Source organism: Cupriavidus sp. YR651 (assembly GCF_900101625.1).
GTDB lineage: Bacteria > Pseudomonadota > Gammaproteobacteria > Burkholderiales > Burkholderiaceae > Cupriavidus.
The window spans coordinates 227,532-339,856 of record NZ_FMYZ01000007.1 but is presented as its reverse complement, the minus strand read 5'-3'; the positions used below and the strand labels follow the sequence as shown (position 1 = coordinate 339,856).

At 65.6% G+C, this 112,325-nt stretch carries 105 protein-coding genes, 4 tRNA genes and 1 riboswitch (2 of these 110 cut by a window edge); of the genes, 46 read left to right on the top strand and 63 right to left on the bottom strand.

Going from position 1 to position 112,325, the window contains the following annotated elements; genetic code table 11:
- The 13 genes from BLR29_RS20785 to BLR29_RS32500 form a co-directional block, all read right to left on the bottom strand.
- On the bottom strand, positions 1-238 hold the start of the coding sequence (locus BLR29_RS20785; protein ID WP_092139042.1) for a phosphonate degradation HD-domain oxygenase. 305 nt of this gene lie to the left of the window's left edge; only the first 238 of its 543 coding nucleotides appear in the window; the start codon lies at positions 236-238; its stop codon lies beyond the left edge, outside the window.
- A 27-nt stretch (positions 239-265) separates the two neighbouring features.
- Positions 266-1,078, bottom strand: a complete 813-nt coding sequence (gene phnE, locus BLR29_RS20780) for a phosphonate ABC transporter, permease protein PhnE (protein WP_092139040.1) — start codon at positions 1,076-1,078, stop codon at positions 266-268.
- 78 nt (positions 1,079-1,156) lie between these two features.
- Positions 1,157-2,137 carry a phosphonate ABC transporter substrate-binding protein gene (gene phnD, locus BLR29_RS20775; protein ID WP_092139037.1) on the bottom strand — a complete coding sequence of 327 codons (981 nt, stop codon included), beginning with the start codon at positions 2,135-2,137 and terminating at the stop codon, positions 1,157-1,159.
- Positions 2,138-2,194: 57 nt separating this feature from the next.
- On the bottom strand, positions 2,195-3,049 hold the full coding sequence (gene phnC / locus BLR29_RS20770; protein WP_092139035.1) for a phosphonate ABC transporter ATP-binding protein: 855 nt from the start codon (positions 3,047-3,049) through the stop codon (positions 2,195-2,197).
- Positions 3,050-3,270: 221 nt separating this feature from the next.
- Positions 3,271-4,734 (bottom strand): ribonuclease G, encoded by a 1,464-nt coding sequence (gene rng / locus BLR29_RS20765; protein ID WP_092139033.1) that lies wholly within the window; start codon positions 4,732-4,734, stop codon positions 3,271-3,273.
- Between the two features lie 110 nt (positions 4,735-4,844).
- Positions 4,845-5,486, bottom strand: coding sequence for a Maf family protein (locus tag BLR29_RS20760; protein WP_092139031.1), 642 nt, complete (start codon positions 5,484-5,486; stop codon positions 4,845-4,847).
- A gap of 86 nt (positions 5,487-5,572) precedes the next feature.
- Positions 5,573-6,052, bottom strand: a complete 480-nt coding sequence (gene rlmH, locus BLR29_RS20755) for a 23S rRNA (pseudouridine(1915)-N(3))-methyltransferase RlmH (protein WP_092139029.1) — start codon at positions 6,050-6,052, stop codon at positions 5,573-5,575.
- Positions 6,053-6,110: 58 nt separating this feature from the next.
- Positions 6,111-6,878 carry a ribosome silencing factor gene (rsfS, locus tag BLR29_RS20750; RefSeq protein ID WP_176861008.1) on the bottom strand — a complete coding sequence of 256 codons (768 nt, stop codon included), beginning with the start codon at positions 6,876-6,878 and terminating at the stop codon, positions 6,111-6,113.
- Between the two features lie 46 nt (positions 6,879-6,924).
- Complete coding sequence (locus tag BLR29_RS20745; protein WP_092139025.1) at positions 6,925-7,632, bottom strand: nicotinate-nucleotide adenylyltransferase; 708 nt, start codon at positions 7,630-7,632, stop codon at positions 6,925-6,927.
- Positions 7,633-7,643: 11 nt separating this feature from the next.
- Positions 7,644-8,555 carry an oxygen-dependent coproporphyrinogen oxidase gene (gene hemF / locus BLR29_RS20740; RefSeq protein ID WP_092139023.1) on the bottom strand — a complete coding sequence of 304 codons (912 nt, stop codon included), beginning with the start codon at positions 8,553-8,555 and terminating at the stop codon, positions 7,644-7,646.
- Positions 8,556-8,678: 123 nt separating this feature from the next.
- Positions 8,679-9,947: a phosphoribosylamine--glycine ligase gene (purD, locus tag BLR29_RS20735; RefSeq protein WP_092139021.1), complete on the bottom strand. Its 1,269-nt coding sequence runs from the start codon at positions 9,945-9,947 to the stop codon at positions 8,679-8,681.
- 81 nt (positions 9,948-10,028) lie between these two features.
- Positions 10,029-10,754 (bottom strand): YebC/PmpR family DNA-binding transcriptional regulator, encoded by a 726-nt coding sequence (locus BLR29_RS20730; protein ID WP_092139019.1) that lies wholly within the window; start codon positions 10,752-10,754, stop codon positions 10,029-10,031.
- Positions 10,755-10,968: 214 nt separating this feature from the next.
- A complete protein-coding gene (locus tag BLR29_RS32500) occupies positions 10,969-11,118 on the bottom strand; it encodes a hypothetical protein (protein ID WP_176861007.1) in 150 nt (49 codons plus the stop codon).
- On the opposite strand from BLR29_RS32500, the gene BLR29_RS20725 reads away from it, so the two are divergent.
- Positions 11,117-12,679, top strand: a complete 1,563-nt coding sequence (locus tag BLR29_RS20725; protein ID WP_092139179.1) for a helicase HerA-like C-terminal domain-containing protein — start codon at positions 11,117-11,119, stop codon at positions 12,677-12,679. The genes BLR29_RS32500 and BLR29_RS20725 overlap by 2 nt on opposite strands.
- Positions 12,680-12,745: 66 nt before the next feature.
- On the opposite strand, the gene BLR29_RS20720 is transcribed toward BLR29_RS20725, so the two are convergent.
- The 3 genes from BLR29_RS20720 to BLR29_RS20710 all read right to left on the bottom strand — a co-directional run bounded on the left by BLR29_RS20720 (position 12,746) and on the right by BLR29_RS20710 (position 14,824).
- Positions 12,746-12,916, bottom strand: a complete 171-nt coding sequence (locus BLR29_RS20720) for a DUF3149 domain-containing protein (RefSeq protein ID WP_092139017.1) — start codon at positions 12,914-12,916, stop codon at positions 12,746-12,748.
- 99 nt (positions 12,917-13,015) lie between these two features.
- Complete coding sequence (gene upp, locus BLR29_RS20715; protein ID WP_092139015.1) at positions 13,016-13,666, bottom strand: uracil phosphoribosyltransferase; 651 nt, start codon at positions 13,664-13,666, stop codon at positions 13,016-13,018.
- Positions 13,667-13,828: 162 nt separating this feature from the next.
- A complete protein-coding gene (locus tag BLR29_RS20710) occupies positions 13,829-14,824 on the bottom strand; it encodes a Bug family tripartite tricarboxylate transporter substrate binding protein (protein WP_092139013.1) in 996 nt (331 codons plus the stop codon).
- A gap of 450 nt (positions 14,825-15,274) precedes the next feature.
- Here BLR29_RS20710 and BLR29_RS20705 point away from each other — a divergent pair, with 450 nt between their 5' ends.
- The 3 genes from BLR29_RS20705 (at position 15,275) to BLR29_RS20695 (ending at position 17,612) form a co-directional block, all read left to right on the top strand.
- Positions 15,275-16,162, top strand: coding sequence for a DMT family transporter (locus BLR29_RS20705; protein WP_092139177.1), 888 nt, complete (start codon positions 15,275-15,277; stop codon positions 16,160-16,162).
- 78 nt (positions 16,163-16,240) lie between these two features.
- On the top strand, positions 16,241-17,029 hold the full coding sequence (locus BLR29_RS20700; RefSeq protein WP_092139011.1) for an SDR family oxidoreductase: 789 nt from the start codon (positions 16,241-16,243) through the stop codon (positions 17,027-17,029).
- A gap of 148 nt (positions 17,030-17,177) precedes the next feature.
- Positions 17,178-17,612, top strand: a complete 435-nt coding sequence (locus tag BLR29_RS20695) for a methylglyoxal synthase (protein ID WP_176861015.1) — start codon at positions 17,178-17,180, stop codon at positions 17,610-17,612.
- A gap of 74 nt (positions 17,613-17,686) precedes the next feature.
- Here the strand turns inward: BLR29_RS20695 and BLR29_RS20690 are convergent, their stop codons facing one another.
- The 6 genes from BLR29_RS20690 to BLR29_RS20665 all read right to left on the bottom strand — a co-directional run bounded on the left by BLR29_RS20690 (position 17,687) and on the right by BLR29_RS20665 (position 24,308).
- Positions 17,687-17,980, bottom strand: a complete 294-nt coding sequence (locus BLR29_RS20690; protein ID WP_092139007.1) for a YkvA family protein — start codon at positions 17,978-17,980, stop codon at positions 17,687-17,689.
- A 239-nt stretch (positions 17,981-18,219) separates the two neighbouring features.
- Positions 18,220-19,362, bottom strand: a complete 1,143-nt coding sequence (locus BLR29_RS20685) for a BMP family ABC transporter substrate-binding protein (protein ID WP_092139005.1) — start codon at positions 19,360-19,362, stop codon at positions 18,220-18,222.
- A gap of 82 nt (positions 19,363-19,444) precedes the next feature.
- On the bottom strand, positions 19,445-20,365 hold the full coding sequence (locus BLR29_RS20680) for an ABC transporter permease (protein WP_092139003.1): 921 nt from the start codon (positions 20,363-20,365) through the stop codon (positions 19,445-19,447).
- An 18-nt stretch (positions 20,366-20,383) separates the two neighbouring features.
- Entirely contained in the window at positions 20,384-21,478 is a 1,095-nt protein-coding gene (locus BLR29_RS20675; RefSeq protein ID WP_092139001.1) for an ABC transporter permease, read from the bottom strand.
- A gap of 16 nt (positions 21,479-21,494) precedes the next feature.
- Positions 21,495-23,063, bottom strand: coding sequence for an ABC transporter ATP-binding protein (locus tag BLR29_RS20670; RefSeq protein ID WP_092138999.1), 1,569 nt, complete (start codon positions 23,061-23,063; stop codon positions 21,495-21,497).
- 315 nt (positions 23,064-23,378) lie between these two features.
- Complete coding sequence (locus BLR29_RS20665) at positions 23,379-24,308, bottom strand: pirin family protein (RefSeq protein ID WP_092138997.1); 930 nt, start codon at positions 24,306-24,308, stop codon at positions 23,379-23,381.
- Positions 24,309-24,987: 679 nt separating this feature from the next.
- Between BLR29_RS20665 and BLR29_RS20660 the strand changes: the two genes are divergently transcribed.
- The 4 genes from BLR29_RS20660 to BLR29_RS20645 are packed head-to-tail and all read left to right on the top strand — an operon-like array spanning position 24,988 to position 28,585.
- Positions 24,988-25,704, top strand: a complete 717-nt coding sequence (locus BLR29_RS20660; RefSeq protein ID WP_092138996.1) for an ABC transporter permease — start codon at positions 24,988-24,990, stop codon at positions 25,702-25,704.
- Positions 25,705-25,717: 13 nt separating this feature from the next.
- Positions 25,718-26,707 (top strand): glycine betaine ABC transporter substrate-binding protein, encoded by a 990-nt coding sequence (locus BLR29_RS20655; protein ID WP_092138994.1) that lies wholly within the window; start codon positions 25,718-25,720, stop codon positions 26,705-26,707.
- A gap of 10 nt (positions 26,708-26,717) precedes the next feature.
- The gene (locus BLR29_RS20650) at positions 26,718-27,371 is read left to right on the top strand and encodes an ABC transporter permease (RefSeq protein WP_092138992.1); all 654 of its coding nucleotides are present in this window, start codon (positions 26,718-26,720) and stop codon (positions 27,369-27,371) included.
- Positions 27,368-28,585, top strand: coding sequence for an osmoprotectant ABC transporter ATP-binding protein OsmV (locus BLR29_RS20645; RefSeq protein ID WP_092138990.1), 1,218 nt, complete (start codon positions 27,368-27,370; stop codon positions 28,583-28,585). Before BLR29_RS20650 ends, BLR29_RS20645 begins: the two co-directional genes overlap by 4 nt.
- Positions 28,586-28,686: 101 nt before the next feature.
- On the opposite strand, the gene BLR29_RS20640 is transcribed toward BLR29_RS20645, so the two are convergent.
- Positions 28,687-30,264, bottom strand: a complete 1,578-nt coding sequence (locus BLR29_RS20640; protein WP_092138988.1) for an aldehyde dehydrogenase (NADP(+)) — start codon at positions 30,262-30,264, stop codon at positions 28,687-28,689.
- Positions 30,265-30,452: 188 nt separating this feature from the next.
- Entirely contained in the window at positions 30,453-31,202 is a 750-nt protein-coding gene (locus BLR29_RS20635) for a FadR/GntR family transcriptional regulator (protein WP_092138986.1), read from the bottom strand.
- A gap of 245 nt (positions 31,203-31,447) precedes the next feature.
- Between BLR29_RS20635 and gudD the strand changes: the two genes are divergently transcribed.
- Positions 31,448-32,806: a glucarate dehydratase gene (gene gudD / locus BLR29_RS20630; RefSeq protein ID WP_092138984.1), complete on the top strand. Its 1,359-nt coding sequence runs from the start codon at positions 31,448-31,450 to the stop codon at positions 32,804-32,806.
- A gap of 80 nt (positions 32,807-32,886) precedes the next feature.
- On the top strand, positions 32,887-33,933 hold the full coding sequence (locus BLR29_RS20625; RefSeq protein WP_092138982.1) for a Bug family tripartite tricarboxylate transporter substrate binding protein: 1,047 nt from the start codon (positions 32,887-32,889) through the stop codon (positions 33,931-33,933).
- A gap of 187 nt (positions 33,934-34,120) precedes the next feature.
- Here the strand turns inward: BLR29_RS20625 and BLR29_RS20620 are convergent.
- Positions 34,121-34,210 (bottom strand) — tRNA-Ser (locus tag BLR29_RS20620).
- A gap of 228 nt (positions 34,211-34,438) precedes the next feature.
- Here BLR29_RS20620 and BLR29_RS20615 point away from each other — a divergent pair.
- Positions 34,439-34,951 carry an outer membrane lipoprotein gene (locus BLR29_RS20615; protein ID WP_092138980.1) on the top strand — a complete coding sequence of 171 codons (513 nt, stop codon included), beginning with the start codon at positions 34,439-34,441 and terminating at the stop codon, positions 34,949-34,951.
- A 172-nt stretch (positions 34,952-35,123) separates the two neighbouring features.
- Here BLR29_RS20615 and hemW read toward each other — a convergent pair whose 3' ends face one another.
- From hemW to BLR29_RS20590, 5 genes are all read right to left on the bottom strand, one after another.
- A complete protein-coding gene (gene hemW / locus BLR29_RS20610) occupies positions 35,124-36,392 on the bottom strand; it encodes a radical SAM family heme chaperone HemW (protein WP_092138978.1) in 1,269 nt (422 codons plus the stop codon).
- Positions 36,389-37,003 carry an RdgB/HAM1 family non-canonical purine NTP pyrophosphatase gene (gene rdgB, locus BLR29_RS20605; RefSeq protein WP_092138976.1) on the bottom strand — a complete coding sequence of 205 codons (615 nt, stop codon included), beginning with the start codon at positions 37,001-37,003 and terminating at the stop codon, positions 36,389-36,391. The genes hemW and rdgB overlap by 4 nt, the downstream gene beginning before the upstream one ends.
- Positions 37,004-37,022: 19 nt before the next feature.
- Positions 37,023-37,739, bottom strand: coding sequence for a ribonuclease PH (gene rph / locus BLR29_RS20600; RefSeq protein ID WP_092138975.1), 717 nt, complete (start codon positions 37,737-37,739; stop codon positions 37,023-37,025).
- 79 nt (positions 37,740-37,818) lie between these two features.
- A complete protein-coding gene (locus BLR29_RS20595) occupies positions 37,819-38,733 on the bottom strand; it encodes a PP2C family protein-serine/threonine phosphatase (RefSeq protein WP_092138973.1) in 915 nt (304 codons plus the stop codon).
- Between the two features lie 162 nt (positions 38,734-38,895).
- Positions 38,896-39,951 (bottom strand): serine/threonine protein kinase, encoded by a 1,056-nt coding sequence (locus tag BLR29_RS20590; RefSeq protein WP_092138971.1) that lies wholly within the window; start codon positions 39,949-39,951, stop codon positions 38,896-38,898.
- Positions 39,952-40,156: 205 nt separating this feature from the next.
- Between BLR29_RS20590 and BLR29_RS20585 the strand changes: the two genes are divergently transcribed.
- From BLR29_RS20585 to BLR29_RS20570, 4 genes are all read left to right on the top strand, one after another.
- Entirely contained in the window at positions 40,157-41,092 is a 936-nt protein-coding gene (locus tag BLR29_RS20585) for a YicC/YloC family endoribonuclease (protein WP_092138969.1), read from the top strand.
- A 4-nt stretch (positions 41,093-41,096) separates the two neighbouring features.
- Positions 41,097-41,747 (top strand): guanylate kinase, encoded by a 651-nt coding sequence (gene gmk, locus BLR29_RS20580; protein WP_092138967.1) that lies wholly within the window; start codon positions 41,097-41,099, stop codon positions 41,745-41,747.
- 85 nt (positions 41,748-41,832) lie between these two features.
- A complete protein-coding gene (gene rpoZ / locus BLR29_RS20575) occupies positions 41,833-42,036 on the top strand; it encodes a DNA-directed RNA polymerase subunit omega (protein WP_006578656.1) in 204 nt (67 codons plus the stop codon).
- 325 nt (positions 42,037-42,361) lie between these two features.
- Entirely contained in the window at positions 42,362-44,782 is a 2,421-nt protein-coding gene (locus BLR29_RS20570; protein WP_092138965.1) for a RelA/SpoT family protein, read from the top strand.
- Positions 44,783-44,797: 15 nt separating this feature from the next.
- Here the strand turns inward: BLR29_RS20570 and greB are convergent, their stop codons facing one another.
- Positions 44,798-45,370 carry a transcription elongation factor GreB gene (greB, locus tag BLR29_RS20565; protein ID WP_092138963.1) on the bottom strand — a complete coding sequence of 191 codons (573 nt, stop codon included), beginning with the start codon at positions 45,368-45,370 and terminating at the stop codon, positions 44,798-44,800.
- 123 nt (positions 45,371-45,493) lie between these two features.
- Here greB and BLR29_RS20560 point away from each other — a divergent pair.
- The 4 genes from BLR29_RS20560 (at position 45,494) to BLR29_RS20545 (ending at position 46,687) form a co-directional block, all read left to right on the top strand.
- Positions 45,494-45,570: transfer RNA gene (locus BLR29_RS20560), tRNA-Arg, on the top strand.
- A 170-nt stretch (positions 45,571-45,740) separates the two neighbouring features.
- Positions 45,741-46,019, top strand: coding sequence for a hypothetical protein (locus BLR29_RS20555; RefSeq protein WP_092138961.1), 279 nt, complete (start codon positions 45,741-45,743; stop codon positions 46,017-46,019).
- A 177-nt stretch (positions 46,020-46,196) separates the two neighbouring features.
- On the top strand, positions 46,197-46,436 hold the full coding sequence (locus BLR29_RS20550) for a hypothetical protein (protein WP_092138959.1): 240 nt from the start codon (positions 46,197-46,199) through the stop codon (positions 46,434-46,436).
- Between the two features lie 175 nt (positions 46,437-46,611).
- Positions 46,612-46,687: transfer RNA gene (locus tag BLR29_RS20545), tRNA-Met, on the top strand.
- Between the two features lie 150 nt (positions 46,688-46,837).
- Here the strand turns inward: BLR29_RS20545 and BLR29_RS20540 are convergent.
- Complete coding sequence (locus tag BLR29_RS20540) at positions 46,838-47,104, bottom strand: hypothetical protein (protein WP_092138957.1); 267 nt, start codon at positions 47,102-47,104, stop codon at positions 46,838-46,840.
- A 117-nt stretch (positions 47,105-47,221) separates the two neighbouring features.
- On the bottom strand, positions 47,222-47,512 hold the full coding sequence (locus BLR29_RS20535) for a hypothetical protein (protein ID WP_092138955.1): 291 nt from the start codon (positions 47,510-47,512) through the stop codon (positions 47,222-47,224).
- Positions 47,513-47,722: 210 nt separating this feature from the next.
- On the opposite strand from BLR29_RS20535, the gene BLR29_RS20530 reads away from it, so the two are divergent.
- The 3 genes from BLR29_RS20530 to lpxO all read left to right on the top strand — a co-directional run bounded on the left by BLR29_RS20530 (position 47,723) and on the right by lpxO (position 50,622).
- Positions 47,723-49,165, top strand: coding sequence for a DUF2252 domain-containing protein (locus BLR29_RS20530; protein WP_092138953.1), 1,443 nt, complete (start codon positions 47,723-47,725; stop codon positions 49,163-49,165).
- Positions 49,166-49,255: 90 nt separating this feature from the next.
- A complete protein-coding gene (locus BLR29_RS20525) occupies positions 49,256-49,567 on the top strand; it encodes a hypothetical protein (protein ID WP_092138951.1) in 312 nt (103 codons plus the stop codon).
- A 152-nt stretch (positions 49,568-49,719) separates the two neighbouring features.
- Complete coding sequence (lpxO, locus tag BLR29_RS20520; protein ID WP_092138950.1) at positions 49,720-50,622, top strand: lipid A hydroxylase LpxO; 903 nt, start codon at positions 49,720-49,722, stop codon at positions 50,620-50,622.
- 126 nt (positions 50,623-50,748) lie between these two features.
- Here the strand turns inward: lpxO and BLR29_RS20515 are convergent, their stop codons facing one another.
- Positions 50,749-52,233 (bottom strand): sensor domain-containing diguanylate cyclase, encoded by a 1,485-nt coding sequence (locus tag BLR29_RS20515; protein ID WP_092138948.1) that lies wholly within the window; start codon positions 52,231-52,233, stop codon positions 50,749-50,751.
- 207 nt (positions 52,234-52,440) lie between these two features.
- Entirely contained in the window at positions 52,441-53,889 is a 1,449-nt protein-coding gene (locus tag BLR29_RS20510; protein ID WP_092138946.1) for an aminotransferase-like domain-containing protein, read from the bottom strand.
- A gap of 178 nt (positions 53,890-54,067) precedes the next feature.
- Between BLR29_RS20510 and BLR29_RS20505 the strand changes: the two genes are divergently transcribed.
- Positions 54,068-54,454: a hypothetical protein gene (locus BLR29_RS20505; RefSeq protein WP_092138944.1), complete on the top strand. Its 387-nt coding sequence runs from the start codon at positions 54,068-54,070 to the stop codon at positions 54,452-54,454.
- Positions 54,438-56,060, top strand: a complete 1,623-nt coding sequence (locus BLR29_RS20500) for an NAD(P)/FAD-dependent oxidoreductase (RefSeq protein ID WP_092138942.1) — start codon at positions 54,438-54,440, stop codon at positions 56,058-56,060. The genes BLR29_RS20505 and BLR29_RS20500 overlap by 17 nt, the downstream gene beginning before the upstream one ends.
- 21 nt (positions 56,061-56,081) lie before the next feature.
- Here BLR29_RS20500 and BLR29_RS20495 read toward each other — a convergent pair whose 3' ends face one another.
- Positions 56,082-57,371, bottom strand: coding sequence for a TIGR03862 family flavoprotein (locus BLR29_RS20495; protein ID WP_092138940.1), 1,290 nt, complete (start codon positions 57,369-57,371; stop codon positions 56,082-56,084).
- 193 nt (positions 57,372-57,564) lie between these two features.
- Between BLR29_RS20495 and BLR29_RS20490 the strand changes: the two genes are divergently transcribed.
- Positions 57,565-58,161 (top strand): DUF1415 domain-containing protein, encoded by a 597-nt coding sequence (locus BLR29_RS20490; protein ID WP_092139175.1) that lies wholly within the window; start codon positions 57,565-57,567, stop codon positions 58,159-58,161.
- Between the two features lie 96 nt (positions 58,162-58,257).
- On the opposite strand, the gene BLR29_RS20485 is transcribed toward BLR29_RS20490, so the two are convergent.
- Positions 58,258-59,088: a class I SAM-dependent methyltransferase gene (locus tag BLR29_RS20485; protein WP_092138938.1), complete on the bottom strand. Its 831-nt coding sequence runs from the start codon at positions 59,086-59,088 to the stop codon at positions 58,258-58,260.
- A gap of 262 nt (positions 59,089-59,350) precedes the next feature.
- Here BLR29_RS20485 and BLR29_RS20480 point away from each other — a divergent pair, with 262 nt between their 5' ends.
- Together BLR29_RS20480 and BLR29_RS20475 are read left to right on the top strand one after the other, a co-directional pair.
- Positions 59,351-60,964, top strand: coding sequence for a DUF342 domain-containing protein (locus BLR29_RS20480; protein ID WP_092138936.1), 1,614 nt, complete (start codon positions 59,351-59,353; stop codon positions 60,962-60,964).
- Positions 60,965-61,266: 302 nt separating this feature from the next.
- The gene (locus BLR29_RS20475) at positions 61,267-61,686 is read left to right on the top strand and encodes a response regulator transcription factor (protein WP_176861006.1); all 420 of its coding nucleotides are present in this window, start codon (positions 61,267-61,269) and stop codon (positions 61,684-61,686) included.
- A gap of 417 nt (positions 61,687-62,103) precedes the next feature.
- On the opposite strand, the gene BLR29_RS20470 is transcribed toward BLR29_RS20475, so the two are convergent.
- Positions 62,104-62,179: transfer RNA gene (locus BLR29_RS20470), tRNA-Thr, on the bottom strand.
- 246 nt (positions 62,180-62,425) lie between these two features.
- The gene (locus BLR29_RS20465) at positions 62,426-63,487 is read right to left on the bottom strand and encodes a porin (RefSeq protein ID WP_092138934.1); all 1,062 of its coding nucleotides are present in this window, start codon (positions 63,485-63,487) and stop codon (positions 62,426-62,428) included.
- 677 nt (positions 63,488-64,164) lie between these two features.
- Here BLR29_RS20465 and BLR29_RS20460 point away from each other — a divergent pair.
- The 6 genes from BLR29_RS20460 to BLR29_RS20435 all read left to right on the top strand — a co-directional run bounded on the left by BLR29_RS20460 (position 64,165) and on the right by BLR29_RS20435 (position 69,923).
- Positions 64,165-65,001 carry an NAD-dependent epimerase/dehydratase family protein gene (locus tag BLR29_RS20460; RefSeq protein WP_092138932.1) on the top strand — a complete coding sequence of 279 codons (837 nt, stop codon included), beginning with the start codon at positions 64,165-64,167 and terminating at the stop codon, positions 64,999-65,001.
- 5 nt (positions 65,002-65,006) lie between these two features.
- On the top strand, positions 65,007-65,894 hold the full coding sequence (locus tag BLR29_RS20455) for an SMP-30/gluconolactonase/LRE family protein (protein ID WP_092138931.1): 888 nt from the start codon (positions 65,007-65,009) through the stop codon (positions 65,892-65,894).
- Positions 65,895-65,972: 78 nt separating this feature from the next.
- A complete protein-coding gene (locus BLR29_RS20450) occupies positions 65,973-66,965 on the top strand; it encodes a TRAP transporter substrate-binding protein (protein WP_092138929.1) in 993 nt (330 codons plus the stop codon).
- Between the two features lie 290 nt (positions 66,966-67,255).
- Entirely contained in the window at positions 67,256-67,705 is a 450-nt protein-coding gene (locus BLR29_RS20445) for a TRAP transporter small permease (protein WP_092139173.1), read from the top strand.
- On the top strand, positions 67,696-68,979 hold the full coding sequence (locus BLR29_RS20440; RefSeq protein WP_092138927.1) for a TRAP transporter large permease: 1,284 nt from the start codon (positions 67,696-67,698) through the stop codon (positions 68,977-68,979). The genes BLR29_RS20445 and BLR29_RS20440 overlap by 10 nt, the downstream gene beginning before the upstream one ends.
- Positions 68,976-69,923 (top strand): aldose 1-epimerase, encoded by a 948-nt coding sequence (locus tag BLR29_RS20435; protein ID WP_255371334.1) that lies wholly within the window; start codon positions 68,976-68,978, stop codon positions 69,921-69,923. The genes BLR29_RS20440 and BLR29_RS20435 overlap by 4 nt, the downstream gene beginning before the upstream one ends.
- A 115-nt stretch (positions 69,924-70,038) precedes the next feature.
- On the opposite strand, the gene BLR29_RS20430 is transcribed toward BLR29_RS20435, so the two are convergent.
- Positions 70,039-71,055 carry a class 1 fructose-bisphosphatase gene (locus BLR29_RS20430; protein ID WP_092138925.1) on the bottom strand — a complete coding sequence of 339 codons (1,017 nt, stop codon included), beginning with the start codon at positions 71,053-71,055 and terminating at the stop codon, positions 70,039-70,041.
- Between the two features lie 65 nt (positions 71,056-71,120).
- Positions 71,121-73,820, bottom strand: a complete 2,700-nt coding sequence (pepN, locus tag BLR29_RS20425; RefSeq protein WP_092138923.1) for an aminopeptidase N — start codon at positions 73,818-73,820, stop codon at positions 71,121-71,123.
- A 237-nt stretch (positions 73,821-74,057) separates the two neighbouring features.
- Here pepN and BLR29_RS20420 point away from each other — a divergent pair, with 237 nt between their 5' ends.
- Positions 74,058-74,675, top strand: coding sequence for a DUF4136 domain-containing protein (locus tag BLR29_RS20420; RefSeq protein ID WP_255371343.1), 618 nt, complete (start codon positions 74,058-74,060; stop codon positions 74,673-74,675).
- 240 nt (positions 74,676-74,915) lie between these two features.
- Entirely contained in the window at positions 74,916-77,237 is a 2,322-nt protein-coding gene (locus tag BLR29_RS20415; RefSeq protein WP_092138919.1) for an NADP-dependent malic enzyme, read from the top strand.
- 346 nt (positions 77,238-77,583) lie between these two features.
- On the opposite strand, the gene BLR29_RS20410 is transcribed toward BLR29_RS20415, so the two are convergent.
- The 6 genes from BLR29_RS20410 to BLR29_RS20385 form a co-directional block, all read right to left on the bottom strand.
- Complete coding sequence (locus BLR29_RS20410; RefSeq protein ID WP_092138917.1) at positions 77,584-77,829, bottom strand: hypothetical protein; 246 nt, start codon at positions 77,827-77,829, stop codon at positions 77,584-77,586.
- 234 nt (positions 77,830-78,063) lie between these two features.
- The gene (locus BLR29_RS20405; RefSeq protein WP_092138915.1) at positions 78,064-79,155 is read right to left on the bottom strand and encodes a porin; all 1,092 of its coding nucleotides are present in this window, start codon (positions 79,153-79,155) and stop codon (positions 78,064-78,066) included.
- Between the two features lie 216 nt (positions 79,156-79,371).
- Positions 79,372-79,890, bottom strand: coding sequence for a 2-oxo-4-hydroxy-4-carboxy-5-ureidoimidazoline decarboxylase (gene uraD / locus BLR29_RS20400; protein ID WP_092138914.1), 519 nt, complete (start codon positions 79,888-79,890; stop codon positions 79,372-79,374).
- Positions 79,887-80,831, bottom strand: coding sequence for an allantoinase PuuE (gene puuE, locus BLR29_RS20395; RefSeq protein WP_092138912.1), 945 nt, complete (start codon positions 80,829-80,831; stop codon positions 79,887-79,889). Before puuE ends, uraD begins: the two co-directional genes overlap by 4 nt.
- A 204-nt stretch (positions 80,832-81,035) precedes the next feature.
- Entirely contained in the window at positions 81,036-82,442 is a 1,407-nt protein-coding gene (locus BLR29_RS20390) for a nucleobase:cation symporter-2 family protein (protein ID WP_092138910.1), read from the bottom strand.
- A gap of 168 nt (positions 82,443-82,610) precedes the next feature.
- Positions 82,611-83,357: a GntR family transcriptional regulator gene (locus tag BLR29_RS20385; protein ID WP_092138908.1), complete on the bottom strand. Its 747-nt coding sequence runs from the start codon at positions 83,355-83,357 to the stop codon at positions 82,611-82,613.
- 345 nt (positions 83,358-83,702) lie between these two features.
- Between BLR29_RS20385 and uraH the strand changes: the two genes are divergently transcribed.
- The gene (uraH, locus tag BLR29_RS20380; protein WP_092138906.1) at positions 83,703-84,056 is read left to right on the top strand and encodes a hydroxyisourate hydrolase; all 354 of its coding nucleotides are present in this window, start codon (positions 83,703-83,705) and stop codon (positions 84,054-84,056) included.
- 32 nt (positions 84,057-84,088) lie between these two features.
- Positions 84,089-85,300: a urate hydroxylase PuuD gene (locus BLR29_RS20375; protein WP_092138904.1), complete on the top strand. Its 1,212-nt coding sequence runs from the start codon at positions 84,089-84,091 to the stop codon at positions 85,298-85,300.
- Between the two features lie 123 nt (positions 85,301-85,423).
- Here the strand turns inward: BLR29_RS20375 and BLR29_RS20370 are convergent, their stop codons facing one another.
- From BLR29_RS20370 to xdhA, 7 genes are all read right to left on the bottom strand, one after another.
- Positions 85,424-85,999, bottom strand: a complete 576-nt coding sequence (locus BLR29_RS20370) for a TMEM165/GDT1 family protein (protein WP_092138902.1) — start codon at positions 85,997-85,999, stop codon at positions 85,424-85,426.
- Between the two features lie 62 nt (positions 86,000-86,061).
- A riboswitch (yybP-ykoY riboswitch) is annotated at positions 86,062-86,261 on the bottom strand.
- 65 nt (positions 86,262-86,326) lie between these two features.
- Positions 86,327-87,511: a fatty acid desaturase gene (locus BLR29_RS20365; protein ID WP_092138900.1), complete on the bottom strand. Its 1,185-nt coding sequence runs from the start codon at positions 87,509-87,511 to the stop codon at positions 86,327-86,329.
- 182 nt (positions 87,512-87,693) lie between these two features.
- Complete coding sequence (guaD, locus tag BLR29_RS20360; protein ID WP_092138898.1) at positions 87,694-89,028, bottom strand: guanine deaminase; 1,335 nt, start codon at positions 89,026-89,028, stop codon at positions 87,694-87,696.
- Positions 89,029-89,103: 75 nt separating this feature from the next.
- Positions 89,104-90,168 carry an adenosine deaminase gene (locus BLR29_RS20355; RefSeq protein ID WP_092138896.1) on the bottom strand — a complete coding sequence of 355 codons (1,065 nt, stop codon included), beginning with the start codon at positions 90,166-90,168 and terminating at the stop codon, positions 89,104-89,106.
- Between the two features lie 47 nt (positions 90,169-90,215).
- Positions 90,216-91,208 carry a xanthine dehydrogenase accessory protein XdhC gene (xdhC, locus tag BLR29_RS20350; protein WP_092139170.1) on the bottom strand — a complete coding sequence of 331 codons (993 nt, stop codon included), beginning with the start codon at positions 91,206-91,208 and terminating at the stop codon, positions 90,216-90,218.
- A 10-nt stretch (positions 91,209-91,218) separates the two neighbouring features.
- A complete protein-coding gene (gene xdhB, locus BLR29_RS20345; RefSeq protein WP_092138894.1) occupies positions 91,219-93,591 on the bottom strand; it encodes a xanthine dehydrogenase molybdopterin binding subunit in 2,373 nt (790 codons plus the stop codon).
- Positions 93,592-93,602: 11 nt separating this feature from the next.
- The gene (xdhA, locus tag BLR29_RS20340) at positions 93,603-95,099 is read right to left on the bottom strand and encodes a xanthine dehydrogenase small subunit (RefSeq protein ID WP_092138892.1); all 1,497 of its coding nucleotides are present in this window, start codon (positions 95,097-95,099) and stop codon (positions 93,603-93,605) included.
- A 263-nt stretch (positions 95,100-95,362) separates the two neighbouring features.
- On the opposite strand from xdhA, the gene BLR29_RS20335 reads away from it, so the two are divergent.
- Positions 95,363-96,310 carry a LysR substrate-binding domain-containing protein gene (locus BLR29_RS20335; RefSeq protein ID WP_092138891.1) on the top strand — a complete coding sequence of 316 codons (948 nt, stop codon included), beginning with the start codon at positions 95,363-95,365 and terminating at the stop codon, positions 96,308-96,310.
- A gap of 12 nt (positions 96,311-96,322) precedes the next feature.
- Here the strand turns inward: BLR29_RS20335 and BLR29_RS20330 are convergent, their stop codons facing one another.
- Complete coding sequence (locus BLR29_RS20330; protein WP_176861005.1) at positions 96,323-97,180, bottom strand: ABC transporter substrate-binding protein; 858 nt, start codon at positions 97,178-97,180, stop codon at positions 96,323-96,325.
- A 141-nt stretch (positions 97,181-97,321) separates the two neighbouring features.
- Between BLR29_RS20330 and BLR29_RS20325 the strand changes: the two genes are divergently transcribed.
- The 7 genes from BLR29_RS20325 (at position 97,322) to BLR29_RS20295 (ending at position 104,330) form a co-directional block, all read left to right on the top strand.
- Entirely contained in the window at positions 97,322-98,419 is a 1,098-nt protein-coding gene (locus tag BLR29_RS20325; RefSeq protein WP_092138889.1) for a substrate-binding domain-containing protein, read from the top strand.
- Positions 98,420-98,565: 146 nt separating this feature from the next.
- The gene (locus BLR29_RS20320) at positions 98,566-99,168 is read left to right on the top strand and encodes a DUF4126 domain-containing protein (protein WP_092138887.1); all 603 of its coding nucleotides are present in this window, start codon (positions 98,566-98,568) and stop codon (positions 99,166-99,168) included.
- A gap of 55 nt (positions 99,169-99,223) precedes the next feature.
- Positions 99,224-101,833: an ABC transporter permease gene (locus tag BLR29_RS20315; protein ID WP_092138885.1), complete on the top strand. Its 2,610-nt coding sequence runs from the start codon at positions 99,224-99,226 to the stop codon at positions 101,831-101,833.
- A 33-nt stretch (positions 101,834-101,866) separates the two neighbouring features.
- The gene (locus BLR29_RS20310) at positions 101,867-102,295 is read left to right on the top strand and encodes a group II truncated hemoglobin (RefSeq protein ID WP_092138883.1); all 429 of its coding nucleotides are present in this window, start codon (positions 101,867-101,869) and stop codon (positions 102,293-102,295) included.
- On the top strand, positions 102,282-102,884 hold the full coding sequence (locus BLR29_RS20305; protein ID WP_092138881.1) for a DUF924 family protein: 603 nt from the start codon (positions 102,282-102,284) through the stop codon (positions 102,882-102,884). Before BLR29_RS20310 ends, BLR29_RS20305 begins: the two co-directional genes overlap by 14 nt.
- 154 nt (positions 102,885-103,038) lie before the next feature.
- A complete protein-coding gene (locus BLR29_RS20300) occupies positions 103,039-103,749 on the top strand; it encodes a TetR/AcrR family transcriptional regulator (protein WP_092138879.1) in 711 nt (236 codons plus the stop codon).
- Positions 103,746-104,330: an LOG family protein gene (locus BLR29_RS20295; protein ID WP_092138877.1), complete on the top strand. Its 585-nt coding sequence runs from the start codon at positions 103,746-103,748 to the stop codon at positions 104,328-104,330. Before BLR29_RS20300 ends, BLR29_RS20295 begins: the two co-directional genes overlap by 4 nt.
- 9 nt (positions 104,331-104,339) lie before the next feature.
- Here the strand turns inward: BLR29_RS20295 and BLR29_RS20290 are convergent, their stop codons facing one another.
- The 8 genes from BLR29_RS20290 to BLR29_RS20255 all read right to left on the bottom strand — a co-directional run bounded on the left by BLR29_RS20290 (position 104,340) and on the right by BLR29_RS20255 (position 110,723).
- Entirely contained in the window at positions 104,340-104,837 is a 498-nt protein-coding gene (locus tag BLR29_RS20290) for a diacylglycerol kinase (protein WP_092138875.1), read from the bottom strand.
- Positions 104,752-105,882 carry a glycosyltransferase family 4 protein gene (locus BLR29_RS20285; RefSeq protein ID WP_092138873.1) on the bottom strand — a complete coding sequence of 377 codons (1,131 nt, stop codon included), beginning with the start codon at positions 105,880-105,882 and terminating at the stop codon, positions 104,752-104,754. Before BLR29_RS20285 ends, BLR29_RS20290 begins: the two co-directional genes overlap by 86 nt.
- Before the next feature lie 127 nt (positions 105,883-106,009).
- Positions 106,010-107,005: a UDP-2,3-diacylglucosamine diphosphatase gene (locus BLR29_RS20280; RefSeq protein WP_092139166.1), complete on the bottom strand. Its 996-nt coding sequence runs from the start codon at positions 107,003-107,005 to the stop codon at positions 106,010-106,012.
- A gap of 124 nt (positions 107,006-107,129) precedes the next feature.
- On the bottom strand, positions 107,130-108,143 hold the full coding sequence (locus tag BLR29_RS20275; protein WP_092138871.1) for an esterase/lipase family protein: 1,014 nt from the start codon (positions 108,141-108,143) through the stop codon (positions 107,130-107,132).
- Positions 108,140-108,682 (bottom strand): RDD family protein, encoded by a 543-nt coding sequence (locus tag BLR29_RS20270; protein WP_092138869.1) that lies wholly within the window; start codon positions 108,680-108,682, stop codon positions 108,140-108,142. Before BLR29_RS20270 ends, BLR29_RS20275 begins: the two co-directional genes overlap by 4 nt.
- Positions 108,683-108,944: 262 nt before the next feature.
- Complete coding sequence (locus tag BLR29_RS20265) at positions 108,945-109,724, bottom strand: DUF3106 domain-containing protein (protein WP_092138868.1); 780 nt, start codon at positions 109,722-109,724, stop codon at positions 108,945-108,947.
- Position 109,725: 1 nt separating this feature from the next.
- Entirely contained in the window at positions 109,726-110,160 is a 435-nt protein-coding gene (locus BLR29_RS20260) for a DUF3619 family protein (RefSeq protein WP_092138866.1), read from the bottom strand.
- Entirely contained in the window at positions 110,157-110,723 is a 567-nt protein-coding gene (locus tag BLR29_RS20255; protein ID WP_092138864.1) for an RNA polymerase sigma factor, read from the bottom strand. Before BLR29_RS20255 ends, BLR29_RS20260 begins: the two co-directional genes overlap by 4 nt.
- Positions 110,724-111,121: 398 nt before the next feature.
- Here BLR29_RS20255 and BLR29_RS20250 point away from each other — a divergent pair, with 398 nt between their 5' ends.
- Positions 111,122-112,325, top strand: the 5' portion of a protein-coding gene (locus BLR29_RS20250) for an acetolactate synthase 3 catalytic subunit (protein ID WP_092138862.1). It continues 560 nt past the right edge of the window; only the first 1,204 of its 1,764 coding nucleotides appear in the window; its start codon is at positions 111,122-111,124; the stop codon falls past the right edge of the window.

Here is a 112,325-nt window from a genome sequence, read left to right as displayed (position 1 = left end):
CAGCCAGCGCATTGGCGGCAGCCTCCTGGTGGCGCATGTCAGTGGTGCTGCTTTCCGCCAGCATCAGGTGGCCGACGTCATGAAGCAAGGCGGCCACGATCAGCGGCTCGGGCTCGCCGGCGTGCTCCGCCAGCTGCGCGCACTGCAGCGCGTGCGCAGTCTGACTGATGGCCTCGCCGCCATAGTAGGCGGTGCCGTGATTGGCAAACAGGGTTTCGATGCGGGTCAGGGTCAGCATGGTTTGACTATAGTCGCTGCGCAGGTCTCAGACGAGGACCTTGCGGATTTGCGCCGAGATGATGTCGATGGCCGTGACAAACAGGATGATGATGATCATCACGGCGCAAGTCTGCGCGTACTGGAAGCTGCGGATGATTTCCCACAGCACGGTGCCGATGCCGCCGGCGCCAACGATGCCGACCACAGACGCCGAACGCACATTCGACTCGAAGCGATACAGCGCGAACGACAGCCAGAGCGGCAGGACCTGCGGAATCACGCCGTAGACGATTTCCTCGATCGGGCCGGCGCCGGTGGCGCGCACGCCTTCCACGGGGCGCGGATCGATGGCTTCCACCGCTTCGGCAAACAGCTTGGCCAGCACGCCGGTGGTGTGGATCCAGATCGCCAGCACGCCGGCGAACGGCCCGAGGCCCACCGCCACGATGAACAGCATGGCGAAGACCATCTCGTTGATGGCGCGGCAGGCGTCCATGATGCGGCGCGCCGGCTGATAGACCCAGGCCGGCACGATGTTGGCCGAACACAGCAGGCCCAGCGGCACTGCCATCACCACGGCGATGGCGGTGCCCCACAGCGCGATCTGGACCGTGACGAGCATCTCGTCGAGGTAGTTTTGCCAGTCGCGGAAGTTGGGCGGGAAGAAATCGGCGGCGAACTTCGCCATGTTGCCGGAATCGCGCAGCAGGTCCAGCGGACGCATGTCGGCGCCCTCCCAGGACATGGCGAGCATGGCCAACACGATCGCCCAGATCAGCATCACGGAGAGGGAGGTGCGCGGCGGCCGGACGTTACTTTGGGGCGAGGGAGGCAGGCCGGGCCTGGCGGTGGCAGTCATGGGGCAATCCGGTAGGAGGCAGGTAACAACGGCGCGGGGCCGACGACGCCTGGCGCCATCGGCCCCGGCGGGTGGGGCTTATTGCGTGCTGATGGCCTTGTCCAGCTCGGCCAGTCGGCGGGTCACTTCGGCAAGTTGCTTTTCCTTGTCGGCGGCGGCCAGCGTGCTGTCCGATTCGATCTTGGATTTTTCCTTGGCCAGCTCGATCTGGCGGATCGGCACCAGCTGCGCGTCGGACGAGGGACGGAAGCCCTGGTAGGTCAGCGTGGCCAGCACCTGCTTTTCGCGCGCGGCGTCGGCACCCTTGCCGTAGTTCACGAAGAAGGTCTGGATCTTCTTCTTCAGCTCGGGCGACAGGTCCTTGCGGTAGACCATCGGGTCGGCCGGGATCAGCGGGGACTTCCACAGCACGCGCACCTGGTCATAGGCGTTCTTGCCCGTGTTGATGCGATAGCGCTCGAAGTTCTCGGTATTGTTCACCGCCACGTCCACCTGCTTGTTCAGCACGGACAGCAGGTTGGTTTCGTGGTTGCTGATGCGCACGGCCTTGAACAGCGTCTTCGGTTCCACCTTGTTGGCGGCCCACAGGTAGTAGCCCGGCACGGCGGTGCCCGACGTGGAGTTCGGATCCCCGGCGCCGTAGCTCAGGTCCTTGCCGCGCTTGATCACGTCTTCGACGCTCTTCAGGTCGCTATCCTTGCTGACGATCAGCAGCGACCAGTAGCCCGGGTTGCCGTCCTTGTCGATCACGGAGGCGAACACCTCGCCGCTGGCGCGGTCCACGGCTTCCATGGCGGACTTGTTGCCGAACCAGGCGATCTGCACCTTGTTGAAGCGCATGCCTTCGATGATGCCGGCGTAGTCGGAAGCGAAGAAGGGTTTGACCTGCACGCCCAGCGTCTTGCTGAGGTCGTCGATCAGCGGCTGCCAGGCGGACTTCAGGTTCGACGACGATTCCGTCGAGATGAAGCCGATGTTCAGGGTCTTGGCGTCCTGCGCGAATGCGGGCAGGGCGACGACACCCGAGGCCACCACGGCGAGAAAGGTTCTGCGAAGCATGGATAACTCCGGTTTGGATACGCTTGGGGGTAAGAACTGGGATGCGCGAGCGGCCGTTCAGGCTGCCGCGAGATTCATCGTGACCATCGCGGGCACAGGCATGCCCTCGGTGGACGCGTTTGCTTCGGGCGCGGAGTCGTGCAGCAACTCGTCGGCCTCCGTGCCATAGAGATCGCGCAGCATGCTGGGCGTGAGCGCGGCGGACGGGCCGTCGTAGACGACCTTGCCCTGACGCAGTGCCACGACGCGCGGGCAGTAGCGCATCGCTACGTCCACCTGATGCAGCGACACCACCACGGCCACCTTGCGCGTGCGATTGATCTGGGAGAGCAGCGTCATCACACGGCGCGACGATTCCGGGTCGAGCGAGGCAATCGGCTCGTCGGCTAGGATCACGCGGGCGTTCTGCACCAGCGTGCGGGCGATGGCAGCGCGTTGTTGCTGCCCGCCGGAGAGCGTCGAGGCACGCTGAAACGCATAGTCGTCTATACCAACTTGCGCGAGGGCATCGAGCCCGGCCTGGATTTCGCTGGCCCTGAAGATACGCAGCAGGCTGCGCCACTTGGGGATGCGGGTCAGCATGCCGACCAGCACGTTCGTGATCACCGGCAGGCGGCCCACGAGGTTGAACTGCTGGAACACAAAGCCGATTTCGGCGCGCACCTTGCGCACGTTGCCGGCCAGACGACCATTACGCTGCACGGTGCGACCGTTGACGAGGATCTCACCCGCGCCGGCATCGCCCGTGATGAATCCGGCCACGTGGCGCAGCAGCGTGGACTTGCCCGAACCCGAAGCGCCCAGCAGGGCGACCATTTCGCCCGGCGCGACGTGCAGCGTGACATCGTCAAGCGCCTTGCGGTCCGCGCGGAACGATTTGCTCAGTCCGCGGACTTCAATTGCATGCGTCATGTCGACTCCCTTGCTTGAATGACTTGCGCATTCTGGCGGGGGCCGATGACAGAACGATGACGTGAGACGGAGGTTTTCCGATGGATGTATCGGAGGTGAGGCATTCGGCGACCATTGGGCGGCCATGCGGTGCGATGAAATCGATTTCACCACACCGGCGGCTCCCGGTCGGGCGACCGGCCACACGGGCGATCAGCCGGGCGCCATCGCCCGGCTACCTCTTACATCAGGATAATGTCGTACTGTTCCTGGTGGAACGTCGATTCCACCTGCAGCGAGATCGGCTTGCCGATGAAGTCGCCGAGCATCGCCAGATGCTGGCTCTCTTCTTCGAGGAACAGGTCGATGACGTCCTGCGAGGCCAGGATGCGGAACTCGCGCGGATTGAACTGGCGCGACTCGCGCATGATCTCGCGGAAGATGTCGTAGCACACCGTGCGCGGCGTCTTGACCTGGCCCTTGCCCGAGCACACCGGGCACTGCTCGCACAGCACGTGCGCGAGCGATTCGCGCGTGCGCTTGCGCGTCATCTCCACCAGCCCCAGCTGCGAGAAGCTGTTCACCGTGATGCGCGTGCGGTCTCGCGACAGCGCACGCTTGAGTTCGGAGAGCACCGCATCGCGATGCTCGACGTTCTCCATGTCGATGAAGTCGATGATGATGATGCCGCCCAGGTTGCGCAGGCGCAGCTGGCGCGCGATGGTGTGGGCCGCCTCGAGATTGGTCTTGAAGATTGTGTCGTCGAAGTTGCGCGCACCCACGTAGCCGCCGGTGTTGACGTCGATCGTCGTCATCGCCTCGGTCTGGTCGATCATCAGGTAGCCGCCGGACTTCAGGTCCACGCGGCGCGACAGCGCCTTCTCGATCTCGGCGTCGATATTGAACAGATCGAAGATCGGCCGTTCGCCCGTGTAGTGCGACAGGCGCGCCAGCACGGCCGGCGTGTACTCCTGCGCGAACTCCACGAGCTTCTGGTAGTTCTCGCGCGAATCGATCTGGATTACGCCGGTGGCGTCATTGATGAAGTCGCGCAGCACGCGCTGAGCCAGGTTCAGGTCCTGGTAGAGCAGGCTCGGCGCCGGCTGCGTGGTGGCATTGAGCCGGATCGACGCCCAGATCTTGCGCAGGTAGGCGATGTCGTTGCCCAGTTCCTCATCGGTGGCTTCCTCCGCGATCGTGCGGACGATAAAGCCGCCGCGCTCGTCGGTTGGCACCAGGCCCTGCACGCGTGCGCGCAGCGCTTCGCGATCCACCTCGCCCTCGATACGTTGCGAGATGCCGATATGCGGGTCCTGTGGCAGGTACACCAGCGTGCGGCCGGCGATGCTGACCTGCGTGGAAAGCCGCGCGCCCTTGGTGCCGATCGGGTCCTTGATGACCTGCACCATCAGCGCCTGACCTTCGTACAACGTCTTCTCGATGGCCAGCGGGGCGGCGCCGTTCTTGTCCGGATCGCGCGGGTGCCAGATATCGGCAACGTGCAGGAACGCGGCCCGCTCGAGGCCAACGTCGATGAAAGCGGATTGCATGCCCGGCAGCACACGCACGACCTTGCCCAGGTAGATATTGCCGACCAGCCCGCGAGTGAGCGTGCGTTCGACATGCAATTCCTGGACGGCGGCCTGCTGCACGATGGCAACGCGCGTTTCTTGCGGCGTGATGTTGACGAGGATGTCTTCAGTCATAGCGGTGGATGCGCGTCGCCGGTATGCCGGCGCTTGTTGTTGTCGTCCGGCGGCTGACCGGACTTCTGACCCCTGCCTGCCGTGTCAGACGCAGCCGGGAGGGTGCGCGCTCAGAAGCGCAGGCCAGCCTCGCGTAGCAGTGCCGCGGTCTCGAACAAAGGCAAGCCCATGATACCCGAATAGCTCCCGTCAATCCGCTCGACAAACTCGGCCGCACGGCCCTGGATGCCGTATGCGCCGGCCTTTCCGAGAGGCTCGCCGCTGGCCACGTAGCGGTCGATCTCGGCGCTTGTCATCGCGCGGAAAGTGACGTGGGAGATCGACAGCGCGTGGCGCAGGCCCAGCGCCGAAATCACGGTCACGGCGGTCAGTACGCGATGGGTGGTGCCGGACAGTGCGCCGAGCATGGCAGCGGCGTCAACGGCGTCCGTGGGCTTGCCGAGGATGTCGCCGCCCCGGCAGACCGTGGTATCGGAGGTGAGGATTGGGGCATCGGGCAGGCCGCGGCGCTCGCGGCGGCGCAGGGCGGCTTCGGCCTTCAGCGCGCACACGCGCTGGACGTACGCGTCGGGGGTCTCGCCGGGCAGCGCGGCCTCCAGTGCCTCGGCATCTTCGCCGTCATCGGCCAGCAGGAGTTCGTACTGCACGCCCAGCTGCGTCAGGAGTTCACGGCGGCGGGGGCTTTGGGAGGCGAGGTAGAGGATGTCGGCGGTCACGGCAGGCTTGGAAATGACGCGGCCGCGCGGCGGCATGCCGGGCGGCCCGTGGTGTGCCGATTGTACCCGCCGGGGATATGTGCGGATGCCGCGCGGACGTACCCAGTCAAGCCCAGGCGAGCTCAGACGCGGTGGTAGGGGTGATTCTGGGTGACCGACCAGGCGCGATAGAGCTGCTCGGCCAGTAGCACGCGCACCATGCCGTGCGGCAGGGTCAGGCTGGAAAGACGAATCAGTGTCTGGGCCCGGGCCTTGAGGGCCGGGTCGAGGCCATCGGCGCCGCCGATCAGGAAGGCGACGTCGCCGCCATCGCGTTGCCAGCCGGTCAGCTGTTCGGCCAGTTGGACCGTGGTGAAGTCGCGCCCGCGTTCATCGAGCGCAACGATGCGGCATTGCCTGGGCAGCGAGCCGAGGATCGACTCGATGCGTGCGGCCTCGCGCTGCATCACGGTGGCGGCGTTGTTGCTGGAGGAACGGGCTTCCGGCTTGACCTCGCGCAGCTCGATGCGCAGTTCGGGCGGCATGCGCTTGGCATACTCCGCAAAGCCGGTTTCGATCCAGCCGGGCATCTTGTGGCCAACGGCCACGATGACGAGTTGCATAGGCGATGCCCGGTGGATGCAGGGTCAGGCGATCAGCCGATCAGGCCAAACGTCTGGATCAGGCCGAGCGCGTGGCGCGCTTGCGCGGCGCGGCGGTCTTGGCGGCCGTCTTGGTTGCTGGCTTGGCCGCCGTCTTCGTTGCCGTCCTGCCCGACGTCTTGGCGGGGGACTTCGCAGCAGCCTTCTTCACGGGGGCCTTGCCAGCGGTCGTCTTGCGTGCCGTCGTGCCGCTGGCGGTCTTGCGTGCCGTCGTGGTCTTGACGGCCGTGCCAGTGCTCGTCTTGCGCACCGGCTTGCGGATCGTGGCAATCGCGTCCGGGTCGGTGTCCTCGTGGCCCATCGGCGGCGAAGGTTCCTTCATGCCTTCCGGCAGGCGGGCCAGCGCCGGGCGCAGGTTCGATGCACGGCGCGCGCGCGGTGCGGCCACTTCTTCTTCGTCTTCGCCATCCATCGGCTCGCTGGCCTTGACCAGACCGCGCTTGGCGGCGAGCTTCAGGCGCACCGGCTTGTCGCCCCAGATTTCTTCCAGGTTGTAGTACAGGCGCAGTTGCGGTTGCAGGATGTGCACCACGGCATCGCCGCAGTCCACCAGCACCCATTCGCCGGTCTCCAGCCCTTCCACGGCCACGATATGGCCGCCGGCATCCTTCACCGTATCCCGCACGGATGCCGCGAGCGCTTTGGTCTGGCGGTTCGAATTGCCGCTGGCGATCACCACCCGGTCGAACAATTCGGTCAGGTGAGTGGTGTCGAACACCTTGATGTCCTGCGCTTTGACATCCTCGAGCCCGTCGACGATGGCGCGTTGCAGTTTACGAATATCCATGGTGTCTTTCTTGTTCAGCTTCATTCGGGTAGGGGTGCGAGCCGGCTCAGGAGTTGCGGTACAACCCGTGACTCGCGATGTAGTGTGCCACGCCGGCAGGCAGTTGGTCATCCGCCGGCTGGCCGTCGGCCAGGCGCTGGCGCAAGCCGGTGGAGGACAGGTCGACGGCAAGCGTCTGGTCGATCCACATCCGGCCGGAGGGCGTGCATTGTATCAGGTGCGTGTCCGCCAGCCGGTCGTTCATGGCGGCGAGCACCGGGCCGTCCAGCGCGGCCAGGTCGAAGCCGGGTCGGGTGGCGATGCAAAGGTGCACCTGCTCGAACAGGGCTTCCCAGCCGTGCCAGGTGTGCAGGCGCAACAACTGGTCGGCCCCCATCAGCCAGGACATGGAGGTATTCGGGCCGTACGCATCACGCAGGTGGCGGACGGTGTCGACCGTATAGCTGGGGCCATCGCGGTCCACTTCCATGCGGCTGACGCGGATCGTGGCATTGCCGCCGTCGATGGTCGCCGCGGCCAGCTCGGTCATGGCCAGCCGGTCGGACGAAGGCGTCACGTGGCCACCCTTTTGCCAGGAGTGACCGGTGGGAATCCAGACCAGTTCGTCCAGCGCCAGGTGGTCGATACACAACTGCGCCAGCGCGACATGGCCGCGGTGCGGCGGGTCGAAAGTGCCGCCAAGGATGCCCAGGCGGTACGGTCGGTCGGTGTCGGCGGGGGTGCGGGGGGAGGAAGAGGAGGCAGGAACAGTCATCACACTCGCCGTCAGGCCCACTCGCGTGCCGGCAGGAAGTCGGTGTACAGCGCGGCTTCGGCGCTGCCCGGCTCGGGTTGCCAGTCGTAGCGCCAGGTCACCTGCGGCGGCATCGACATCAGGATGGATTCGGCGCGGCCGCCCGATTGCAGGCCAAACAGCGTGCCACGGTCGAAGACCAGGTTGAATTCCACGTAGCGGCCGCGGCGATAGGCCTGGAAGTCGCGTTCGCGCGCACCGTAGGGCGTGTCCTTGCGGGCGTCGAGGATCGGCAGGTAGGCATCGAGGAAGGCATCGCCCACGGACTGCATCATCGCAAAGCTGCGGTCGAAGCCCAGTGCCGAGAAATCGTCGAAGAACACGCCACCGATGCCGCGAGCTTCCCCGCGGTGCCGCAGGAAGAAGTACTCGTCGCACCACTGCTTGAAGCGCGGATACAGGTCATCGCCGAACGGGGCCAGCGACGCCTGGCACGTGCGGTGGAAGTGTGCGCAGTCGTCCGCGTTGCCGTAGTAGGGCGTCAGGTCCATGCCGCCGCCGAACCACCAGACCGGGTCCGCATCGGGTTTCACCGCCAGGAAGCAGCGTACGTTCATGTGAACCGTGGGGACGTACGGATTGCGGGGGTGGAACACCAGCGAGACGCCCATCGCCTCGAAGCTGCGTCCGGCCAGTTCCGGCCGGTTGGCGCTGGCCGACGGCGGGAGCGTATCGCCGCGAACATGCGAGAAGCCCACGCCGGCGCGTTCCATCACGGCACCGTCCTCCAGGATGCGCGTGCGGCCACTGCCGCGCAGGCGCTCGGTGGGCGGTTTCTCCCAGCTGTCGGTCAGGAACGCCTGCCCGTCCACGGCGGCAATGGCGTCGGTGATGCGGTCTTGCAGGCCGAGCAGGTAGGCTCGGACTGCCTGGGAATCGATCATGATGAGCGGGTCTGGATGGGCCGGTGGCAGGACGGCCGGGCGCAGGCGCCGGCCGTCATCGCGGTGTCACGATTGTACCGGCTGGATTCGCCCCGCGGGGCGTGGGGCGAATCCCGGCGCAACTCAGCGCTTGATGGCGCGGTAGCCAATGTCGGTGCGGTATTGCATGCCGTCGAAGCGGATCTGCTCCACCGCGGCGTAGGCATTGCGCTGGGCGGCCTTGACGGTGTCGGCCAGGCCCACCACGCACAGCACGCGGCCGCCCGAGGTCAGCAACGTGCCGTCCTTGAGCGTGGTGCCGGCGTGGAACGTCACGGCTTCGTCGGTTTCGGCCGGGATGCCGGTGATGGCATCGCCGCGGCGTGGGTCTTCCGGGTAGTTGTACGCGGCGATTACCACGCCCAGCGCCGTACGACGATCCCAGTCGAGCTCGATCTGGTCCAGCTTGCCGTCCACGGCGGCTTCCATGACGTCGACGAGGTCGGTCTTCAGGCGCGCCATGATCGGCTGGGTTTCCGGATCGCCCATGCGGCAGTTGAATTCCAGCGTCTTCGGGTTGCCGTCCTTGTCGATCATCAGGCCGGCGTACAGGAAGCCGGTGTACGGGATGCCGTCTTTTTCCATGCCGCGCACGGTCGGCATGATGATCTCGCGCAGGGCGCGGGCATGCAGGGCCGGGGTGACCACCGGCGCGGGCGAGTATGCGCCCATGCCACCGGTATTGGGGCCCGCGTCGGCGTCCAGCAGGCGCTTGTGGTCCTGGCTGGTGGCCAGGGCCAGCACGTTCTTGCCGTCCACCAGCACGATGAAGCTGGCTTCCTCGCCGTCCAGGAATTCCTCGATGACCACGCGTGCGCCGGCGTCGCCGAGCTTGTTGTCCGCCAGCATCATGTCGACGGCCGTGTGCGCTTCTTCCAGCGTCATCGCCACGACCACGCCCTTGCCCGCGGCCAGGCCATCGGCCTTGATCACGATCGGCGCGCCTTGCGCGTCGATGTAGGCGTGCGCGCCGGCGGCGTCCGCGAACGTCTGGTAGGCGGCCGTCGGAATGTTGTGGCGGTGCATGAAGGCCTTGGCGAAGTCTTTCGAGGATTCCAGCTGCGCGGCGGCCTGCGTGGGCCCGAAGATGCGCAGGCCACGGGCGCGGAACACGTCGACGATACCGGCGGCCAGCGGTGCCTCGGGGCCGACCACTGTGAAGGCCACGCCTTCGCGCTCGACGAATGCGGCCAGCACTTCCGGATCGGTCAGCGGCACGTTCTGCAGGCGCTTGTCGAGTGCCGTGCCACCGTTGCCCGGCGCGACGTACACCACTTGCATCTTTGGGGACTGGGCCAATTTCCAGGCCAGTGCGTGCTCACGCCCACCGGAGCCGACAACCAATACTTTCATGATCACTGCCAGAAAAGAAACGCATGCGAAAAGCGGCAGCTGGCCGGAGCCGGGCTGCCGCCGTGGGGCGGGGCGGAGGACTTACTCCTCGATCACCGCGTTGGTGAAGACTTCCTGCACGTCGTCCAGGTTTTCCAGGGCGTCCAGCAGCTTCTGCATCTTCACGGCGTCGTCGCCAATAAAGCTCACTTCGTTTTGCGGCTTCATCACCACGTCCGCCACTTCGGCCTTGAATCCGGCGCCTTCCAGCGCGGTCTTGACCGCGGGGAAGTCGTTGGGCGGGCAAGTGACTTCGATGGAGCCGTCGTCGTTGGTCACCACGTCGTCCGCACCGGCTTCCAGCGCGGCGTCCATCAGCTTGTCCTCGGGCGTGCCGGGGGCGAACAGGAACTGGCCGCAGTGCGTGAACATGAAGGCCACCGAGCCTTCCGTGCCCATGTTGCCGTTGTGCTTGGAGAACGCGTGGCGGACTTCGGCCACGGTGCGGGTGCGGTTGTCGGTCAGGCAATCCACGATGATCGCGGCGCCTGCCAGGCCGTAGCCTTCGTACCGGATTTCCTCGTAGTTGGCGCCTTCCAGGCCGCCCACGCCGCGCTGGATGGCGCGCTGGATGTTGTCCTTCGGCATGTTCGCGTCCATGGCCTTGTCGATCGACAGGCGCAGGCGCGGGTTGGAATCGGCATCACCACCGCCCAGCTTGGCGGCCACGGTGATTTCCTTGATCAGGCGCGTCCAGATCTTGCCCCGCTTGGCGTCAGCAGCGGCTTTCTTGTGTTTGATATTGGCCCATTTGGAATGACCGGCCATGATTCTCTCCGAGGCGGAAAACGTGTCGTGTAGCGTGTTGTCAGGCGGTGCTGCGCGGGTTTGCCGGCGCGCAAGGGCGTCGTGACGACGATTGCAGGGATTGCCGGCGTGCCGCCGCTGGCTCGGGATCAGGGTTCCGTGACAGGCTCTGTGACAGTTTCTGACGATCCGGCGACCACGCCATGTGATTGATGTGCCAATCTGCTGGCTATAATCAGCGCAGGATTTTATCACGCGCCCCTGCCGCGCCGAAGCGCCTTGCGCCTGACTTCGTAGCGCCGCTCGTACCATCCTTCGCATCGCCGATCGCCTTGGCACCGGCGTTGTTTTTCGCCACCGTCCCTCTGACCGCCGAGACCATCATGGCCGACCCCATCCTCATCGCCAAGAACGCCGACCACGACCTGGTGCTGCTGCCCGAAATGGGCAACCGCCACGGCCTGATCACCGGCGCCACCGGCACCGGCAAGACCGTCACGCTGCAAACGCTGGCGCAGGGCTTTTCCCGGCTGGGCGTGCCCGTGTTCATGGCGGATGTCAAAGGTGATCTGACCGGCATTTCCCAGCCCGGCCAGGCATCCGACAAGCTCAAGGCACGCATGGCCGAGCATGGCCTGCCCGAGCCTGTATGGGGCGCCTGCCCGACCACGCTGTGGGATGTCTTCGGCGAAAAGGGCCATCCCGTCCGGGCGACGGTGTCGCACATGGGGCCGCTGCTGCTGTCCCGCATGCTGGAGCTCAATGACACCCAGCAGGGCGTGCTGAACCTCGTGTTCCGCATTGCCGATGCCAACGGCCTGCTGCTGCTCGACGCCAAGGATCTGCGCGCGATGCTGCAGTACGTGGGGGATAACGCCAGCCAGTTCACGACCGAGTACGGCAATATTTCCTCGGCGTCGATCGGCGCGATCCAGCGCGGGCTGGTGGCGCTGGAATCGCAGGGCGCGGACAAGTTCTTCGGCGAGCCGATGCTCAACCTCGAGGACTTCATCCAGACCGAGCGCGGACAGGGCGTCATCAACATCCTGTCGGCGGACAAGCTGATGAATGCGCCGCGGCTGTACGCGACGTTCCTCCTGTGGATGCTGTCCGAGCTGTTCGAGAAGCTGCCCGAGGCGGGCGATCTCGACAAGCCCAAGCTGGTCTTCTTCTTCGACGAGGCCCACCTGCTGTTCAACGATGCGCCCAAGGGCCTGCTGGACAAGATCGAACAGGTGGTTCGGCTGGTGCGTTCCAAGGGCGTGGGCGTGTACTTCGTGACGCAGAATCCGGTCGATATTCCCGATACCGTGCTGGGGCAGTTGGGCAATCGCGTACAGCACGCGCTGCGCGCGTTCACGCCGCGCGACCAGAAAGCGGTCAAGGTGGCGGCCACGACGATGCGCGCCAATCCGAAGCTCGATGTGGAGCAGGTGATCGGCGAACTGGGCGTGGGCGAGGCGCTGGTGTCGTGCCTCGACGCCAAGGGCACGCCGACGGTGACCGAGCGCGCGTGGGTCCTGGCGCCGGGCAGCCGTATCGGCCCGGTAACGGACGACGAGCGCCGCGCGCTGATTGCGAACTCGCTGGTGGCAGGCGCCTATGAGAAGACGATCGATCGCGAATCGGCGTACGAGAAGCTGCGCGGTGGCGTGGCCGCTGCGGGAAATGGTGCGCAGGCGGGCGCGCAGACCGGCGCGAAAGCGGGCGGTGCCGCAACGACCACCGGCGGGGCGCCGCAGGAAGGGGAAGGCGGCGGATGGCTGGGGCAGGCCGGCGAGATTTTCGGCTCGCTGACCAAGGGCACGGGCAAGACTGGCCGTGGGGACTCGATTCTCGAATCGATGGCGAAGTCGGCGGCGCGGACGGTTGGGTCGCAGGTCGGGCGCGAGCTGATTCGCGGTGTATTGGGGAGCCTGCTGGGCGGTGGCGGCCGGAAGAAGTAAAGCTGGCCAGCGATGGCGCCGGACCCTGAAAAAAACGCCTGCAACATGCAGGCGTTTTTTCTTGCTTCAGATATCAGTGTGAGGCGCTCGCCCGGCCTTTCTCGCGGCCTCGGCATCCTCGCGCATTTTCCGCGCAAAAAGGCGGGCGAAGAACGCGCCCATGCCGATGATGAAGGCAATGACGGCCAGGCTGGCCAGCCCGGTGGGCGTCGAGAAGAGAATCTTGATGGCTTCCATATGTGGACTCCTGGGCGGAACACGTCGTAGAAAAACGACTTTCAGTGTAAGGAGCCACGCCACTCAAATATTGAGGCGCATCAAGCGCCTCGGCATCCCTCAGTTCTTCGTGCCGAACAGCCGGTCGCCCGCGTCGCCCAGGCCCGGGATGATGTAGGCATGCTCATCGAGATGGCTGTCCAGCGATGCCACGAACAGCTTCACGCCGGGGTGGGCGCGCTGGAAGACTTCCACACCTTCGGGCGCGGCCACCAGCGCCACGAAGGTGATGGCCTCGTCCTTGACGCCGCGGCGCTTGAGCACGTCCACCGCATGCGCGGCCGAGTAGCCGGTGGCGACCATCGGATCGCACAGGATGAAGCTGCGGTCCTCGACGTCCGGCAGGCGCACCAGGTACTCCACGGGGCGGTGATGCTCGTCGCGGTACACGCCGATATGGCCGATCCGGGCCGACGGAATCAGCTCGACCAGGCCGTCGCTCATGCCGACACCAGCGCGCAGCACGGGCACGATCGTCAGCTTCTTGCCGGCGATGACCGGCGCCTCCAGCGGCACCAGTGGCGTATCGATGTGACGCGTGGTCAGGGGCAGGTTGCGGGTGATCTCGTAGCCCATCAGCAGCGTGATCTCGCGCAGCAGCTCGCGGAACGTACGCGTCGACGTTTCCTTGTCGCGCATATGCGAGAGCTTGTGCTGGATCAGCGGGTGATTGAGGATGAAGAGATTAGGGAAACGCGGATCTTGTTTCATGGCAGCGGCGGGCTCGGCAGGTGTCTGGTCAGGGCTGCGCGGCCATGCTGGCCACGCGCCCGATGCAGCGGGATTGTAATGGATACCGACCCGCCCGCCGCGCCTGGCGCCGCCGGCAGCCTGCCGGTCAATCAACCGGAAGCCCGCCGCGCAGCGCACCCTTCACTCGACGGTGATGGCGGCGGCCTTGGCGACCTTGCCGAAACGCTCGTATTCGGTCTGCGTCAACGCCTGCAGTTCCGCCGCGGTCGATCCCTTCGGATTGAAACCGGCCTGGACCAGCTTGTCGCGCACGTCGGGGCGCGCCAGCGCCTCCACGAACGCCGCGTTCAACGCCTGCACCACCGGCGCGGGCAGGTTGGCGGGGCCATAGACGCCGAACCACGGCTCCACCGCGTAGCCCGGCAGGCCCGCCTCCGCCAGCGTCGGCACATTCGGCAGCGACGGCGAGCGCGCCTTGCCGGCCACGGCCAGCGCACGCAGCTTGCCGGCCTGGATGTGCGGCAGCGACGCCGGCAGATTGTCGAACATCACCTGGATATGGCCGCCCAGCAGATCGTTGATGGCCGGGCTGCTGCCCTTGTATGGCACATGGGTCAGGCCGGTCTGGGTCACCTGCGAGAACATCGCGCCGGCCAGGTGCATCGAGGTGCCGGTGCCCGCCGTCGCATAGGTCAGGCCCGGATGCGCCTTGGCGTAGGCAATCAGCTCCGGCACGGTCTTCACCGGCAGGCTCTCGCTCACTTCCAGCACGATGGTGGACGTGCCCAACAGGCTGATGGCCGTGAAGTCGCGGCGCGGATCGAACGGCACGTGCTTGTAGATATGCGGATTCAGCGCGTTGGTGGAGATGGCGCCAAAGCCGATCGTATAGCCGTCCGCCGGCGCCTTGGCCACCGCCTCCATGCCGATGTTGCCGCCGGCGCCGGGGCGGTTTTCCACCACCACGGGCTGTCCGAGCTTTTCAGCCACGCGCTGGCCCACGGTGCGCGCGACGAGGTCGGTCGTGCCGCCGGCGGCGTAAGGCACCACGAAGCGGATCGGCTTGGCGGGGAAGGCGTCGGCGGCGCTGGTGTTGCCCGCGAAGCTGGCGATGGCGAGGGAAATGGCGGAGGCGATAAACGCGCGGCGCGAGGCCGGGGCGGAACGGTGCGGCATGACTCGGGTATCTCCAGATGTTGTTGTCTCGCCCCGTGGCATCGGCGGTGAATGTGCCGGGATGTGCCGGGGGCGGCACGGGCCATTGTATGGGAAAGCCGCACGCCGGGCAGCGCATGGCAGCGGGCCTCTCGCAGGCCGGCGCGCCGCGCTGGCGCCTCTCGTTCCGGCCGGCGGACTTTGCGCCTTTTGACATACAATCGTCGGGTCCTGGCATCCACGCGCACCTGTTCCCGCCGCTCCCGTGCGACCGCCCGGCGTTTCCCAGACCGAGAGGTGCTATCGACATGATCCGATAGACATGACCCGATCGCGGTTCTGGCCAGACGCGCGGCCGCGGACAGCAGAGGGGGGCGGCAAGCGAATCGCGCAACGACGCCAGAATCAATTTGATAGTGCCTCCCACGCCCCGTGTCCGCATCCCAGAAGTCCCTGTCATCGCCCGCCGAGTTGCCCGCGCCGCAGCGCTACGGGCTCGCCGTCGCGGCCATCGGCGCCGTGCTGTTCTCCGCCAAGGCCATCGTCGCCAAGCTGATGTACCGCTACAACGTGGACGCCGTGATGGTCATCACGCTGCGGATGCTGTTTGCGGTGCCCCTGTTCATGGCGATTGGCTGGTGGCAGGCGCGCAAGCGGCCGGCGCTGTCCTGGGCGGATCGCGGCCGCGTGGTGTTCCTGGGCATCATCGGCTACTACCTGTCGAGCTTCCTCGATTTCCTGGGCTTGCAATACATCACGGCCGGACTGGAGCGCCTGATCCTCTTCCTGACGCCGTCGTTCGTGCTGCTGACCACGGCGCTGGTATTCCGCCGGCCCATTCACGTCCGGCAGTGGATATCGCTGTTGCTGGCGTATGCGGGCATCGTGCTGGTATTCGCGCATGATCTCGGCGTGAGCGGCGAGCGCGTATGGCTTGGCGGTGCGCTGGTGCTGGCGAGCGCGTTGTCGTATGGTGTGTACCTGATTCTGAGTGGCGAGTTGGTGCAGCGCGTGGGTTCCCTGCGTCTGGTGGCCTATGCGATGTGCGTATCGACGTTCTGCTGCGTGGTGCAGTATCTGGCGCTTGGCCGGCCGCTGGCCGAACTGGCGCAACCGGCGCCGGTGATGTGGCTGTCACTCGTCAATGCGGTGTTCTGCACGGTGCTGCCGGTCTCGCTGACGATGATCGCGGTGGCGCGCATCGGCGCGCCGATGGCGTCGCAGGCGGGCATGATCGGCCCGGTGTCGACGCTGCTGCTGGCGTTCTGGCTGCTCGGCGAGCCGATCACCGGCGTGCAGATCGCGGGCAGTGCGCTGGTGCTGGGCGGCATGTATTTGCTGTCGACCAGGAAGGCCTGATTTTTTCAGCAAGCAACGGGAACGCCGGGCGAGCATCCGGTGCCCGGCAATCGATTAACCGAGGAAGGAGAGCGAGCAATGGATTTCGGACTGCGCGGTAAGCATGCGCTGGTGTGCGGTGCCAGCAAGGGACTTGGGTTTGCGTGCGCCGACGCGCTGGCGGCCGAAGGCGTCGACGTGGTGATCGTGGCGCGCGGTGCCGAGGCACTGGAGAAGGCTGCCGCCGGCCTGCGCGCGCGCCATGGCCGCCGCGTGGTGGCGGTGGCCACCGACATCACCACGCCCGAGGGCCGCAAGCAGGCGCTGGACGCCGCGGCCAAGCTGGGTGATATCGATATCCTGGTGAACAACGCCGGCGGCCCGCCCCCGGGCAACTTCCGCGACTGGGACCGCAACGACTGGCTCGCCGCCATCGACGCCAACATGCTGACGCCGATCGAGCTGATCAAGGCGACCGTGGACGGCATGATCGCCCGCAAGTGGGGCCGCATCATCAACATCACCAGCGGCGCGGTCAAGGCGCCGATCGACGTGCTGGGCCTGTCCAACGGCGCGCGCTCGGGCCTGACCGGTTTCGTTGCCGGCCTGGCGCGCGAAGTCGCGCAGCATGGCGTCACCGTCAACAACCTGCTGCCGGGGCCGTTCAACACGGACCGCCTCTACAAGACGATGGAAGGCGGCGCCAAGAAGGCCGGCCTGACCGTGGAAGAGGTGGCCGAGCGCCGCGCCGCCGCCAACCCGACCCGCCGCTTTGGCGATCCGGTCGAGTTCGGTGCGACGTGCGCGTTCCTGTGCAGCAAGCAGGCCGCCTTCATGACCGGCCAGAACGTGCTGCTGGACGGCGGTGCCTACCCCGGCACCTTCTGACGCCCTGACGCGTAAATCCCGTGATGCCGGCGCAATGCCGGGGTCACGGGCGTGAGGAATCGTCATGCTGCGTGTGAGGCGTTGTCGTTGGACGCGGTAGCGCAGCGTGTTGTACCGTCGTTCCAGCCTTTCAAGACTTCCGGAATTTCTGATGACCCGCCCACGCATTGCGCTGATCGCGCACGATCACAAGAAGGATGACATTGTTGCGTTTGCCGGCCGGCACCGCGACTTCCTCGCGCGATGCGAGCTGCTGGCTACCGGCACCACCGGCGGCCGGATCGCAGACGAAGTCGGCCTGGAGATCATCCGCATGTTGTCCGGCCCGTGGGGCGGCGACCTGCAGATTGGCGCCCAGCTTGCGGAGGGCCGCATCACCGCGGTCATTTTCCTGCGCGACCCGATGACCCCGCAGCCGCATGAACCGGATATCAATGCGCTGGTGCGCGCATGCGATGTGCACAATGTGCCGTGCGCGACCAATCTGGCGACGGCCGAACTCCTGGTCGTGGAGCTGGCCCGACACTGCTTCGTCGACGAAAAAGACGACAAAAAGAAAGCCGCCGACAAGCCGGCGGCCTGAATCGGCGGGTGGGGCGCTGGCGCGCGTCAGGGCGCAGGCCAGCGTGACATTCGGAGCGTAGTTCGGCGCGACACTCAGCGCGGCCGCACGGTGGTCGCGTTGGCGCGCAGTTCGGCCTGTCGCAGGATATGAGGCGGCAGCCGCTTCAGGATCAGATGGACGGCCAGCGGAATCAGCACAACGTCGTCCACGATGCCCAGCCCGGCGATCACGTCCGGGATGAGGTCGATCGGAGAGATGGCGTAGAGCACCAGGCCGAATGCGGCCGGCTTGAGCCACGGCGGCGCGTCGGGATGCCGCAGCGCGAACCAGAACAGCCTGCCGTCACGGCGCAGCAGCGTCCACAGGGCTGAGAATCGCTTCCACATGATGGGCCTCCTTGTTCACACGCGCCGGGAGCGCATGCACAGATAGCTTGGGCCGGAGCGGAGCGGTTCAAGTTCCTTTTGCCAATTACCAGGCAATCGGCGGGCGATCGGCAAGGCAATCGGCAAGGCAATCGGCAAGAAAAAAGGCCGGAGACTGCACTGCAGCCACCGGCCCTGCGGCATACGCCCCGGCCCGCGAGCAGGCCGGGCGACGTCGCCGTCTGTCGTACCGTTGCGGATCAGCCCGGGACGTTGCCTTCCACGCCTTCCACGTAGAACTTGATGTTGTGCAGGAAGTTGTCGTCGGCCACCTGGTCCTTCGTCAGTTGTTCCTTGCCGGCGTTGTCCTTCAGCGGACCCTTCCAGATCGGCGCGCTGCCATCGATCACGCCCTTCTTGCGCTCTTCGACCAGCGCCTTCACGTCATCCGGCACCACGGCGTTGAAGCCCTTCAGGTCGATCATGCCTTCCTTCAGGCCCCACCACGTGGTGTTGGACTTCCATTGCTTGTTCAGCACGTCTTCCACCACCTTGTTGTAGTAGACGCCCCACGAGATCACCGAGGCGGCCAGGTGGGCCTTTTCGCCGAACTTGCTCATGTCGCTGTCCCAGCCGAACGCGTAGACGCCCTTTTCCTGCGCGGTCTGCACCACGGCGGCGGAGTCGGTGTTCTGCATCAGCATGTCCACGCCCTGGCCGATCAGCGTCGTCGCCGCTTCACGCTCCTTGCCCGGATCGAACCACTTGTTCACCCACACCACCTTGACCGTGGCCTTCGGGTTGACGCTGCGCGCGCCGAGCGTGAAGGAATCGATATTGCGGATCACCTCGGGGATGGGCACCGATGCCACCACGCCCATCTTGCCGCTCTTGCTCATCTTGCCGGCCACCACGCCGGCCAGGTACGCGCCTTCATAGGTGCGCACGTCGTACTGGCCCAGGTTGTCGGCGGTCTTGAAGCCGGTGGCGTGCTCGAACTTGACGTCCGGGAACTCCTTGGCCACCTTCAGCATGGATTCCATGTAGCCGAAGGTCGTGCCGAAGATCAGCTTGTTGCCCTGGCTGGCCAGGTCGCGGAACACGCGCTCGGCGTCGGCGGCGGACTCGGGCACGTTCTCCACGAACGTCGTCTTCACCTTGTCGCCAAACTTGGCTTCCACGGCCTTGCGGCCCGAGTCGTGCGCAAACGTCCAGCCAGCGTCGCCCACCGGTCCGATGTAGACGAATGCCACCTTCAGCGGTTCGCTGGCCGCGGCAGCCGGTGCCGAGGCCGGCGCTGCCGATTCGGCCGGCTTCTCGGCCTCCTTCTTGCCGCAGCCGGCCAGGGCCAGCACAGCGGTGGCGGCCAGGGCCGCCAGGGTGGACCTGCGTGAAACGATCATCGATCTCTCCTTGAAACGTCTTGTGATGCGTTGTGGTTTGACTTCGTTCTAAGACTTGGTGAACACGGTGGCGGCCCGCGCCTCAGGCATTGCCCGGGCGGAACGGCTTGCCCAGCGAAGCCGGCATGTTGAGCCGGATCCACGCCGGGTTACGCGAAATCAGTGCCAGCACGACGATCGTGGCCGCGTAGGGCAGCATCGACAGGAACTGCGATGGAACCGACACGCCGATGCCCTGCAGGTAGAACTGGAGGATGGTCACGCCGCCGAACAGCCACGCGCCCACCAGCACCCGGCCCGGGCGCCACGTGGCGAAGGTGGTCAGCGCCAGGGCGATCCAGCCGCGACCGGCGACCAGGTTCTCCACCCACATCGGCGTGTAGACCAGCGACAGGTACGCGCCGGCCAGTCCACAGCAGGCGCCGCCGAACAACAGCGCGCCAAAGCGGATCCAGCGCACCGGGTAGCCCAACGCATGGGCGGACTCGGGCGATTCGCCGATCGCGCGCAGCGTCAGGCCTGCACGCGTGCGGAACAGGAACCACATGATGGCAAAGCACAGCAGCAGGCTGAAGTAGACCATCCAGTGATGCTGGAAGAAGGCCGGGCCGATGAAGGGGAGGTCCGCCAGGAAGGGCACCGACTTGGCCTGCGCGGGCAGGGCGTAGCCGACAAAGCGCTGCGCCATGAAGGCTGACAGCCCCGTGCCGAAGATCGACAGCGCCAGACCGGTTGCCACCTGGTTGGTGGCCAGCACCAGCGCCAGCCACGAGAACAGCGAGGCCATCAGCATCCCGGCGACGGCCCCGGCCAGGAAGCCGAGGATCGGCGACTGCGTCTGGTAGCCGACCATGAAACCCAGCGCGGCGGCCACCAGCATCATGCCTTCGGCGCCGAGGTTGAGCACGCCGGAGCGCTCGTTGATGAGCAGGCCCAGCGCGGCCAGCAGCAACGGCGTGCCGGCGTTGATCGCGGTGGCGATCAAGGGAGCGAGTTGTTCCATATTCTTGTGCGCTCCGGTTCAGGCGGCCCTGGCGCGCCAGCGCAGGCGGTTGTCGATAAGGGTGTCGCAGGCCAGCAGGAAGAACAGCAGCATGCCCTGGAAAACCCAGCCGATCGCGGACGGCAGCCCCAGGCGCGATTGCGCCATCTCGCCGCCGATGTAGAACAGCGACATCACGATGCCGCCGAACACGGTGCCCACCGGATGCAGCCGGCCGACGAACGCGACGATGATCGCGGTGAAGCCATACCCCGGCGAGATGGACGGCAGCAGTTGGCCGATTGGTCCCGTCACTTCGAACGCACCGGCGAGGCCGGCTGTGCCGCCCGAGATCATCAGGGCGCTCCACAGCGCATTGCGCGACGAGAAGCCCGCATAGCGCGCGGCCAGCGGCGCGGTGCCGCCCACTTGCAGGCGGTAGCCGGCGAAGCTGCGGAAAACGAACACCGTCATGATGGCCACCAGCACCAGCATCACGGCGAATCCCGCGTGCAGGCGCGACCCCGACAGCAGGTTCGGCAGCAGGAATTCGGACGAGAACACCTTCGACTGCGGGAAGTTCATCCCGGCCGGATCCTTGAGCGGGCCGTTGACCACCCACAGCAACAATTGCTGGGCGATGTAGGTCAGCATCAGCGACACCAGGATCTCGTTGGCGTTGAAGCGGTCCTTGAGCAGCGCGGTGATGGCAGCCCAGACCATGCCGCCGACGATGCCCGCCAGCGAGGCCAGCACCAGCACCGGCAGGCCGCCGATCGTATGGCCGGGGGTATCGAAGTACAGCACGGTCGCGCCGGCGAAGATGCCGCCGAGAATCAGCTGGCCATCGGCGCCGATGTTCCAGACGTTGGCCCGGTAGCAGACCGACAGCCCCAGCGCGCACAGCACCAGCGGCACGGCCTTGAGCAACACCTCGCCGATCGTGCGCTGGTCCTTGAGCGGATCGAACAGGAACACCTTGAGCGCCGCGGCAGGATCCTTGCCGAGCACGATGAACAGCAGCGCGCCAAACAACAGCGTCAGCGCCAGCGCGAACACCGGCGAGGCATAGGCCATGCTGCGCGAGGGCGTGCCGCGCGGCGCCAGCGAGAGTGGGGAGCGGAAATCCGCCATGAACCTGGTCACGGGATTAGCCATGAAGCGGCACCTCCGCGGCGACGTCGTCATGCCGGCTGGCCGGCCCGCCCTCCCAGAGTCCGCTCATCCACAGGCCCACCTGCTCGCGCGTTGCCAACTCCACCGGAATCGACGGCGAAAGATGGCCCTTGGCAATCACGTGCAGGCGGTCGCAGATTGCGAACAGTTCGTCGAGTTCCTCGGACACGACCAGCACCGCGCAGCCGACCGCCTTGAGCGCGAGGATCTCGTTATGGATCTGCGCGGCGGCGCCCACATCGACGCCCCAGGTGGGTTGCGCGACGATCAGGACCTTGGGGCCGGCCTCGATCTCGCGGCCCACGATGAACTTCTGCAAGTTGCCGCCTGACAGGCTGCGCGCCTGCGCCTCGGGTCCGCTCGCCTTGACGCGGAAGCGGCTGATGATGCTGGCAGCCAACCCGTCGGCCGCCTTCGGCGAGACCATGCCGTTGCGCACGTACGGCGCCGTCTGGTGAGACAGCAGCGTGTTCGACGACAGGCTCATGGCCGGCACCGCGCCGCGACCCAGGCGTTCCTCCGGCACGAATGCAAGGCCGGCACGGCGGCGGCCGCGGGCGTCCAGCTTGCCGACCGGGCGTCCATCCAGTTCGACGGCGGCGCCGGTGGCGCGCGGGTCTTCTCCGGACAGCGCCGCCAGCAATTCCTGCTGGCCATTGCCCGAGACCCCGGCGATGCCGACGATCTCGCCGGCATGCACGTCGAGCGCGATCCCGCTGAGCTCAGTGGCAAAGGCATGCGCGCGCGGCATCGACAGGTTGTGCACGGCCAGCCGGACCGGCCCGCGTTCCGTCGTCACGCGGGCTTCGCGCGGCGGCTCGCCGCCAATCATCAGGCGCGACAGCGATGCCGCGCTTTCCTGGCGCGGATCGCACACGCCCGTGACCCGGCCCATCCGCATCACCGTGGCGTGATGGCAAAGCGCACGGATTTCGTCGAGCTTGTGGCTGATATAGAGAATGCTGGTGCCCTCGGCAGCCAGCTGGCGCAGCGTGACAAACAGCGTTTCCACGGCCTGCGGCGTCAGCACCGACGTCGGTTCATCGAGGATCAGCAACTGCGGGTTGGCCAGCAACGCGCGCACGATCTCCACGCGCTGGCGCTCGCCGACTGACAGCGTATGCACGTGGCGATTCGGTTCCAGCGGCAGGCCGTAGCGTTCCGCGGTGGCGCGGATGCGGTCCGCCAGCTGCTTCATGCTGCCGACGTCCCGGGGCGGCAGGCCCAGTGCGATGTTCTCGGCGACGGTCAGGGTGTCGAACAGCGAGAAATGCTGGAAGACCATGGCGATGCCCAGGTTGCGGGCGTCGTGGGGACTGGCGATGGAGGTGGGCGCCCCGTTGAAGTGCATCTCGCCGGCGTCGGGGCGGACCGCGCCAAAAATGATCTTCATGAGGGTGGACTTGCCGGCGCCGTTTTCGCCAAGGACGGCGTGGATTTCACCGGGAGCGACGGTGAGGCTCACGTCGTCGTTGGCGGTCACGCCGGGATAGCGCTTGGTGATATGCGCAAGCGCCAGCCTGGGAGGGGTTTGTAAAGTCACTGAGGCGGCTCGGATTGTTGTGGCAGCAACGTGGAGGACGTGACAGCGGCTGTGCGTGGCGCAGGATCGCCGCGCGGCACGTCGTCATCATCATGTTTCCGTGATGCTCGGAATTAGCTCTGAATTATATAAGTGCGCGGGGGTTCGGCGGGCCGTTTCCGGTGTCTTGCCATGCCCCGCAACGGATACGGGCAGGTTGCAAGTCGCATGCCGGGCATCGGCGCAACAAAAAACCGCCGCGCTGCCAGTGACAGGCAGGGCGGCGGTCGGAACTGCCCCGGGGGAGGACCGGGGCGAGGGGAGGGGGGCTTGCCGTCAGGCGGCGTTCGACGCCGGAATGGTGGCGAAGCGGCCGTCGCGGAAATCCGCCAGCGTCTGGTAGATCTGCTCCTGCGTGTTCATGACGAACGGGCCGTACTGCGCGATCGGCTCATTCAGCGGCTGGCCCGCGATCAGCAGGAAGCGGGCGTCTTCGCTGGCCGTGATCACCACGCCGTCGGCCTGGCCGGCATTGTCCAGCACGCCCATGCGCTGGGCTTCCACCACGGCGGCATCGCTGCCATCGCCCACCTTGACCTCGCCGCGATACACGTAGACGAAGGCGTTATGCCCGGCCGGCAGCGTCTGGCTGAAGCGCTGGCCCGCGGGCAGGTGGACGTCCAGGTAGACCGGCGCGGTCACCGGCCGCGTGACCGCGCCAGCCACGCCGTGGGAGGCGCCCGCCAGCACGCGCACCGTGCCACCTTCAGGCAATGCCACCGTCGGGATGTCCGATGCGGGCATGTCGCGGTACCACGGCGCGGTCATCTTGTCCGCGGCCGGCAGGTTCAGCCAGAGCTGGAAGCCTTCCATGCGGCCGTCTTCCTGTTCGGGCAGTTCCGAGTGCACGACGCCCGAGCCGGCCACCATCCACTGTGCGCCGCCGTTTTCCAGCAAGCCTTCGTGGCCGGCGCTGTCGCGATGGCGCATGCGGCCGGCGAGCATATACGTGATGGTCTCGAAGCCGCGATGGGGGTGATCGGGGAAGCCGCCGATGTAGTCGTCCTTGTTGTCGGTGCCAAAGGCGTCGAGCATCAGGAACGGGTCCAGCCGGCGCTGCAGGTTCTGCGTCAGCACGCGGGTCAGCTTGACGCCGGCGCCGTCGGAGGTGGCGATGCCGCGCACCACGCGGTCCACCGTGCGCGAGCGCTGCACGGACTCCGCGGCGGTGGCCGGAACGGTGTTGAGGGCGGTGCGGTTTTCCATGTTCTTTCTCCTGTGGGACGGCGTTGTGGCCGTCGGATCTACCCAGTCAATGTAAGGCTTTGACGGAAAAGCGGTAGACAGGGCTCGGGCAACAGATTGTTCCGCCACTGGGACGAATTGGCCGAAACTGACGCGAATTTTGCAACGCCGCAAACACTGCCGGCGTGCCCGCCTGGCCGACCTAATCGGCCGCCGAGCGATCTCCGAAAATCGGTCCTGATCGCGGCAAGATGGGTGCTCATTTTCGCGAAGATGACAGGATGACTGAAGATGTGTAGAATAACCGTCTCTTTGTCATCCGTTGCCGTGAATTGCGGTGGGCGAGCCCGAGCTCGAAACCCCGCGATCCGTTGTCTGGCAACGGCCGATTGACCGGCGGCGCCCACCGAAGCGCGTTCCTACACGACACCAGTCGCCGCCACTGGCCAACCCGTTGGGTTGCGCCGCTACCGGGTGATTCGAGCCTTCGCTTGAACCCCCATCAACAGGGTTGCTCCCGTCATCCGGGCGCGCCCGCAAGTCCGTCCGCCGGCAATCCTGCCGGTCATGGCGGCAAGGCAATCTGAACCGGGCTCCGGCGGGCACCCCATCTGACTTCCGCCGGCCCTATTGTTTTCCGCATCCGGAAAGTGGCGATTCATTCTCATGCGTCGCGGCACTGGAATGGGAAAGGGGAACTATGTCAAAGCAAACCTTCCGGGCCGTGGCCTGGAGCGGGGTCATTGTTGCCGCGCTGGCCGGTCTGGTCGCGTGGATCGGCGTCGACGTCATCCGCCAGTACCAGGAGCGCCTGGTCTACGACGTGACCGACCACCTGCGCCTGGTGGTCATCTCGATGGCGCTCGCGCTGGTCACCGGCGTGCCTGCCGGCATCGCCCTGAGCCGGCCATGCATGCACCGCCAGGCGGACCGCCTGATGCAGGTCTTCAACATCGGCAATACCGTGCCGTCGCTGGCGGTGCTGGCCCTGGCGCTGGCAGCGCTGGGCATTGGCGAGCGTCCAGCGATCCTGGCGCTGTGGCTGGCGTCGCTCCTGCCGATCGTGCGCAATACCTACGAAGGCCTGCGCAACGTGTCGCCGGCCTTGCGCGAGGCGGCCCGCGGCATCGGCATGACGCCTTGCCAGCGACTGGTACGCGTGGAACTGCCCAACGCGCTGCCCGTGATCCTGGCTGGTGTGCGCATCAGCCTGGTGATCAACGTCGGCACCGTGCCGCTGTCGTTCCTGATCGGTGCGAACAGCCTGGGCGAACTGATCTTCCCGGGCATCTACCTGAACAACCAGCCCCTGCTTCTGCTGGGGGCCGCCGCCACCGCGTTGCTGGCGCTGGTGCTGGACGCGCTGTTCGCCACGGCCGGCCACGTCTACCTGCGCAGCCGCGGCCTGGCACGCTGAACGAGGAATACACATGGCATCCAATCGAAGCGGTGAAAGTCGAAGCGCCGAACGTCGAAGCGGCGAAGGCCGCCTGTTCTGGGTTTTCGCCGCGCTGGGCGCGGTGGTGGCGGGCATTCTGCTGTCGTCCGCGCCCGCCCGCGCCCAGCAGCCCGCCGCGGAACCGCTGCGCGTGGGCGGCAAGAACTTCACCGAGCAACTGCTCCTGTCGTCGATGACGTCGCAGTACCTGCGCGCCAAGGGCATGGAGACCACGCTGACGGCCGGGCTGGGCAGCACGCTGATGCGCCAGGCGATGGAGTCCGGCCAGCTCGATGTGGTCTGGGACTACACCGGCACCGCGTTGATCGTCTTCAACAAGGTCGAGGAAAAGCTTGACGGTCCGCAGAGCTATGCACGCGTGAAACAGCTCGACGCGGCGCGCGGCCTGGTCTGGCTCGATGCCTCGACGATCAACAACACCTACGCGCTGGCGATGCCAAGGCCGCGCGCCGAGGCCGCCGGCGTGACCACCTTGTCCGCGCTCGCCGGGAAAATGCGCGCCACCGGCGATGGCAAGGACAGCAAGGGTGACAAGGGCCACCCGTTCGCCGTCGACATGGAATTCGCTGCGCGGCCGGACGGGCTGGAGCCGCTGAAGACCGCCTACCAGTTGCCGCTCTCGCGCAAGGACGTGATCCAGCTTGACCCGGGTCTGGTCTACACCGCGCTCAAGAACAATCAGGTGGAGCTGGGCCTGGTCTACACGACCGACGGCCGCGTGAAGGGCTTCGACCTCGTGCTGCTGGAAGACGATCTTCATTTCTTCCCGCCGTACAACGCGGTGCCCGTGGTGCGCAAGGCGGTGCTCGATCAGCATCCGGAACTGGCGACGCTGCTCAACGCGTTGTCTGCCACGCTCGACAACGCGGCGATGACCAAGATGAACTACCAGGTCGATATCGGCCAGCAGCCCGTGGACAAGGTGGCAGGAGACTTCCTGCGCAGCCACGGCCTGATCTGAGGAGGCACGCATGGACCTGCTGACCTATCTCCAGCACAGCTGGCCGACGCTGCTGCGACTGACCGCCGAGCATCTTGCGCTCGTCGGCTCCGCCGTCGGCATGGCGATCCTGATCGGCGTGCCGCTGGGCATCCTGATCACGCGTCATCGCTTCCTCGCCACGCCGCTGCTGGCGCTGGCCACCGTGGTGCTGACGCTGCCGTCGATCGCGCTGTTCGGCCTGATGATCCCGATCTTCGCGCGCTTCGGCCATGCCCTCGGCTACGTGCCGGCGGTGACCGCGGTCTTCCTGTATTCGCTGCTGCCGATCATGCGCAACACCTACACGGCGCTGGCCAACGTCGATCCGGGCATCCAGGAAGCCGGGCGCGGCATCGGCATGACGCCGTGGCAGCGCCTGCGCCTGGTGGACCTGCCGCTGGCGGTGCCCGTGATCCTGGGCGGCGTGCGCACGGCCGTGGTGATGAACATTGGTGTGGCCACCATTGCCGCCATCATCGGCGCCGGTGGCCTTGGGGTGCTGATCCTGCAGGCGATCAGCCAGAGCAACATGAGCAAGCTGGCCGTGGGCGCTGTCCTCGTCAGCCTGCTCGCCATCGTGGCGGACGCATGCCTGCAGGCCCTGCAGCGCGCGCTGACGCCGAAAGGAATCCGTCAACCATGATTGAACTCGACCAACTCACCAAGTCCTTCCATCAGAAGGACGGCACCGAAGTGCGCGCCGTCGATGCCGTCTCCCTGACGGTGCCCCGTGGCGAGATCTGCGTCTTCCTGGGGCCGTCGGGCTGCGGCAAGACCACCACGCTCAAGATGATCAACCGGCTGATCGAGCCGACCTCCGGCACGGTGCGCATCGAGGGCGAGGACACGACCGGCATCGATGGCGTGACGTTGCGGCGCAAGATCGGCTACGTGATCCAGCAGATCGGCCTGTTCCCGAACATGACGATCGAGGAAAACATCATGGTGGTGCCGCGCCTGCTGGGCTGGGACAAGCGCCGCTGCCGCGAGCGTGCGCGCGAACTGTTGGCGATGGTGCAGCTGGACCCCGGCAAGATGCTCGGGCGCTATCCGCGCGAGCTTTCCGGCGGGCAGCAGCAGCGGATCGGCGTGATCCGCGCGCTGGCGGCCGATGCTCCCGTGCTGCTGATGGACGAGCCGTTCGGCGCCGTGGACCCAATCAACCGCGAGAGCATCCAGAACGAGTTCTTCCAGATGCAGCGCCAGCTCGGCAAGACCGTGATCATGGTGTCGCACGACATCGACGAAGCGATCAAGCTTGGTGACAAGGTGGCGGTGTTCCGTCGCGGCCAGCTGGTCCAGTTCGATCACCCGGACGCGCTGCTGGCGCATCCCGCCGATGACTTCGTGCAGGCGTTCGTCGGCCACGACAACACCCTGAAGCGGCTGCTGCTGGTGCGCGCGGGCGATGCTGCCACGATGCCGCCGAGCTGCCGTCCGGAGATGCCGCTTGCGGAGGCCTTCGGCGTGATGGACGACGCCGACGTGCGTCATTTGCCCGTCATCGACAACGCGCAACGCGCGCTCGGCTATGTGACGCGCCGCGACGTCCGCAATGCGATGGCTGGTGGCGGCCAATGCGTGCAGGTGATGCGGCCGTTTGCCGCGACCGCGGCATTCGACGAACATCTGCGCATCGTGCTGTCGCGCATGTACCAGCACAACACGAGCTGGCTGCCGGTGGTGGATGCCGATGGCGTGTATCTGGGAGAGGTGACGCAGGAGTCGATTGCGGACTACCTGAGCTCGGGCCGGTCGCGCGGCAATGCGCCGGTGATTCAGCCGCCGGTGCCGCTGAGCCCCGCGGTGGCTGCCACGGCCGGCACGACTGCGCCGGCATCGCTCAAGGCTGCCTGATCCGGCGCGATCTTCGACAGCCATGATTCGACAGCCATGACCGGGGAAAACAAAAACGGCCGCACGAAGCGGCCGTTTTTGCATGGCAATGACGACTCGGATCAGGCGTGGCCGAGTTCGCCATCCTTCAGGCGCCACAGTCCCAGCGGATTGCCGTCCTGCACCGCGGCCGGCAGCAGGTCGGCCGGCACGTTCTGGTAGCACACGGGGCGCAGGAAGCGATCCAGCGCGGTGGTGCCCACCGATGTGGTGCGCGTATCCGACGTGGCCGGGAACGGGCCGCCGTGGACCATCGCAAACGACACTTCCACGCCGGTCGGATAACCGTTGAACAGCACACGGCCCACCTTGCGTTCCAGCAGCGGCAGCAGCCGGCCGGCCAGCGCATTGTCGCCCTTGTCGGCCTGAACCGTGGCCGTCAGCTGGCCCTCCAGGATGCGCGTCACGGCGAGCAGGGCATCGGCGTCCTTGCAGGCCACCAGCACGGTGGACGGGCCGAAGACTTCCGCATGCATGCGATGGTCGGCGATAAAGCGGTCGGCCGAGGTTTCGAAGAACGCCGGGCGGGCCTGGTTGGGGCCGGTAGTGGCCAGCCCGCAGCCTGCGCGCGTCAGCCCTTCGACTTCCGAGAGTTGCGCCACGCCGCGTTCAAAGGCCTGGTGGATGCCCGGGGTCAGCATGGTGCCGGCCGGCTTGCCGGTCACCGCGGCCACGGCGGCGGCGCGGAAGGCGTCCAGCGCGGGGCCTTCGATGGCCAGCAGCAAACCAGGGTTGGTGCAGAACTGCCCCACGCCCATCACGAGCGAATCGACCAGGTCACGCGCGATGGCTTCGCCGCGCGCGGCCAGCGCCTCGGGCAGCAGGTAGACCGGGTTGATGCTGCTCATCTCCGCATACACGGGGATCGGCTGCGGACGGTTGTTGGCCACCTGCATCAGTGCCAGGCCACCTACGCGCGATCCCGTGAAGCCCACGGCCTGAATGACCGGGTGCGCCACCAGCGCGGTGCCGATGGCGATGCCGGCGCCCATCAGCAGCGAGAACACGCCTTCCGGCAGGCCGTTATCGGCCACGGCCTTCTGGATGACGCGGCCGACCAGCTCGGACGTGCCCGGATGTGCCGGGTGGGCCTTGGCCACCACGGGGCAGCCGGCAGCCAGTGCGGAGGCTGTATCGCCACCAGCCACGGAGAAGGCGAGGGGGAAGTTGCTGGCGCCGAACACGGCAACCGGGCCCACGGCAATGCGCTGCATGCGCAGGTCGGGGCGCGGCGGCGTGCGTTCTGGCAGGGCGCTGTCGAGCGTGGCGCCTTGCCAGCGGCCATCGCGCAGCACGCGGGCGAACAGGCGCAACTGGCCTGCCGTGCGGCCGCGCTCGCCTTGCAGGCGGGCGATCGGCAGGGCGGTTTCGGCGTGGGCGCGCTGAATCAGCTCGTCGCCGAGGGCTTCCAGGCCATCGGCGATCGACTCCAGGAAGCGGGCACGTTGCTCGGGGCTCGTGGCACGGTAGGTATCGAACGCAGCCTCGGCCAGCGCGCAGGCGCGATCCACGTCGGCGGCGTTGCCGCCATGGAATGTCGGAGCCAGTACTTCGCCCGTTGCCGGGTTGATGCCCTGGAAAGTGTCTTCAGTGCCGCGCACGGCGCTCGCGCCGATCAGCATCTCGCCGGTAAGAGTCATGATCTGTTTGTCCTGCGGGGGATGGGAGGAAGAAGAGGAAAGGGCCTGTGCCTACAGGATGACACGGGTAACACAGCACAGGCTCTGGAAATCGTGCATGACAGCTTTGTCATAAGACATCATATGACATGGGGCGCGAGGCTGCAACCGCGCCGCCCGTGAGGATATCCCCGGGTGGCGCACCGGCCTCAGGCCGGCGTTCCTGCCATCGCGGACGCCTTGCGCAGGCGCTCGCGGCTGTTGGTCAGGTGCATGCGCATGGCCGCCTTGGCGGCCTCGGGATCGCGGCGCTCGATCGCATCGTAGATGCTTTCGTGCTCGAAATTCACGCGTTCCAGATATTGCTCGCGTTCCGGCGTATTCACTTGCAGCCGGCTACGCGGGATCACCATCGTGCCAAGGTGACCCATGATGTCGGTGAAATAGCGATTGCCGGTGGCGCGGGCGATGGACAGGTGGAACTCGAAATCGGAGCCCACCGCATCGTTGCCTTCCGCGGCGTTGCGCTTGAGCTCGTCCAGCGCGCGGCGCATGGCGCCGAGGTGGTCGTCGCTGCGGCGCGTGGCAGCCAGGCTGGCGGCCTCGGCTTCCAGGCTCACGCGGAATTCCAGCATCGCCAGTACGTCCATGGCCGTGACCATGGCGGAGGGATCGATGCGGAACGGCGAATGGGTGTCGAGTGGGCGATTCAGCACGAACGTGCCGATGCCATGGCGCGTTTCCACCAGGCCGCTGGCCTGCAGGCGCGACAGGGCCTCGCGCACGACCGTCCGGCTCACGCCCAGCGTGGCCATGATTTCGGATTCGGTGGGGAGTTTGTCGCCCGGCTTGAGCTGGCCCTGCTGGATGCTCTCGGTCAGATTGCCGACCACTTCTTCAGCAAGCGTGCGGCCGCGGCGGCGCAGGGGAGCGGGCGAAGTCATCGGAACGTTGGACATGGGGATGGGGGAAAACGATGGTCTTGACCGGGTCGAGATGCGCTCATTATACTGCGTCATAAGTCGTACGACGACAGATAACGCACAGGCGCTTGCCGATACAGCCACGTTGTGGCAGCGGAGCGTCAGGTGTCCGCCGTACTATCAGTCACAAAACGGGCTATAAGAACAACAGCGGGCGCATTTTCGCATGCGGAGAGCGCGATCCCGGCGACACTTTCACCAGGATTTCGGAGACGATCCACATGAATGCTACCCAGGCCAATTCTGCCGCGGGCATTGCGACGCCTGTTGTTACCGAGCTGACTGTCGTGCCCGTGGCGGGCCACGACAGCATGCTGATGAACCTGTCCGGCGCTCACGGCCCGTACTTCACCCGCAATATCGTCATCCTGCGTGACAGCGCCGGCAACACCGGTGTGGGAGAAGTGCCCGGTGGCGAAGGCATCCGCCAGACGCTGGACGACGCCCGCGCACTGGTGGTGGGCCAGCCCATCGGCCAGTACCAGGCCATCCTGAACAAGGTGCGCGCGACATTCGCCAGCCGCGACGCGGGCGGTCGCGGCCTGCAGACCTTCGACCTGCGCATCACGATCCATGCCGTCACCGCGCTGGAAGCCGCGTTGCTCGACCTGCTCGGCAAGCACCTGCAGGTACCCGTCGCCGCGCTGCTCGGCGAAGGCCAGCAGCGCGATGCCGTGGAGATGCTGGGCTACCTGTTCTATATCGGCGACCGCCAGCGCACCACGCTGGACTATCGCACCGAACCCGGCGCGGACAACGAATGGTTCCGCCTGCGCAATGAAGTGGCGATGGACGCCAAAGGCGTGGTCCGCCTGGCCGAGGCCGCGTATGAACGCTATGGCTTCAACGACTTCAAGCTCAAGGGCGGCGTCCTGCGTGGCGACGAGGAAATGGAAGCGATCATCGCGCTGCACGAGCGCTTCCCGAAAGCGCGCGTGACCCTGGACCCGAACGGTGGCTGGCTGCTGGCCGACGCCATCCGCCTGTGCCGCGACAAGCACGGCATCCTCGCCTATGCGGAAGATCCCTGCGGCGCCGAAGACGGCTATTCGGGGCGCGAGATCATGGCCGAGTTCCGCACGGCCACCGGACTGCCCACCGCCACCAACATGATCGCCACTGACTGGCGCCAGATGGGTCACGCGGTGCGTTTGCATTCGGTGGATATTCCGCTGGCGGATCCGCATTTCTGGACCATGCAGGGATCCGTGCGCGTGGCGCAGATGTGTGCCGAGTGGGGCCTGACGTGGGGCTCGCATTCGAACAACCACTTCGACATCTCGCTCGCGATGTTCACGCATGTGGCGGCTGCCGCGCCGGGGCGTGTCACCGCCATCGACACGCACTGGATCTGGCAGGACGGCGAACACCTGACGCGCGATCCGCTGAAGATCGAGGGCGGCCTGGTGCAGGTGCCCAAGGCCCCGGGGCTTGGCGTGGAGCTCGACATGGACGCGCTGGCCCGCGCCAATGCGCTGTACCAGCAGAAGGGCCTCGGCGCGCGAGACGACGCCATCGCCATGCAGTTCCTGATTCCGAACTGGAAGTTCAACAACAAGGCGCCCTGCATGGTCAGGTAACGCCCCGGGTCGCCGGCAGGGCATCTGCGGCCCTGTCGGATGTGATTTCAATAACAAGATTCACCAAGGCAGGAGACACGATGAACACCCAACCCACGCCGGCTTCGGCGCATGGGGTCGCGCTGCGCGCGTCCCGGATTTCCATCCTGCTGCGCGGCTGTGCCAGCGTGGCCATCGCCCTCGCGGCCGGCGCCGCAGTCAGCAGTGCCGCCATGGCGGCCAACGCGGCATGGCCGCAGAAGGCCGTTTCCGTCGTCGTGCCGTTCCCGGCGGGCGGCTCCACCGACACCATCGCGCGCATGCTGGCGCCGCCGCTGAACGAGAAACTGGGCCAGCCGTTCGTCATCGACAACCGGCCGGGCGCCACGGGTGCGATCGGCGCCACCTACGTCAAGCGTGCGCCCGCCGATGGCTACACGATGATGGTGGCCTCGATCGGCGTCTACGCCGTCAATCCGTTCCTCCAGAAGAACCTGCCGTATGACCCGGCCAAGGACTTCGACCTACTGACCGTGGCGGTTCGTGCGCCCAACGTGCTGGTGGCCAATCCGAACTTTCCGGCCAAGTCGCTACCCGAGCTCGTGGCCTATATGAAGAAGAATCCGGGCAAGGTCAGCTTTGCGACCTCGGGTGCCGGCTCATCGGACCATCTGACTGCCGCGCTGTACTGGCAGAAGAGCGCCACCGAAGGCTTGCACGTGCCCTACAAGGGCGGCGCGCCGGCGATCTCGGACCTGCTGGCAGGCCAGGTCGATGTCTCGTTCCAGAACGTGAATGCAGTGCTGCAGCACATCCGCACCGGCAAGCTCCGCGCGCTGGCGGTGACGTCCGACAAGCGCTCGGCCGTGTTGCCGGATGTGCCGACGATGGCCGAAGGCGGCGTGAAGGATGTGGAGGTGTACTCGTGGCAAGGCGTGGCCGCGCCCAAGGGGTTGCCGGCTGACGTGAAGGCGCGCCTGCATGGCGCACTGGTTGGCGCGCTCAAGGATCCGAAGATGCAACAGAAGCTGGCGGAGAGCGGCTTTGAAGTCGTGGCCAACACGCCGGAACAGTTTGTCCAGTTCGAGAACCAGGAACTCAAGCGCTGGAAGACTGTGATCGAGCAGGGGAAGATCACCGCAGAATAACCGTCGGCCCAGATGGCCGGGACAGCGACGCCTCAGAGCGCGCTGATCCGCGTGGGGGGGTCAAGATGCTCCACAGGAAGTAATTTGCCCCGCCGCGATGGCGGGGTTTTTTATTGCCGTCGCCCGGCAGCGAAAGATCCAAAGCAAACAGCCCGTGCGAGCACATCGCACGGGCCGTTCTCATGTCTGGCGGAAGCGGTGAGATTCGAACTCACGGATGGGTCACCCCATCGGCAGTTTTCAAGACTGCTGCCTTAAACCACTCGGCCACGCTTCCGGGAACTTGCGGGCATTGTAGCGTGGAAGCCCACGCGCCCGGCCGCGCATTATACAAGCATGTGCGCCGCCGCAGTGTGATGCACGCGCCGAGTACAGCCGTTGCGCTGTCGGCGTTTGTCGGACACCACGGAACCTATGGCCACTGCCAGCCTCATACTGGGGACGACGCGCGGCGCTGGCATGCCTCGCGTTCGCATTTCAAACAGGTGACAGAGGAGTATCTCCCATGCAGCATCAACGAAAATCATGGCTGGCGCTGGGTGCGATGGCAATCGTGGCAGGCCTTGCCGGTTGTGCGCAGCCAGGCTACAGCGGTTATGGCAACTACAACACCGCGCCGCCCCCGACCACCGGCTATCAGAATCCCAATGCGTCGACCTATCAGGCGCCCACCGGTTCGGTATTCGTGGGCAGGGTGGAGTCGATTGAACCGGTCACGACGCAGCAGGGCAGCTCCGGCCTGCTTGGCACGGTGGTCGGTGGCGCGGCCGGCGGCTTGCTTGGCCACCAGATCGGCGGTGGCAGCGGTCAGACCGTGGCGACGATCGGTGGCGCCGTGGTGGGTGCCGTGGCAGGCAACCAGATCGAAAAGCGCGCGGGTTCCAGTTCGCAGACGGTGTATCGCGTGAACGTCCGACTGGATGATGGCCGCGTGGCGACGGTGACCCAGAGCAATGTCGGCAACCTGCGCGTGGGCGACCGCGCACGCGTAGCCAATGACATGGCCACGCCGTACTGAGTGCTTAGTTGAGTATTAAGTATTGCCTGGGGAGTCCGTGACCGGTCGTCGTCGAAGCGATTGAGAGCGACCGGGATCCACGGATGGCCACTGCAGCGCCCACTTCCCGTGCAGGAACAAAAACGCCACGCGATCTGCGTGGCGTTTTCATTTTGGGCGGTGGCGAGCAGTCCTAATCCTTCAGGAACATCTCCTGCAGGTCGTTCAGGAAGCGTCGGCCCAGTTCGGTCGGACGGATCGTGGCAAGGTCGGCCTCGAGCAGCCCCTTCTTTTCCGCCGCCGCCAGTTGCTTGCTGATCGTATGCAAGGGCAGGCCGGTGTAGTCGTAGAAGCTTGATGCGGGCACGCCATCGGTCAGTCGCAACGCATTGAGCATGAACTCGAACGGCAACTCGTCGGCGCTGACGTCGCGCGCTTCCTGCACGGCGTTGCCCGCCATCGCGTGCTCCATGTAGGTGGCCGGATGCTTGTGGCGCATCTGGCGCAGCACGCGATGCGGGAATGACAGCTTGCCGTGCGCACCGGCGCCAATACCGAGGTAGTCGCCAAATCGCCAGTAATTCAGATTGTGGCGCGCCTCGCGATGAGGCTTGGCGTAGGCGGACGTCTCATAGTGCCGATAGCCCGCTTGTGCCGTGCGGGCCTCGACGACATCCTGCATTTCGTAGGCGACGTCCTCGTCCGGCAGCGCGGGCGGGAACTTGGCGAACAGCGTGTTGGGTTCCAGTGTCAGGTGATAGAGCGACAGGTGCGTGGTGCCGTAGGACAGCGCGGCGTCCAGGTCGCGGACGCATTCGTCGACGGTCTGGCCCGGCAGCGCGTACATCAGGTCCAGGTTGACGTTGTCAAAGCTCGCCAGCGCGATGTCGATGGCCTTGCGCGCCTCGCGCTCGCCATGAATGCGGCCCAGTGCCTGCAGGTGCGCGTCGTTGAAGCTCTGGATGCCGATCGACAGCCGGTTGATGCCGCTGGCGCGATAGCTGGCAAAACGCTCCGCTTCGAACGTGCCCGGGTTCGCTTCCATGGTGATCTCGGCATCGGCATCGAGCGGCAGCAGCGCGCGGATGTCCGACAGCAGCCGGTCCATGCCGGCGGCGGACAGCAGGCTCGGCGTGCCACCGCCGATGAAGACGGTATGCACCGGACGTCCCCAGACCAGTGGCAGCGATTGCTCGAGGTCTGCCCGCAGTGCGTCGAGGTAGATATCCTCGGGGATGTCGTGGCTGTCGGTCTTGCCGGGCACCGCATGCGAGTTGAAATCGCAATACGGGCACTTGCGCACGCACCACGGGATATGGACGTAGAGCGACAGTGGCGGCGAGCCGGGCAGGGCAATCTTGCCGGGCTTGAGCCACAGCTGCTGGTTGTCCGCGGGGGAAACCTGTGGGGAGGCGGCCGGCTTGGATGGCGCGGGGCTGCCGGCGGGAACGATCGGGATCATGCGCCTGCCTTGAGGCTGGCGGCCTGCAGCCGCGCCACCAGTCCCTGCAATGCCAGCGCGCGATGGCTGACGGAATTTTTCTCTTCGGCGCTCAGCTCGGCGGCTGTCCTGCCAAGCTTGGGCAGCAGGAAGTGCGGGTCGTAGCCGAAACCACCGGCGCCGCGCGGGGCGTCGACGACCTCGCCCGCCCACGTGCCCTCGGCGATGATGGGGCGAGGATCCTCGGCGTGGCGCACCAGCACCAGCACGCAGTAGTAGTGCGCATGCCGGTTCAGTTTGCCGGCCAGTTGCGAGATCAGATGCGCGTTGTTGGCGGCGTCGGACTTGGCCCTGCCCACGCGCTGTGCATAGCGGGCCGAGTGCACACCGGGCGCGCCGTCGAGCGCATCGACGCAGATGCCAGAGTCGTCGGCAAGTGCCGGCATGCCGGCCAGCCGGCTCGCGTGGCGGGCCTTGGCGAGGGCGTTCTCGACGAAGGTCGGAAACGGCTCCTCGGCCTCGGGAATTCCCAGCTGGCCTTGCGGCACGACGTCGAAACCGAGCGGCGACAGCAGCGCGCCGAATTCGCGCAGCTTGCCGGGATTGTTGGAGGCCAGGACCAGGCGTTGCATCGTCTTCCCCTCGCGTCGGTTACAGCCCGAGCGCCTGCTTCTGATGGCGCACGAGCTCGTTGATGCCGGCTTCGGCCAGACGCGTCATGGCGTCCAGGTCGGAGCGGCTGAAGGGTGCGCCTTCCGCCGTGCCCTGGACTTCCACGAAGCCGCCGCTCCCGGTCATCACCACGTTCATGTCGGTGTCGCAACCGCTGTCCTCGGCGTAGTCGAGATCCAGCACGGCCACGCCGTCCACCATGCCAACAGACACGGCGGCGACGAAATCGCGGATCGGGCTGGTCGCGATCAGGCCGTTGCGCAGCATGGTGCTGACGGCATCGTGCGCGGCCACGAAGGCGCCGGTGATGGCGGCGGTGCGCGTGCCGCCATCGGCCTGCAGCACGTCGCAATCGAGGTGGATCGTATATTCGCCCAGCGCGGCGAGGTCGAACACCGACCGCATGGCGCGGCCGATCAGGCGCTGGATTTCCTGCGTGCGGCCAGTCTGCTTGCCGCGTGCGGCCTCGCGGTCAGACCGCGTGTGCGTGGCGCGCGGCAGCATGCCGTATTCGGCCGTGACCCAGCCTTCACCGCTGCCTTTCTTGTGGGGCGGCACCTTGGCCAGCACGCTGGCGGTGCACAACACCTTGGTATCGCCAAAGGCACTCAGCACGGCACCTTCGGCGTGGCGGGTGTAGTGGCGGGTCAGGGTGATGGGTCGCAGTGCATCGGCTGCGCGTCCGCTGGGTCGCATGGGGATCTTTCGTTGGAATCGGGTGAGACCGCGATTCTAACGCCGGCGGGCCTTGCGTGCCCGCCGTGGCCCGGCACGCCTAGCGCATGAAGTTGCTGGTCTTGTCGATGGCCGCCCGGATTTCGGCGATCGAGCGCTCGATTTCTTCCTCGGACAGCAGGTCGCTTTCGTTGCCGGTGCGTTCCAGGATGGACGTGGTGAAGGCGTTCAGCGGCAGGGTGTCGGTCAGCACGGCCTCCTCGTTGGGCACGTTGGCGTCCGATTCCCACATCATGGCGATCGCGGTGGTGTTGTCGGCACCTTCGCCCGCATTCATGAGCGCCTGTTCGATCATGTCGGGAATGGCGTGCACAACCGACAGTTGCGTGACCTTGTCGACGATGACCTTCTCTTCCAGGCTGCCCCAGAGGCCGTCCGAGCACAGCATGGCCACGTCGCCCGGCTCCAGCCGCACCGGGCCGCCAATATCGATCAGCGGCAGGTTGGGCGAGCCGAGGCAGTTGTACAGCTTGTTGCGCTCGGGGTGATTGGCCACTTCGATCGCCGACACACGCTCCTGCTGGAGCAGGTTCTCGATCTTGGAGTGGTCGCGGGTGCGGGTAAGCAGGGTGCCCTTGCGGATCAGGTACAGCCGGGAATCGCCCGCGTGGGCCCAGTGGATCTGGCCGTTCTGGATCAGGCAGCAGACCACGGTGGTGCGCGGGATATCGGCCAGGCGATTGGCCTCGGCGTAGCGATGGATCTCGCGGTGGGCCAGCATGACCGTGTCCTGCAGGAAATCGGCCGGGTTGCGGATCGCCGGGCGAGCCTGGGACTGGAACTGGCGCGCCAGGGTCTGCAGGGCCTGTTGCGCCGCCACTTCGCCCAGGGCGTGTCCGCCGAGGCCATCGGCCAGCACCATCAACAGGGCGTCGCGCGTGAAGCAGTAGCCCATGCGGTCCTGGTTGATACGGCGGCCGCCCTTCCGGCTTTCTTGATAGACGGAGAATCGCATGTTGGCTTTACGGTAAGTCGTTTCGGGGACGCTTGCGGCCGGCAACGAGACTGGTGTTACGCATGTTGCGCATCAGTTCCGGGGCGGCGGGCATCGGGGCGTCCATCGTGGGTTCTGGGGTGGCGCCGGCCAGGTCGCTTTGGCGGGCCGGCGCATCGTGATTCAATCGCCGCTTGGGCCCGCCTCCGTGGCACGGATGGCGGCATCGTCGCGGCGGCGCAGCAAGGTCATGAAGCGGCTGGTGGCGTTCATACGCTCCGTCACCGGGCCGGCGGCAGCCGCGGCGGCGGCCGATTGCTCGCCCAGTGCATTGCTCTGATCGCGCAGTTCCTTCTGCAACCGGAACACGCTTTGCGGACGTTCGGAAGGCGTCAGGCGCAGGCACCATTCGACCAGATCCACCAGGCCGTTTGTGTACGTGGCACGCAGGCGGGAGATGGACTCGCCCATGCGGTCTTCCTTCTCGCGCTGGTTGGCCTCCTGTGGGGGCATGCCGGCCATGCAGGCGTAGAGTGTGGCGCCCAGGCTGTAGATGTCCGTCCACGGGCCCAGATCGGAGTGCTTGCCGTAGAGTTCGGGTGCTGCAAAGCCTGGCGTGTACATCGGCTGGAAGCGGGCGGCCTCCATCGTCAGGATCTGCCGCGCGGCACCGAAGTCCAGCAGGATCGGCGATTCGTCCTCGCGCAGGTAGATATTGCCGGGCTTGATGTCCAGGTGCAGCAGTTTGTGAATATGCACTTCGCGCAGGCCGCTCATCAGGTCGTGGAATACCTTGCGGATAAAGCGTTCGCGCAATACCTTGGGCTTGCCCTGCTGCCGGGCCTGCAGAATATGCTCCTGCAACGTCTTGCCCAGCTCGTAGTTCATGACCATGTAGACCGTGGAATTCTCGCGGAAGAAATTCACCACGCGAACCACGCTCGGATGAGAAATACGCGCCAGCGAGCGGCCTTCCTCGAAGAAGTATTTGAGGCCCAGCCGGAACGACGCGGCATTTTCATCGGGGACGACCGGAATCAGCTCGCCGGGGTTGCGCCTGGCAAGCGACGACGGCAGGTATTCCTTGATGGCCACGGGGGCGCCGGTTTCATCGGTGGCGAGGTAAACGAAACTGAACCCCCCACTGGCCAACTTCTTTACAATACGGTAGTTGGCCAGCAGCGTGCCGATGGGCAGCGGCGCACTCTTGGTTTGGTTAGCGCCCTTGGACTCTGTCATAGGATTCGGGACCTCATTTGCTCCCGGATTCTCCCGGCTAATCGGTCACTTGTAAAGAAATCATTAGCGGGGACTGTTGCCAAATATCTGCGCTTTCCGACCGCTTATTTTCGATGATTTTTAAATAGCCGCCGGACGGTCGGCGGGCACGCCGGCCTGGCCTGTTTTCACCCCATTTTCTGACCTTTTCGCGAGAATACCGACAATGATCCACAGCATGACAGGCTATGGCCTGGCGACCCGCCAGGCGCCGCTGACCAACGCCCAGGGCGAGCCCAGCGGCCGCACCGCATCGGTTTCGGTGGAATTCCGGACTGTCAATTCGCGTTTTCTCGACCTGTTGTTCCGCGCCCCTGAGGAATGCCGCGCCTTTGAGCCGGCGCTGCGTGAAATGCTGATGGGGGAGTTGTCGCGAGGCAAGCTGGAATGCCGCATCAACCTGCAGCGTACGGACACGGGCGGCGCCACGCTGGCACTGAACCAGGGACTGCTGGATCAGATCCGCGCGCTGGAATCGACCGTGGCCGCGACGTTCAGCGGCGCGGGGTCGCTGCGCATGGGCGAGATCCTGCGCTGGCCCGGCGTGCTGGTGGAGCCTGAGTTGTCGCAGGAATCGCTGCGCGAGGCCGTGACCGGTGCCGCCCGCGAGGCACTGACCCAACTGCTGGAAGCTCGCCGCCGCGAGGGCGAGGCGCTCAAGGCCACGCTGGTGGACCGCATCGAGGCCATGCTGGCGATCGTGGAGCGCCTGACGCCGACCATCCCGCAACTGATCGCCCATCATCAGGAAAAGCTGACGGAGCGTCTGCAGGAGGCGTTCAACCTGGCCGCGCCGACCGGCATGCCGTCGATGAGCCGCGACGAGATCGCCGAGCGCATCCGCCAGGAAGCCACGGTGTACGGCATCCGGATTGACATCGCCGAAGAGCTGTCGCGTCTGCAGGCCCACCTCAACGAAACGCGGCATATCCTGAAGAAGGGTGGCCAGGTCGGCAAGCGGCTGGACTTCATGATGCAGGAGCTCAATCGCGAGGCGAACACGCTGGGGTCCAAGGCTGCGGCCAAGGAACTGGCCGATGCGTCGATGGAGCTCAAGCTCCTGATCGAGCAGATGCGTGAACAGATTCAAAACCTCGAATAAGATCATGAGCGAAACGACACACACCGCCATCGATACCGCCTATCCCGGCAACCTGTTCATGGTGGTGGCACCCTCAGGGGCCGGCAAGTCCACGCTGGTGAACGCGCTGCTGGCGCAGGACCCGGCCATCCGCCTGTCGATCTCGCACACCACGCGCAAGCCGCGCCCGGGCGAGGAGAACGGCCGCGAGTACCACTTCACGTCGGTCGACGAGTTCCGCACGGCGCGGGACCGCGGCGACTTCCTGGAATGGGCCGAGGTGCATGGCAACTACTACGCCACGTCGCGTGTCTGGATCGAGCAGCAGATGGCCCAGGGCAACGACGTGCTGCTGGAGATCGACTGGCAGGGCGCGCAGCAGGTGCACCAGCGCTTTTCCAATGCCGTGGAGATCTTCATCCTGCCGCCGTCGCTGACGGCGCTGGAAGAACGGCTGAAGAAACGTGGTCAGGACGAGCCGAACGTGATCGTGCGTCGCCTGCTGGCCGCGGGCAGCGAAATGTCGCATGCATCGGAGTCCGACTACGTGATCATCAACGAGGTGTTCGCGGACGCGCTGGAGCAGTTGCAGAACGTCGTTCGTGCGACCCGTCTGCGCTTTTCGTCGCAGAAGGCCCGGCACACCGAGCTGTTTATCGAACTGGGAATTCACTGATCCCAGAGGGCGGCCGGAACGTTTCCGGCCGCGTGCTGTAAAATGACGGCCTGTCGAACAGGTTTCATCCCAAGGTGGATTTGATATGGCGCGTATTACCGTCGAAGATTGTCTGAAACACATCCCGAACCGCTTCGAGCTCGCGCTCGCGGCGACGTACCGCGCACGCCAGCTCGTGCAGGGCCATACGCCCAAGGTCGAAGCCAAGGACAAGCCCACCGTGGTGGCGCTGCGTGAAATCGCATCGGGCCAGGTTGGCATCGAGATGCTGAAGAAGGTACCGACCTGATTGCCAGGGCGGTCTGTGGTTCATCCTAGCTTCGCGTGCGCACGCATCCAGCCGGATTCCAGGGGCCGTCCCCATGTCTTCCTCGCCGCCCAATTCCGCGATCGTCCCGCCCGGTACCCCGGACGCACGGACGCAGCGCGGGCAGCCGGCGGCGAGCGAACAGCCGGTGCCAGTGCCGGGTACGCCTGGCGCAATCGCCACATCTGTGGCGCCTGGCGCACCGCTGCCTCTGTCGCCATCCGCAACCGCGGCCCTGCCACCTGCGCCCTCCGGTTCACCCGGACGTCCGTCCGGACGTAAGCGCGGCACACCCGGCCAGCCCCCCATGACCGCCCGTACCGGCGCCCCCAATCTGCCCGATCCGCTCGGCGACAACGTCGTCGGAGAGCGCGCCGTCGTGCCGCCGATCCAGCAGGGCAAGGCACGCGCGGTCCTTGCCAATGAACTGGTGGCGGAACCCGTGGTGGGGACGGTGCCGGTGGCACCAGGCGGCGATCTGTTCATCGATGCCGTGCTGGCGCAGTCGTACCGGCACTTCTTTGGCCCGACGTCGCAGCCGGCCGTGCCGCCGCGACAGCAGGTCATCTCCATTTCGCGTCTGCTGGAAAAGCTCGCGTACCTGAAGCCTGCCGACCAGGCACTGGTACGCGAAGCCTTCCAGTTTTCCGACGAGGCCCACCTGGGCCAGTACCGTCAGAGCGGCGAGCCCTACATCACCCATCCGGTGGCGGTGGCGGAACTCTGTGCGGACTGGAAGCTGGACGTGCAATCCATCATGGCGGCGTTGCTGCACGACGTGATGGAAGACCAGGGCATCACCAAGAGCGAACTGGCCGAGAAGTTCGGTCCGAAGGTCGCCGAACTGGTGGATGGCCTGACAAAGCTGGACAAGCTCGAATTCCAGAGCCGCGAGCAGGCGCAGGCGGAGAGCTTCCGCAAGATGCTGCTGGCGATGGCGCGCGACGTGCGGGTGATCCTGGTCAAGCTGGCCGATCGCACGCACAACATGCGCACGCTCGATTTCGTGCCGCCCGAGAAGCGGCGCCGGATCGCGCTGGAAACCATGGAGATCTACGCGCCGATTGCGCATCGGCTGGGTCTCAACACGATTTATCGCGAGCTGCAGGAGCTGTCGTTCAAGGTCGGCTCGCCGTTCCGTTACGCCACGCTGGAAAAGGCCGTGAAGGCCGCGCGCGGCAACCGGCGCGAGGTGGTCAAGCGCATCCTGGAAGCCGCGCAGAAGGCATTGGCCGATGCCGGCATCGTGGCGGAACTGTCCGGCCGGGAGAAGACGCTGTACAGCATCTATCGAAAGATGCACGACAAACAGTTGTCGTTCTCGCAGGTGCTGGACGTCTACGGCTTCCGCGTGGTCGTGGAAACGCAGATGCACTGCTACATGGCGATGGGCGCGCTGCACGGCCTGTACAAGCCCATGCCGGGCAAGTTCAAGGACTACATCGCCATTCCGAAGATCAACGGCTACCAGTCGTTACACACGACGCTGGTCGGGCCGTTCGGCACGCCGGTGGAGTTCCAGATCCGCACGCGCGGCATGCACCAGATCGCCGAAGCCGGCGTGGCGGCGCACTGGATGTACAAGCACCAGGCCGATCACGCCAACGATATCCAGCAGCAGGCGCACCAGTGGCTGCAGTCCTTGCTCGATATCCAGAGCCAGACCGGTGATTCGCAGGAATTCCTGGAGCACGTCAAGATCGACCTGTTCCCGGATGCGGTCTATGTGTTTACGCCTAAGGGCCACATTCGCGCGTTGCCACGTGGCGCCACGGCCCTCGACTTTGCCTACGCGGTGCACAGCGACCTGGGCAACCAGTGCGTGGCGGTCAAGATCAACAACGAACTCCTGCCGTTGCGCACGGAGCTCAAGAGCGGCGATATCGTCGAGGTCGTGACGGCGCCGTATTCCAAGCCGAACCCGGCGTGGCTGGCATTCGTGCGCACCGGCAAGGCGCGCGCGGCGATCCGCCACTACCTGAAGACGACCAAGCTCGACGAAGCGATCCAGCTTGGCGAGCGCCTGCTGGAACAGTCGGCCCGTCAGCTTGGCATCGAGCTCAAGGCAGTGCCGCAGGCGGTCTGGGATCGCATGATCCAGTGGACCGGCAACAAGCACAGGGAAGACATCTTCGCGGATCTGGCACTGGGTCGGCGCGTGCCTGCCGTAGTGGCGCGCCGCATGGAGATCCTGCTGCAGGAGCTGTCCGGCGATGTCGACAGCGCTCTGCTGGCGGCGGTGCAGACGTTCGCGGGCGAGGAAGCCCCGGCGGTGGCGATCACCGGCGACGAAGGCATGTCGATGATCTTCTCGGCCTGCTGCAGGCCGATTCCCGGCGACTCGATCGTTGGCTACCTTGGCAAGGGCGAAGGGCTGCAGATCCACGTGCAGGACTGCAAGATTGCCAAGCGCCTGCACAGCAAGGATCCGGAGCACTGGATCGAGGTGATGTGGGCCAAGAAGACGGCGCACGCGTTCGACGTGTCGATCAAGGTGATGGTGCGCAATGTGAAGGGCATCGTGGCCCGCGTTGCGGCGGACCTTACGGCTGCCGATGCCAATGTGGCCCACGTGGCCATGGAGCAGCAGCAGGCCGGCCACCAGGAGGCCACCTACATGCAGTTCGTCATCCAGGTCCAGAGTCGCCTGCACCTGGCCAACGTGATGCGCGGGCTGCGGCGCAACCCGGACGTGATCCGCATCTTCCGGGACCGCAACGACGGCTGAGCGCCGCCGGCCGCTTCAGTGCGTCGCCGCGTCCTTTGGCGGATAGCGGACTTCCAGGATATCAATCTGTTCGACACCGGCTGGCGTGCGCAGCGCGACGGTGTCGCCCTCGCGCGCCTTGATCAGTGCCTTGGCGATCGGCGAGATCCAGCTGACGTGGTGATTGTCGAGGTCGACCTCATCCATGCCGACGATCGTGATCGTGGTCTCTTCACCGGCGTGGGTCGCATATGTGACGGTGGCGCCAAAGAAGATCTGATCGTTGTCGCCCTGCAAGGACGGATCGACGACTTCGGCTTTGTCGAGTCGGCGCGTAAGAAAGCGGATGCGGCGATCAATTTCGCGCAGTCGCTTCTTGCCGTAGAGGTAGTCGCCGTTCTCGGAGCGGTCGCCGTTGGATGCGGCCCAGGAGACGATCTGCACGACCTCGGGACGATCCACATCGATGAGGTGCATCAGTTCGTCGCGCAGGCGGTTGTAGCCGGTGGCGGTGATGTAGTTCTTCGTACCGGCCGGCAGCGGGGTGGCGCCCTCGGGGAGATCGTCGTCGTCGTCGTTGGACGACTCTTTCACAAATGCCTTGTTCATGGTCCGGATCACTTCTTCGGGTTCTCATTATAGAAGTTGCGCCTGCCGGACGCGTCGCGCGAAAAAATGCGGCGTAGGGGGTTCACAAAACTGAAAACTTCTATATAATCTCACTTCTCGGTTGCGGCTGTAGCTCAGTTGGATAGAGTACTTGGCTACGAACCAAGGGGTCGTGGGTTCGAATCCTGCCAGCCGCGCCAACCTGTTTAGTAAGAAAGGGCTTCCGGAAACGGAAGCCCTTTTTTCATTCTCTTCATTCCCCCCTCCGGTTTTTCAGTTCCCTTCGCTCCGGTGCTTCGTGCGCACCCGGAACGGTGCGGCGTTGTGCGGTTCAAACTATCATCGACCCATTTCCATCGTGGAGGTGCTCATGCATCAGGACGAGTGGCGGGTAGAAGGTTATCGCGGCATGGATGCATACGTGCTGGTGTCGTCGCATCGCGAATCCGTCGCCGGCAGTGTGCGTGACGAAGAGGTGTGGGGGTACGAAGTGCGCATTGCGCAGGAAGGTGCCGATACCGCGGACGCTGGCGAAACCGAAATCCTGTCGAGCGGCTCGCAAGTTTTCGTCACACGCCGTGCGGCGGAGGTGGCGGCGTTCAGTGCGGCGTATGCGGTGATCGACAAGTTGCTGGGGCCGGTTATCTGAGGCGTCGGCGCAGCTTTTTGCAGTCATTGCGATGCGCGCAATGGCCTATATCATGCCGTGATTTATCTCGATGATCGCCGATTGATGGAGATCATTTTTGTTTGGCGGTGCGACTTCTAGTCTGGTTGCGAAGCGCGCGGATTCTCGCGCGCCAGCAGCAGAGAAAAGGAGTGCGCCATGCGCGAGTACGAAGGATTCAAGATCATCTATGAAGTCATTGCCTTGCCGAAGGGCAGGTGGGGCATCATGATCGAAATCGTCCGGCGGGAAAGCGGCGAGGTCTTGATCGCGCGGCATAATCCATTTCCGCAGCAGCCGTTCGATACCAAGCTGCAGGCACTGGATCAGGTGAATCGCTATATCGAGGAAACCCTTGAGGACCTGGATAGCCAGGTGAGGCTGCGTCGCATCGCATAGCGCCGACAAGGACGCGACTGACAGGCGCAATGTCGAGAAGCCACCAACAACATTCCGCGACCTGCAGACATGCCTTGCCCCAAAAAGAAAACGCCCGCGAGGGCGTTTTCTTTTTCCCGGTGCAAATAAAGGTTGCCTTATGGTGATGAATCCCCCATACTCCGTTTCCTTCAGACGCGGGGTGGAGCAGTTGGCAGCTCGTCGGGCTCATAACCCGAAGGTCGCAGGTTCAAGTCCTGCCCCCGCAACCAAACATCTTGTCCTGACCGTCCGGTCAAGGCGATTCCCAGTAGAACCAAAATTGCATCGCGTGGCGCTTCGCCCGCGATGTTTTCGCGTGCGCGACGTACGCACGATGATCTAGTCGTGCGGCCGTGCGCGCCTCGTCTTGAGTTGTTGCGTTACGCCTTCGCGAGCGATGCCGCCGCTGCCGCGAACGTATCGCGCACCTGGGGCTGACCTTCACGGTCAGCCGCTTCGGCGCGATCCTTGAGGCGTGTCGCCAGGACGGCGAGATTGCCACCGCCGCCACACTTCGTGGCCGCTTCGCGCATCAGTTGCGCAAGTTCCTGACTCACATCGGCGCCGTCGAACGCGCTGACCGATAAGGCCGAGATGCGTTCGAGGTAGTTGTTGATCAGCGCTTCATCATGTTGCGGTTCGGACATGGCAGCTCCTTGTCGAACGAGTGAGCGGACGATAGCGGACGAATGGCGGGCGACAGCGGACCAACAGCGAATAAACGCGCGAACCAACGCGCGAACACTTGAGGCCCGCGCCTTGCGCTAACGCCGTGGTGGCAGCGCGGGCGGCAGGGCGACGCGTCGTCGCGCGGGTTTGAGCACGCGGTTGGGCCACAGAACGTAATTCGTATGCGGGTCCATCGGCTTGCCGAAATAGGACACCCACACCTGTACACCTTGTTCGGTTTCGGACACGATCGCCGCCACGGCACGGGCAGCGACAGAAGGGGATTTGAGCAGGTCAGCCAGCGCTTCCACGCCCTGGACCACATGGTGCTTCACCCCTTTGAACCATACGTATTGACGCATGGCTGCAAGAAAACGCTTGGTCATGAACTTGACTCTTCCTGTTGGCGATGCGAAGTGAGACCACAGCTTACACGGATAGTTGTGACGCTTTTGTAGGGCGGCGTCTGATTTTCTCGCGCGGCTGCCGAGTCATGTGACGTATCCGCACATCACTCCGCTGCAGCCGTGTGGTGCGCCAAATTGACAACCTGCAATCGTTGTCTTAGCGTGGTTGCAAATACTGCACAAATCAACATGTCCTTGGCCGATCGGCGTGGAGGCATCGTGGGAAACGTGGCAGAGCTGGAAACGCGTCGGGCGCGTGGCAAGGCATTGCGTCAGCAAGTGCCGCGTCGGGAACATGAGGCGATCGGAAAGATTCATCGCGACCCCATCAAATTGCTGGAAGCCGGCAGTCACGGCCGTGTCGGGCGGCTCATACCGCTGCGCTACGGGCGGATGATTGCCTCCCCGTTTGCGTTCTACCGTGGCAGCGCCATCATCCAGGCGCACGACCTGTCGGGCACGGTGAATTCCGGACTCACGATGCAGATCTGCGGCGACTGCCATCTCGCGAACTTCGGCGGATTCGCCACGCCGGAACGCGCACTGTTATTCGACCTCAATGACTTCGACGAAACCAGCCCCGGCCCGTGGGAATGGGACCTGAAGCGGCTGGCGGCAAGCTTTGTCGTCGGGGCGCGCCACTTGCGCCATAGCGCGGCCACTGCCGACAATTTCGTGTACGAGCTGGTCAACAGCTACCGGGACCGCATGGCGGTCTATGCCGAGATGGGCATTCTGGAGACCTGGTACGACCGTATCACCTTTGACCGAATGCTGGCGGAGGCGACCAACCCGATCGCCCAGAAGCGCATCCGCCGCGCGATGGAGCAGGCCGCCACGCGTACCCATGAGTCCTTGTTGCCCAAGCTCACCGAACGCGAGGGCGACAAGTGGAGGATCCTCGATGCCCCGCCGGCTGTCTTCCATGTGCGCGGCAAGCAGACGCTGTTCGATGCCAGGGATGACTGGATGCGGACCAGCAAACCCGAAGAGATCGTCGCGAAATGCTTCAAGGAATACCTGTCGACACTCGCGCAGGATCGACGTCTCCTCTTGTCTCACTTCAAGTCGCAGGACATCGCGTTCAAGGTGGTGGGTGTGGGCAGCGTCGGCACACGGTGTCTGATCCAGCTGCTGATCGACAGTCACGGCAAGCCGCTGTTCCTGCAAATCAAGGAGGCGACGAGGTCCGTCGTGGCACGATATTTCAAGACGCCGCCGGTGGCGCATGAGGGCCGTCGCGTGGTGGAAGGGCAGCGGCTGATGCAGGCGGCCAGTGACCTGTTCCTCGGCTGGACCAAGGGGCCGTTTGGCCGGCACTTCTACCTGCGGCAATTGCGGGACATGAAGTTCTCCGCCGACGTCGAACTGATGGACGCCGAGGTGCTGACGGGCTACGCCCGGCTGTGCGGACGCGTACTGGCACGGGCCCATGCCAAGGGCAGCGGGCTGGCCGCCGAGGTCAGCGGCTACCTGGGGGCCAGCGACCGCATGGCGGAGGCGCTGATCGCCTATTCCAACGCCTATGCCGACCAGGTGGAGCGCGACTATGAGATCTTCGTTGCCGCCTGCCGGTCGGGTCGGCTGGAGGCTCGCACCGATGCCGACCTGGCCGCCGATTTTCGCGTATAGCGCGCTTGGCTGCATAGCGGGCGAGCTGCCGCGCGACCATCGCCAGCCATCACGATTCGTATTTGACGGAACCACTACAGGAGCTTGCCGATGACCGAGGATATCCTGCTGCAACTGATGGTGGAGGTCGAGAAAGCCGACCCGATCGACTATGCCGATCTGCCGTTCGATGACGACGCGCTGCGGGTGCTGGCGTGCAAGCTGATTGCCGAACGCTCCACGGAACTGGAGAGCTCCGGCATGTCGCAGGATGCGCTGCTGGCCACGCTCTGGGCCTCCACGGCCAAGCTTGTGCTGGAGAACATCGTGCTCAATGCGCGCTTGCTGACCCTGCAAGGCTTGCCCGATGACGCCCGCGCACTGATCGACCGGATCGCGCGACAGTCACGCGGTGGCGTCTGAAACTTCCCGGCGCACAAAAAAGCGCTCCACGCATCACACGATGCGTGAGCGTTCCTGTTTGGATAAAATACCGGCTTTCCGTCCTGGCTACGACCTGACGCCGCGTTAGTGCGAGCGCGGCGGCCGGCGGCGTCTGATTTGGAGGATTTCGGGTGATCAAGTGGATAATCGTCGCGGCCTATCTGGGTGCCATCCTGTATGTGCACTTCCGCGGCAAGGTACGTCTACCGTTCATGCGCCAGTTGCTGGATCACTCCGCGCTGGTCGCGCCGATCAACTGCTTCATGTACATGTTCTCGGGCGTGCCGCGCACCCCGTACATTCCGGTCGAGCGCTTTCCCGACCTCGAAAAGCTGCGTACCGCCTGGCCGTTGATTCGTGACGAGGGCATGGCCCTGATCGCGATGCGCAAGATCAAGGCCGCTGACAAGAACGACGACGCCGGCTTCAACTCCTTTTTCAAGTATGGCTGGAAGCGCTTCTACCTGAAGTGGTATGAAGCCCAGCATCCGTCGGCCGAAACGCTGTGCCCGAAGACCGTGGCGCTGCTGCGCGAGCTGCCGACGGTGAAGGCCGCGATGTTTGCCGAGCTGCCGCCGGGCGGCAAGCTGAATCCTCACCGTGATCCGTTTGCGGGTTCGCTGCGCTACCACCTGGGCCTGTCCACCCCGAACGACGACCGCTGCTTTATCGAGGTCGATGGCGAGCGCCATAGCTGGCGCGACGGACAGGGTGTGGTGTTCGACGAGACCTATCTGCACTGGGCCGAGAACCGGAGCGAGTCGGATCGTCTGATCCTGTTCTGCGATATCGAGCGTCCGATGCGCTACCGCTGGGCCGCCGCGTTCAATCACTGGATGGGCCGCAAGGTGATGACGGCTGCCAGCTCGCCAAACGAGGAATCGGACCAGACCGGCGCAATCAACAAGCTGTTCCGCTTCGTGTGGCTGGGCGGCCAGTATCGCCGGCGTTTCAAGGCGTGGAACAAGAGCGTGTATTACGTGACCAAGTTTGGGCTGATCATCGGCGGCGTTGCGTTGATCGTGTTCCTCTGACCGACTCCTCACGACCCCGCACGCCCCTGCGCGGGTCCGCACAAGCGAAAAAAAGCCGCCTCAATCACGAGGCGGCTTTTTCATTTGCGTCGCGCGATCGGTGCGGCGCCCGGCGATGCAAGCGCGTTAGCGCTCGAATCCCGCCTGCCGTCGCTCGTTGCCGATGGCTTCGTAGTGCGCGCGCTTGGCCTCGTACATGCGGCCGTCGGCAATCTTGACGGTGTCGGTCAGCCGATCGCCCTGCGTGCAGGTGGCGCTGCCGATCGAGAACGACAGCCGTGTGCCTGGATAGAACTGGTTGTTCAGCTCCACCACCTGCTCGATCTGCCCGACCACCGTGGCCGCCCCGCGTTCGTCGCTGCCCGGCAGCAGCACCATGAATTCGTCGCCGCCGATGCGGGCCACGCAGGCTTGCTCGCCCACGGCCTTTTTCAGGACCTCGCCCGTGCGGCGCAGCAGCGCGTCGCCATCGCCGTGACCGAACTGGTCGTTGACGATCTTCAGGCCGTTCAGGTCCACCGCGATCACGCTGACCGGCCACGGCCCCTTGCGGCCCAGGCGCGCGAGTTCGTCTTCGTAGTAGGCGCGGTTGTAGAGTTTGGTCAGCACATCATGCTTGCCGAGGAACTCCACGTATGCCTCGGCCTTCTTGCGTGCCGTGATGTCCGTCAGCGAAACCAGCACCTGGTCCCAGTCGGCCTCGCGGCCGGGAAAGACGGACCATTGCATGAACACGTCGACCGCCCGGCCGTCCAGCGCGTAGTTGATGACCTCGCGTTGCTGCCAGAGCTTCTCGTGCCAGAGGTCGATCAGTTGCTCGGCAAAGTGGATGCGCATGTCGTCGCGGAACACGTCGCCCAGGCGGGACAGCAGGATCTCCTTGCTCGGCGCGCCGAACATGGACAGCGTCTGCTGATTGACGTCGAGCACACGGATCTCCTGCATGCAGCGCGAGACGAAATCCGGATGCACGTTCAGGAATGTGCGGAAGTCGGTGATGCCGGCGGCGCGCACCTCGTCCAGCAGCATCTTGACCACGCTGAAATCCTCGACCCATAGCGACACCGGCGAATGCTCGAACAGCCCCTGGGCGTATTGCTGGCTGCGGCGCAGGTCGCGCTCGGTGCGCATGCGGGTGGTGATGTCCTCGATCGACAGCAGCACGCGCGACCAGTCGTCCTCATGACCGGGCATCACGCTGGCTTCCAGGCGGATGTCGAGCCGTTCGCCGTCGAGCGTGTAGTTGACCGTCTGGCTGGAGAAATGCCTGCCGCCATCCCAGAGCTGGCCGAGCTCTTCCACGTGCTGATCGAACATGTCGTCGCGGAATACCGTGTCGAGGTTCGCCACCAGATCAGCCAGGTCAGCGGCGCGGAACAGGTCCAGCGTGCGGCGGTTCACGTCGAGCACGCAGATCAGGGACGAGCAGCGCGCGACCTCGCCGGGGTTGTCGCGCAGGTAGCGGCGCAGGTCGGTGACGCCGTCGGTGCGTAGTTGGTCGAAGGCTTGCCTGACCGCGCTGAAATCCTCGAGCCAAAGCGACACGGGCGCAAGCTGAAACAGGGTCTGATAGTCGTCGTCAAGCCGCGACGCGGCAGGTGCACTGCCCAAGTCTGTTCTCCCTCTTGTTCTGTTGTTCTGTTGTTCCGTCGTGGCGTTCTGGCGGTCGGCGTCCGCGCATTAGGATAGGCGAGGCCGCCAGAAATGGGGAGAAATCTTGGAGGAGCGGTGCCGGGATTGGCGGGGGGTGTTGTGGTCGCTGGCCATGGCGTCAGGCCACCGGGGGGCAGGCCAGGCGGCGGAAATCAGGCAGCAGAATCAGGGGGCCAGGCGTCCGATCACCGTGGCCAGTGTTTCGAGCGCCCGTTCGAGCGCTGGCGAGCGCGGCGTTCCGCAATTGATGCGCAGGTAGTGGTCGAAGCGATTGGAGTTCGAGAACATCGCGCCTGGCATGACGCGGATGCCTTGCGCCAGCGCCTGTTCGAACACGATCTCCGACGAGATGCCCGCGGGCAGTTCCACCCACAGGTGCATCCCGCCGCGCGGCAGCGTCAGGCGCGTCCCGGTCGGAAACCGGCTCGCGATAACTTGCGCGACCCATTCGCGCTGCGTCCGTAGCTGGCCGCGCAGGCGCCGCAGGTGGCGTTCGAATGCGCCGGTCGCCATGAAATCGGCCACGGCGATCTGCGGCAGCATCTCGTTGGGGCGCGACAGGCCAAACTTGAGCATCTCCACACGGGCCTGCCACTTGCCGGCCGCGATCCAGCCAAGCCGCATGCCCGGTGCCAGTACCTTGTGAAGCGAGGCGCAATGAATCACGTTGCCCGTGGTATCCCACGCCTTGGCAGCCGCCAGCGGCACGTCGTCATCGTGCGTCGCGGAAAAGCAATCGTCTTCGATGAGCGCGATGCCGCTGGCCTCGCACCAGGCCACCAGCCGCTGCTTGTGGGCATCCGGCATGACGCTGCCGAGCGGGTTCTGCAGGTTGGGCACCACCGCCACGGCCTTGATGTTGTCGTAGGTCCGGGCGGCCAGCTCCAGGGCTTCGAGCGAGATGCCGGTCTGCGGACTGCACGGGATCTCGAGCGCTCGCATGCCAAGGCTCTCCAGGATCTGCAGCAGCCCGTAGTAGGTAGGCGATTCCACTGCGATGACATCGCCGGGTCCGGCCACGGCGCGCAGGGCGAGGTTGAGCGCCTCCGTGCAACCGTGGGTGACCACGATCTCCTCCGGCGAGAGAGGGATGCGCGACCGCAGCGCGTGCCGGGCCAGCGCGGCGCGAAAGCCGGGATGCCCGTCCGATTCCACGGCGCTGCCATAGAGATCCGGATGACGCCGCAGGGCGCGCGTCGCGGCGGTACGTAGCGCCGCGGTCGGGTAGAGCGAGGATGCCGCGCAGGCGCCGCCGAGATTCACCTGCACGTCCTGATGCTGGCCGCGCGCCAGAATCGCCGAGATGCGCTGGTGGATGCCGACGTACTGGGCGGGATCCGGCAGGCCTGGCGCGGGCTCCTCGATCGGCGTGATCAACTGTCGTGACAGGCGTGAGGGCGCGCGCACAAAATAACCGGAGCGAGGCCGCGCCTCGAGCACGCCGGCGGATTCCAGTTCGCGACACGCCTGCAGCGCGGTGGACAGGCTCACGCCGTGCAGCCCCATCAGCGCGCGCACCGACGGCATGCGGTCGCCGGGCGCGAGGGTCCCGGCCGCAATGGCTTGCCGGTAGTGGCCGGCGACTTGCTGGTAAAGCGGGGCGGAGGCGGTCATGACGGCATCATCGCGTACGCGCGACGGACGCAACAGATACAGATATGGGGTCCCTGTATCGTAACAGAGCAAATATTTCGGATCTGTTCTGGGGTCACCTGCCGGCCCTTGTGTCTACTGGGCTGGCGGGTCGGCCGATACGCTGAAGTCCTGATTTTGCGGACAGCGGAGTACGACCATGACCCATCCTGAAGAAGCGATTCCCGGCACCATGCGGTTGGCCGTAGGGCGGTGCCTCAACCTGCACTTGCGGGCCGGCACCGTGATCCATGTGACCACCGGCAATGTGGAACTGGCGGGTGCGCCCGGCTGGCTGGCGGAACACGTCTGCCGTCCATATTGCCGACTGCGTGCCGGCGGCGTGTTCGTCGCGGCCACGGATGGCTGGGTCACGCTGGCATCGACGGGCACGTCCGCACTGCGCGTGACGCCGGCGGAGGCGCCCCCGGACTGGTGGCGGCTGATAAAATCCCGCTTCGGCCGTTCTGGCCTCCTGCTGGGAAACGCCCGGCCACCAGACACCAAGGCCGCAGAAACACCAGTTCCCCATGCTACGTCTAAGTGAAGTCAAACTCCCGCTCGACCATGCCGAGAGCGACCTGGAGGCGGCCGTGCGCAGCCACCTCGCCCAGATCGGCGTCAAAGGCGACGGGCTTGTCGGTTTTACCGTCTTCCGCCGTGCCCATGACGCCCGCAAGCGCGACGATATCAAGCTGACCTACATCATCGATATCGAAGTGAAAGACGAGGCCGCCGCGCTCAAGCGGATGGCCGGCAAGCCCCACTGGAGTGTGACGCCGGACATGGCGTATCGCTTCGTGGCGCAGGCGCCCGAGGGCGGCCCGAAGACGCGCCCGGTGGTGATCGGCCTGGGGCCCTGCGGCCTGCTGGCCGGGCTGCTGCTGGCGCAGATGGGCTTCCGGCCGATCATCCTGGAGCGCGGGAAGGAAGTCCGCGAACGCACCAAGGATACGTTCGGCCTGTGGCGCAAGAGCGTGCTGAATCCCGAATCGAACGTGCAGTTTGGCGAGGGTGGCGCCGGCACGTTCTCGGACGGCAAGCTCTACAGTCAGATCAAGGACCCGAAGCACTACGGCCGCAAGGTGCTGAACGAGTTCGTGCGCGCTGGCGCGCCGGAGGACATCCTGTTCAAGGCGCGTCCCCATATCGGCACGTTCCGCCTGGTCAGCATGGTGGAGAAAATGCGCGCCGAGATGCTGTCACTGGGTGCCGAGATCCGCTTCGAGACGCGCGTCGACGATATCGACATCGACAACGGCCAGGTGCGCGGGCTGAAGCTGTCCACGGGGGATTACCTCCCGTGCGATCACGTCATCCTGGCCGTGGGCCACAGTGCGCGCGACACCTTCCACATGCTGCATGACCGCGGCGTGTTCATGGAGGCCAAGCCGTTCTCGCTGGGTTTCCGCATCGAGCATCCGCAGGGCCTGATCAACCGTAGCCGCTTTGGCAAATTCGCCGGCAACAAGCTGCTGGGCGCGGCGGACTACAAGGTCGTGCATCACGCCAGCAACGGCCGTGCGGTCTACAGCTTCTGCATGTGCCCGGGTGGCACGGTGGTGGCCGCGGCGTCCGAGCCGGGCCGGCTGGTGACCAACGGCATGAGCCAGTACTACCGCGCCGAGCGCAACGCCAACGCGGGCATCGTGGTGGGCATCACGCCGGATGAAGATTTCCCGGGCGGCCCGCTGGCCGGCATCGCGTTCCAGCGCAAGTGGGAAGAGCGCGCATTCGAGCTGGGCGGCAGCGACTATCGCGCGCCGGGGCAACTGGTTGGCGATTTCATCGCGGGCCGGCCGTCCACCGCGCTCGGTTCAGTGGAGCCGTCGTACAAGCCCGGCGTGACGCCGACAGACCTGAGCACGTCGTTGCCCGACTATGTGATTGCGGCAATTCGCGAGGCATTGCCGGAACTCGACAAGAAGATCGCCGGGTTTGCGATGCACGACGCGGTGCTGACCGGCGTGGAGACGCGCACGTCGTCTCCGCTGCGGATTCGCCGCAATAACGACGACTACCAGAGCATCAATGTGAAGGGCCTGTATCCGGCGGGCGAGGGTGCGGGCTATGCCGGCGGCATCTATTCGGCGGCGATCGACGGCATCGAAGTGGCCGAGGCTGTCGCACAGGACATCGCCAACGGCCATTGACGCAGGCGGGCCTGCAGGCGGCTATGCCTTGCCGGCCCGCGCCCCGAGGTAATCCGCCGCCGCGATGCCTGCCGCACGTCCGCTGGCGAAGCATGCCGTCAGCAGGTAGCCGCCGGTCGGCGCCTCCCAATCCAGCATTTCTCCCGCACAGAACACCCCCGGCAGCGCCGACAGCATCAGCCTGTCGTCCATCGCCTCGAAGGTCACGCCGCCGGCGGTGCTGATGACTTCGTCGATGGGCCGCGCGCGCACCAGGCGCAGCGGCAGCGACTTGATGCCGGCAGCCAGCACCGCGTTGTCGTGCATCGCTTCCTTCGACAGCCCTTCACGGAGCAATCCTGCCTTGACGCCGGTGATGCCGAGCTTGCTCTGCAAGTGGCTCGATACCGAACGCGATCCGCGCGGCCGGCCGATCTCCTCGGCGACGCGCGCGGCGGACAGCCCCGGTGCCAGGTCGAGCCGGATCTCCGCGACGCCGTCGCGGTCGATCAGGTCGCGGATCGGTGCGGACAACGCATAGACGAGACTCCCCTCGATTCCCATCGCGCTGATCACGAACTCGCCTTGCCGATAGAGCGGCGTGCCGTCGGGCGCGGTCACGGCGATGGCCGCCGACTTGACCGGATCGCCCGCATGGCGTGCGCCAAAGAGCGCGGACCAGTCCACGTCGAACCCACAGTTGGTGGGCTTGAGCGGGGCGATGTCCACGCCGCGCGCGGCCAGCAGCGGTACCCATGCGGCATCCGAGCCGAGCCGGGCCCAACTGCCGCCGCCGAGCGCGAGCACCACGGTGCGGGCCTCGACGCTTGCTTCGCCCTCTGGCGTGGCAAAGCGCAGCGCGTGCGCGCCGGATGCCGTTGCATCGCCCCAGCCGATCCAGCGATGCCGCGTGTGCACGCGCACGCCCGATTCGCGCAGGCGGTGGAGCCACGTGCGCAGCAGCGGCGCCGCTTTCATCTCCGTCGGAAACACACGGCCCGAGCTGCCGACGAAGGTGTCGATGCCCAGCGCATGGACCCAGTTGCGCAGCGCCTGGGCATCGAACGCATCCAGCAGCGGCGCCACGCGGTCAGCGCGGCTGCCGTAACGTGCGACAAACGCGGGGGAGGGCTCCGAGTGCGTGATGTTCATCCCGCCCTTGCCGGCCATCAGGAACTTGCGGCCGACGGACGGCATGGCATCGTAGACATCCACCGGCACGCCACGGGCCGCGAGCATTTCGGCCGCCATCAGCCCGGCGGGGCCGCCGCCTACGACGACAGCGCCGATGGCAGGGTGCTGGGCGGGAGAGGAGGCGGGCGAAGCGGACATGGATGGCAGGTTGGGGCAGGTGGGTGGGGGGGGGCGGCGCGTTCTCGCGCTCTCATCAGGCACGTGGCAAAAACGCGTGGCAATCCAGCCGCGAATTATAGGGGAGTGGCACGAGGCGGATCTGCCTCGCGGGTGACGGAATCGCGCCCCTTGCGGGCAGTAGAATGATGCTTTGCCCGCCGTAGCCATCGCCATGCCCGCCATTCCGACCACCGATCCCGTCGATCCCGTCGATCCCGTCGATCCAGTTGTCGACGCCGTCCGCCACTGGTTGTCGCGCGCCGTCATCGGCCTGAACCTGTGCCCGTTCGCCAAGAGCGTCTACGTGAAGGATCAGGTTCGATATGTGGTCAGCAAAGCCACCAGGGACGAAGACGTGCTCGATGATCTGGAGCGCGAGTTGCGCCTGCTGGAAGAGACCGATCCTGCCGTCATCGATACGACGTTGCTGATCGTGCCGCATGCGCTGCAGGACTTCATGGCTTACAACGACCTCCTGTATTTCGCGGATCGCCTGCTGCGCAGCCTGCGCCTGCAGGGAACGCTGCAGATCGCGAGCTTCCATCCGGACTACCAGTTCGAAGGCACCGGGCCGGACGACATCGAGAACTACACCAACCGCGCACCGTTTCCGATCCTGCACTTGCTGCGCGAAGACAGCATCGCGCGCGCCGCCGAGGCCTTTCCGGATGCAGCGGACATCTACGAGCGCAACCAGGCCACCATGCGGCGGCTGGGCCATGATGGCTGGCGCGAGTGGATGGCGGGGAAGTCGGACGACGAATCCTGAGCGCCACCGGGGACGGCCGCGCCGGAAGGCGGAACATCCTTGCGGCGTGGTGCGATGGAGGGGGAGGTCGGGGCGCGGAAAGTTGGGGCGCGAAAGTCAGGGTGTCGTGAAGAATCGTTCCTGCATTTCTTCCAGCCCCAGCGTCTCCAGTACGTTCTGCAGGCGCTCGGTGGGGCGGCGGCGCGGCAGGTCCTTGTACTGGGCGATGATCAGTTCGTTCTTCATCGAATGTTCCCAGCCCACCAGTTCGGTCACGCTGACCTGATAGCCGTGCGCCTCGAGCTGCAGGCAGCGCAGCACATTGGTCACCTGGCTGCCGAACTCGCGCGTGTGGAGCGGGTGGCGCCAGATCTCGGTCAGCGGGTTGCCCGCCAGCAGCTTGCCCTTGTTTTTGCGCAGCACGCTGGCCACCTCGGCCTGGCAGCACGGCACCAGCACGATGTGGCGCGCCTGCTTGGCCAGCGCAAAGCGGATGGCATCGTCGGTCGCCGTATTGCAGGCGTGCAGCGCAGTGACCACGTCCACCGTAGCCGGCAGCGCGGCGGAAGTGATCGAGTCCGCCACGGACAGGTTCAGGAACGACATCCCTTCGAAACCCAGATGCTTCGCCAGCGTCGTCGAGCTGGTGACCAGTTCCTCGCGCGTCTCGATGCCGAAGATGTGTGAGTCGTCCTTCAGGTCCTTGAAAAACAGGTCGTAGAGGATAAAGCCCAGATATGACTTGCCCGCGCCGTGATCCACCAGCGACAGGGTGCCCCGCGCATCTTTCACCTCGCGTAGCAGCGGCTCGATGAACTGGAACAGGTGATAGACCTGCTTGAGCTTGCGGCGGCTGTCCTGGTTCATCTTGCCGTCGCGCGTCAGGATGTGGAGCGCCTTGAGCAGCTCGATGGACTGACCGGGACGGATTTCGTGCGTGTTGGACATGGGGGAGAAGCCTGCGGCGGGGAAAGCGAAGGCCGACAGTTTACCGAATTCCCGCGTGCCGTCCGTGCCGCGCTCGACCAGTCAGAGTCGTCACATTTTCCGCAACCCTCCTTTTGTGGGCTCAAGTTCACCCCGCCCGCGCCGATGATGAAAGATCGAAGACAAGCAGAGTTGGCGGCAAAGTCGACGGGTTCTTGCGGAAGAGCCTCGGGCGCAGGCCCAGATCGACAGCCGGCACGTGCAGGAACAGAAGCGGGGACACATGACAGCCGACGCGGGATTACGCCTGGAGCTCAGCCAGCCGGGAGATCAGGTACGGGCGTGCTTTTCGCCGGAGACGGGGCGCATGCCGCCGGACCGTGCTGCGCTCGAGGCGCGCCTGGAGGAGCACGGGTGGCGGGGGGCGCGGCTCGATCAGGCGGCCGTCATCGCCTTTCTCACCCAATGCCAGCTGACCGACCGGGATGTGGATGCCGTGATCGGCAGCATCCTGGATGGCGCTTTCGAGCTGGAAATCACCGCCGACAAGCTGTCGTTGCTGTTGACGCTGATGCCGCCGGAAGGCGGGCGGCCGATCGCGGTGGAAGACATCGCCGCCGCGGCCGCATCGATGAACGTCGTGGCGTTGCTCGACATGGCGGCCATCGGCGTGGCGCTGGAAGCGGGTAGCTGTGAAGGCCGCGAGATCGCACGCGGCGTGGCGGCCGTGCCGGGCGAGGCTGCGCGGTTCGACAGCCTGGTGCAGCCGCGCAAGCCCGTGCAGGTGGAGAACGAGGACGACCGCGTGGACCTGCGCGATCTCGGGAGCCTGCTGCTGGTCAATCCGGGTACCGCCCTCATGCGCCGCACGCCGGCAAAGCAGGGCAAGGACGGCATGGACGTGCTGGGCAAGGCGATTCCCGCGGAGGTGATGGTAGACACGCCGTATGCCGCCGACCTGACCGGGGTGGCCGTCGATCCCAACAACCCGAACCTGTTGCTGGCCGTGATCGCCGGATCGCCGCGCGTGATGCCCAATGGCGTGATCGTGAGCCCGGTGGTGGATGTGGAGGCCGTCGACCTCCATTCCGGCAACGTTAATTTCGACGGTTCGCTGCGGGTTTCCGGCGACATTCGCACCGGCATGACCGTGCGCGTGACCGGGGACGTGGTCGTCAGCGGCACCATCGAGGCGGCGCGCGTGGAAGCCGGTGGCGACGTCATCGTCAAGGGCGGCATCATCGGCAAGGCCGAGACCGCGCATGGTGGCGATCCCAATGACATCGCGAGCGTACGCACCAAGGGTGCCGTACACGCGCGCTACATCCAGAATGCCGTGGTCGAGGCGGCCACCGAGGTGATCGTCGAATCCGGCATCCGCCAGAGCGACGTCTCCGCCGGTGAGCGCGTGGTCGTCGGCACCCCCACGGGGCAGGGCAGTATCAGCGGGGGACGTACACGCGCGCTGCTGGCGGTCAATACGGCGATCCTGGGCGCGCCGGCCGGCAGTGCCACGACCGTGCAGGTCGGGCTGAATCCGTTTGCCGACGAGCAGAAGGCCGAGGTGGAGGGGCGTCGCCGCAAGGTGCTGGAGGAACAGGCCAAGCTGCAGCAGCTGGTGGCGTTCTTCGCCAAGAATCCCGAGCGTGCGGTGGGCGATATCCGCGAGAAGGCGCGCGCCACCATGTACAAGATCAACCGCGACCTGTTCGAGCTCGATGCCGAGATCGCCAGGCTGGCGGAGCAGATCAAGCCGTCCAACGAGGCCGTGATTGCCGTCAGCCGTCGCATCCACGGCGGCGTGACGCTTCAGGTGGGCCACAAAGTCCTGAAGGTCATGGAGGACAAGTCCGGCGGCCAGGTGCGCGTGGTGGACGACCGGATCACGGTCACCTGAGCCCCGCTGAATCCCCTGAGCCCCGCATTTGGCTAGGCCGTTTGCGTGGCGGGGTGACACGAAATGTGACCCGCGCGATGGGCCGGGTGACACGTTGCGTCATGCGTCGTGCCCGGAACGGATGATGGCTGGCATCGCTCGCGTTTGAGAAGTGCCCGCCGACCACCCGCTTTTCCCAATGGCACAAGCGTCTGCTGGCACCGACCTGGCGTTCGCCCCGTTTGAATGCGGTTGCAGGATTCGCCTGGCATGCAGTTTGCTGAATCCCCCGCCACAAACAACAAGAAAGGGGAGAAGACACCATGACTGCAATCGTGATTGAAGCCCAGCCGCTTGCCCGCCTCGGCATGCAGCGGATGCTGGCGCGCATGCCCGGCATCGGCGCCGTGCAGAGTATCGAGCCATCTGATATCCCGATGCTCGCCGCAAGCCGGGACGACGTCCTGGTGGTCTTCGGGATGTCCGGGGACGCCGCCGACAACTGGTGCTTGCTGCGTCGCCTGCATCAGGCGCTCCCCAATGCGCGCATCCTGCTGCTGTCGGACGGCGTGTTGCCGCGTGTGCCGTCATCGCTCCAGCCATTCGGCGTGATGGAGCACCTGCCAAAAGCCGCGCCCATCGAAACCATGGAAGCTGTCATTTTCCACATGCTGGACGATGATCCTTCCGCCCATCTGGCGGTGTCTGGTTCGGATGTCAGGCAGCCCCCGCGTCACCAATAAGTGACCCCGCTCGAGAGGTGCGTGCGCGGTGCGCGCGGGCGGCAGCGTTTCCTTGCGGTTATCCCGCCGTCACGGTTTTTTTGACCTAAGCTGGAACTGTGTCCTGGGGTGCCGCAGGATAGGCGAGGGAGCTAGTTCCGGGCAGCGAATGAAGACGCGGTCCAGCACACTGCGAAGGCGTTACGCGGAACCGGATCACGTGGCACTGGAATACCTGGAAGCCAACCTGTGAAAGCAGGTTGGCTTTTGTATTTTCGATGTGGTGCGGGCGAGATGCGAGTCGCCCAGGAAGGCGTGTGATCGGGTGGCGATCAGCGATGTGAAAACGGAGCGCTAAAAGTGGCGCGCCAAAACGCTAAAACGCTAAAACCAAAACAAAAGGCCCAACCGGTTGGTTGGGCCTTTTGCCTGAAGCTTTGGTGCCGAAGAGAGGAATCGAACCCCCGACCTTCTCATTACGAATGAGCTGCTCTACCGACTGAGCTACTTCGGCATCACGGTTCGATCTGTGATTCTTGCGAATCAATCGAATCGGATAGAGCCCGCAATAATATCAGCGACTTTTCGTTTTGTGAAGTCCCTCGTGCAATTTTTCGTGGGAAAGTTGCTGAGGGAAGAGGGCGGAGAGGCGGATGGCCCTCTCCTGCATTCACGTCGATGGCGCAGCATGTTGTCGCCTGGTTTACGCCTTCACGTGTGCCGTCGCCACGCCATCGCTTTCAGCATTCCTGGCGACGCATCAGAACTTGTGGCGCAGGCCCGCCATCACGCCCACGCGGCTGCCGTGACCGTAGAACGGCGTCTGGAACGTGGACTGCCCGCCCAGGGTGCGCCATGCGTCCGTCAGCGTCGTGTAGTCCGCTTCCAGATACACGTCCGTGCGCTTGCTGAACGCGTAGTCGAGCATCATCGAGCCAGTGAATCGGTTACCCGAATCATTGCCGTGCTTCAGGTGGTCGTAAGTGCCGAGCGCGATCAGCGACCAGGCATTGTTGAATGCGTACTTGCCACCCAGGTAGGCGGCCTGGTTCTTGTAGCCCGCGTTGTCGACGTTGCTGTTGGTGTAGCCCAGGTAGATGGTGGCGGGGCCGGCGGTGTAGGTGCCGCCCAGGGTCCAGACCTTCTGATCGCTGACCGGTACGGTCACGCCGTAATAGGTCGTTGTATCGCGCATGATCTGGTAACCGCCAGCGACCATGAACGGGCCCGCCGCATAGGTCAGGCTGCCGCCGGTGGACGACGAATTCGAGAAGCTGCCCGCCACCTCGCCAAACGCATGCTGGGCCGCGATGGTCAGTCCGCCGAACCTGCCGGCGTACTTGATCATGTTGTCCTGGCGCACGCCGCCCGTGTAGTTGCCGCCCTGGAAGCCGACGATGGCCAGGTTGGCCAGCGCCATGGCGTCGTAGCTGGCGATGACCTCGTGGATCACCGTGAACTGGCGACCGAGCGTGACGGTGCCGAATTCACCCTGCAGGCCGACGTAGGCCTTGCGGCCAAACAGGCGGTTGCCTTGCAGGCTCTGGCCGGCGTCCGGCGAGAAGCCCGACTCGAGGACAAACAGGGCCTGGTACCCGCTCCCCAGGTCCTCCAGGCCGTACATGCCCCAGCGGCTACCCGTGAGCACGCCATCGGTCATCTGCACCTTGCTGTTGCCGGCGGCGTTTTCGTTTGTGGTGTAGCGGATCGTGGTGTCGACAATGCCGTACAGCGTGACATTGGACTGGGCGTGCACCGGCGCGGAAGCGCCGATGGCGGCAAGGGATGCTGCGGTGACGAAGGGCGCAAGGGCTCGCTTCATGGTGAAAGTCTCCATCCTGGCTTGTTATGGCGTTGTTGTTGCGGAATGGCCGGTGCCTGCTTTCTTGTGGACTTCTGCGACGTCTTTGGCTCAGGTTGCTGCCTGCACCGGCGTGCGTGAAAGGCGCCAGGACTGGCAATCCCGGTGCCCGGGACATCGATCACCGCGGTTGGGAAAGGCAACTTAAGTCATCTGATGTCTTATGACATCGTACCTTACAGAAAAATAACACCGCAAGACATAGGACGAGACATTGGCCGGCGCACAACAGTGCGCCATGGCATTTGTCCGCGGGGAATAGCGGGATTTGCCGAGTCGCGTCGATGGATGGCTATCGCCAGTGTTCGTTATCCAGGCCAGTGGTGGCGGCCGTCACGGAGGATGGAGATCTGCTCAATGTCCCATATACCAAGCGGATTTCCGGTTGACGGAGTGCATGCTGTGGCGTGCGGAGCCGGGCGCGAAGAATGCCAGAAATTGCCCGATTCGATGGATCCACCAAGACCGGTCTACATGTCTGCAACTTAAAACTTCTAGGGAATTCACTGAGGTGTGACTGCCTTGACCCACGATGGTCGCAGGATTAGATTCCAGTCACGTTGTATGACGACAGATCAATAACACCTTCCCAGTCATCCTGCGTGGCCCCAGTGGCTCACGCCCGCGCACCCGAAACTATGTCTCTCGCCTCCCAAGACCCGCTCGACGGCGTCACCACCCGTTGCCACCGCATCCTGATGACAGGCGCCGCGGGCAACCTGGGCAAAGTCCTGCGTGACCGCCTGAAGCGCTATGCCGACGTAGTGCGCGTCTCCGATATCGCCGACCTCGGCACGGCACGCGAGCAGGAAGAAGTGGCGGCTTGCGATCTGTCGGACCCCAGGGCCGTGCATGAACTGGTGGCCGGCGTGGACGCGATCGTCCACCTGGGCGGCGTGTCCGTGGAGCGACCGTTCGAGGAAATCCTGCCGGCCAATATCCAGGGGACGTACAACCTTTATGAAGCGGCGCGCCGCCATGGCGTGCGCCGCATCGTGTTTGCCAGCTCCAACCACGTCATCGGCTACTACAAGCAAGGCGAGATGCTCGATGCCGATACGCCGCCGCGTCCCGACGGCTACTACGGCGTGAGCAAGGCCTTTGGCGAGCAGTTGGCCAGCTTCTACTTTGATCGCCATGGCATCGAAACCGTCGCGCTGCGCATCGGCTCGTCGTTCCCGGAGGCCAAGGATCGCCGCATGATGGTGACGTGGCTCGGTTATGACGATCTGGAGCAGCTGATCAAGCGCTCGATCTTCGTGCCCGACGTCGGCTTCACGATCGCCTACGGCGCATCGGCCAACCGCGACCGCTGGTGGGACAACAGCAAGGCCGCGCGCCTGGGCTTCCGGCCGGTGGAGTCCTCCGAGCAGTTCCGCGCCCGGGTGGAATCCGTGCCGCCGCTGCCGGCCGACGACCCGGCCGGCTGGTACCAGGGCGGGGCGTTCGTCAAGGCGGGCCCGTTCGGGGACTGAGCGCGATGGCCCAAGTCATCGAGCGGATCGGCGACATGCGCTGCGGCGTGGGCGAAAGCCCCGTCTGGCACGCCGCCGACGCCGCGCTCTACTGGACCGATATTCCCAACCGCACGCTGTGGCGCTTCGACCCGGCCACCGGGGCCACCGCCACATGGACGTTGCCCGAGATGGCGGGTTGCATCGCCATGACGGCCGATGGCGGCTGGCTGCTGGCCATGGAAACCGGCATCTTCCGGGCGGCGCGCCTGGTGCCGGGGCAGCCCGCGCCGGCGCTGGAGCGCGTGGCGACGGTTGCCCACGGACGCGCGGGCATGCGATTCAACGATGGCCGCTGCGATCGCCAGGGTCGCTTCTGGGCGGGCACGATGGTGATGGACATGTCGCTGGCCGCGACCGACGGCAAGCTGTATCGCTACGACGCCACGAGCGGTGCGCTCGATGTCATGCGCGAGACGCTGATTACTCCCAATGGGCTGGCCTTCAGCCCCGACGGCCGCACGATGTACCTGTCCGATTCGCACCCGACGCGGCAGGCGGTGTGGGCCTACGACTACGACACCGATAGCGGTACGCCGTCCAATGGCCGCCTGTTCATCGACATGACTGCGTATCCGGGCCGCCCGGATGGCGCCGCCGTGGATGCCGACGGCGGCTACTGGATCTGCGGCAACGACGCCGGCCAGGTGCATCGCTTCACGCCCGATGGCCGGCTGGACCGCAGCCTGTCCGTGCCGGCGGCCAAGCCGGCGATGTGTGCGTTTGGCGGCAGCGGGCTCGATACGCTGTACGTGACCTCGATTCGCACCGATGACAGCGATCTGTTGTCCGGCGCGGTGTTTGCGCTGCAACCTGGCGTGCGTGGCCTGGCGGAGCCCGTGCTGCGCGGCTGATGTTTCCGGCGGACTCCCGAGCCAGGGGGTTCACTGTTTGTCTTTGATCGAAGAACTACAACTCACTGGAGGCAATTCATGGTTTCATCCCGCTTCTCGCGTGCCCGCCTGGGCACCCTCATGGCCGCACTTGCCACCGCCGTGGCGATGCCGGTCGGCGCGCACGCCGCGGAAATGCGTTCCGCCGATATTCACCCCGACGACTATCCGACCGTGCAGGCCGTGCGCCACATGGGCGAGCTGGTCAAGCAACGCTCCAACGGCCGCCTGTCGATCAAGGTGTTCGCGCAGGGCTCGCTGGGCAGCGAGAAGGATGCCATCGAGCAGACCAAGATCGGCGCGCTGTCGATGGTGCGCGTGAATTCCGCCGCCATGAACAACATCTGCGAGGCGACCATCGTCCCGACGATGCCGTTCCTGTTCCGCTCCACCGAACACATGCGCCACGTGCTCGATGGCCAGGTGGGCGACGACATCCTGAAGTCGTGCGAGAAGAACGGCTTCATCGGCCTGGCCTGGTATGACAGCGGCTCGCGCTCGATGTACACCACCAAGCGCCCGATCCGCACGCTGGCCGATGCCAAGGGCATGAAGATTCGCGTGCAGCAGTCGGACCTCTGGGTGTCCCTGCTGGAAGCGATGCACGCCAATGCCACGCCGATGCCGTGGGGCGAGGTCTACACCGCGCTGAAGACCGGCCTGGTCGATGGCGCCGAGAACAACTGGCCCAGCTATGAAAGCTCGCGCCAGTTCGAGGTGGCCAAGTACTACTCCCTGACCGAGCATTCGATGGCACCGGAAATGCTGCTGTTCTCCAAGGTCATGTGGGACCGTATGTCGAAGGAAGACCAGGCGCTGATCCGCCAGGCCGCCAAGGACTCCGTGCCGTACATGCGCACGCTGTGGGACGAGCGCGAGCTGAAGTCGCGCAAGATGGTGGAAGCCGCCGGCGTGCAGATCATCCAGGTCGACAAGTCGTCGTTCCAGACCGCGATGAAGCCCGTCTATGACCGCTTCATCACCAGCGCCCAGATGAAGGACCTGGTGCGTCGCACGCAAGAGACGAAGTAAGCGAAGCTGCGTCGCCAGGGCAGGGCGGCCACCGCGCCGTCCGCCCGCTTCGGTAGTTCGGCAATTCGGCAATTCGCCTTGGGCCCGCCGGCCGCCAGGTCGCGCGCGGGCGGGCCAGACCCAGGACACGGAATCCCATCATGCTTTCGCCCTCTCCCACGCCGGCATCGCCCGCGGAAGGCACCCCTGGTGCCACCGCCGCCCCCGGCCAGCCGGAGGCCCAGGCCCCCGGCATCCCCTCCGGCGCCAGTCTCTACACCCGCTTCTGTGCCACGCTCGCCCGCATCTGCATGGGCCTCGGCGTCACCGGCCTCGTGCTGCTGGTCATTGCCGTGCTCACGCAGGTGTTTGGCCGCTACGTGCTGAACGACACGCCCACGTGGGCGGAAACCATCGCCATGCTGCTGGTGCTGTACGTGACGATGCTTGGCACCGCCGTGGGCGTGCGCGATGCCGGCCACATCGGCCTGGAATCGCTGCTCGTGCTGCTGCCCGAGCGCATCCGCACGAAGATCGAGCTGTTGATCCATGTGCTGGTCGGCACGTTCGGCGCGGTCATGGCCTACAACTGCGCGTTCCTGGCGATGTCCGTGGCGGACTACAAGCTGCCCACGCTCGGCATTTCCGAGGGCTGGCGCTACCTGCCGCCCGTCATCGCGGGCACGCTCATCGTGCTGTTTTCGATCGAACACATCATTGCAGTGCTGAAAGGCACGGAAGTGGAGCCGGCATGGCACTGATCATTATTTCCATCAGCTTCTTCGGATTGCTGATTCTCGGCGTGCCGGTGGCGTTTTCCATCGGGCTGTCGGCGGTGGTCACGATCCTCTATGAAGGATTGCCGCTGGCCGTGGTGTTCCAGCAGATGACGTCGGGCATGAACGCGTTTTCGTTCCTCGCCATTCCGTTCTTTATCTTCGCTGGCGAACTGATGCTCTATGGCGGCATCGCGGACCGCATCGTCAACTTCGCCAAGTCGATGGCCGGGCACGTGCGCGGTGGACTGGGCATGTCCAATGTGGTCGCCTGCACGCTGTTTGGCGGCGTGTCGGGGTCGCCGGTGGCGGACGTGTCGGCCATGGGCGCGGTGATGATCCCGATGATGAAGCGCGAGGGCTATCACGCCGACTACGCCGTCAACGTGACCACGCACGCGGCATTGGTGGGCGCGCTGATGCCAACCAGCCACAACATGATCATCTACACGCTGGCCGCGGGCGGCAAGGTCTCGATTGCCGCGCTGATCCTGGCCGGCGTGCTGCCCGCGCTGATCCTGACGATCTGCAACCTGGCCGCGGCCTACTTCGTGGCGCGCAGCCGCGGCTATCCGGCCGGCAAGTTCCCGGGCTGGGAGATCGTCGGCCATTCGCTGGCGGCGGCGCTGCCGGGCCTGTTCGTGGTGGTGCTGATCCTGGCGGGCATCCTGTCGGGGGTGTTCACGGCAACGGAATCGGCCGCGGTGGCGGTGCTCTACGCGCTGGCGCTGACGGTGCTCGTGTACCGGTCGCTGACGCGCGAACAGTTCGTCAAGGCCGCGGCCAAGGCGGTCAAGACGACCGGCGTGGTGCTGCTGCTGATCGGCATCTCGGGCACGTTCGGCTACCTGATCAGCCTGTACGGCGTGGCCGAGTTGACCGGACAGTTCCTCAGTTCGCTGTCGACCAGCCCGTGGATGATCTTCCTGATGGTGAACGTGATGCTGTTCGTCCTCGGCACCTTCCTGGACATGGCGGCCACGATCCTGATCTGCACGCCGATCTTCCTGCCGATCTGCCAGCACTACGGCATGGGGCCCGTGCAGTTCGGCATGCTGATGCTGATCAACTGCGCGCTGGGGCTGAACACGCCGCCGGTCGGCACCACGCAGTTCGTGGGTTGCGCCATCGGCGGGGTGTCCGTCGGCCAGGTGATGAAGACGATCTGGCCGTTCTACGGCGCGCTGCTGGCGGCACTGCTGATGGTCACGTACGTGCCGGCGTTTTCGATGTGGCTGCCGGACCTGCTGCTCAAGTGAGGCAGACCACGGGCGGCGTGTGGCTGGAAGCGGGGCCGATCCACACGCTGCGCGCCGGGCCGCACGCGCTCGTCGTCGCGCCCGCCGCTGGCGGGCGCATGGCGTCGCTGACCACATCGCGCGCGGACGGTGCCGTCATCGAATGGCTGGCGCCGATGCCCGCGCAAGCGCTGCGCGAGGGCTTCGATGCCCATGCGTGGCCGAAGGCTGGCCTCTATCCGCTGCTGCCGTTTTCCAATCGCATCCGCAATGGCCGCTTCCGCTGGAACGGGCAGGACATCGTGCTGCCCGCCCATCCGGGGCAGACGCATGCGATGCATGGGTTTGGCCACGTCCGGCCCTGGCAGGTCGTGCACGAGAACGTCGATGCCATCACGCTTGAACTGCGCCACGTGCCGGCGCCGGGCGACTGGCCGTGGCACGTGTTTGCCCGGCAATCGATCGTGCTCTCCCTGGACGGCCTCGTGGCGGAGCTCGTCGTGCGCAACGACGGCGACAGCGCGATGCCCGTTGGCGGCGGCTTCCATCCGTTCTTCGCGCGCGTGCCCGGCATGCGTGTCCAGTTCGATGCGGCACACCTGTGGCCTGCGGACCATGGCGGCGTTGCCACGGGCCGCGCGGCCGTTGGCGACCGCGAACGCTTCCTGCGGGAGCGCAACTTGCCGGAAGCGGATTTCAGCATCTACTACAGCGGCTGGAAGCGACAGGCCACGCTCAGGCGGCCCGATGGCGCCACGCTGCTGATGCGTGCGGGCGAAGGTTTGGACCACCTTGTCCTGCATGCGCCGGCCGGTTGCGACTACGTCTGCCTGGAGCCCGTCTCGCACGTGGCGGATGCGGTCAACCTGGCCGCACGCGGCTGGGAAGGCGCTGGGCTGCGCGCGCTCGCGGCCGGGGAATCCGTGGTGTATCGCATGCTGTGGCGCATCGACCTGCCGGCCTGATGAAGGATCGACATCGCAGAGACGGATGTCGGGCGGCGCACGGCGCCCATGTGCATCGCAAAAGAAAACAGGGCGCCGAGGCGCCCTGTCTTGCATGCACGATCCGCTCGCCGGCTTACGCCTTGGGCGCGGCTTCCTGGTGGTAGCGCGTCACGCGATCCACCTCGTTCTTCGACCCGAGGATCACCGACACACGCTGGTGCAGCTTGGTCGGCTGCACGTCCAGGATGCGCTCATGGCCATTGGTGGCCGCGCCGCCTGCCTGTTCGATCAGGAATGCCATCGGGTTGGCTTCGTACATCAGGCGCAGCTTGCCCGGCTTTTCCGGCTCGCGCTTGTCCCACGGATACATGAAGACGCCGCCGCGCATGAGGATGCGATGCACGTCGGCAACCATCGACGCAATCCAGCGCATGTTGAAGTTCTTGCCGCGCGGGCCTTCCTCGCCGGCCAGGCATTCGTCGATGTACTGGCGCACGGGCGGGGCCCAGTGGCGCATGTTGGACATGTTGATCGCGAATTCCTTGGTGTCTTCCGGAATCTGAATGTCCGACTGCGTCAGCACGAAGCTGCCGGCCTCGCGGTCCAGCGTGAACATGTGCACGCCGTTGCCGACGGTCAGCACCAGTGTGGTCTGCGGGCCGTACACCGCGTAGCCTGCCGCCACCTGATGCGTGCCCGGCTGCATGAAGTCATGCTCGGTCACGGTCTGGCCCGGCTTGGGCATGTGCAGCACCGAGAAGATCGTGCCGATCGACACGTTCACGTCGATGTTCGACGAACCGTCGAGCGGATCGAACAGCAGCAGGTATTCGCCCTTCGGGTAGCGGTTGGGGATCTCGTAGAACGAGTCCATTTCCTCCGAAGCCATGGCTGCCAGGTGGCCACCCCATTCGTTGGCGTCCAGCAGCACTTCATTGGCGATCACGTCCAGCTTCTGCTGGGTTTCGCCCTGGACGTTGCCGGTGCCGGCCGAGCCCAGCACGCCCGCGAGGGCGCCCTTGCTGACGGCGTTGGAAATGGCCTTGCAGGCGCGCGCAACCACCTCGATCAGCAGCCGGAGCTCTGGCTGGATCGTGTTGTGCTTGCGCTGCTCCTCGACCAGATAGCGAGTGAGGCTGATGCGTGTCATGGTGGGTTCTCCTTGGATGGCCGCAATTCTACATGTCCGCCGGGGCGGACATGGCACTTTCGCGGTCAGCCGGCCAGGGCCTTGCCGACGATTTCGCGCACGTCGCGCGACAGCGTGGACGCCGCCGCCACGCGCTCCAGCGCCGCACGCATGCGGTCGCGCAGCGGCATCGCGTACTTCTGCCAGCGGTCCAGCACGCGCGCCAGGCGGGCCGCCACCTGCGGGTTGATCGCATCCAGCGCCAGCACCTGGTCCGCCCAGAATGCGTAGCCGGAGCCATCCTCGGCGTGGAACTGGGCCGGGTTGCCGGAGCAGAAGCTGAAGATCAGCGATCGCGCGCGGTTCGGATTGCGCAGGTTGAAGGCGGGATGCTCCATCAGCGCGCGCACGGTGTCGATGGTGCGCTTGCCGGCATGCGGGCCGACCTCGCCGCGCTGCATGCCTTGCAGCGAAAACCACTTGTCGATGACCAGCGCATCGTTTTCAAAGCGATGGTAGAAGTCCGCTAGCGCATGCTCGCGGCCCGGCGCGAAGCTGTTGACCAGCGCGGAGAGGGCGGCAAAGCGGTCGGTCATATTGTCCGACTGCTGGTAATGGCGGTCCGCCAGCGCCTGCATGTCGGCGTCGCCGCTGTCGGCCAGGTAGCCGAGCGCCAGGTTGCGCAAGGCGCGTCGTGCCATCGCATCGGCGTCGGGGCTGTAAGGGCCCGGCGTGGCGTTGGCCTCATAGGCGGCCAGCCATTCGCGCTTGAGCGCCCGGGCCAGGCCCTCGCGCATGAAGAGGCGGGCGCGGTGGATCGCGGCGGGATCGGCCACGCCCATGCGCTCGGCCAGGTAGGCTTCCGCCGGCAGCATCAGCGCCTGTTCGCGGAAGGCCGGACTCAGCGTGCCGTCGCCCAGCACCGTGCGGAACGCGGCCACCAGTCCTGCATCCAGCTTTAATTCGCGGCCGGCCTGCACATCCGTTACCAGTTGCAGCAGGGCGCGCGTGGCCAGACGCTGGCCGGCTTCCCAGCGGTTGAAGGCGTCGCTGTCGTGCGCCAGCAGGAAGGTCAGCTGGGCGTCGGTGTAGTCGTAGTCGACGATTACCGGCGCGGAGAAGTCGCGCAGCAGCGAGGGCAGCGGCGACTCGGTGCCGCGGGGCAGGTTGACGAAACGGAAGGTCTGCTCGGCCTGCGTGAGGTCGAGCACGCGCGTCGTGGCGGTGCCGGCCGGTTCGCCGTCGATTTGCAGCGGCAGGTCGTTGCCGTCCGCACCGATCAGGCCAACCGCGAACGGGATATGGAATGGCTGCTTTTCCGGCGCGCCGGCACGGGTTTCAATGCCGACCTTCGGGCAGCGCTGGGCGAGCGTCAGCGTGAGGGCGCCCGCGGCGCCGTCCCATGCGGTTTTCACGGTCACCACGGGCGTGCCGGCCTGGCTGTACCAGAGGCCGAACTGTGCGAGGTCGCGGCCATTGGCGTCGGCCATCGCCGCCCGGAAGTCATCGCAGGTGACAGCGTGGCCATCGTGCCGCTGGAAGTACAGGTCCATGCCCTTGCGGAAGCCGTCGCGGCCCAGCAGGGTCTGGTACATGCGCACGACCTCGGCGCCCTTCTCGTACACGGTGACCGTGTAGAAGTTGTTGATTTCCTCATAGCTGTCAGGGCGCACCGGGTGGGCCATCGGGCCCGCGTCTTCCGGGAACTGCACCTGGCGCAGCACGCGTACGTCCTCGATACGCTTGACGGCGCGGCCGGACTCCGAGCCCATCATGTCGGCCGAGAACTCCTGGTCGCGGAACACCGTCAGGCCTTCCTTGAGCGACAGCTGGAACCAGTCGCGGCAGGTCACGCGGTTGCCGGTCCAGTTGTGGAAATACTCATGGCCCACCACGGACTCGATATTGGCGAAGTCCACATCGGTCGCGGTCTGGGCGTTGGCCAGCACGTACTTCGTGTTGAAGATGTTCAGGCCCTTGTTCTCCATCGCGCCCATGTTGAAGTCGCTGACGGCGACGATCATGAAGCGGTCCAGATCCAGCTCCAGGCCAAAGCGACGCTCATCCCAGCGGATGGAGTTGACCAGCGAGTCCATCGCGTGACGGGTCTTCTCCAGGTCCTGCGGCTCCACCCAGACTTGCAGCAGCTTGTCCTTGCCGGACGCCGACTGGATGCGTTCCTCGATACAGGCGAGCTTGCCGGCCACCAGCGCGAAGAGGTACGACGGCTTGCGGAACGGGTCCTCCCAGACGGCTTCGTGGCGGCCGTCCGGCAGTTCGCGCTCGGACAGCAGGTTGCCGTTGGAGAGCAGCACCGGGCTGGCCGCACGGTTGGCGCGCAGCGTGACGCGATAGGTCGCCATCACGTCGGGGCGATCCAGGAAGTACGTGATGCGACGGAAGCCCTCGGCTTCGCATTGCGTGAAGAAGTTGCCGTTGGAGACATAAAGCCCCGACAGCGTGGTGTTGGCGGCCGGGTTGCAGGCCGTGGTGATCTCGAGCGTGCCTTGCGCGGGCAGGCCCGGCAGAGTCAGGGTGCCGGCTTCCTGGCGGGCTTCCGCCAGTGGCTTGCCGTCCAGCTTCACGCCGACGAGTTCGAGCTCCTCGCCCGCCAGCACCAGCGGGGCATCGGCGGCGGCGTCTGGCGAGCGTCGGAATTGCAGCGTGCTGGTGACGACGGTGCGTTGCGGGTCCAGTTCGAGCACCAGGTCGACATGATCGATGGCGAACGCGGGCGGGGTATAGTCCTTGCGATAGACGGTAACGGGCGTATCGGTGCGCAGCATGGGGAATCCTGTCTTCGGAATGACCGGGGGCGAGGCGCCGCGCAATCACGGCGCCGAAGTCCTCATTGTAGCCAAGGGGGTTGTGGCTTGCGCCACGTCATTGGCGGCATGGGAATTTCGGGCGACCGTTCGTGTCTGAAGAAACGTCGTCCGAACGAACAATAAAGAGGTATCGCGATGTGGCAAGCCGTATCAGCATGGGGTCGCAGGAGTGGATGCAGGGGGGGAGTGTGGGCGCTGGTCGCGCTGGCGGCGCTATGGCTGTCCGGCTGCGCCAGCACGGTGACCACCGAGGTCACGGCGTTCCGGCAGGCCGGCTGGCAGAACGACGCACCACGCACGTACGCCTTCGAGCATACGCCGCAACAGGAGGCGCAGCTGGAGCGCCAGACCTACGAGCAGTGGCTGGCGGATGCGATGGCCGGCGTGGGCTTCGAGCAGGCGCCGGCCCGGCAGGCGCGCTACCTGGTGTCGATGGAATACGATGCGGCGCCGGGCTTCGTCCGCGTGGCGGAGACCGTGTACCCCGATCCCTGGTATGGCCCGTGGGGTCCGTACTGGGGCCCGTATGGCGGCTACCGCCCCTATGGTCCGTGGGGTTGGGGCCCGGGCTACTGGCCACCGCAGACCGTGGTGCGCGACGTGCCGGTAACGTTCTCCAGCCTGCGTGTCTATTTCAAGGATGCGGCCAGCGGCAAGCGCGTCTACCAGGTGACCGCGCGTAACACCACCGAAGGCGGCAGCCTGCCGTCCGTGATGCCGTACATGATCCGCAGCGCGTTCACCGAATTTCCGACCGAAAGCGGACGGCCGCGCCGCGTGACGCTTGAGGTCGACAAGGACAAGACCAGGTAGCGCCGCCGTGCCGCGCGTTCACCTGTGAAACAGATCTATATTTCCTACCGCGCGGTAAAAGCAGTTTTGCCCCAAATACCGGGAAAATCATTGAAACAGGCGCTGCAAAGGACTGTCGCAAGGGGGCGGCTGGGCTAGAATGGCTGCTCGATTTTTCCGGCCCATGCCGCCGGAACCCGTCACGGTGCGCACGGCGCGGACCGGTCGGACCCCGGCAGGGCCTCTTTCCGGACGATCAGCATGAGCAGCAAGACCGGCGGTGATGCACCGCAACATGTCCCCAACAGCCCCGAAGCGCAACTGCGTCTCGCTGCACTGGAATATCACCGCAGCCCGACCAAGGGCAAGATCCAGGTAACGGCCACCAAGGCGCTGTCCAACCAGCGCGACTTGTCGCTGGCCTATTCGCCGGGCGTGGCCTACGCCTGCGAGGAGATCGCGAAAGACCCCGCCATGGCCGCCGAGTACACCTCGCGCGCCAACCTCGTGGCCGTGATCACCAACGGTACCGCGGTGCTCGGCCTGGGCGACATCGGTCCGCTGGCCGGCAAGCCGGTGATGGAAGGCAAGGGCTGCCTGTTCAAGAAGTTCGCCGGCATCGACGTGTTCGACATCGAACTCGATGCCCACGACCCGGACAAGATCGTGGAAATCGTCGCCGCACTGGAACCCACGCTCGGCGGCGTGAACCTGGAAGATATCAAGGCGCCGGAATGCTTCTACATCGAGAAGAAGCTGCGCGAGCGCATGAACATCCCCGTCTTCCATGACGACCAGCACGGTACCGCCATCATCTCGGCCGCCGCATTGCTGAACGGCCTGAAGGTTGTGGGCAAGGAGATCGGCAAGGTCAAGCTGGCGGTCTCCGGTGCCGGCGCCGCGGCCATCGCCTGCCTGGACACCATGGTGAGCCTGGGCGTGAAGCGCGAGAACGTCTACGTGACCGACTCGAAGGGGGTGATCTACAGCGGCCGCGATGCCAACATGGAGGCCAACAAGGCCCGCTACGCGCAGGACACCTCCGCCCGCACGCTGGCCGATATCGTCAATGGTGCAGACGTCTTCCTGGGCTGCTCCACCGCGGGCGTGCTGACTGGCGACATGGTCAAGACGATGGCCGACAAGCCCATCATCCTGGCGCTGGCCAACCCGGAGCCGGAAATCCGTCCGGAAGTGGCCAAGGCCGCGCGCCCGGACTGCATCATCGCCACCGGCCGTTCGGATTACCCGAACCAGGTCAACAACGTGCTGTGCTTCCCGTACATCTTCCGCGGCGCGCTCGATTGCGGCGCGACCAAGATCACGGAAGAAATGAAGCTGGCCTGCGTGAAGGCGATTGCAGAGCTGGCCGAGGCGGAACTCAATGACGCCGTGGCCGCCGCCTACGGTGGCCGCGAGCTGAAGTTCGGCCCGGACTACATCATCCCGACGCCGTTCGACCAGCGCCTGATCGAGAAGATCGCCCCGGCGGTGGCCAAGGCCGCGGAAGAGTCCGGCGTGGCAACGCGTCCGATCAAGGACCTGGAAGCCTATCGCCTGCAACTGACGCACTACGTGTATCACACCGGCCTGATCATGAAGCCGGTGTTCACCGCCGCCAAGGCCGCGCCGAAGCGCGTGGCCTACGCCGAGGGCGAGGAAGAGCGCGTGCTGCGCGCCGTGCAAGGCGTGGTGGATGAAGGCCTGGCCCGTCCGATCCTGATCGGCCGCCCGCACGTGATCCAGATGCGCATCGAGAAGGCTGGCCTGCGCCTGCGTCCTGGCGTGGACTTCGAGCTGATCAATCCCGAAGACGATCCGCGCTATCGCGCCTATCACGAGGCCTACCACGCACTGCGTGGCCGCGACGGCGTGACGCCGGACATGGCCAAGGTGGCCCTGCGCCGCTCGAACACGCTGATCGGCACGATGCTGATGCACATGGGCGATGCCGACGCGCTGCTGTGCGGCACCGTTGGCCGCTTCGAGGCTCACCTGGAGCACGTGCGCGACGTTATCGGCCTGGCGCCGGGCGCCAAGGTGTTCGCGGCGATGAATGCGCTGATGCTCGAGAAGTACACGCTGTTCATCACCGACACCTTCGTGAACGATGACCCGACTGCCGAGGAACTGGCTGCGATCACGCAACTGGCTGCCGAGGAAATCGCGCGTTTCGGTCTGCAACCGTCCGTGGCGCTGATGTCGCACTCGATGTTCGGTTCATCGAACCGTCCCTCGGCGCGCAAGATGCGCGAGGCGGCCCAGATCCTGGCCAAGGTGGCGCCGCACCTGCAGGTGGAAGGCGAGATGCAAGGCGACGCCGCGCTGGTCGAGGACGTGCGCCGACACTTCCTGCCGGGCACCAAGCTGAATGGCAGCGCCAACCTGCTGGTGATGCCGACGCTGGACGCGGCCAATATCGCCTTCAACCTGCTCAAGATCACGGGCGGGCAAGGCGTGACCGTGGGCCCGATCCTGTTGGGTGCGGCCAAGCCGGTGCACATCCTGAACCCGCAGGCGACGACCCGCCGGATCGTCAACATGACGGCCGTTGCTGTGGCGGAGTGCGGCGCCATTCGCTGATCGGACTGATCGGGCTGATCGTGCGATAGCGGCCAGTGCATACGGCAACCACCGTACAGCGCACGTGTTGCGCATGGCCGCAACGCAGCAAAAGCTGGTGAAGAATGGAAAGCGCCCCGGAAGCTGTATAGGCTTCCGGGGCGCTTTTTCTTTACTTCAGCCTGCGCGCAGAAACAAAAAGGGCCGAGGCCCGTACAGTAATAAACAGGTCTCAGCCCTCTACAGGCCAGCCGGCGAGCGGCGTGGTCTACCGGGTTTCAGGTCGGCTCATCGGAGCCGGCCACGGCGTGTCGGTGCGCTGGCAGTGTCTGCCTGGATTGCCAGCGCGTCGGCGGGCACGTTGCCACTATTGCAGTACGTTGTACTGCTCCCGCATTACCACGATGATCGAACGGGCGGCGGCCATCTTATGCGTCAGGTCGTCGAAGGTATCCTGGCGAATGTCGACCTCAGCGCTCCAGTTGCAACCGGTGTGGTCCGGCCGATGCACGCGCATCGCATGCAACTCCACCTCGCCGCATTCCGGGTTGTTATCCAGGCACTGGCTCAGGATTGCCATCAATTCCGACCGGGTTTTCGCATAGCGCCGCATGAGTTACCTCGCTCGTTCCTGTCTCGTGATCCGGCACACAGTCCGGACAACCAATCTATGCAGCGGGCAGGGCGGTCGCCAATTGAATCCGCCTATGAAGCAGCGGTTTCCCATCTTGCCTGGAATGCGCCGAGTTGCATTGCGGCGCAGCAAAATCGCGCATCTGTCGCATCCGCGCGCATGAAAAAGGCCCGCCGGAGGCGAGCCTTGACTGATCAGACAGAAATCACCAGATCAGAATTTGTGGCGGACGCCCACGCCAAAGCTGTCGCCGTGCTCGATGCCGGTGATCTTGTCGTAGAAGTACGCCGCGTACAGGTCGGTGCGCTTGGACAGGTTGTAGTCGTAGGCCACCGCGAACGTATTTCGCTTGAAGCTCGCCACATCGTTCAGCGTCTTGTCATAGCTGTACGTGGCCAGCACGCTGCCTGCGCCTACCGGCACCGAAGCGCCGACCTGGCCGTTCATGTGCTTGATGTCGCCGTTGACGTTGGCGTTCACGTTGGTCTTGATGTACTGACCCTGCAGGAACACCTTGACGAGCTGGAAGTCGTACGAGGCACCCGCCTGGACGGCGGTCTGCTTGTCGAAGCCGGTGATGAACGCGTTCGTCGAATTGGTCAGGTCGAACGGCGCGTTGTCGAACTTCACTTGCTGGAACGCCACGGTGGCCGCGAGGTTGCCGGCGAAGTAGGTCACGTTGCCGCCCCACTTGTTCTTGCTGTTGCTGCCAGCCTGTTCGCCGAAGCCGTAGATGAAGTTGGCGGTCAGACCACCGAACGTCGGCGTGGAGTACACCAGCGAGTTGTTCCAGCCGGAATCGCCGATGATGCCCGGGTCGTACACGCGGCCGTTGTTGGCGGTGAAGTACGTGTGCCAGATCATCGGCGAGAACACGTACGAGTCGACCAGCGGGTTGAACAGGATCGTCGACACGAAGTACGGCGTGGTGTTGCGGCCCAGCTTGATGGTGCCGGCGGTGTCGTTCTGCAGGCCGACGTACGCGTTGCGGCTGAACATCGAGTCACCGTCGAAGCGGCCGCCGCGACCCGTGTCGGTGCGGAAGAAGCCGTTGAGGTCGAAGATGGCCTTGGTGCCGGCGCCCAGATCCTCGGTGCCCTTGATGCCCCAGTACGACGTCTGCATGCCGCCCGAGTTGGCCACCCAGGCACGATCATTAGTGCCGGGGTTCTTGATTCCACCGACGAACATATCGGCCTGGCCGTACAGCGTCACGCTGGACTGGGCCATTGCCGCGCCGGAAAAAAGGGTGGCCGCGATTGCCGCCAGCTTGAGCGCCGGCTTGTACTTGTGCTGCTGCTGCATGGTTTAGACCTCCGTGGTTGTAATGCTTGCTCAGAACGTTTCTTGTGTGCCGGAACCCTGATGGGCCTCTTCTCTGTCGTACCCTGGCACCGCTCGGAAGTCTGGCGGGCAGTGGGGACCGGCGATGCCGGGTACGTGATTGACAGCGTGTCGCACGCGTGGCGTCGTCGCTGAACGTTCCTGATTTCTCTCTCTTTTCTGGTGTGGCTTTTTTTCTCAGGCGGATACTAGGTCGTCCAGTCGGAACTGCGCAATGCGATGGATCTGATTGATGCAAGTTTGCAACTCGACCTCTGGGGCGTTATCGAGCCGCTTTGCAAAGGCGTCGATGATGCCGTGGCGGTCGTAGCCACGCACAGCCAGGATGAACGGGAAGCCAAACTTCTGGTTGTAGGCCGCGTTCAGGTCCTGCAGGCGTTTGAATTCCTCGGGCGTGCACTGGTCCAGGCCGGCGCCGGCCTGCTCCCGCGTGGACTCCGCGGTCAGCTCGCCGCGCACGGCGGCCTTGCCGGCCAGCTCCGGGTGGGCACGCACGAGCTTGAGCTGCGCGTCGCGCCCGGCGGTATCGACGGCGTCGCGCAGGGCCACCGCCAGCGCGGCGGCGTCGGCAAGCGGGCGCTGCTTCGCGGCTGCCTCGGCAAACCACGGGGAGTGTTCATAGATGCCACCGAGGACCTGGACGAATTCAGCCTCGGGCATCGCGTTCAGTTGGGCGATGGTGTGGGTCTGGCTCATGCCTGGCTCCGGTAGGGGTGGGTATCGATCCAATGGTGCGCGATATCGACACGCCGGCAGATCCACACCTTGTCGTGGCCCTGCACATAGTCAAGGAAACGCTGCAGCGCACGGAAACGCCCGGGGCGGCCCAGCAGTCGGCAGTGCATGCCGATCGACAGCATCTTGGGACGATCGAGGCCTTGCGGGTCACCCTCTGCGTACAGCACGTCGAACGCGTCCTTCAGGTACTGGAAGAACTGTTCGCCGGTGTTGAAACCTTGCGGCGTGGCAAAGCGCATGTCGTTGGAGTCCAGCGTGTACGGCACCACCAGGTGCGGCTTCTTTTCGCCACCGGTGACTTCCACCTCGGTCCAGAAGGGCAGGTCGTCGCCGTAGTAGTCGGCGTCATACAGCAGGCCGCCGTGCTCCACCACCAGGCGTCGCGTGTTGGGGCTGTCGCGGCCGGTGTACCAGCCGAGCGGCATCTCGCCAGTCAGGTCCTTGATGATCTGCATGCCGAGGCGCATGTGCTCGCGCTCGGTGGCTTCGTCCATGTCCTGGTAGTGGATCCAGCGGTAGCCGTGGCAGGCGATCTCGTGGCCGAGTTCGACGAAGGCGCGTGTCAGTTCGGGATGACGCTGCAGCGCCATCGACACGCCGAAGATCGTCAGCGGCAGCCCGCGTTGCTCGAACTCGCGCAGGATGCGCCAGACACCTGCGCGCGACCCGTACTCGTAGATGCCCTCCATGCTCATGTGCCGCGCCGGGTAGGACGCGGCGCCGACGATCTCGGACAGGAATTGCTCGGAGCCGGCGTCGCCGTGCAGCACGTTGTTCTCGCCGCCCTCCTCGTAATTGAGCACGAACTGCAGCGCGATGCGCGCACCGCCCGGCCAGCGGGCGTGCGGCGGCTGCGCGCCGTAGCCGATGAGATCGCGTGGATAGTTATCGTGTTTCATTTCTTGATGTCTGCTTCAGGAGAAAACTTCTGCTCGCGTGAGCGGGGCGCTGTTCACGTCTTTCATTGCCCCCGGCTGAAGCGCTTGTTGCTACGCAAAGCGCGTGCCAGAAGCTGCTCACGCGGGCCGGACGTCCGGTGGCGGTGGAGGCCAACTGTTGCCACCGAATTGTCGGTATCGATTGTCGAAATCAGATTGTCGAAATCACTCCGTGCCGTGGGAGTTGGCCGCGGCGTTGCGCATGGCTTCGTCGGCGGATTGCATGCCGTTGAAGAACAGATTCAGCGCGACGGCAACGATGGTGCCCAGCACGATGCCGCTGTGCGTGAACGGGTCGGTCCACTTGGGCAGGTACTGGAACAGCGTGGGGGACAACGTCGGGATCATGCCGAAACCGATCGAGATCGCCACGATGAACAGGTTGTGCCGGTTGCGGTTGAAATCGCACGAGCCCAGGATGCGGATACCGGTTGCCGCGACCATGCCGAACATCACGATGCCGGCGCCGCCGAGCACGAATTGCGGCACGGAGGCGACCACATGGGCCATCTTCGGGAACAGGCCGAACGCGATCAGGATCAGCCCGCCGGCTGCCGCCACGTAGCGCGAGCGCACGCCCGTCACGGTGACGAGGCCCACGTTCTGCGAGAACGAGGTGTACGGGAACGTGTTGAAGACGCCGCCAATCACGGTGCCTAGGCCGTCGGCGCGCAGGCCGGCGGTCAGGTCGCTGCGGCTCAGCTTGCGGCCGGTGATGTCGGACAGCGCCAGGAACATGCCGGTGGATTCCACCAGCGTGATCAGCATGACGATGCACATCGACAGGATGGCGGTGAGCTGGAACGTCGGCATGCCGAAGTGCAGCGGCGTGATGACAGCCACGAAGCTGGCTTCGTTCAGGCCCTCGAACGAGACCTTGCCGAAGGCCATGGCGACGAAGGTGCCGATGACGATGCCGAGCAGCACGGCACAGTTGGCCACCAGCCCGCGGCCGTACTTGCTCAGCAGCAGGATGACCAGCAGCACCAGGCCGGCGATGGCCAGGTTGCCGAGGTCGCCATAGGCGAGGTTGGGAACGTCCTTGACCACGCCATCGATCACGGCGCGCGTGGTGGGCTGGCCACCGCCGGCCCAGTTGATGCCAACGCGCATCAGGGACACGCCGATCAGCGTGATCACGGTGCCGGTTACCACCGGCGGAAAGAGCCCGAGCATGCGCCCCATCATCGGCGCCACGACGATGCCGAATATCCCGGAGGCGATCACCGCGCCGTAGATGCCCAGCAGGCCGACGTTCGGATCATTGCCGATGGCGATCATCGGTGCCACGGAGGCAAACGTGACGCCCATCATCACGGGCATGCGGATGCCGAACTTCCAGAAGCCGAACGCCTGGATCAGCGTGGCGAGGCCGGCGGCGAAGAGGTCGGCATTGATCAGGAACGCCAGCTGGTCCTTGGGCAGCTTGAGCGCGCCGCCAACAATCAGCGGCACGGCGACGGTGCCTGCGTACATCACCAGCACGTGCTGCAGGCCCAGCGCCAGCAATCGCCCGGAAGGCAGCCGCTCGTTGGTGAGGTCCGTGGGGACCGTGGTGCTTGCGGAATTCATGGGTTTGTCTCCTCTCCTTTGGTTTTGGATGGGAACGCTCGCCGGGAGTGACCGTGGCCTCTTGTCGGGGTCTCGCGCCGCGCCTCTTCAGGGCGTTGTCATTGGCGGGACGGGTGGGCCTGGCATCGGCAACAGGGGATGCTGTTGCCCGGCGGCGGGAACATCGTGCTAGGTGGAGTGACCCAGCACGCTGCGAAGATCGAAGTTGCCGGGCTCATCCGGCTGCACGCGGTCCGCGCAGGCGCCAAGGTGGTGCGCCATTCGCGACTGGGCCAGGGCGGCATCGCCCTGTTCCAGGGCGTCGAGGATGTCGTCGTGTTCGTCGAACGAGCACGCGTTGTGGCCTGGGGCTTCCACGCTGGCAATCATCAGCGTGGTGCGCGAGACCAGCCGGCGCATCATCGTGACCAGCAGTCCGTTGCCGGAGAGCTCGGCCAGTGCCGTGTGGAATTCGGCCGACAGGCGGATCCAGCGGGGGCGCTCGTGTGTCAGGAAGGCCTGGCGCTCGGCTTCCACCATCTTGCGCAGCGGGGCGATCACGGTGCGCACGTTGGGCAGGGACGCCAGCTTTTCCAGCACGGCACGCTCGAGCATCTGGCGCAACTCGAACATGTCATGGGCTTCGTCGGTGGACGGGCTGGCGATGAATGCGCCGCGGTTGGGCTCCAGGTCCACCAGGCCGTCGGCGGCCAGCCGGGACAGCACCTTGCGCACGGTATGGCGCGCGGTGGCATAGATCTCGCACAGCGAATGCTCGGTCAGCTTGGTGCGCGGCGGCAGCCGGTGCTCCATGATCGCGTCGTAGATCTCGTGGTACATGCGCTCCTCCACGGATCCCTTGCGGACCGGTTTGTTGTCGGAGGGGGTGAGTTGCGCTTCGGCCACGGCGGCAATGAGCTTGAGATTCTTGGACATCCTGGGCACTCGCAAAAGGAGTAGAGGCGATGGTCAGCGATCCTATCGAGTGGTCACAGGCTGAACATCACGGGTCTTGATGTCGGTCATATGGGCTCGTGGATCTAAAAATTGTTGACAATTATTTGGATATGCAAGCACTATTGTCAACAAAACCGACCACGGTTTTCGACAACTACGGGTAATCACCGAGTTGTCAACGGGATAGGGCAGGCGCATTGTCGCCACGCACCAATCCAGCGCCGGGATGCGTTAAAACACGTACCGAGCGGGCACCATTCCCACAAATGGTGCTAGTGAAGGCAGCGGCGCCCCTCACAACCCACACTCCAAAGGAAGAACAGGATGGGACGCTTGACCACTCACGTTCTCGACACGGCAACCGGCAAGCCCGGGCAGGCCATGTCGGTCATTCTTCATAAAATTGTCGACAATCGTCGCGAGACGCTGAAGCGGGTCGTGACCAACCACGATGGCCGTTGCGACCAGCCTCTGCTGGAAGGCGCGGACCTCGTGGCGGGCGTGTACGAACTCGAATTCGGCGCCGGCGACTATTTCCGTGCCCAGGGCGTCAAGTTGCCCGAACCGGCATTCCTCGACGTGGTGACGCTGCGCTTCGGCATTGCCGACACGGCCGCGCACTACCACGTGCCGCTGCTGGTGTCGCCGTGGTCGTACTCGACCTACCGCGGCAGCTGAAGACAGGCGGACGGGAATAAAGGAGACAAGTCATGGAAGGCTACATTCTCGACTGGGCCAATCTGCTGCTGCGCTGGGTGCACGTCATCACGGCCATCGCGTGGATCGGTTCCTCGTTCTATTTTGTCTGGCTGGATAACAGCCTGACGCGCCCGCAAGCGCCCGACCTGCAGGAAAAGGGTGTTGACGGCGAACTCTGGGCCGTGCACGGCGGCGGTTTCTACAACCCGCAGAAGTACCTGACCGCGCCCAAATCCCTGCCGGAGAATCTGCACTGGTTCTACTGGGAGTCATATTCCACGTGGATGACGGGCTTTGGCCTGCTAGTGGTGCTGTACCTGTTCAATGCCAGCACCTACCTGATCGACAGGAGCGTGTTCGACATGTCGCCCGGAGCGGCGGTCGGCTTCGCGATCTCGTACCTGATCATCGGCTGGGTGGTGTATGACGCGATCTGCCGCGTCTTCGGCAAGAGTGACCGTACCGTCGGGATCATGGTGGCGATCTACGTGGCGGTGGCTGCGTATCTGGCCTGCCATATCTTCTCGGGTCGCGCGGCGTTCCTGCTGACTGGCGCGATGATCGCGACGATCATGAGCGGCAACGTGCTGGTGTGGATCATCCCGGGCCAGCGCAAGGTGGTGGCGGCGCTGAAGGCTGGACAGCCGGTGGACCCTATCCACGGCAAGCGCGGCAAGCAGCGCAGTGTGCACAACACGTACTTCACGCTGCCGGTGCTGTTCGCGATGCTGTCCAACCACTACAGCATGACGTACGCGCACAAGTACAACTGGGCGGTGCTGATCCTGATCATGCTGGCTGGTGTGCTGATTCGCCAGTTCTTCATCCTGAAGCACAAGGGCAAGATCAACGTCGCATGGCCGGCTGCCGGTGTCGCCCTGCTGGGTGTGGTGGCCGTGATGATCGCGCCGCAACCGCGTCAGCAGGTGGCCAGCAACAATGGCGGTGCCGACGCCGCCAATGCGGTGAGTTTCGTGAAGGTGCAGGAAATCATCAATACGCGTTGCGTGCAGTGTCACGCCGAGGCGCCGAAGATGATGCCAACCGCCGCCAAGGGCATCAAGCTGGACACGGTGGACGAAATCAAGGCGCATGCACAGCTGATCTACCAGCAGGCCGTGCAGCAGAAGGCGATGCCGCTGGGCAACGTCACGCAGATCACGGACGATGAGCGCGCGCTGCTGGGCCAGTGGTTCGAGGGCGGTGCCAAGACCGCTAACTGATTTGACCGGGCATCGGTGATCGACGGTCCGGCGGCTGTGCAGTCGGCAGTCAGCAGTACCGGACCGGCGAGGGTTTGAACGGGGCGAAAGCCCCGTTTTTTTATGGGCGCGTGGCGGCCGTATTCAGCCGCCGATATTGAAGAGCGCCAGCAGCCCCAGCACCAGGAAAATCGCCGCGGCAATCTTGTGCACGAGGGCGATCGGCATCTTGTTGGCAAAGCGATCGCCCAGCAACACGGCGGGCGCGTTGGCCAGCATCATGCCAAAGGTGGTGCCGGCCACTACGGCGATGACTTCGCCATGAAAGCGCGCGGCCAGCGCCACGGTGGCGATTTGCGTCTTGTCGCCCATTTCCGCGAAGAAGAAGGCCACGATCGTGGTACCGAGGATGCCGATGGCGCCCTTGACCGGCTTGGCCTGCTCGGCTTCATCGAGCTTGTCGGGAATCAGCATCCAGCCGGCCATGGCAATAAAGCCCAGGCCAAGAATCCAGCGCAGCAGGTTGGCACCGAGCACTTGTGTGATCCATCCCCCCAGGGCGCCGGCAAAGCCGTGATTGACCAGCGTGGCGATCAGGATGCCAAGGATGATGGGGATGGGTTTCCGGTAGCGTGCGGCCAGGACGAGGGACAGCAATTGCGTCTTGTCGCCCATTTCGGCGAGCGCGACGATACCTGTGGAGACGAGGAAGGATTCCATTCTTATGGGATGTGAACCGGGCCGCAATGCATCGCGAGATGCCAATGACGCACACCTTTCCCGGCCCGGCCAGAAAGGTGAGGTCATCGGTCTCGCCAGGCACTGGACACATGGCAGGCCTTGCAGGCTGCCAGGGTCCGGAGCTACGTACGCCATAACCGTATCCGGTCAAGTCTGTTGACGTACGCCCCTGTCTCCCGGATGCCGCATTGCGCGGCGCGGTGAGATCAGGGCGGCTACTCCCCAATGGAAGCCGCAATTGTAACGATGGCGGTGCACAAAGTCCACCGCCACGTGGTGCGCAAGGGAGAGCGGTTGTGTGACGTATCAGGCCGGCACGGGCGAATTCTCGCTGGTCTGGCGACCGCGAAAATCGGTCCAGCACAGGGCCTTGAAGTCATAGAGCTTGCAGCGGCGCGCGGTGTGGAAATACCAGCGCCACGAGAAGTTCTCGATGATGATGCGGCCGGGCAGCGCGTGTTCCAGCATTGCCTGGGCGCGCTTGAGACGGTAGAGCGGCACGCTCATGTCCACGTGATGCGCGGTGTGTTCCATGATGTGATGGAGCGCGGCGCCGATGCCGTAGCGGAAGCGCAGGTGAACCGTGGTGGACACGAACGGCTGTGCCTTGGCCCACATGGCCTTGGTGTCGTACCAGGCCACGCTGGTATGCGTGTGGTGGACGTACAGCACAAAGCCGACCGTCAGGTTCCAGATCAGGAACGGCAGCACGAAGCCGGTGCCGACCAGCAGCAGGATCGATTGCCCCGTCGCCACGGCAAGCCAGGCCAGCGCGCCGATCCACAGGACGCCGAAGGCCGCCACGAGCGTGCAGTCCCACAGGAAGATGGCGCGGCGCGTGGCCATCTGGCGCTTGCTCGGGAAGAACAGCTTGCACCACCAGATCTCGATCAGGTAGTAGAGACCCGCGCCCAATCCGTTGCGGTAGACGCGTTCCATCACACGACGCCAGCGCGGCAGCGCACGGAATTCCTCCAGGGAGTAGGGCGCCCAGACGAAGTCGAAACCCTTGAGGTTGGTGTAGCCGTGATGCACCACGTTGTGGCCGACTTCCCACAGGCTGTAAGGCGTCAGCGACGGCAGGAACGTCAGCCGTCCGAGCCACTTGTTCAGGCCGCGGCGGTCCGTCAGGCTCTGGTGGCAGGCGTCGTGGCCGATGATGAACAGCCGTGCGATGACCAGCCCGGCCAGCACGCCAAGGCCGGTCTTGGCCCACCACTGCGGCACCAGCGCCACGCCTGCCAGGACGGCGGCGAAGAACGCGTAGTCGAGCGCGAACAGGAACAGCGCGCGCGGCGTGCTGCGCTGGCCAAGCGGAATCAGCCAGCTGCGGATGGTCTTGCGATTGGGAAAGGGTGCTTCGAACGCGATCGGTTCGGGCAGGGGGATGTTGGTGTCGCGATGCGGGGGCGTCGAGATCCGGAGGTCCGGCGGCGTGGAAACCGCTTCGCCGGGCATGGCCGGTGAAAAATGGCTGGGTCGGGCAGTCATGAAAGCCTTCAGTGGTCTGTCGGCACGCGCCAGTATGGGACGGGCGCGCGGGGCGAATGCGACAGACTAGAAGGGTTTGATGACGATTGTGTTGATTCGGGTCAAGGCGCGTTTTGAACGCTCCATATTATGGCGCGTAGCGCGCACTGACCGTCGCATGGGGCGCCCGCCCCCGCACACGATCAGACCGCCAGTTCCCGGGTGGCCTCGCCCATGATGTAGACGTTGTCGACCACGCGGTCATCGCCCAGCATCGCAAACGCGAACAGCTGCTCCTCCAGCGTTTCCGAGCGGCTGCTGCGCCGCGCGATCAGTGGCGTGGCTTCCGGGTCCAGCACCACGAAATCCGCCTCGCAGCCCACGCTGAAGCTGCCGATGCGGTCCTGCCATCCCAGTGCCTCCGCGGCGGCGCGCGTGGCCAGATAGAACATGCGCAGCGCGGTCAGGTGATAGCCGCCCATGCGCGCCACCTTGTGGGCCGCGTTCATCGTACGGAACATCGAAAACGATGTCCCGCCGCCGACGTCCGTCGCCAGCGTCACATTCAGGCGGTGCGCGTCCGACTGGTGGAAGTCATAGAAGCCGCTGCCCAGGAACAGGTTGGACGTGGGGCAGTGCGCCACGGCGGCGCCGCTATCCGACAGGCGGCGGCGGTCCTCCGGGTCCAGGTAGATGGCGTGGCCGTAGAAGGCGCCCGGGCGCAGCAGGCTGTAGCGGTCGTAGACGTCCAGGTAACTGCGCGCATCGGGAAACAGCTCGGCCACCCATTTCACTTCGTCGCGGTTTTCCGCCACGTGGGTCTGGATGAAGGCGTCCGGATGGGCCCTGGCCAGTTCGCCACAGGCGGCAAGCTGCGCTTCGGTCGACGTCGGCGCAAAGCGCGGCGTGATGGCATAGGCCAGTCGGTCCTTGTTGTGCCATCGGGAAATCAGGTCGGCGGAATCGCGCGCGCCACTCTCGGCCGTGTCGCGCAGGAATTCCGGGCAGTTGCGATCCATCATCACCTTGCCGGTGATCATGCGCAGGTTGCGCTCCTGGCTGGCTGCAAACAGCGCGTCGGCGGACGTGGCGTGCACCGTGCTCCAGACCATTGCTGTCGTGGTGCCGTTGCGCAGCAATTCGTCCGTGAAGAAGTCGGCCACCGCGCGCGCGTAGGCCGGCTCGCTGAAGCGGCGCTCCTCGGGGAAGGTGTAGGTGTCCAGCCAGTGCAGCAGGCCCGGGGACGGCGACGCGATGATATCCGTCTGCGGATAGTGGATATGGGTGTCGATGAACCCCGGCACGATCAGCTTGCCGCGGTGGTCGACGATCTCCGCGCCGGCTGGGACGTCGCGGGCCAGGTCTTCATACAGGCCGACGGCGGCAATGCGACCGGCCGTCACGATCATCAGGCCGTCTTCCCAATACTCATAGGCATCCTCATGGAACTGCGGGTCGCGCAGAAAGTGGAGGATGCGGCCGCGGATCGCGCGGGTGACGGCACCGTTGGTGCCCGGGGCAGGGGAAGTCGTCGTCATGGTCTTGTCTCGGGGCGGCCGGACCCCCCGCCCGGGGGCGGACGCAGGCGTCCGGCGTTCTTGGTATGCGCCCGGTCAGGTCGTGGGAGTCACGGGGGCCGTCGCGGGCGGGGACGTGGGCGTGGACGACCAGAAGTGATCGACCTCCGCCAGGAACTCGGCCTTCTGCACGGGGGGCAGGAAGGCCGCTTCAAAACTGTTGCGCGCGAGCTTGTGGGCATCGGCCGCATCCAGCGGCAGGGCGTCGAACGACGCCTCCCAGTTCGCGTTCATGTAGCCGCCGAAGTAGGCCGGATCGTCCGAGTGCAGCGTGACGGCGACGCCGGCATCGAGCAGCCGCTTCATCGGGTGATTGCGCAGGTCGGGATGGACCATCAGCTTCTGGTTCGACAGCGGGCACACGGTCAGCGCGATCCGCTCGCGGGCCAGGCGCTGCACGAGCGCCTCGTCCTCGATGGCGCGCACGCCGTGGTCGATGCGTTCCACATGCAGGATGTCCAGCGCATCGGTCACGTATTGCGGCGGGCCTTCCTCGCCGGCATGGGCGACCAGGTGCAGGCCAAGTGCCTTCGCCTTCGCAAACACCCGGGCGAACTTCTCGGGCGGATGGCCGCGCTCGGACGAATCCAGGCCCACGCCGACAAAGCGGTCGCGATACGGTAGCGCGGCCTCCAGCGTGGCGAACGCGTCCTCTTCGGACAGGTGGCGCAGGAAGCAGAGGATGAGGCTGCTGGAAAAATCGTACTCCGTGCGCGCCTGCGCCAGGGCATCGGCAATGCCGTCGATCACGACGCCCATCGGCACGCCGCGCGCGGTATGGGTCTGCGGGTCGAAAAAGATCTCGGCATGGCGGACGTTGTCGGCGGCGGCGCGCTTGACGTAGTCCATCGTCATGTCGAAGAAATCTTCCTCGGTGAGCAGCACGCTGGCGCCCGCGTAGTAGATGTCCAGGAACGACTGCAGGTCGGTGAAGGCATAGGCGGCGCGCAGCGCCTCCACGCTCGGGTACGGCAGTTGGACGTTGTTGCGCTGAGCCAGCCTGAAGATGCGCTCGGGTTCGAGCGTGCCTTCGATATGCACGTGCAGTTCGGCCTTTGGGGTACGGCGGATCATGTCCGCGAGCGCGGCATCGATGGTCATGGGGCCTCTTGTGGTCTTGACGGCGGCCGGGTTGCGGTCACACCGGGTTACGGATGCATCGCCGTCGCCTGGCTCGCGGTCAGCGCGGCAAGGCGCTGGTCGCGGACCTGGAGCAACTGGGCGACGATGGCTACCGCAATCATAGCCGGTGCCTTGTCCGTAATGCCGGAGACTCCCATGGGACATGTCATTTCCGGGAACCGCGCCGGGTCGATCCCGTGCTCGGCCATCCGGTGCTCGAACTTTGCGCGCTTGGTCCTGGATCCGATCAGCCCGAAGTAGGCGTAGTCCGTGCGGCGGAAGATCCGCTCGCACAGCGCCTGGTCCAGCGCATGGCTGTGCGTCATGACGATGAAGTACGCGCCGGCCGGGGCCTGGTCGACCACGGCTTCGGCGGAATCGGTCGCTTCGGCCTCCACGTTGTCGGGCAGGCCGGCCGGGAACAGCGTGTCCCGTTCGTCGACCCAGTGCACCCGGCAGGGCAGCGTGGCCAGCACCTTGACCAGCGCATGGCCGACGTGGCCCGCGCCGAACAACACCACGTGCATCTCGTCCGGCACGAGCGTATCGGTCCACGCCCCATCGGCTTCGAGATCCACCGCAGGCAGCAGCGCGCGGCTCGGCGTCACCGCGATGGCGCCCGTGGTCCGCACGGTGCGTTCCAGCGACTTGCCGGCCGCGAAGGCCGCTTCCACCGCATCGAGCCACGCCAGGTCGTCCTGCCCAAGCACCTCGAACGCCAGCTGCACCACGCCGCCGCAGCACTGCCCCAGCGCGGGTCCGAGCGGAATCCGCTCGATGCGGCGCGGCGGGCGCGCTTCGGACAACATCGCGCGCGCGATATCCATGCCGCGCCATTCCAGATGGCCGCCGCCGATCGTGCCGACCAGATCGTCGGCCGTCACCAGCATGCGGATGCCGGCCTCGCGTGGGGCGGAGCCCTTGACGTCGACGATGGTGACCATCGCCACCGGCACGCCGGCGCGCACCAGGCGGGCGGCGTCGGCGAAATGGAATGGCTTGAGCGGAGCGTCCTGCATGATCGATACCTCAGACGGCAACCGCCGTCTCCTGCCTTGTTGCAATGCCGGCTTGCACGGCTTCCACGGCGTCCAGAATCGCCTCGCTGGTCGCCGGGGCGCGCAGCGGCGGGTTGATCCGATAGTCGCCCACAGCCGCGATGGCGTCGCGGATCGCGAAGAACACCGAGAACGGCAGCAGCAGGGGCGGCTCGCCCACGGCCTTGGAGCGATGGATGCTGTCCTCGACGTTACGGTTCTGGAACAGCCGCACGTTGAACGCTTCCGGGCAGTCGTTGATCGTCGGAATCTTGTAGGTGGACGGCGCGTGCGTCATCAGCTTGCCGTTCTGGTTCCACCACAGTTCCTCGGTCGTCAGCCAGCCCATGCCCTGGATGAACGCGCCTTCCACCTGGCCGATGTCGATGGCGGGGTTGAGCGACTTGCCGGCGTCGTGCAAGGCATCGGCGCGCAGCAGCTTCCATTCGCCGGTCAGCGTGTCGACCAGTACCTCGGAGCACGCGGCGCCGTAGGCGAAGTAGTAGAACGGCCGGCCGTGCAGCTTGCTCTGGTCCCAGTGCAGCTTGGGCGTGGTGTAGAAGCCGTCGGACCAGAGCTGCACGCGGGCCACGTAGGCCTCGCGGGCGAGGTCACCAAAGGACAGGCGGAGTTCGCCGGCCACGACCAGGTCGTCGCCAAAGCGCACGGTATCGGCATCGACGCCGGCCTTGCGCGCGGCGAAGGCAGCCAGGCGCTCGCGGATCTGGCGTGCGGCGTCCTGCGCGGCCTTGCCGTTCAGGTCCGCGCCGGTCGAGGCGGCCGTGGCCGACGTATTGGCCACCTTGCTCGTGTCCGTGGCCGTCACGCGCACCCGCTCCATGCGGATGCCAAGCTCGTGCGCCACGACCATCGCCACCTTGGTGTTCAGGCCCTGGCCCATTTCCGTGCCGCCGTGGTTCACCAGCACCGAGCCGTCGTTGTAGACGTGAACCAGCGCGCCGGCCTGGTTGAAGTGGGCGACGTTGAACGAGATGCCGAACTTCACCGGGGTGATGGCGATGCCCTTCTTGAGCACTGGGCTGGTCGCGTTGAACGCGCGCGTGGCGGCGCGGCGGGCCTGGTATTCGCTGGATGCCACGAGTTCGTCCATCAGCTCGTGGATGACGTTGTCTTCCACGGTCTGGCCGTACGGCGTGACGTTGCGCTCGCCCTTGCCATAGAAGTTGGCGCGGCGCACTTCGAGCGAATCCTTGCCGACGTTGCGCGCGATGTTGTCGAGGATGTACTCGATCGCGAACGCGCCCTGCGGGCCGCCAAAGCCGCGGAAGGCGGTATTGCTCTGCGTATTGGTCTTGCCGCAGTAGCCGTCGATCTGCACGTTCGGCAGCCAGTAGGCGTTGTCGAAGTGGCAGATGGCGCGGGTCATCACCGGGCCCGAGAGATCGGCCGAAAAGCCCGCGCGCGACACCATTTCCACCTGCACACCCTCGATGCGCCCGGTGTCGTCGTGACCCACTTCGAAGTCGAACACGAAGTCATGGCGCTTGCCGGTGATCATCATGTCGTCGTCGCGGTCCGGACGCATCTTGACCGGGCACAGCAGCTTCCATGCGGCCAGCGCGGCGCAGCAGGCAAACATCGCCGACTGCGATTCCTTGCCGCCGAAGCCGCCACCCATGCGACGGCATTCCACCAGCACCTGGTGCGCGTGCCAGCCCAGCATGTGGGCCACGGCGTGCTGCATTTCGGTCGGGTGCTGGGTGGAGCACCACACGTGCATGCCGTCGTTTTCGCGCGGCGCGGCGTAGGCGATCTGGCCTTCGAGGTAGAACTGTTCCTGGCCGCCGAGGCGGATCTCGCCACCATCGCGATGAGCGGCGCCGTCGATGTGGCGGCGTGGCTCGCCGCGCTTCAGGTGCATCGGCGGCAGCACGTAGCTGCCCGCGGCATGCGCGGCCTCCGGCGACAGCACGGGCGGCAGGTCTTCATAGTCGATCTCGGCCAGGCGGGCGGCGCGGCGCGCGGCATCGTGCGACGTCGCCACCACCACGAAGATCGGCTGGCCGATGAACTGGACCACATCCCTGGCGAGGATCGGGTCGTCGTGGATGATCGGGCCGCAATCGTTGACGCCCGGAATGTCGTCCACGGTCAGCACGGCCACCACGCCGGGCGCCGCGCGCACCTTGTCGAGCGACATCGACTTCATACGCGCATGAGCGCGGGTGCTCATGCCCAGCGCGGCGTGCAGCGTGCCGGCCAGTTCCGGGATGTCGTCGGTATAGGTGGCCGTGCCGGCCACGTGCAGGTGCGCCGACTCGTGCGGGCGGGAGATGCCGACTTGCGGCGACGATTCCGCCGCCACGCTGGCGTCGAGCAGGAAGGGTTCGGTTTGCTTGTTCATGCTGGCTCTCCTCAGGCGCTCACGGGTTCGCCGGCGCCGATGGCGCGGACGTTGACCTCGGCGGCGGACAGCGCGCCTTCGCGCGTTTCCAGCCAGAAGCGATAGAGCAGGTTGGCGGCCCCGCGCGCACGGTACGACGCGGTGGCGCGCATGTCGGACAGCGGGGTGTAGTCCTGGCCCAACGCGGCCATGCCGGCACGGGCGGTGGCCTCGTTCCATGGCTGGCCGGTCAGCGCGGCTTCGGTCAGCGCGGCCCGCTTGGGGGTGGCCGCCATGCCACCGAAGGCGATGCAGGCGGACGTGACGAAACCGTTCTCGACCGTGATGCCAAACGCGGCGCACACGGCGGAGATGTCCTCGTCAAAGCGCTTGGACAGCTTGTAGGTGCGGAAATACTGTGGACCCTCGACCGGCACGCGCAGGCCGGCGACGAACTCGCCTTCGGTCATGGCCGTCTTCTGGTAGGCCAGGTACAGGTCTTCCAGCGGCATCGTGCGACGCACGTCGCCACGCTGCAGCACGACTTCGGTCCCCAGCGCGATGAGCGCGGGCATTGAGTCGCCGATTGGCGAGCCGTTGGCGATGTTGCCGCCCAGCGTGCCGGCATTGCGGATGGGCAGCGAAGCAAAGCGCTTCCACATTTCCTCCAGCTCGGGGTGCGCGACATTCAGGGCGGCGTAAGCGCGCTCCAGCGTCACCGCGGCGCCGATCTCGATGAAGCCGTCGCGCTCCGCGATGGTGTTCAGGTCTTCCACCTGGCCCACGTAGAGCAGGTTGCCCAGCTCGCGGAATTGCTTGGTGACCCACAGGCCCACGTCGGTGCTGCCGGCGAGGATGCGGATGTTCGGCTCGGCGGCCTTGATCGCGCCAAACTCGGCCGCGGTGCGCGGCGCGTAGAAGTGCTGGCCGCGCGCGTTGTAGTGGAAGGTCTCGCCGCGCTTCAGGTTGCGCAGGGTGTCGGCGATCTGCTTCGGGTTCAGGCGGTCGGCCTGCGGTGCGGGCAGGGCCATCATGCGCTGGCCGGCGTCGACGATCGGACGGTAGCCGGTGCAGCGGCACAGGTTGCCGGTCAGCGCATCGCAGATTTCCTGCCGCGCGGGGGGCTCGCCGCCAGGCGTGTGCTGCTGGTACAGCGCCCACAGCGACATCACGAAGCCGGGCGTGCAGAAGCCGCATTGGGAGCCGTGGCACTCGACCATCGCTTCCTGCACGGGATGCAGCGCGCCGTCGGCCTGGCGCAGGTCTTCTACCGTGACCAGGGCCTTGCCGTCGAGCGTGGGGAGGAACTGGATGCAGGCGTTGACGGCCTTGAATTCGACATCGCCGCTGTCCTGCAACTCGCCGATGACGACGGTGCAGGCGCCGCAGTCGCCTTCTGCGCAGCCTTCCTTGGTGCCGGTGCAGCGGACGTCCTCACGCAGGTACTGAAGCACGGTGCGGGTAACGGGGGCGTCGGATATTTCCTGGACCTGGCCGCGGTGGAAAAAGCGGATGGTTTGCGTCTCCATGGTCTTCTCTCTTTCGGGGATGGCGGAAACATAGCATCGGCCCGATTCATGCAATATTCGGCCCATGTGATATGCCCCATCAAGGCGCGCGACTGTGACCGCCACCCCGCCGGGACGCCAGGCGGGGCGCGGTTTCCCGGGTTTGTCCGGGTCTTCCCGTACAGCGCCGGATTTGACCGCCCGAGGGATCCCTGACATACACTACGCCGTTCCCATCCCCCACGCCAGCCACACCCGCCCCCGCGGCGGGACGGGCCCCTGCCATGCACGGACGCGACCATCTCGATACTTATTTGCTGCGGGTGCTCCACACCCTGCTCACCGAGCAGAGCGTGACCCGCACGGCTGTCCGGCTCGGCCAGTCGCAACCGGCCATCAGCAATACGCTGAAGCGGCTGCGCGACATCACCGGGGACGCCATTCTGGTGCGCGGCAAGAGCGGCATGGTGCCGACCGAACGCGGGCGCGAACTGCTGGCGCTGGCCGAACAGAGCCTGGCGGCGATGGACCGCATTGCCCGTCCGCCGCAGCAGTTCGACCCTGCCACCACCACGCGGACCTTCCATCTGGGCGCGCCGGATTACCTTGACGCGTTCTTCCTGCCGAATATCGTCGAGCGCGTGCGCCGGCTGGCGCCGGGCGCCAAGCTGTTCGTGCACCCGATGACGCAGGCCAGCGATTTCCTGGAAGCGCTGGAGCAGGGGCACCTCGATATCGTGGTGGGCAACTGGCTGTCGCCGCCGGAACACCTGCATATCTCACCGCTGTTCGACGACGAAGTGGTCTGCATGCTCGGCGCGCAGCACCCGCTGGCGCGCCACGGGCTGACGCTGCGCCACTACCTGGAAATGCCACACTTGGCGCCCGCGCCGTATGCGTCGATGCAGCGCAGCATGATCGACCAGGCGCTGGCGGAGCAGGGCTACAAGCGCAACATCCAGGTCACGTTGCCGTACTTCGGCCTGGTGCCGTACGTGCTGATGAAGACCGACATGGTATTTACGACGGGTCGCCAGTTTGCCGCGCACTATGCGCAGTACTTGCCGATCCGGATGGTGGCGTCGCCGGTGTCGTTCCCGCGCATGCGGTTCTACCAGCTGTGGCACGAACGCTGCCATGCAGCGCCGGACGTGATGTGGATGCGGCGGATGATCGCCGAGGTGGCGGCCGATCTGCCGCAGTTGCCGCGGCTGGAAGCCGCGGCGGGGTAGGCTGGCTGCCGCTTACCTGGCGGCCTTGTAGTCGGGGAAGAACAGCTGTTCGCCATCGACCTTGTAGCTGGCGATGGCGTCCTGGCCTTCCTTCGAGGTCATCCATTCGACGAACTTCATCGCATCCGCGTAGTTGGCGCCGGGGTGCTTGGCCGGATTGACGGCGATCACGCCATACGGATTGAACATCTGCGGATCGCCTTGCAGCAGGATCGCCAGGCCGGTCTTGGCGCGATACGCGCCATAGGTGGCCCGGTCCGACAGCGTGTAGCCGGGCATCTGCGCGGCCATCGTCAGGACCTCGCCCATCCCCAGCCCGGCGTTCACGTACCACGGCTGCCCCTTCGGCTCGATGCCGGCCTTCTTCCAGTAATCCTTTTCCATCACGTCCGTGCCGGAGTTGTCGCCGCGCGAGATGAACTTGCTGCCGCTGCCGGCCACCTTTCTGAAGCCGGCGACGACGTCCTTGCCGCCCTGGATGCCAGCCGGGTCGCTGGCAGGGCCTACCACGATGAAGTCGTTGTACATGACGTCGCGGCGGTTCACGCCGTAGCCGGCGGCGACGAACTCGTCTTCCATCTTGCGGGCGTGCACCAGCAGCACGTCCACGTCGCCCATCTCGCCCATTTTCATGGCCTTGCCGGAGCCGACGGCGATCACCTTCACGTTGATGCCGGTTCTTTTCTCGAATCTGGGCAGCAGGTATTTCAGGAGCCCGGAATTCTCGGTGCTCGTGGTGGTGGCCATCTTGAGTTCGCCGGCGTATGCCGCTGGCAGCACAAGCAGCGCCACGGCGCTGGCGGCGCCGACCAGCGCACGAACCAGCCTGGAGGGTTGCGTAAGACGGACGTCTTGGCGGATGTCGGACATTGTTGTTCCTCCATTATGTTTTTGAAAACACAATTGCCACATCGACAATGCATCGTGGAGAATAGCCTCAGCGTCGTGGAAACCGGGGCATACGATTGTCAGCGAGCCACAATCCTCCTGTAAATATGCAAGGCAATTCATATGACTTTTCGCTTTGACCTGTTCCCGGTCATTGCCGCCGATGACAATCCGCGCGCCAACGGCAAGGTGTTCCAGCTCCTGAAAGCGGTGCGCGAAACCGGGTCGCTGCATCGGGCGGCCCAGGAGATCGGGCTTTCGTATCGCCATGCATGGGGCGTGATGCGCACCTGGGAAGATATGCTCGGCCGCAGCATGCTCGACATGGAGCGCGGACGCGGTGCGTCGCTGACGCGGTTTGGCGAACGGCTGCTGCGTGCCGAACTGCGCCTGCGCGAGACCATCGATCCCGCCGTGCAAAAAGCGATGGCGGATTTCCTGGTCGAACTCGACGACGCGGCCCAGCCGCAGACCGTCGTGCATTTCTCGGGCAGCCACGATCCGGCCGTCGAAACGCTGACTGCCGCCCTGAAAGGGGCGCCAACGCCGCTGCAGCTGGATGCGGTGTTCTGTGGCAGCGTGGAAGGCCTGATCTGCCTGCAGGAGCGTCAATCGGAGCTGGCGGGCTTCTATGTATCGCCGATCCAGGTAGCGGGGTCGGTGGCGCACGTGACCCTGCGCAAATGGCTGCGTCCGGCCACGGTGCGGCTGGTGCGGCTGGCGTGGCGGGAGCAGGGGCTGATCGTGGCGCCGGACATGGCGCGCGAGATCCACGACCTGCGGGACCTGGCCCGCACTGGTGCACGCTTCGTCAATCGCCAGCGCAGTTCTGGCACACGCATGCTGTTCGACCAGCTGCTGGCCACGCACGGCCTGTATCCGGACCAGATCACCGGCTACGAAGATCCCGAATTCAGCAACGAGAAAGTGGCGCAGGCCGTGCGCAGCGGGCGGGCGCAGGTTGGCTTCGGCCTGCGCATGAATGCGGAAGCGAACGGCCTGGCGTTCGTGCCGCTGACGCGCGAGGCGTACTACCTGGCGGTGCGCAAGAACGACCAGACTGCGCCGTGGATGTTGTCGCTGCTCGCGTTGCTGGCGGACCCCGCATTTGCGCAGCGCATCGAGGCGCTGCCTGGCTACACGGCCGCCGAACCGGCGGGCATCCTCACGCCGCAGCAGGCGCTGCCCTGGTTCGGCACGGACGGCAAGGAAGGGGCCTGATCGCGGGTCGGGGTTTGCCCGCAGGGTCGGCCCGTGAGGTTGGCCGACGAGGTTGGCCGGTGAGGTCAGCCTGCGAGGTCAGGCCGTATTACACTCCTCGACAAGCGGCGCCGCCGGCGCTGCCGGATGTCATCGCGAGGAGGCTCATGCTGGAAACCGCCGCGCTGGCCGCGGGCATGTCCTGGGCCAGCGGATTGCGTCTCTACCTGGCCGTGCTGGCCGCCGGGCTGCTGGCCCGCGTGGGTTGGCTCGCGTTGCCCCCCGGGCTCCAGGTGCTGGAGTCCTGGTGGGTCATCGGCGTGGCCGGGGTGCTGGCCGTTGCCGAATTCGTCGCCGACAAGGTGCCGGGCTTCGATACCGTCTGGGACGGCATCCAGACCTTTATCCGCATCCCTGCCGGCGCAATCCTGGCCGCGGCCGCATTCGGCCAGCTCGATCCGCAATGGATGGTGGCCGCCGGCTTGATCGGCGGCACCCTGGCCGGCGCCGCGCACGCCACTAAGGCTGGCACGCGCGCGCTGATCAATGTCTCGCCGGAACCATTTTCGAACTGGGTGGCGTCGTTTACCGAGGATGTGACGGCCACCGGCGGACTGCTGCTGGCCTTCTTCTTGCCCGTTGTCTTCCTGATCCTGCTGGCCCTGTTCCTGATTGTGGCGGTGTGGCTGATTCCCAGGCTCTGGCGCGGTGTGCGGCGGCTCCACGCCAGCCTGCGCGGCGGCGCCGGCAGCCCGCCGCGCAGGCCATGACATCTCCGCTCTCCCCATACCGTCCACGCTGAACCGCCTACCCGAAGATCGCCTGATGCCGACTGAGTCCGCCGCCGCACCCATCGCCCCCGAGACCCGTTTTTCCGCCTGGCACCAGGCGTTGCGCATGGCCCGGCGCGACTGGCTGGCCGGCGAGTTGACGTTGCTGCTGTTTGCGCTGGTGCTGGCCGTGGCGGCGCTGACGAGTGTGGGGTTTCTGGCCGATCGCATGCGGCTGGGGCTGGAGCGCGATGCGCGCCAGATGATCGCCGCCGACGTGCTGCTGATTTCCGACCAGCCGTTCGACGCTGCTTTCTCGGACCGCGCGAAGCAGGACGGCTTGCAGGTGGCGCAGACCGTCACGTTCCCGAGCATGGCGACGGCGCGCGTTGGCGGCAACGGCAACGGGCCGGCCGGGGGTGGGGCTACTGGTGGGGCCACAGGCGGAGGCGGCGAGGCGACAAGCCAGCTCGCTGCGCTCAAGGCGGTGACCGATGGCTACCCGCTGCGCGGCCGTCTCAAGGTGGCCACGGAGCCGGGCGGGGCCGAGCAAGCCGCCGAGGAGATTCCCGCATCCGGCACGGTCTGGGTCGACGAGGCGTTGCTCGGTGCGCTGGGCGTTCGTGTGGGCGACGGCCTCCAGCTTGGCAGCAAGACCTTTCGTATCGACCGGATCATCACGCAGGAACTGGACCGTGGCGCGGGCTTCATGAACTTCGCGCCGCGCGTGCTGCTGCCGCTGTCCGATCTGGAAGCCACCAAGCTGATCGGCTGGGGCAGCCGCGTGACCTACCGCCTGCTGGTGGCCGGGCCCGATGCGGCCGGCGATGCGTATCGCCAGTGGGCCACCGCGGAGATCGAGCGGCGCCACCTGCGCAACACGCGCGTGGAGTCGCTGGAATCGGGGCAGCCGCAAATGCGCGCCACGCTCGATCGCGCCGAACGCTTTCTGTCGCTGGTGGCGGTGCTGTCGTCGATGATCGCCGCCGTGGCCATCGCCATGTCCGCGCGGCGCTACATGCAGCGCCACACCGACGCGTGCGCGGTCTACAAGTGCCTGGGGCTGTCGCGCCAGCAAATTTTGGCGGCATTCGGCCTCGAATTCCTGGTGCTCGGCACCTGCGGGGCGATCGTCGGCGTGGCGCTGGGCTATCTGGCCCACTACGGCTTGCTGATGTCGCTTGGTGGCCTGCTGCGGGTCTCGTTGCCCCATCCGTCGGTGGTGCCGGCCCTGGTCGGCGTTGCGGCGGGGCTGGTGCTGCTGGTGGGTTTTGCACTGCCGCCGCTGCTGGCGCTGACGCGCGTGGCGCCGCTACGTGTGCTGCGGCGCGATATCGGCCTGCCCCCCGTTTCGGCATGGGTGGCGTATGCGTTGGGGCTTGGCGCCTTTGTCGGCCTGCTGCTGGTGGCCGCGCGCGACCTGAAGCTCGGACTGACCACTGCCGGCGGGTTTGTCGGCGCGGGCATCGTCTTCGCGCTGCTGGCACTGGGCCTGTTGCTCGCGCTGTCACGCGGCATGCGTGGCCGGGCCCGTGGCAGCGTGGGCTGGCGTTTTGCGCTGGCCGTGCTGGAGCGCCGGCGCGGCGTGACGGTGTTGCAGACCGTGGCGCTGGCCGTGGGGCTGATGGCGCTGTTGCTGCTCGGCATGACACGCAACGACCTGATCGATTCCTGGCGCAACGCCACCCCGGCCGACGCCCCCAATCGCTTCATCATCAACATCCAGCCTGACCAGCGAGACCCGCTGCGCGCGATGCTGGCGACGAACGGCGTCAGAGACCTGCTGTACCCGATGGTGCGCGGCCGCCTGACCCATATCGACGACCGACCGATCCAGGCGAACACGTACCCTGACGGACGCGCGCGCAACCTGGTGGAGCGCGAGTTCAACCTGTCCTATACGGACACGCTGCCCGAGGGCAATCAGGTGATCGCCGGCCGCTGGTCGGGTGGATCAGGCGGCGCGTCGGTGGAGGAGGGTATCGCCAAGACGCTCCACATCAAGCTGGGCGATACGCTGCGTTTCGATGTCGCCGGCCAGACCGTGGAGGCGCCGGTGACGTCGCTGCGCAAGCTCGACTGGGGCTCGATGCGCGTCAACTTCTTCGTGATCCTGCCCACGGACAAGATGCAGGGGCTGCCCGAGACCTACATCACCGCGTTCCACCTGCCGCCGGCCAAGGCATCGCTGGGCAACCGGCTGACTGCCGCGTTCCCGAACATCACCGTCGTCAATACCGACCTGATCTTGCGACAGATTCAGGACATCCTCGACCAGGTGATCGCCGCGGTGGAGTTTCTGTTTGTCTTTACGCTGCTGGCCGGCGTGACGGTGCTGTATGCGGCACTGTCCGGTGCGCGCGACGAGCGCAAGCGCGACGCCGGGTTGCTCAAGGCGCTTGGCGCGTCCGCGGCGCTGGTGCGGCAGACACAGTACGCGGAATTTCTCGTGGTGGGCGGGCTGGCGGGGCTGCTGGCCAGTCTTGGCGCCATCGCGGTGGGCTGGGGGCTGTCGCAGTTCGTGTTCGATTTCCCGTATCGCTTCAACGGATGGATCGTACCGATCGGCGTGGTTTCTGGCATGCTGTGCGCTTTTGCCGGCGGCTGGCTGGGATTGCGCGAGGTGTTGCGCCAGCCGGCGCTGGCGACGCTGCGTGATGTCTGATCACCGCGCAGCCTGTTCGCATTCCTATTGCCAATGAGTACCGATTCCAACGACAAGCCCGACGCCCAGAGCGAAGGCAAGGAAGTGACTGCCTACGAACTGGTGGGCGGTGAAGCGCGTGTGCGCGAACTGGTCGACCGGTTTTATGACCTGATGGACCTGGAGACGCAGTTCGCGGGTCTGCGCGCGCTGCATCCGCCGTCGCTTGACGGGTCGCGCGACAAGCTGTTCTGGTTCCTGTGCGGCTGGCTGGGCGGCCCCAACCACTTTATCGACCGGTTCGGCCACCCGCGCCTGCGCGCGCGCCATATGCCCTTCGAGATCGGCACCAGCGAGCGCGACCAGTGGATGCGCTGCATGGCGCTGGCGATGCAGGACGTCAACCTGCCGGAAGACCTGCAGTTGCGCCTGATGCAGGCGTTCTTCCAGACTGCGGACTGGATGCGCAATGTCCAGCGATAGCGCGGTGCCGGCCCAGGCCGTGCAGCTGCTGGACTTCTGGTTTGGCACGCCGGGCTCGGCGATCTGGAGTGTGTCGCGACGCGAGTGGTTTGCCAAGGACGACGCCTTCGATGCGGCGATCTGCGACAAGTTCTTGCCACTGTGGCAGGCAGCCGATGACGGCGCCGCCGAGGGCTGGTCGGCGACGCCCGAGGGCGCCTGCGCGCGCATCGTGCTGCTGGATCAGTTTCCGCGCAACATGTTCCGCGGCGATCCGCGCAGCTTCGCCACGGATGGCCGCGCGCTGGAGCTGGCTCGCCGCATGCTGGAACTCGGGTGGGACCGGCAATTGCCCACGCCCTGGCATCGCATGTTCTGCTACCTGCCGTTCGAGCACGCGGAATCCATGGACGCCCAGGATATTTCGGTACGCGAGTCCATCGCACTGCGGGAAGACAGCGGAGGCACCGTGGATGCCGTGGAGTGGGCGGTGAAGCATCGCGAGATCATTGCCCGGTTCGGACGGTTCCCGCACCGCAACGCGGTGCTGGGCAGGACGAGTACCGCCGAGGAGCTGGCGTTCCTGAAGAAGCCGGGGTCATCGTTCTGAGCCGGCCCCCCGGTCGCGCCCTGGCGTTGCCGCCGGATTCATCTTCGAGCGCCCCTGCGGATGTCGCGGTGGCGCTCTCGTCGCATCGGCCGGGCCTCGCCGGGCCGATTGCTTATAATCCCAATCCTGCCGATTCAAAGTCTGTCCTGAGCCCATGGAAGCCAAACCGCAAGCTGCTCCGCGTCGAACCCGAGACCGCATCCTCGACGTCTCGCTGCGCCTGTTCAACGAGCTGGGCGAGCCCAACGTCACCACTACGACGATCGCGGAGGCCATGGAGATCAGCCCTGGCAATCTCTACTATCACTTCCGCAACAAGGACGACATCATCAACTCCATCTTCGTGCGCTTCGAGCAGGAGATGGAGCGCCGCCTGAAGATGCCGGAGGATCACAAGGCTACGCTGGGCGAAAGCTGGGGCTACCTGCAGTACATGTCCGAGTTCTTGTGGAACTACCGATTCCTGTATCGCGATATCAACGATCTGCTGGCCCGTAACCGCATGCTGGAGACCAACTTCAAGCGGATCGTGGAACAGAAGAAGCGGTTTGCGCTGGAAATCTGCCGCCAGTTCCAGGAGGACGGCGACATGGAGGCGACGCCCGAGCAGGTGGACGCCATCTGCACCAACATCGTGGTGATCGCCACCTACTGGCTGTCTTTCCAGTTCGTGCAGCACCCGCGCCAGTACAACGATCCCGAGCAGATTCGTGGCTATCTCCACGGGTCGAGCTATCACATCTTTTCGATCCTGGCGCCGTACCTGCGCGGCAAGGCGCGCGAGGCATTTGACCAACTCGCGCGCGAGTACGCCGCCGCCAAGGCAGAGGCGGACGCCGCAAAAGCCGAGAAGGACAAGAAGTGAAATCCGTTTGCGTGTATTGCGGGTCCAGCCCCGGTCATCGTCCCGAGTATGCGGACGCCGCCCGCGCGCTGGGCAAGGCCATGGCCGAGCAAAGCCTGGCGCTGGTCTATGGCGGCGGCAAGGTCGGCCTGATGGGCATCGTCGCGGATAGCGTGATGGCGCACGGTGGCGCGGCCATCGGCGTGATTCCCGATGCGCTGATGCAGAAGGAAGTGGGGCACCGCGGCCTGACCGAGCTGCATGTCGTGCGCAACATGCACGAGCGGAAGCAGATGATGGCTGACCGCGCGGATGCCTTTATCGCGATGCCGGGTGGCGTGGGCACGTTCGAGGAGTTGTTCGAAACCTTTACGTGGCTGCAGCTGGGCTACCACGACAAGCCTGTCGGCCTGCTCAACGTGGCAGGCTTCTATGACGGCATGCTCGGATTCCTGAACCATGCGGTGGGTGAAGGCTTCCTGAAGCAGGTGCATGCGGAGATGCTGCATGTCGCCGAGACACCGGCCGACCTGCTGGGCAGGCTTGCCGCCGCGCCGCGCGTCCACGTGGACAAGTGGCAGCAGGGGCGGAAGCAAACCTAGCGTCGTTCGTCAGCCCACCCAGGCCTCCACCCACCTCACCACATGCGGCCCGCCGATCGCGATCCACGTGCCCGCGCACAAGATCAGGGCCAGCATGACCGCCGCGCTGCCGAAGTCCTTCGCCCGCTTGGACAGGCTGTGACGTTCCAGCGATATGCGGTCAACCGCGGCTTCGACGCTCGAGTTCAATAGCTCGACAATCAGCACCAGCAGCAACGTGCTGAGCAGCAGAATCCGTTCGACGACGCTCACCGGCAGAATGAACGCGCATGGCGTCAGGATGACCACCAGCGTCAGCTCCTGACGGAACGCACTCTCTTCCAGCACAGCAAACCGCAGGCCCGACAACGAGTTGATCGCCGCATGCCAGGCGCGTGTCAGGCCGCGGTTGCCCTTGTGGGGATTCTTTTCGACCGTGTATTCAATCTCCGGCTCGGCCGCCGCCCGCGTGGAGGTCGGGTTGGACAGGTGCGGGTCGGACGGTAGCGTGGGGTGCGGTTTGGACATGATCGTGCGCGGCGGAGGACGCCGAAGTGTCATGGGTGGCCGCCGGTACCGGCAGCGGCCGCAGGTGTGCCAGGAACTGCTCGGATGCCGCGCGCCACGAAAACTTTTCGGCATGCGCGCGCGCGGTGGCGCGGTCGATGCGCAGCGCCTCCAGGCAGGCTTCCCGCAAGTCCTCGTGCATCACGCCGGCCGGGCTGTCACCCAATACGTCGATCGGGCCCGTCACGGGATAGGCCGCCACGGGCAGGCCGCTCGCCAGCGCTTCCAGCAATACCAGCCCGAAGGTATCGGTACGGCTAGGGAAGACGAAAACGTCAGCGGAAGCATACACCCTGGCGAGCTCGGGCTGCTTCAGGACGCCCAGGTAGTTCGCCGATGGATAACGCGCCTTGAGGCTGGCCAGCGCGGGGCCGTCGCCGACCACCCACTTCGAGCCGGGGAGGTCCAGTTGCAGGAAGGCCTCGACATTCTTTTCAACAGCCACGCGGCCGACGTAGAGGAAGATCGGATGCGCGCTGTTCAGGACGTTCGCCCGCTGGGCGGTAAAGACGTCCAGATCCACCCCGCGCGTCCACAGCACGCCATGCGTGATGCCGTAGCGATGCAGATCGTCCAGCACCACCGGCGTGGGCGCCATGACGGCGCGCGCCGGGCCGTGAAACCAGCGCAGGAAGCGATAGGTCCATGCCAGCGGAATGCCGAAGCGTGCCTGCACGTATTCCGGAAAGCGCGTGTGGTAAGCCGTGGTGAACGGCAGCGCATGGCGTATTGCGTAGCGTCGCGCGGCGAGGCCGAGCGGACCCTCGGTGGCGATGTGCAGCGCATCGGGGCGGAAGTCGTCGATGCGACGGCGGACCTTGGCCGAAGGCAGCAGCGACAGACGGATTTCGGGGTAGGTCGGGCACGGTATCGTGCTGAATTCCAGCGGTGTCAGCAGGTCGACCGTATGGCCCATGGCCTCCAGCTCGCGGCGGGTGGACTTGAGCGTGCGAACCACGCCATTGACTTGCGGTTCCCAGGCATCCGTGACAATCAGGACTCTCATCGAAACTCCTTGCGGCAGAGGCGCCGTGGCGGCTGCGCGGTGGCGAAATGGTGGCGGTGTTGGTGGTGACGGCGCATGCCGCCGGTGTCGGGCGGATGGCCGTGGCGAGTCATGCTGCTGTGCCGTATCAGACGGCGAGCTCGGCGGTGCGGCGGCGACGCCGGCTGGTGGTGGCGGGCGGGTCGAGCAGTGTGGTCCAGTAGACGATCTTCAGCTCGCCTTCCATCGTTTCGACGAGCGCCGAAAGGCTTTCCACCCAGTCGCCGTCGTTGCAGTAGAGCTGGCCGTCGACCTCGCGGATTTCGGCCTTGTGGATGTGGCCGCAGACCACGCCGTCGCAGCCGCGGCGGCGCGCTTCTTCCACCATGGCGTGCTCGAAGGAATTGATGTAGCTCACGGCGTTCTTGACCTGATGCTTCAGGTATTGCGAGATCGACCAGTACTCGAAGCCGAGCTTGGTCCGGACGCGATTGAAGTGGCGGTTGATCGCCAGGATCATCGTGTAGAGCGAATCGCCCAGGTAGGCCAGCCATTTGGCGTGTTGCACGACGCCGTCGAACAGGTCGCCGTGAACGACCCAGAGGCGCCGGCCGGTAGCGGTGACGTGGATGGCGTCCTCGCGCACGGTGATATCGCCGAATGCCATGCCGTCGAACTGGCGCGCCACTTCGTCGTGGTTGCCCGGCACGTAGATGACATCGGTGCCCTTGCGTGCCTTGCGCAGCAGCTTCTGCACCACGTCGTTGTGGCTCTGCGGCCAGTACCAGCCGCGGCGCAGCTGCCAGCCATCGATGATGTCGCCCACCAGGTAGAGGACGTCCGATTCGTTGTGCTTCAGGAAGTCCAGCAGGTAGGTGGCCTGGCAGCCCGGCGTGCCCAGGTGGATATCGGACAGCCAGATGGCGCGGTAGCGATGCGTGGGGGGCTCGGCGGAGGAGGTGGGACGGTTGCCGGATTCGGCGTGGGCGCGGACGGGCGGGGCGGCGGGCGGTGACAGATCGGACGGCGGCGGCATGTACGCCGCGAGCACGGCGGACAGGGAGAGCGTCGTGTCAGGTTTGCCGCGCATTCGCTGCGCGACCCTCGACAGACGTCCGCGGGCAAATCGGATTGCTTGAACCATGGCGGCCCCGGTATCGGCGATGGCTGCATTGGGCCAGCGCGGCATGACGATACCGTGACGGAAACATGAATGTCATATGAACCCCGCGCAATGTGGCGGGCACGCGCGGCGGGTGTCGGCGCGGTCAGTGCGTGGCGGTTGCGCGTGGGGGTGCCGTCGCATCGGCACCGAGCATGGCCAGCGCGTCGAGCGTGGCCGCTATCGCGCGCGGGTGCCGCAACAATGAAACGTGGCCGATCCCGTCCAGCGCGAGATGGCGCGCGCCGTCGAGCCACGACGTGCCAGGCGGGCCGGCAATCGAATCGTGCCAGCTGAAGATCGAAACGATGCGTGCCCGCATGGCAGGCGATTCCGCAGCGGCAAGGGTGGCAAGCCAGGGACTCGCCCAACGCATTTGCCGCGCATTGCGGCCGCTGCCGAAGCGCGCCAGTGCGCAGCCATGGTGCGGACTACCAAGCGTCACGATGCCGGCGCACGGCGGTGCGGAGCAGGTGTCGGCGAGAGCGAGCACTTGCGCCGCGCGCGCGGCCAGTCCACCCATGCTGTGGCAGAGCAGCAGCGGGGCGCGTCCGGTGCGCGATCGGATGTCTCGCATGTGCGCCAGGAGCGTGGGCGCATAGTCGTCGATATCGCCGAGCACGGGCTCCAGGTCGATCCCTTCGCAGCGATAGCCCGCCGCGGCGAGTGAGGGCGCCATATCGAGCCAGATCGCTTGGTTACAGCCGTAGCCGTGGACGAGCAGCACGGTTGGCGCATCGCGCCCGGGGCCGCTGGCGGCGGGCGCCGCGAAGCGCAGCTGCGAGCGAAATGGCTGCAGCCAGTTGAACATGCGGAAGACGGATTGGCATTCCCCCAGGTAGCAGACCAGCGCGCTGGTCATGCCAAGCCGCTGGCGCCGGGGGGCATCGGCCGGGAGCGGGGGACGTTCGGCAGGCGCGATGCCCAGGCCACCCAGCGTGGCGCCAAAGGCGATGGCAACGCCGGCACCGAAGCCGATCAGCACCGCTAGCCCGCCGGTGCCGATCGCCAATGGCCACGGCCAGCCGGCCCAGACAGCCAGCCCCGCCGCCAGCCCGCTGGCCGCCGTTGCCTGGATGGCTACGGCGGCGCGGCGCAGGGCGGCGGCCGTGAGGCTCATGACTTGGCGGGGCGCAGGTCGGTCAGTCGGGTGCCGGCCAGGCGGTCATGCAGGAATTGCCGGCGCGGATCCAGCCACGCCAGCGAGATCCAGATCAGCAGGCCGGCGGCCAGCGCGCCGACGAACGGGCCCCGGGTCAGCCCCAACGCGTGGCCGACCACTGCCGCCGGCGGCAGCCACAGCCACGCCAGCACGAAACGCAGCGCGGCCCGCGGCCAGCGCGGAGGCACGCCAGCGGCGGTCTCCAGCCGGATCCGCCAGGTCTGCATCGCCAGCGTCTGGCCGTTGCGTTGCCAGAACCACGTGAAATAGAAACCGAGCACGACGAACATCCACGCTTGGTCGACGTAGGGGCGATCAAGCCCATGCTGTTGCAGCAGCGGCCGAACGAGCACATAGACCGCGCTGGCGGCCATCAGCACGCCAAACAGCAGCACACCCTCGTACAGCATGCACGTCAGCCGGCGGCGCAGCGTGGGCGTGCGGATGGCGCGATCGGGCGAAGCGGGGGGAGAAGCGGCAGACGTGGCAGCAGGCATGGCGCGAGGCGATCGGTTCGTGGCAGGTAGCGGATGCGGAGTCAGGCGGCAGAGCGGTGGGCTGACCCGAGGGTCGGCATGGCCCGGTGGCCGGTGCGTCGATCAGTGCAAGTCCGGGAAGCGGCAATTATGCCAAAACCTGCCTCGCTGGCCGCTTGGGGCCGACCCGGGCCGACGGCGTGCCAGTTTCGGGTGGGTTACCGGTTGACGACGCGACGGGCGAACTGGGGATGGCCTGGAGACGGCTCAGGGCCGTCCGCGCTTATTGGCGCGGCGCGTCCTGGGTGGTGATGTCCGTGGCGGCCTCCCCGGTGACCGGCGGCGCGAGCGTCGGTGCCGGCGTGGCCGATGTCGGCGCGCTCACGGCCGGGGCGGGTGCCGGGGCCGTTGGCGCGGACGCCGCGACGGCGGGTGTGCTGGCGACAGCCTGGGCCGGCGTGGCGGCCGGCATCGCATCCGGTGCGCTGGCGGGCTTCTTCTCGGGCCGGATCTGATGGCTGGTGTCGGCTGGCAGCCGCTTGCCGGACGGCAGCGCGCTGACGGCGCCCGGGCGGCGCGGCACCTTTTCTGCGGCAGCGAGCTTCTTCTTTTGCTCTTCCGGCAGTTGCTGGTAGCGATCCCACGCTTCCGCCTTCTTTTCCGCCGGCAGCGTGCGGGTGATCTGGTAGTTCTCGCGCGCCAGGCGTCGCTCCTGCGGGGTCATGCTGACCCACTCGGCCATGCGGGTTTGCAGGCGCGCCTGTTCCTCGGGCTTGAGTGTCGGGTAGCGGTCGGCGATGCGCTGCCACTTGCGCCGGTTCAGCTCGGGAATGGTGTCCCAGAGCGGCTGCAGTGGCGCCAGCACGCGCTGGTGCGCGGGCGACAGTTCGGTCCAGGTGGGGTGGGCGTTGATGATGTGCGGTGCCGGCGCGGTCGCGCCCGGCCCCTGCGCCTGTGCGGCGGTGACGGCCACGCCAGCCATGGCGGCGGCCATCAGCCCGGCCGCACATACGCCGGCTAGCCGGCGACGGAAGGCGTCGGAGCGGGAAGTAGCGCGAGCCATCCTATTGCCCGCGCTTCAGGAACACGTGGAAGCCCTGATCGGCGTAGGCCGTAGGCGGCAGGTCGTCAAGCAGCATGGCGGCGTCCACATCCGCCAGCTCCTCCACGCGCTTCTGCTGTTGCCAGTGATAGATACCGATGAGTCCGACAACGAGGACCACCAGCGTCCAGACAAGGGCAAGCCGGCGCAGCCATGCCCCGGCCCGGTGCATGGGCGTGTCCTCGTCTTCCTCGAACACGGGGCCATGCGCGCCGGGCAGCGCCAGTTGTGGCACGCGCACCGGAGCCTCGGCCTTCCTGGCGGCGAGCGCCATTCGCCGCGCGGCTGCCAGCCGTTCGGAAATGTCCGCCGGCAGGGCGTCCGCGGAGGCATCGAGTGCCGAGCGGATCTCGCGGGCGAAGCGGCGTTCCTGGATATCTCGTTCGTTTCTGCTCATAGTCGGACCCCCCGTGCGCGCAATGCTTGTGCCAGCGTATGCGTTGCACGGGAACAGTGCGTCTTGACGCTGCCTTCGGAGCAGCCCATGACAGCTGCGGTCTCGGCCACGTCCATATCCTCCCAGTAACGCATCAGAAAAGCTTCGCGTTGACGCGTGGGCAGACGCTGGATTTCCTGCTCGATGATCTGCATGACCTGTGCCCGTTCCACCTTGTCGGCACTGCTTTCCGCCGATTCCGTGCCAGCCTGGGCCTCCAGTGTGTCGAGCAGGTCATTATCGTCACCTTCGCGGTCGTCGCGCAGGTTGGAGAACAGTGTGACCCAGGTGTTCCGCACCTTCTGGCGCCGGAACCAGTCGTGGATGGTGTTCTGCAGGATGCGCTGGAACAGCGGCGGGAGTTCGGCGGCACTCTTGTCGCCGTATTTCTCCGCCAGCTTGATCATGGCGTCCTGCACGATGTCCAGCGCGGCTTCGTCGTCTCGCACGGCGAATACGGCCTGCTTGAAGGCGCGTCGCTCCACGCTGGCGAGAAAGTCGGAGAGTTCCTTGTCGGAGGCCATTCAGGCAAATACGGCGGGTGGGCGCGGAAACGGAGTGAAATGTGCCGCGTAAGACCTGCGGCAGTGGGGAAATGTCTGCGATGCTAGCAAAAAACCGCTGATTTGGGTCAATCCTGTATTGAAGTGCAGACATGAATTCGACTGCGGCGTGCGTCGGCGTCGGGGGTTCTTGTGCCGGATGCGCCGGGTCGGTGCGCGCTTCGCAAAAAGCGCGGAGGGACCGTAGACCGCGCTGGTGCATTGCAGTATCATCGACGGTTCACACGACATCAGTGGTTGTCTCATCAGACCGCTTATGAGGCGGTCTCCTCATGCAGACGCGCACCGCTTGAACCCGAGCCACAAGCCCGGCAGAGAGCATCCAAACAATTTTTTGCCGAAAATTGCAAAGGACTGAAATGAACATGCCCAGCGCGGAATTCTCCCACGCAGACAGCAATTCATCTGCCGCACCCGAAATGATCGGTGCGGAAATTCTCGTTCACGCACTCGCCGAAGAAGGCGTCGAATTCGTCTGGGGCTACCCCGGCGGCGCGGTGCTGTATATCTACGACGAGCTCCACAAGCAAAAGAAGTTCGAGCACATCCTGGTGCGCCACGAGCAGGCCGCGGTCCATGCCGCAGACGGCTATGCACGTGCGACCGGCAAGGTGGGCGTCGCCCTGGTGACCTCGGGGCCTGGCGTGACCAATGCCGTGACCGGTATCGCCACGGCCTACCTGGACTCGATCCCGATGGTGGTGATCACCGGCAACGTGCCGACCCACGCCATTGGCCAGGACGCCTTCCAGGAGTGCGATACGGTGGGCATCACCCGTCCGATCGTCAAGCACAACTTCCTCGTGAAGGACGTGCGCGACCTGGCGGCGACCATCAAGAAGGCCTTCTTCATTGCTGCCACCGGCCGTCCGGGCCCCGTGGTCGTGGACATTCCGAAGGACGTTTCCCGCAATTCCTGCAAGTACGAGTATCCGAAGTCGATCGACATGCGCTCGTACAACCCGGTGAACAAGGGACACTCGGGCCAGATCCGCAAGGCCGTGGCCCTGCTGCAGGGCGCGGAACGGCCGTTCATCTACTCCGGCGGCGGCGTGGTGCTGGCCAATGCCAGCGACGAACTGCGTCAGCTGGCTGCGATCACGGGCCACCCGGTGACCAACACGCTGATGGGCCTGGGCGCGTTCCCGGGTACCAGCAAGCAGTTCGTCGGCATGCTCGGCATGCACGGCACGTATGAGGCCAACATGGCCATGCAGAACTGCGACGTGCTGATCGCCATCGGTGCGCGGTTTGACGACCGCGTTATCGGCAACCCGGCGCATTTCACCGCCCAGGCGCGCAAGATCATCCATATCGATATCGACCCGTCGTCGATCTCGAAGCGCGTGAAGGTGGACATTCCGATCGTCGGCAACGTCAAGGACGTGCTGCAGGAGCTGATCGCCCAGCTTCAGGCCAGCGACGTCAAGCCGAAGCGCGAGGCGCTGGCCAAGTGGTGGGACCAGATCGAGCAATGGCGTTCGGTGGATTGCCTGAAGTACGACCGCAGCTCCGAGATCATCAAGCCGCAATACGTGGTGGAAAAGATCTGGGAACTGACCA

Coding starts and splice junctions, on each gene's coding strand:
- phnE (WP_092139040.1), bottom strand. CDS start 1,078: ATGACTGCCACCGCCAGGCCCGGCCTGCCTCCCTCGCCCCAAAGTAAC.
- phnD (WP_092139037.1), bottom strand. CDS start 2,137: ATGCTTCGCAGAACCTTTCTCGCCGTGGTGGCCTCGGGTGTCGTCGCC.
- phnC (WP_092139035.1), bottom strand. CDS start 3,049: ATGACGCATGCAATTGAAGTCCGCGGACTGAGCAAATCGTTCCGCGCG.
- rng (WP_092139033.1), bottom strand. CDS start 4,734: ATGACTGAAGACATCCTCGTCAACATCACGCCGCAAGAAACGCGCGTT.
- BLR29_RS20760 (WP_092139031.1), bottom strand. CDS start 5,486: ATGCCGCCGCGCGGCCGCGTCATTTCCAAGCCTGCCGTGACCGCCGAC.
- rlmH (WP_092139029.1), bottom strand. CDS start 6,052: ATGCAACTCGTCATCGTGGCCGTTGGCCACAAGATGCCCGGCTGGATC.
- rsfS (WP_176861008.1), bottom strand. CDS start 6,878: ATGGATATTCGTAAACTGCAACGCGCCATCGTCGACGGGCTCGAGGAT.
- BLR29_RS20745 (WP_092139025.1), bottom strand. CDS start 7,632: ATGACTGTTCCTGCCTCCTCTTCCTCCCCCCGCACCCCCGCCGACACC.
- hemF (WP_092139023.1), bottom strand. CDS start 8,555: ATGATCGATTCCCAGGCAGTCCGAGCCTACCTGCTCGGCCTGCAAGAC.
- purD (WP_092139021.1), bottom strand. CDS start 9,947: ATGAAAGTATTGGTTGTCGGCTCCGGTGGGCGTGAGCACGCACTGGCC.
- BLR29_RS20730 (WP_092139019.1), bottom strand. CDS start 10,754: ATGGCCGGTCATTCCAAATGGGCCAATATCAAACACAAGAAAGCCGCT.
- BLR29_RS20725 (WP_092139179.1), top strand. CDS start 11,117: ATGGCCGACCCCATCCTCATCGCCAAGAACGCCGACCACGACCTGGTG.
- BLR29_RS32500 (WP_176861007.1), bottom strand. CDS start 11,118: ATGATGGTCTCGGCGGTCAGAGGGACGGTGGCGAAAAACAACGCCGGT.
- BLR29_RS20720 (WP_092139017.1), bottom strand. CDS start 12,916: ATGGAAGCCATCAAGATTCTCTTCTCGACGCCCACCGGGCTGGCCAGC.
- upp (WP_092139015.1), bottom strand. CDS start 13,666: ATGAAACAAGATCCGCGTTTCCCTAATCTCTTCATCCTCAATCACCCG.
- BLR29_RS20710 (WP_092139013.1), bottom strand. CDS start 14,824: ATGCCGCACCGTTCCGCCCCGGCCTCGCGCCGCGCGTTTATCGCCTCC.
- BLR29_RS20700 (WP_092139011.1), top strand. CDS start 16,241: ATGGATTTCGGACTGCGCGGTAAGCATGCGCTGGTGTGCGGTGCCAGC.
- BLR29_RS20690 (WP_092139007.1), bottom strand. CDS start 17,980: ATGTGGAAGCGATTCTCAGCCCTGTGGACGCTGCTGCGCCGTGACGGC.
- BLR29_RS20685 (WP_092139005.1), bottom strand. CDS start 19,362: ATGATCGTTTCACGCAGGTCCACCCTGGCGGCCCTGGCCGCCACCGCT.
- BLR29_RS20680 (WP_092139003.1), bottom strand. CDS start 20,365: ATGGAACAACTCGCTCCCTTGATCGCCACCGCGATCAACGCCGGCACG.
- BLR29_RS20675 (WP_092139001.1), bottom strand. CDS start 21,478: ATGGCGGATTTCCGCTCCCCACTCTCGCTGGCGCCGCGCGGCACGCCC.
- BLR29_RS20665 (WP_092138997.1), bottom strand. CDS start 24,308: ATGGAAAACCGCACCGCCCTCAACACCGTTCCGGCCACCGCCGCGGAG.
- BLR29_RS20660 (WP_092138996.1), top strand. CDS start 24,988: ATGTCAAAGCAAACCTTCCGGGCCGTGGCCTGGAGCGGGGTCATTGTT.
- BLR29_RS20655 (WP_092138994.1), top strand. CDS start 25,718: ATGGCATCCAATCGAAGCGGTGAAAGTCGAAGCGCCGAACGTCGAAGC.
- BLR29_RS20650 (WP_092138992.1), top strand. CDS start 26,718: ATGGACCTGCTGACCTATCTCCAGCACAGCTGGCCGACGCTGCTGCGA.
- BLR29_RS20645 (WP_092138990.1), top strand. CDS start 27,368: ATGATTGAACTCGACCAACTCACCAAGTCCTTCCATCAGAAGGACGGC.
- BLR29_RS20640 (WP_092138988.1), bottom strand. CDS start 30,264: ATGACTCTTACCGGCGAGATGCTGATCGGCGCGAGCGCCGTGCGCGGC.
- BLR29_RS20635 (WP_092138986.1), bottom strand. CDS start 31,202: ATGTCCAACGTTCCGATGACTTCGCCCGCTCCCCTGCGCCGCCGCGGC.
- gudD (WP_092138984.1), top strand. CDS start 31,448: ATGAATGCTACCCAGGCCAATTCTGCCGCGGGCATTGCGACGCCTGTT.
- BLR29_RS20625 (WP_092138982.1), top strand. CDS start 32,887: ATGAACACCCAACCCACGCCGGCTTCGGCGCATGGGGTCGCGCTGCGC.
- BLR29_RS20615 (WP_092138980.1), top strand. CDS start 34,439: ATGCAGCATCAACGAAAATCATGGCTGGCGCTGGGTGCGATGGCAATC.
- hemW (WP_092138978.1), bottom strand. CDS start 36,392: ATGATCCCGATCGTTCCCGCCGGCAGCCCCGCGCCATCCAAGCCGGCC.
- rdgB (WP_092138976.1), bottom strand. CDS start 37,003: ATGCAACGCCTGGTCCTGGCCTCCAACAATCCCGGCAAGCTGCGCGAA.
- rph (WP_092138975.1), bottom strand. CDS start 37,739: ATGCGACCCAGCGGACGCGCAGCCGATGCACTGCGACCCATCACCCTG.
- BLR29_RS20595 (WP_092138973.1), bottom strand. CDS start 38,733: ATGCGATTCTCCGTCTATCAAGAAAGCCGGAAGGGCGGCCGCCGTATC.
- BLR29_RS20590 (WP_092138971.1), bottom strand. CDS start 39,951: ATGACAGAGTCCAAGGGCGCTAACCAAACCAAGAGTGCGCCGCTGCCC.
- BLR29_RS20585 (WP_092138969.1), top strand. CDS start 40,157: ATGATCCACAGCATGACAGGCTATGGCCTGGCGACCCGCCAGGCGCCG.
- gmk (WP_092138967.1), top strand. CDS start 41,097: ATGAGCGAAACGACACACACCGCCATCGATACCGCCTATCCCGGCAAC.
- rpoZ (WP_006578656.1), top strand. CDS start 41,833: ATGGCGCGTATTACCGTCGAAGATTGTCTGAAACACATCCCGAACCGC.
- BLR29_RS20570 (WP_092138965.1), top strand. CDS start 42,362: ATGACCGCCCGTACCGGCGCCCCCAATCTGCCCGATCCGCTCGGCGAC.
- greB (WP_092138963.1), bottom strand. CDS start 45,370: ATGAACAAGGCATTTGTGAAAGAGTCGTCCAACGACGACGACGACGAT.
- BLR29_RS20555 (WP_092138961.1), top strand. CDS start 45,741: ATGCATCAGGACGAGTGGCGGGTAGAAGGTTATCGCGGCATGGATGCA.
- BLR29_RS20550 (WP_092138959.1), top strand. CDS start 46,197: ATGCGCGAGTACGAAGGATTCAAGATCATCTATGAAGTCATTGCCTTG.
- BLR29_RS20540 (WP_092138957.1), bottom strand. CDS start 47,104: ATGTCCGAACCGCAACATGATGAAGCGCTGATCAACAACTACCTCGAA.
- BLR29_RS20535 (WP_092138955.1), bottom strand. CDS start 47,512: ATGACCAAGCGTTTTCTTGCAGCCATGCGTCAATACGTATGGTTCAAA.
- BLR29_RS20530 (WP_092138953.1), top strand. CDS start 47,723: ATGTCCTTGGCCGATCGGCGTGGAGGCATCGTGGGAAACGTGGCAGAG.
- BLR29_RS20525 (WP_092138951.1), top strand. CDS start 49,256: ATGACCGAGGATATCCTGCTGCAACTGATGGTGGAGGTCGAGAAAGCC.
- BLR29_RS20510 (WP_092138946.1), bottom strand. CDS start 53,889: ATGACCGCCTCCGCCCCGCTTTACCAGCAAGTCGCCGGCCACTACCGG.
- BLR29_RS20505 (WP_092138944.1), top strand. CDS start 54,068: ATGACCCATCCTGAAGAAGCGATTCCCGGCACCATGCGGTTGGCCGTA.
- BLR29_RS20500 (WP_092138942.1), top strand. CDS start 54,438: ATGCTACGTCTAAGTGAAGTCAAACTCCCGCTCGACCATGCCGAGAGC.
- BLR29_RS20495 (WP_092138940.1), bottom strand. CDS start 57,371: ATGTCCGCTTCGCCCGCCTCCTCTCCCGCCCAGCACCCTGCCATCGGC.
- BLR29_RS20490 (WP_092139175.1), top strand. CDS start 57,565: ATGCCCGCCATTCCGACCACCGATCCCGTCGATCCCGTCGATCCCGTC.
- BLR29_RS20485 (WP_092138938.1), bottom strand. CDS start 59,088: ATGTCCAACACGCACGAAATCCGTCCCGGTCAGTCCATCGAGCTGCTC.
- BLR29_RS20480 (WP_092138936.1), top strand. CDS start 59,351: ATGACAGCCGACGCGGGATTACGCCTGGAGCTCAGCCAGCCGGGAGAT.
- BLR29_RS20475 (WP_176861006.1), top strand. CDS start 61,267: ATGACTGCAATCGTGATTGAAGCCCAGCCGCTTGCCCGCCTCGGCATG.
- BLR29_RS20465 (WP_092138934.1), bottom strand. CDS start 63,487: ATGAAGCGAGCCCTTGCGCCCTTCGTCACCGCAGCATCCCTTGCCGCC.
- BLR29_RS20460 (WP_092138932.1), top strand. CDS start 64,165: ATGTCTCTCGCCTCCCAAGACCCGCTCGACGGCGTCACCACCCGTTGC.
- BLR29_RS20455 (WP_092138931.1), top strand. CDS start 65,007: ATGGCCCAAGTCATCGAGCGGATCGGCGACATGCGCTGCGGCGTGGGC.
- BLR29_RS20450 (WP_092138929.1), top strand. CDS start 65,973: ATGGTTTCATCCCGCTTCTCGCGTGCCCGCCTGGGCACCCTCATGGCC.
- BLR29_RS20445 (WP_092139173.1), top strand. CDS start 67,256: ATGGGCCTCGGCGTCACCGGCCTCGTGCTGCTGGTCATTGCCGTGCTC.
- BLR29_RS20440 (WP_092138927.1), top strand. CDS start 67,696: ATGGCACTGATCATTATTTCCATCAGCTTCTTCGGATTGCTGATTCTC.
- BLR29_RS20430 (WP_092138925.1), bottom strand. CDS start 71,055: ATGACACGCATCAGCCTCACTCGCTATCTGGTCGAGGAGCAGCGCAAG.
- pepN (WP_092138923.1), bottom strand. CDS start 73,820: ATGCTGCGCACCGATACGCCCGTTACCGTCTATCGCAAGGACTATACC.
- BLR29_RS20415 (WP_092138919.1), top strand. CDS start 74,916: ATGAGCAGCAAGACCGGCGGTGATGCACCGCAACATGTCCCCAACAGC.
- BLR29_RS20410 (WP_092138917.1), bottom strand. CDS start 77,829: ATGCGGCGCTATGCGAAAACCCGGTCGGAATTGATGGCAATCCTGAGC.
- BLR29_RS20405 (WP_092138915.1), bottom strand. CDS start 79,155: ATGCAGCAGCAGCACAAGTACAAGCCGGCGCTCAAGCTGGCGGCAATC.
- uraD (WP_092138914.1), bottom strand. CDS start 79,890: ATGAGCCAGACCCACACCATCGCCCAACTGAACGCGATGCCCGAGGCT.
- puuE (WP_092138912.1), bottom strand. CDS start 80,831: ATGAAACACGATAACTATCCACGCGATCTCATCGGCTACGGCGCGCAG.
- BLR29_RS20390 (WP_092138910.1), bottom strand. CDS start 82,442: ATGAATTCCGCAAGCACCACGGTCCCCACGGACCTCACCAACGAGCGG.
- BLR29_RS20385 (WP_092138908.1), bottom strand. CDS start 83,357: ATGTCCAAGAATCTCAAGCTCATTGCCGCCGTGGCCGAAGCGCAACTC.
- uraH (WP_092138906.1), top strand. CDS start 83,703: ATGGGACGCTTGACCACTCACGTTCTCGACACGGCAACCGGCAAGCCC.
- BLR29_RS20375 (WP_092138904.1), top strand. CDS start 84,089: ATGGAAGGCTACATTCTCGACTGGGCCAATCTGCTGCTGCGCTGGGTG.
- BLR29_RS20370 (WP_092138902.1), bottom strand. CDS start 85,999: ATGGAATCCTTCCTCGTCTCCACAGGTATCGTCGCGCTCGCCGAAATG.
- BLR29_RS20365 (WP_092138900.1), bottom strand. CDS start 87,511: ATGACTGCCCGACCCAGCCATTTTTCACCGGCCATGCCCGGCGAAGCG.
- guaD (WP_092138898.1), bottom strand. CDS start 89,028: ATGACGACGACTTCCCCTGCCCCGGGCACCAACGGTGCCGTCACCCGC.
- BLR29_RS20355 (WP_092138896.1), bottom strand. CDS start 90,168: ATGACCATCGATGCCGCGCTCGCGGACATGATCCGCCGTACCCCAAAG.
- xdhC (WP_092139170.1), bottom strand. CDS start 91,208: ATGCAGGACGCTCCGCTCAAGCCATTCCATTTCGCCGACGCCGCCCGC.
- xdhB (WP_092138894.1), bottom strand. CDS start 93,591: ATGAACAAGCAAACCGAACCCTTCCTGCTCGACGCCAGCGTGGCGGCG.
- xdhA (WP_092138892.1), bottom strand. CDS start 95,099: ATGGAGACGCAAACCATCCGCTTTTTCCACCGCGGCCAGGTCCAGGAA.
- BLR29_RS20335 (WP_092138891.1), top strand. CDS start 95,363: ATGCACGGACGCGACCATCTCGATACTTATTTGCTGCGGGTGCTCCAC.
- BLR29_RS20330 (WP_176861005.1), bottom strand. CDS start 97,180: ATGTCCGACATCCGCCAAGACGTCCGTCTTACGCAACCCTCCAGGCTG.
- BLR29_RS20325 (WP_092138889.1), top strand. CDS start 97,322: ATGACTTTTCGCTTTGACCTGTTCCCGGTCATTGCCGCCGATGACAAT.
- BLR29_RS20320 (WP_092138887.1), top strand. CDS start 98,566: ATGCTGGAAACCGCCGCGCTGGCCGCGGGCATGTCCTGGGCCAGCGGA.
- BLR29_RS20315 (WP_092138885.1), top strand. CDS start 99,224: ATGCCGACTGAGTCCGCCGCCGCACCCATCGCCCCCGAGACCCGTTTT.
- BLR29_RS20310 (WP_092138883.1), top strand. CDS start 101,867: ATGAGTACCGATTCCAACGACAAGCCCGACGCCCAGAGCGAAGGCAAG.
- BLR29_RS20305 (WP_092138881.1), top strand. CDS start 102,282: ATGTCCAGCGATAGCGCGGTGCCGGCCCAGGCCGTGCAGCTGCTGGAC.
- BLR29_RS20300 (WP_092138879.1), top strand. CDS start 103,039: ATGGAAGCCAAACCGCAAGCTGCTCCGCGTCGAACCCGAGACCGCATC.
- BLR29_RS20290 (WP_092138875.1), bottom strand. CDS start 104,837: ATGTCCAAACCGCACCCCACGCTACCGTCCGACCCGCACCTGTCCAAC.
- BLR29_RS20285 (WP_092138873.1), bottom strand. CDS start 105,882: ATGAGAGTCCTGATTGTCACGGATGCCTGGGAACCGCAAGTCAATGGC.
- BLR29_RS20280 (WP_092139166.1), bottom strand. CDS start 107,005: ATGGTTCAAGCAATCCGATTTGCCCGCGGACGTCTGTCGAGGGTCGCG.
- BLR29_RS20275 (WP_092138871.1), bottom strand. CDS start 108,143: ATGAGCCTCACGGCCGCCGCCCTGCGCCGCGCCGCCGTAGCCATCCAG.
- BLR29_RS20270 (WP_092138869.1), bottom strand. CDS start 108,682: ATGCCTGCTGCCACGTCTGCCGCTTCTCCCCCCGCTTCGCCCGATCGC.
- BLR29_RS20265 (WP_092138868.1), bottom strand. CDS start 109,724: ATGGCTCGCGCTACTTCCCGCTCCGACGCCTTCCGTCGCCGGCTAGCC.
- BLR29_RS20260 (WP_092138866.1), bottom strand. CDS start 110,160: ATGAGCAGAAACGAACGAGATATCCAGGAACGCCGCTTCGCCCGCGAG.
- BLR29_RS20255 (WP_092138864.1), bottom strand. CDS start 110,723: ATGGCCTCCGACAAGGAACTCTCCGACTTTCTCGCCAGCGTGGAGCGA.